The sequence below is a fragment of the Paenibacillus sp. sgz302115 genome (genome assembly GCF_056120445.1).
The window spans coordinates 1-115343 of sequence record NZ_JBVYOK010000003.1; the positions used below are offsets into that span (position 1 = coordinate 1).

The following is a 115343-nucleotide window of genomic DNA, read 5'->3' on the forward strand; positions in this document are numbered from 1 at the left end:
AAGGAGGCCCATGTTCTCCGTTTGTATATGAGTACCTGTGAAATTCATCTCATTGGACGCCGTTTGGATTTCCATTTAGCTTTTGCAGCTTAGAAATGGACTTTCTCAACAGTCTGAATTTCTCCACTTCATTCCGCTGAGCGACCTCCCCCCGGATAGTTAGCGGGAAAAACTCCACTTATTTCCTTCTAAAATCACTGAATGGATGGAAATGGAGAGAATTAAGTCTACTTTTTCCATCTAATCACCAAAAAATCGGTGAAACTCGAAAATTAGGTTTCCTTTTTCCACTTCATCCAATCTCGCAGTTCATTTCGTAAGCGATTGCCCTGATTACGGGGGCACAGGAGATCACCATAAAGTGTTGCTTCGGGCGGCGGTTTTTATGTAAGCTAAAGATAGAAAGTTTTTAAGGAGTTATGATAGAGATGAAGATGCAAGCACCTACTATGGAGCAGGCGCAGGCTGAGCTGCAAAAATATTACGGTTATCCCGACTTCCGGGAAGGCCAGAAGAAAATAGTCATGAATCTGCTGGAAGGCCGCGATACGCTGGGCATCATGCCGACCGGAGGCGGAAAATCCATCTGCTATCAGGTTCCGGCTCTCTTGCTGCCGGGGCTTACGCTGGTCATTTCACCGCTGATTTCCCTGATGAAGGACCAGGTGGATGCGCTGACTACGGCTGGGATTTCGGCCGCCTATATCAATAGCACATTAAGCGGTAAGGAAGTCAATGAGCGGATTCGGGCTGCGCGGCGGGGCGAGCTGAAGCTGCTGTATGTGGCGCCGGAGCGGCTGGAGCTGGACTGGTTCCGCCTGGAAATGGCGGGGTTGTCCATCTCCTGCGTCGCTGTGGATGAAGCGCACTGCGTCTCCCAGTGGGGACATGATTTCCGCACCAGCTATCTGGCGGTATCACCTTTTGTGGAGGAGCTGCCGGAGCGGCCGATACTCGCCGCCTTTACCGCAACGGCTACGCCGGAGGTTACGGAGGATATGGTCCGGCTGCTGCGGCTGCGCCAGCCCGGTGTCTTTGTGACCGGCCTTGGCCGGGATAATCTGGCCATGTCGGTGCTGCGCGGCGAGAACAAACGCGAGTTCGTCATGGACTATACGGCACAGCACTCTCATGAGCCGGGGATTGTCTATGCCGCCACCCGCAAGGATGTCGATGATCTGTACAGCCGTCTGCAGGCTGCGGGAATCGCCGCCGGCCGTTATCATGCGGGGATGAATGACCAGGAGCGGGCGGAGAGCCAGGAAGGCTTCCTCTATGACGATATCCGCGTAATGGTAGCGACAAACGCCTTCGGGATGGGGATCGACAAGTCGAACGTGCGGTATGTCATCCACTACAATATGCCGAAAAATATGGAGGCTTACGTTCAGGAGGCGGGCCGTGCCGGACGCGACGGCGAGCCGAGCCAGTGCATCCTGCTCTTCAGCGCGCAGGACATTATGACGCAGAAGTTCCTGATCGAGCAGAATCCTCAGGATGTAGACCGCAAAGCCAATGATTACCGCAAGCTTCAGCAAATGATAGATTACTGCTATACCACCCGCTGTCTGCGCAGCGCACAGCTTGATTATTTCGGCGAAGAGCATGGAGACAAGCCGTGCGGCATATGCAGCTCCTGTACTGATGAACGCGAGCTGGTGGATATGACGGTGGATGCCCAGAAGATCTTCTCCTGTATACACCGCATGCGTGAACGCTATGGCGTAGCGCTGGTATCCTCGGTGCTGAAAGGCTCGCGCAACCAGAAGGTGCTGCAGTACGGCTTCGAGAAGCTGCCCACGCATGGGGCGATGTCCACCCGCACGGAGAAGGAGATCACCGAGAGCATCAATGTGCTGATCTCGGAGGGGTATCTGGCCTTGTCGGAAGGCCAGTATCCCGTGGTGCGGCTCCAGCCGCTGGCAGCCGAGGTGCTGCGCGGCCAGCGCCAGGTGCTGCAGCGCGTGTCGCGCCAGCGCAGCACCGGAGGCGGCTACAGCGGGCGGGACCGCAGCCGCGCGCGCGACCTGTCACCGTCGGCGGTCAACGAGACGGTGTTCGAGCAGCTGCGCCTGATCCGCCGCGAGCTGGCGGGGCGCGAGCATGTGCCGTCCTATATTATTTTCAATGATGCCACGCTGCGCGAGATGAGTGTGGTTTGCCCGCAGACTGAAGCGGAAATGCTGAGAGTCAAAGGGGTAGGCGAATTGAAATACAAGAAATACGGCAAGGAATTTTTGGAGTTTTTTCAAAATGAAATGTAAAGAAGGTTAGTAGGCATGAAGATCATCCTGGCCACCTTAAATGCCAAATATATTCACACCTCGCTGGCGATCCGTCTCTTGAAGGCGTACAGTGAGCACGAGTTTCAGGACATTCATTTGGCAGAATACACCATCAAAGATCCCGTGATGAATATCGTGTCCGACCTGTTCCAGAAGAAACCGGATGTGATCGGCTTTTCCTGCTATATATGGAACATTGAAGAGACCGTCAAGCTGGTCGGGATACTCAAGCAGGTGATGCCTGAGGTTACGATTGTGCTCGGCGGACCGGAAGTATCCTATGAGCCGCTTTATTGGATGAAACGGGAGGCGGGCATTGATTTTGTAGTGAATGGCGACGGGGAAGAGACCTTTCACCATTTGCTGCAGGAGCTGCGGGATGAGCGCAAGTTCCATTTCGTCTACGGGGCTGCTTACCGTAAGGGCGAGGAACTGATTGTCAATCCTCCGCGCCCCAAAAGCGATCTGAACACGCTGCCCACGCCGCACCGTTTCCCGGAGGACCTGCCGGATCTCGGCAAGCGGATCGTGTATTTCGAGACCAGCCGGGGCTGCCCGTTCAACTGCCAGTTCTGCCTGTCCAGCATCGAGGTAGGCGTGCGTTATTATGATATTGAGCGGGTGAAGTCCGATCTGCTCTATCTCATTGAGAATGGCGCCAAGGTAATTAAATTTCTTGACCGTACCTTCAACATCAACCGTAATTACGCGATGGAGATGTTCCAGTTCCTGATCGACAACCATCAGGGCTGTATATTCCAGTTCGAGATTACGGCGGATATTATGCGCCCCGAGGTGCTTGATTTTCTGGCTGAGAACGCGCCTCCGGGCATCTTCCGCTTCGAGATTGGCGTACAATCGACCAATGATGAGACGAACGAGCTGGTCAAACGCCGCCAGAATTTCACCAAGCTGTCACGTACCGTTATGAAAATCAAAGCCAGCGGCAACATCGACCAGCATCTCGATCTGATTGCCGGACTGCCGCAGGAGGATTACACGACCTTCCGTAAAACCTTCAACGATGTGTTTGCGATGGAGCCGGAAGAGCTGCAGCTCGGCTTTCTCAAAATGCTGCGTGGCACCGGTCTGCGTGCCCAGGCGGCCAAATATGACTACACGTATATGGAGCACGCTCCCTACGAGATTTTGAGCAGCCATGTCATGCCGTTCTCCGACATTATCCGCCTCAAGCGGCTGGAGGATGTGCTGGAGAAATACTGGAACAGCCACCGGCTGGATCATTCGGTGAAATATCTCATCCGCCATGTGTTCAAATCGCCGTTCGATTTCTTTCAGGAATTCGGTGATTACTGGGAAGAGCAGGGCTGGCAGAAGATTGGCCATCAGCTCGAGGACCTGTTCACCCGGCTGCATGCCTTCCTTACGGACCGCGGAACGGATTCCATGGATATCGTCACCGGACTGATGAAGCTGGATTATTTCCTGGGCCACAAGTACAAGCCGCGCAAGATCTGGTGGGATATTACGCTGGACAAGTCTGACTGGGCCAAATATATGAAGGAGATCACCGACCACCCTGAGCGCCTCTCAGCCAAGCTGGCGGAGGCTGGGTTCAGCGAGCGGGAGCTGCAAAAGTTCACCGTGCTTGAGGTGCTGCCGTTCCAGCTAGAGCCGGTGCTGGAGTCCATCAGCGGACTGCGCTTTGATCCGGCTGCTGTGGAGGCTGAAGCGGCCTTAAGTGCTGCGGCGGTTGCTTCAGCCGATACGGATCACACTGCCGATGCTGCAGCCGGAAATGCCGGCGGCAGGGGAGAGCGGCTTAGTGTACCGGTCAGCCGGGAATTGCATGCGGCAGTTGCCGGCACGGTTGCGGACAGTGCCTCCACGGCGCTGGCCGAAGCTCAGCCGGCAGCGGGCGGAAGCACACTGCTGGTCGTAATGTACCAGCAGGATGAGAGCCAGCGGGCGCAGTATTACACGTTGCCTTTATAGACAGGCCGCTTCATGCGGGCAGAGAAGAGGGATACAGGATGAATGCAAATGAACCGGTCTCATTGTGTTTGTATGAGGAAAAGTACAAAGAGGACCTGCTTGCCTTTGAGCTTCCCCCGGAGCAGGAGCAATTTACCGGACTACCGGCAGAGACTCTGACTGAAGCTTTAACCAATCCCGGCAAAACTGCGGTTGTCATTGTAAAGGGAGAACGGGCGGTAGGTTTTTTTATTCTGCACCGCGGTGAGGAGATTGCAGACTTCTATAGTGATTATTCCGGGGCGGTACTGCTGCGTGCGTTTCTGATCAACTATGCCTGCCAGGGCCAAGGGATCGCCAAAGCCGCTATGGCGCTGCTGCCGGGCTTCCTGCGGACTCATTTTCCTGCTATGCAGGAGATCGTTCTTGCAGTTAATGAAAGAAATACCTCTGCCGGGAACCTCTATTCCCGGGCTGGGTTTCTCGATAAAGGGCTTCGCCGCAGCGGGCGCAAGGGTACGCAGAAGGTGCTGCAGTATGCTTTAGGCGAAGCTTTTGTGGAGACTGGTCTATGACACGCAATGAGGAAGCCCTGCGGGAGCGGCTGATCGGGATCTTTAACGGCAGCCCGCTGCTGCTGGACGTATTCACACGGGCGCAGGGGCTAGGAAACTACCCATATTATGTTGGGGCGGGTTTCCTGGTGCAGACGGTATGGAACCATCTTACGGGCCGCGCGCCGGAGCATGGAATCAGCGACATAGACATCGTCTATTATGACGCAGATGATTTGAGCTATGCGGCAGAGGATGCGATGATTGCTAAGGGCCGGGAGCTTTTTAGCGGGCTAACGATTCCGGTGGACCTGAAAAATCAGGCCCGGGTGCATCTGTGGTACGGAGATAAGTTCGGCATAGAGCTTCAGCCTTATGTATCGCTAGAGGCGGCAATTGACAGTTGGCCAACTACAGTGACTTCGCTTGGAGCCAGACTTGCTGCGGATGGCGAATGGCGGATTTATGCTCCCTTTGGCCTGCAGGATTTGTTTACTCTGACCCTGAGGCCCAACAAGGTGCTGATTAACGAGGAGATTTACATTACTAAGACGCAGAAATGGCTAAGCAAATGGCCGGAGCTGACAGTTGTTCCTTGGATGGATATGTAATAAAATGGATTATGCCACAATAAAATAAAAAAAGGGGCTGTGTTGCAGCACAGCCCCTGCGTACAACCACTGCTGTAGAGCAGCGGGTCGTCCCATCCAGTGTTGTTGGAGTAGACCGTTACCTTTGCCGGGGCGGTCTATTTCTTTTTAATATAGCCCAGCAGTGCAAGTATGAACATTCCGAACACGAACATTAGTGAAAGAGCATCTTTTACCTCCATTACCGTCACCTCCTCCAAGGGAGAGACCGGCAGCTCACGAGCAGTGCTGTACAAGGAAATCATAACATATTAATTCTGTTAAAAAATGGAGCATTAGTAGATTTCTATCGGAAAAATACAAAGACAGGCATCCGCCAAATTCCGGAGTGCCTGTCTTTGCGTTTGTTCTAATGAGCGGTGGGCTGAAGCAGCAGTGATTCGGCGGGAAGATGGCGGACGAGCCAATCCAGCACATCGGCGGTAACCTGATCGCGGTTCACCTCATTAAGCATTTCATGTCTGCCCTCCGGGTACAGCCTGTATTCCACATCCGCAATCCCCCGCTCCCGGTAGATTTCGGCCAGACGCAGAACGCCTTGACCGTTCATTCCAACAGGGTCTTTTGCGCCCGCGAACAAGTATACGGGCTTATCAGTGCATAATGTCAGCAGCGTTTCGCCGGAATGGATATCCCGCAGCAGCCGGAAAAAATCGCGGAAGAAGCGGGTGGTGCAGATCGCTCCGCAAAAAGGATCAGCAATGAAGCGGTCCACCTCCTCCGGGTCACTGCTGAGCCAGTCAAAGGCTGTTCTTATTGGAGAGAAGGAACGGTTATAAGGGCCGAATACAATACCGTTCAGCAGGACACTGCGATGGCGTACGCCCTGCAGCTTGTATTGCATCCCTGCCAGCGTTTCTGCCAGTCCCAGCAGGCTGCGCGGTCCATTGGTGCCGCTGAGAATAAAGCCGGCGTACTCTTCATGGCCTTCCTCGCACATCAGCTTCTGAGCCAGAAAAGAGCCCATGCTGTGGGCAAGAAGGAAAATCGGCAGGCCCTCATGCCGGGAACGGGCAATGCCGCCGAGCTGGAGCAGATTGCGCCGCATCCAGTAGAAGCCGTCCTCGCCGGTGTCCCCCAGCAAATCTACCCTGCCTGCCGTTTGGCCGTGGCCCCGGTGGTCATTGGCGTATACAGCATAACCCGCGCCGGTAAGCGCCGCCGCAAAACGGGCATAGCGGGCAGCCGTCTCGCACATGCCATGGGCAATCTGGACAATTCCCCGGACCGTAGCCTCCGGCTCCGGCAGCCATTCATAGACATGAATCGGGACCCCGAGGGGATCGGTCATCTTAAAGCTGTTTTCCCTCATACCGTTCCTCCTAAAAGTTTTGTAAGGAATACTTCTTGGAGATACTGCGACAAAACTTACTTCGAAAGCATATGCTTAGTTTTGTAAGGAATACTTCTTGGAGACACTGCGACAAAACTTGCTTCGGAAGCATACGCGCTACCTATTAATTCTATGCCTGCCCCGGCCTGGCTTATGGCAAATACGAGCGGAGTACAGTGGAATGCCCTTCGATTCCGTAGGCTCCCAGGGTGGACGGAAGCAGGTAGCATTCTCCGGCGGAATAAGGCTGGGAGCCGCCATCCCAGGTCAGATGCCCGCTGCCTTCGCAGACCACGAGAATCGTGAAGCTGTCCGGAGTGGTGGACAGGCTCCATTCCCCGTTCACAACGCCTTTTTCGACAATAAAATAAGGGGAAGCGGCAATCTGCAGCCACTCACCAGCCACAGCGCTATCGGTTTTCATGGAAGTGGCGCCTGCGCCTTCATAGGCGGTTACGTTCAGCGAATCCTCGATATGAAGCTCACGCGGCTTGCCATCCAGACCCGGGCGGTCGTAGTCGTAAATGCGGTATGTAGTGTCGGAGTTCTGCTGAATTTCCGCTACAACCACTCCGGCGCAGAGTGCGTGCACAGTTCCGGCAGGGATATAGAAGGCGTCGCCTGCGGAGACCGTAATTTCCTGCATGGTGTCCATAACCGTTCCGTTATCCAGCGCTTCACGCAGGCTTTCGCGGGTTACACCGTCTTTGAGACCGTAGATGATTTTGGCGCCTGGCTTGGCGTCCAGCACATACCACATCTCTGTTTTGCCCAGTTCGCCCTTTGGCAATCCTTCGTAATCATCGGTAGGGTGCACCTGCACGGACAGGTTGTCATTGCAGTCCAGCAGCTTAATCAGCAGCGGGAATCTTCCGCCGTCCTTGGGGCTGCCCTTGCTGCCGAACCATTCTTGCCCGAATTGCTCGCGGATCTGATCCAGTCCTTGTCCGGCCAGCTCGCCGTTCAGCACCGAAGAGGTGCCGTTCGGATGATCGGCGATCATCCAGCCTTCCCCAATATGCCCTTCTGGCAGCTCCAGACCGAACTTCTCCAAAGCCCGGCCTCCCCAGACACGTTCTTTGAACTCCGGTTGAAATTTTAATGGATATGGCTTAGTCATCATTGCATCTTCCTTCCCGAATATAAAATAATTTGTCGCTCAGTTTACTTGCTGCGTGCCGGTTCGAAGAATTCCAGCTTTTCTCCGTCCGGACCGTCAAAAAAGAAATAGCGGCTGCCGTTTGCCACCGTGGAGACAGCAGTTAGACCTTGAAGGCCAAGCCCGGCAATCCGTCTGTGCTCTTCCTCAATGCCTTCCACCGTGAAGGCTACATGACTGACTTTTCCCTCCTGGGGCAGCCCCTCGGACACTCCTTCAACCAGCTCGATCTCAACACTGGTCTGACCGGGGAAGCTGAGGAAGGCCAGGCGCAGAGCGTCACCGGGCTTGCCCACAATATCCTGCAGCGTGAGGCCGATGACTTCCTGGTAAAAGCTCAGTGAACGCTCCAGCTTGTCCACCTTAATGCCAATGTGCTCCACTTTGCTTACTGTCATTAATGGTCAGCTCCTTTTTTCTTCTCCACTGCGATTACATAAGGGGCAGTGTCCCGCTGAAGCTGGCGGTACACAATGCTCTGGGCCTTCCCGGACGGCAGCTCCGCCGCCCAGGCCGTGACGGCGGCGGCTTCGCGGTCCCCGCCATCATGGCCGGGATAGAGCACCGCCGTGATGATGCCGCCGGGGCGCAGCAGCGCAAGCGCCGCCTCCAGCGCGGCCAGCGTGCTCTCCGGCTCGGTGATGATGGTCTTGTCGGCATCGCCCGCAGGCAGATAGCCGAGATTGAACATCACCGCCGAGACCGTTCCGCGCCAGTCCTGCGGAACGGCTTCCGCCATTGCTGCATGGCTGCGCTGCAGCAGCGTCACGGGAGACAGCGCCGCAGGCGCCTCCTCCCGGGCCAGCCGCAGGCGCTCTTCGGCAAGACTCAGCGCCGCAGGCTGAATGTCAAAGCCGTACACCCCGCCGCGCGGCCCGGCCGCCTTGGCGAGGAACAATGTGTCCGCACCGGTGCCCACGGTGGCGTCAATGGCGCGGCCGCCTTGCTGCAGGCGCTCGGCGGTCAATTTATGGGCAAAGCTAAGGACCGACATGAAGCCCATTAGCTTTTCCTCCAATATTTACCCTGCCAGGTGTCCCGGTTAACCAGCTCATTGTCGATAGCGTTCAGCACTTCCCATTTCTTGAGGCTCCACATCGGTCCGACCAGCAGGTCGCGCGGCGCATCGCCGGTCAGCCGGTGCACAATCATCTCCGGCGGCAGAATTTCCAGCGAGTCGGCAATCAGCTTCACATACTCGTCCTGCTCCAAAAAACGCAGCAGTCCGGCATCGTACTGCTTAACCATTGGCGTTTTGCGCATCAGGTGCAGCAGGTGGATTTTGATGCCCTGCACATCCATATTGGCTACAGCGGATACCGTCTCCAGCATCATTTCATGTGTTTCCTGCGGCAGCCCGTGAATAATGTGGGTGCAGACCCGGATGCCGTGACGCCGCAGCTTCTGGACAGCGTCGATATAACACGCCGTATCATGAGCACGGTTGATCAGCTCCGAAGTGGATTCGTGTATGGTCTGCAGGCCCATCTCCACCCAGAGATACGTACACTGGTTCAGCTCTGCGAGATATTCGACCACATCATCCGGCAGACAGTCGGGGCGGGTAGCGATAGACAGGCCGACGACACCCGGCTGCTCCAGAATTACCTCATAATATTCCCTTAGCTCCTCAACCGGAGCGTACGTATTGGTGTAGGCCTGGAAATAACCGATGTACTTCGCGTTCGGCCATTTCAGATGCTGTCTGTCGCGCACATTAGCAAACTGTGTGACCAGATCGTCACGGCGGCTGCCGGCGAAATCGCCGGAGCCTCTGGCGCTGCAGAAGGTGCAGCCTCCTTTGGCGATGGAACCGTCCCGGTTCGGGCAGGTGAAGCCTGCGTCCAGCATCACTTTGAACACCTTAGTGTCCATCTGCTCACGCATTTCGTAGTTCCAGGTATGAAAACGTTTATCCCCCCACAGCAGCGGGGAGGAGGTCTGTAGAAGGTTAGACATGGACTGCTCCTTTCTATTTAACCTTTCCATTGTATCAAAGATCGGCGGCGAACGTAACATTTCCACCCGGATTTTCCACTTGAAAATAGGCTTGAAATAGAGCGGTTTTACCTTGCGAATGCTTACACATTATGTTATATTTGAAGTGTAAAAAAGCCGCAGCAGCAACTATAATCTCTATTTCTTGAATTCATAATTTCATGTCGCAAGGTCAATAATATAACCCAAGAGGTGATCATGATGAATTCTCAAACGGCTTATGCCGAAGGAAAAGGCTCCATTGATGTACAGCTGACTCCCGACGAAGCGCTCGCGCTGACGGGCGTGGAATTTAACGGCAACCATAAGATCAAGACAGAAGCACAGCGCAAGATCAGAAACGCATTCGAGAAGAAATTTGATTTTAACACGCCTTCGCGGTAAGCTACGAACCGCCCTGACAAGTGGACCCCAATTCCAAATACAACAAAGAAGGAATTTTTCGCCGGCTGTTCCCCAGCCGGGCGGAGAATTCCTTTTTCCATGAATATAGAGGTTGTATTCGTATTGAAAATCCTTTACTTTTGCGGACAAGTTCGGCACAATATTGCAAGTGACAGTGTTTGTATCAGAGAAAAGCGGAGGAGTACCTATGCGTTTACGCGGAAGAAAAGGAATACGTGAAAGTCTGGAGGAGCAGACCGACCTGGTCATCCTTGACCCTCGCAGCCTCAAGGGGCAGTGGTCTGAACTTTTTGGCAACAATCATCCGATTCATGTTGAATTTGGAATGGGTAAGGGACAGTTTATCAGCCAAATGAGCTTTAAATATCCCGATATCAATTTTATCGGCGTTGATATGTATGATGAGCTGATCCGCCGTGCGGCGGAGAAGGCGAGAGCGGTCTGGGAGCCGGCAGGGCAGGATACGCCGCCCAACCTGAAGGTTGCGCTGGCCAATATTAACTATGCAGAGGAAGTTTTTGCACCTGGCGAGCTGGAGCGGATCTATCTGAACTTCAGCGATCCGTGGCCCAAGGCCAAGCATGCGCGTAGAAGACTGACTCACCCGCGGTTTCTCGACAAATACCGCGGACTGCTCAGCCCGCTTGGCGAAATTCATCTAAAGACGGATTCCCGCAGCCTGTTTGAATTCTCGCTGAATGCTTTTGCCGACTACGGCCTGCAAATGAAGAACATCTCCCTGGATTTGCACCCGGACGGGATCATGAATGAAGAGCATGTTATGACAGAATACGAGACCAAATTTTTTGGCCGCGGCGTCAACATTCACCGCTGCGAGGCCATTGTCGGTGCACAGGCGCTGGAGCGGTATCAGGCTTCGCGCCTGGATAAATACCGCCTGTAGGCCAAACATAGCAAAAGGCATTCCAAGGGGATAACCTGGATGCCTTTTGATGTTCTTACCAGCTTTGTTCAAGCATATCAATAATGCTCTGGGCGCTCTGCAGCGGATGGAACCGGGCAATTTCCTTGAGATGGCTTTTTCGCTTGGCCTGTACATCGTCATAGTTGTACAGCAGCCGTTCCATCCATTTGTCAATGACGTCCAGTGACGCAATGGGTTCGCCGAGCCCGGCCGCCGTAAAGTACCGGCAGTTCTCTTCTTCCTGGCCGGGCAGCGGATGATGAAAGAGCATGGGGATGCCTTTGGCCAGCCCTTCGCTGCAGGTCATCCCGCCCGGCTTAGTGACGAGGAGATCAGAAATTTCCATCAGCTTGTCGATTTCACGCGTGAAGCCGATCAGGGAAATGTTGGGATGACTGTAGCGCGGGTCCTCCTGCATCTGCCGCATCAGCTTCTCATTTGTGCCAAGGCAAAAAACAATCTGAACCTTCTCCCGCCAGCCGGCAAGAGCTTCGTTCACGACCTCATCGTTCATCATGCCCCAGCCGCCGCCCATGACCATGACAGTCGGCATGTCCTGCAGGCTGAACTGCTGCAGAATTCCCTCCCTGCCGGGATGCTCCCAGAAGCTCGGATGCACCGGCATGCCGGTGACCTGGATTTTGGCTGCAGCAACGCCCCGGCGGCGCAGCTTGGCCTTGACCTCCGGGGCGGAGACCAAATAGCGGTCTACCTCAGGGCTGATCCAGGTGGCGTGGGCATCATAATCGGTTATGACCGTAATGAGCGGCACCTTGAACGCCGGGTACAGCCGTTTGAGACGGGAGACCACGGCGCTCGGAATGAAGTGGGTGCAGATGATAATGTCCGGCTTTAGCTGCTTCACAATATTTTGCGTATGTGTATAAAATAAGCGGTGCAGGGCAAGTGTGGTAAGACGATTAAATGATTTCTGGTGACGGTACACATAACCCATCAGCCGGGGCTGGGAGGTTACCGTCTTGCGGTAAGCCGATACAATAAGCGGTGCCATCTTGGGATTCAGGAAGCTTCCAAGCTCCAGCACCTTCGTTTGTATATGGGGCGATAATTTGCGCAGGCTGCTCGACAGCGCATAAGCTGCTTGCGTATGCCCAGCGCCAAAACCTTCCGACAGCAAGAGTATTCTTTTTTTGCGCAATTTATATTTCACCTGTTTTCGCAATGGTTTTCGCTGGTCCGAATTGTACGTGCAGTGCCGGGCATCAGAACCACAAGGCAATTGTGCCTGCAGCGGCGCCGGTACCGATCACGGCCCCTGCAACAACATCGGACGGATAATGCAGTCCAAGATAGATCCGGGAGAATCCGACGATGCAGGCGAGCGGCAGAAGGATAACGGTCAGGGCAGGGAAGGCTGCCATATAGGGAACCGTAGAGGCAAAGATAGCTGTAGTATGGCCTGAAGGAAAAGAATGATCCTTAAGCGGATTGCGAAATGTATTTGTTCCCGGAAGTGCCAGATACGGCCGCATTCGCGGGTAGAGCTTCTTGGCGATGGCGACAGGAATGTGGCTGACCGTCAAGGAAACAAGAGCCTGAAGTCCCGTCGTTCTCCACGGCTGCGGAGATAGCGCCCAGACCAGCACATTTATGCCGATGGCGCTTGTAGCTCCTCCCAGATGGGTAAGATAGAAGAGCCAGAAGTTCAGAAATGGGTTGTGCAAGCTTCCGTTAATCCACTTGAACAGGCGCCGCTCCAAGAGATGTAATCTCATAAATAAATGTCTCATATCTTGTTCCCTCCGAATAGTACGGCTGAAGATAACAGGCGCGCAGGCTGCAGTAATCTGGTATATCCCTTAAAGCTGTCTTTATCATACTTTTTTCAGGCAGTCCATTTCAAGGAAAAGCTCGGTTAAGCTCGGAAAATGCCAGTTTTGACTTGGGAACCCCTTACGCCTTACAATGATTCAAGCAGGCAGAACACGTTTAAAAGGTAACAGAGAAAAAAGGAGTCCCTCAAGTGGAAATCCGTACACCGATTTTTAACGTGATAAATAAAACAGCAAGCCTGCCTCGCCAATAAAAGGGAATGCTCTTGGTCTTACTGTAAGGGATGCAACAAAAGGGTCAGAAAGAACGTTTATCAAGTAAAAGAGAGAAAAAAAAGAACACCAAGAGTGAAAAGGGGGCATCAAAAGGTCATGACAGACGCAGTGTTTGTTACGCTCCAAGTGATCTTGGCGGCAATCGCAGTCTATCAGTTTACTTTTTCATTGTTCGGACTGCACAAGCAAAAGAACAAGGCTAAGTTCGCTCCGGAAAAATCATTTGCTGTACTGGTTGCCGCACACAACGAGGAAGAAGTCGTCGGCGCGCTGATGGAGAATTTGAAGCAGCTAAATTATCCTAAGGAACTGTACGATGTATTCGTTATTTGCGACAACTGTACGGATGGTACGGCAAAAATTGTAAGAGAGCATGGCATGAATGCCTGCGTCCGCACCAACACCAATCTGCGCGGCAAAGGCTATGCGATTGAATGGATGCTCAAGGAGCTGTGGGCGATGCCGCGGCAATATGACGCTGTGGTGATGTTCGATGCGGACAACCTGGCGCATACCGAATTCCTGACGGAGATGAACAATGATCTCTGCACAGGGGCGCGGGTTATTCAAGGCTACATTGACACTAAGAATCCTGAGGATTCCTGGATTACCGCCGCTTACGGCGTATCTTACTGGTACATCAACCGGTTATGGCAGCTGTCGCGCCATAATCTGAATATGGCTAACTTTCTTGGCGGTACCGGCATGTGCTTCGAGACCAACCTGCTGAAGGAAATGGGCTGGGGAGCAACAAGTCTGGTTGAGGATTTGGAATTTACGATGCGCAGCGCATCGAAGGGCGTCTACCCAAGATTCAACTATGACGCCAAGGTTTTTGATGAGAAGCCGCTGACGTTCAAGGCTTCCTCGAGACAGCGGCTGCGCTGGATGCAGGGGCACTTTACAGTTGCCCGCCGTTATTTCTTTCCTTTGCTATGGCAAAGTATTAAAGAACGCAGTCTGACGAAGTTTGACCTGGCGCTCTACGGGGCCAATGTCTACATCGTGCTGCTGACGTTCCTGATGACTGCGGTGATGTGGGTCGACAACTCGCTGTTCGATGGTCCGCATATTGCCAATATTTATGGTCAACTACCGCTTTGGCTTGGCTATCTCGCGGTTGGAGCCAACATTCTGACGTTCCTGCTCGCAATGGCGCTGGAGAAGGTCAAATTCAAGAAGGTATATCTGTATTTGCTGGTTTTCCCAATCTACCTGATCTCCTGGTATCCCATCACGTTCTATGCGTTTTTCACGCAGAACAACAAGCAATGGAGCCATACCAAGCATACGCGTGTCGTAAGGCTTGAGGAAGTGCAGAGCAAACAGGTATCGTAAGAACTGGCTGCAGAAGTTTTTGAGAAAATATTTCCGGGTGCTATTGACACTCCTTGCCCGAGTGATGTATAGTATTCAAGTGTGCAAAACATAGGGATTGCAAGCAGAAGCACCGGCTTCTCACCTGACTGGCAAATACGCCAGCTGGTTTTGATCTCAATGCTTTATGGATGTATAATTCATGAACGTTGATCAAACGGGGTGTCGGGAGTTACCGGCACCCCTTTTTTAATGGAGAACCGCAAACAAATTATTGCCTAAGTAGATCCGGAGGTGGAGAGTTATCAGTAAGGAACATATGATCAATGATGAAATTCGGGCCAAAGAGGTCCGTTTGGTTGGAGCGGAAGGCGAGCAAATTGGCATCAAGCCAATTCGCGAAGCGTTGCAAATGGCGATTGATCTTAATCTGGATTTAGTCAACGTAGCGCCGCAGGCGAAGCCGCCAGTATGCCGCATCATGGATTACGGCAAGTTCCGTTATGAAACACAGAAGAAAGAGAAGGAAGCGCGCAAGAACCAGAAGGTCGTGGACATCAAGGAAGTCTGGTTCCGTGCTAACATTGAGGAACATGATTATCAGACCAAGTTCCGCAATGTGGTCAAGTTCCTGGGTGAAGGCGATAAAGTGAAGTGCTCCGTACGTTTCCGCGGACGTGAGATTACACACGCCAGCATCGGTCAGAAGATCCTGGAACGTGTTAAGAGTGAAGTGGAAGAGATTTCTGTTGTTGAGCGCCAGCCTAAGCTGGAAGGCCGCAGCATGATTATGATCTTGGCTCCCAAAGCCCAATAAATTTGGAGCCACTTGCACAGCAATTTGGCGCCGCATAATATTCAAGGAGGAAACACCATGCCTAAAATGAAAACCCACAGCAGTCTGAAAGGCCGTTTCAAGATTACCGGATCCGGCAAAGTACTGCGTTACAAAGCTCACAAGAACCACTTGCTGTCCCACAAATCGAAACGCGCAAAACGCGTATTGAACGGCAATCCAGTAATGGCCCCTGGGGATGTAAGACGTTTGAAACAAGGACTAGCTAACTTGAAATAGTTTTATCACACATTTTTGGGAGGTTTATTAATATGGCAAGAGTTAAAGGCGGATTTGTAGTTCGTCGTAGACATAAAAAAGTATTGAAGCTGGCAAAGGGTTATTTCGGTTCCAAGCATCGCATTTTCAAAACAGCTAACGAGCAAGTAATGAAGTCGATGGTATACGCATACCGTGACCGTCGTCAGACTAAACGTAACTTCCGTAAACTGTGGATCGTTCGTATTAATGCTGCAGCCCGTTTGAACGGTCTTTCCTATAGCAAGCTTGTATTCGGCCTGAAGCTGGCTGGCGTAGAAGTGAACCGCAAAATGCTGGCTGACCTGGCAGTAAACGACATTAACGCATTCAACTCTCTGGCTGTAGTAGCCAAAGAGAAGATCAACGCGTAAAGCTTAGAAGTAACCGAAAAGCACCGCCTGCGGGGTATCCCGTGTGACGGTGCTTTTTTGTGGCGTAAATAACCGCCTTGCTATTCCCAATATTTTGTGGTACTAAGCTGGGAAGCCAGTGTTTTGCTGCTTGTTCTTCTGATCTTGCGCAGCTCAGAACGCTCGGCTGCAGATTCGCTGATGAGCTTCTCTTCATCGGTCTCAGCGACAATCGCCGGAACGGGGGCCGGAGTGCCGTCTTCATGAACAGCAACGAAGGTCAGGAAGGAAGTCGCGGCAACAGCGCGCTCGCCTGTATATAGGTTCTCGGAGATGATTTTGACGAATACCTCTATACTGGTTCGGCCTGTCCAGGAGACGAAGGATTCGAAGCAGACGGAATCCGAGGGTCTGATCGGCAGGAGAAAGTCCACGGAATCCGCAGAGGCGGTCACCACGTTGGTACGGCAGTGGCGCATGGCGGAGATGGAGGCGACTTCATCAATGGTGCTCATGAGCTTGCCGCCGAACAGTGTTTTGTGATTGTTTACATCATTAGGAAACACACGTCCTGTTTTGAAAACACGGGATTCACGGCAGAATTTAGAGGCAGGCGCAGCTTGAGGGTTGTTTTGATTCTTGTCATCCATTTGTCAGTACTCCCTTTTCATACAATATGTAAACATTCATGATAATAGAAAACCAATCTCTGTGCAATACTATTTATAGTGCCCCAGAGCTGAAGATGGAAATTCGAGGATTTCTAACATGATTTGAGCTTTTTGTTGACATGTCGTGTCATAGTAAGCGATTTCTTGTGAAAAAATGCAAATAATTATTGACCTGAGGTCATTAATAGACTGGATTTTAGGTTTTTTAGCAGGTATAATTTGAGCTAATGGTATGTCCAAGCAGAACACAGAAGACATCCAATTTCTTAAGGGGGAACTCGATCAATGAAAAAGGTTTATCAGCTTTCTCTTGTTATGTTGCTCGCATTCACTGTCATTCTGGCAGGCTGCGGAAACAACAACAAAACAAACAATGCAGCAAGCACTAACGCTGGAGCAGCAACTAACGCACCAGCCGAAGCAACAGAAGCACCAACTGAAGCTCCTAAAACAGATGTTAAAATTGGTCTCGTAACTGACGTAGGCGGAGTAAACGACAAATCGTTTAACCAATCCGCTTGGGAAGCTCTGCAGGCTCTTGAAAAAGAATCCGGCGTTGAAATCAAATATCTGCAAAGTAAATCCAATGCTGACTATGAACCGAACCTTAACCAATTTGTTAAAGGCGGCTACAACCTGACTTGGGGTATTGGTTTTGATCTTGGCGACGCTGTTAAAAAGGTTGCTACTGAGAATCCTAACGCTAATCTGGCGATCATCGACAGCGTAGTAGAAGCTCCTAACGTTGAGTCTGTTACTTTCTCCGAAAACGAAGGTTCCTACCTGGTTGGTGTGGTTGCCGGTTTGACAACCAAAACCAACAAAGTAGGTTTCATCGGCGGTATGGAAAGCCCGGTTATCAAACGTTTTGAAGTTGGCTTCAAAGCTGGCGTGGAAGCTGTAAACCCTAATGCAAAAGTAACCATTACTTATGCAGGTGCTTATGACAAACCAGATACTGGTAAATCCTTGGCAGCTACTCTGTACGATGCTGGCAATGACATCATCTTCCCTGCTGCCGGCGCAACAGGTAACGGCGTATTCAACGAAGCTAAATCCCGTAACAAAGCAGGCGGCACTAAAGTATGGGTTATCGGCGTAGACAAAGACCAATCCCTGGAATTTGGCGACGACGTAACTTTGACTTCCATGATCAAACGTGTTGACGAAGCTGTTAAGAAAGTTTCCCAACAGGTTGTTGACGGAACATTCAAAGGCGGCACTACAACTGTACTGGGTCTGAAAGACAACGGCGTAGGCCTTCCTGAAACATCCAAAGCTAACGTATCCGCTGAAATTCTTGCCAAAGTTGACGAATACAGCAAAAAAATTGTTGACGGAACAATCAAAGTTCCTACTGAGTAATCCCGATTCACATTTTCTAGCTGGACTATAATAAACAACGACAAGGCCGGTTATTGAGCTGGCCTTGTTCCCTGTTAAAGTATCCGTAATAGGAACACAGCAGTGCCGTCCTTAAGGGGCGGTACAGCCGTGTCTATGGCAATATATATATTCTGTGATGAGGGTGATTCCATGAGTGCTGCGGCTCCTGTCGTAGAGTTGAAGCAAATCACAAAACGCTTTCCCGGTATCGTCGCGAACGACTCCATTAGTCTGACGCTGCAAAAAGGGGAGATTCACGCGCTGCTTGGTGAGAACGGGGCAGGCAAATCGACCTTGATGAATATCGTATTCGGACTGTACCAGCCCGATGAAGGCAGCATCGAAATCGACGGGAAACCGGTTATTATTGATAGTCCCAATAAAGCGATTGAGCTTGGCATTGGGATGGTTCACCAGCATTTCAAGCTTGTAGAGCCTTTTACGGTAACCGAGAATATCGTTCTGGGTATGGAACCGAAAAAAGGTCTTAAAATCGACTATAAATCCGCCGCGGAGCAGGTCCGCAAGCTATCGGAGCAGTATGGCCTTCAAGTCAATCCGAATGCGAAGATTCATGACATTTCGGTCGGCATGCAGCAAAGGGTAGAAATTATGAAGACCCTGTACCGCGGAGCGGATATACTTATATTCGACGAGCCTACCGCTGTGCTTACGCCGCAGGAAATTACGGAACTTATGGCGATTATGAAGCGGCTCGTTGCAGAGGGCAAGTCCATTATTCTTATAACACACAAGCTTAAAGAAATTATGCAGATTTCTGACCGGGTTACCATTATCCGCCGGGGTAAAGTCATAGATACTGTGAAGACTTCAGATACGAATCCTAATGAGCTGGCCGAAAAAATGGTGGGACGCGGCGTAACCTTCAAGGTGGACAAGCAGGCCCCGCAGATCGGCTCCAGTGTCTTGAAGCTGTCTAATGTCAGCAGCAAGAGCAAGGAAGGTGTCGCTGTACTCAATGGACTTAGCTTTGAAGTGAAGGCTGGCGAAATTCTGGGCATCGCAGGAGTCGACGGCAATGGACAAAGCGAGCTGATTCAGGCGATTACCGGTCTGCGCAAAATTGATTCCGGGTCCATCACAGTATCCGGCAAAGAAATTGCCAATCTGTCTCCACGCAAAATTTCTGAGATGAACGTGTCCCATATTCCGGAGGACCGTCATAAGCACGGTCTGGTGCTCGACTTTACTGTAAGTGAGAACATGGTTCTCGAGACGTATTATAAGAGCCCTTATAACCAGAATGGCTTCCTTAACAAAGAAGTTATTGATCAGCATGCCGAAAAATTAGTCAAGCAGTTTGATGTGCGTACTCCTTCTATTGAGAATAAAGCGCGTTCCTTGTCGGGCGGTAATCAACAAAAAGCGATTATTGCGCGGGAAATAGATAAGAATCCGATACTCCTGATTGCGGCCCAGCCAACGCGTGGTCTCGATGTCGGAGCCATTGAATTTGTACAGAAGCAACTCATCGAACAGCGTGACCAAGGCAAGGCTGTGCTGCTGATTTCTTTTGAGCTGGATGAAATTATGAATGTGTCCGATAGAATTGCCGTTATTTACGAAGGGCAGATTGTCGGCGAAGTATTCCCGCAGGATACGAATGATCAGGAGCTCGGTCTGATGATGGCGGGAAGCTTGAAGCGGGGAGGCCATGCGGATGTCTAGATTCAAAAAAATCTTTGCGACCGACAGCTATATTGTTCCATTGGTCGCGATTGTAATGGGCTTCCTGGTAGGAGCCATTGTTATGCTGGTCGGCGGCTACGACCCTATTGCCGCATACTCCGCACTGTTTAAACGCGTTTTCGGCACTCCGTATGACTTCGGTGAAGCAATACGCGAAATGACGCCGCTGATGTTCACAGGGCTTGCGGTGGCTTTTGCCTTCCGTTCAGGGATGTTCAACATCGGTGCGGACGGTCAGGTGCTGATCGGTATGACTGCAGCTTCTGTAGTTGGAATTAAGTTTGCCGGCAGCATCCCGACATTTGTGCTGGTGCCGCTTGCGGTGATCATTGCCGGCCTCTGCGGCGGTCTCTGGGCAGGCATTGCCGGTTACCTGAAGGCGAAACGCGGGATCAATGAAGTTATTACTACAATCATGCTGAACTGGATTGCGCTTTTCTTATCCAATTATATTGTCAGAACGTTCCTGCTGCTTCCCGGACAGAACCGTTCGCAGGACATTCCGGCTTCGCTCTCAATGACGTTCCTGAATTCAATATTTGATAATGCCCGTCTGCACTGGGGAACAGTCCTGGCGCTTTGCGCAGCCGTGTTCTTCTATGTGTATTTGTGGAAAACCAAACAAGGCTACGAAATGCGTGCGGTTGGTCTGAATCCTCATGCTGCTGAGTATGCAGGGATGAACGTCGGGCGCAACGTTATAAAGGCGATGTTCATTAGTGGTGTTTTTGCCGGATTAGCGGGAGCTGGAGAGGTGCTTGGCGTATTCCATTACCAATCCGTCTTTGCGGCATCGCCAGGCTACGGCTTTGACGGTATCGCTGTTGCCTTGCTGGGCTTGACGCATCCGCTGGGTGTAATCCTGGCCGCTATCCTGTACGGTTCTTTAACCTATGGTTCTGCGGGAATGAGCTTTGGAGCGGATGTTCCTCCCGAACTGATCCGTATTGTCATTGGCTCAATTATTTTCTTCATTGCGGCTCAAGGAATAGTGCGTTGGGTGCTTAAACCGTTCTACCTCAAGCGCAAGAAAGAGAAGGTGTTATAGATGGATGTAGTAGTATTAGGCCAATTGCTCAATACAACGCTTGTTTTTTCCACAGCGCTGATATTTGCTGCCCTCGGGGGCATCTTCTCTGAACGCTCCGGTGTTGTAAATATCGGACTTGAAGGCTTGATGATGTTCGGTGCTTTTGCCGCAGCGGTGGGCGGATATTATGCTCAGGATGCCGGCATGGGAGCTTGGGCTCCTTGGATTGGCGTGCTGTGTGCGATGGCAGTGGGCGTACTGGGTGCGCTGATTCATGCTGTTGCGTCGATTACGTTTAAGGCTGACCAGACCATCAGTGGTACGGTAATTAACTTTCTGGCAGCCGGCAGCACCCTTTATGTTGTAAAGCTGATCTTCGACGGAGCCGGTGAAACACCACTTCTGGATGGCTTCAGCAAGATAGCGATTCCCAAGCTCTCCGAGATTCCGGTTATCGGTGAAGGGATATTTAATTCCTATCCGACAACCTACTTGGCGATCATACTGGTTATTGTAATTTATTTCGTGCTCTTCAAGACCCCGTTTGGGCTCCGTTTGCGCGCTGTCGGCGAGCATCCGAGTGCTGCGGATACTCTGGGCGTCAACGTGAAACGGATGAGATATATCGGCGTCATGCTGAGCGGCATGCTCGCTGGTATTGGCGGAGCCACGATTACACTTACGACAACAGGTACTTTTGCGCATAATACGATTTCCGGTCAGGGCTTTATCGCCATTGCGGCAATGATCTTCGGGAAATGGAATCCGCTTGGTGCTTTCGGCGCGGCTGTTTTCTTCGGATTTTCCCAAGCGATCCGCAACTATGTTCAATTGTTCGAATGGTCCAAAAACATTCCTCAGGAATTCATCTTCATGATTCCTTATGTATTGACTATTATTGTTCTGGTCAGCGCGGTTGGCCGTTCTTCGGCTCCTAAGGCATTAGGTGAACCTTACGACCCTAGCAAGCGCTAGTCCTTGGTCATTACTTGTAAAAACGCATTTCCGGTTTTTTCGGAAATGCGTTTTTTTTGTTGAAACATCTATCAGTAGGACTGATGAAAACATAAAAAGGGCAGAAGTACAGAAATCCAAACATTCCCCGCAGTTACGACCAAACCCCAATATGAAAATCTATAGTTTAACTGATCTAGTGAAGTCAGAGGGGCAAGCGTACAGGCGAAGATGCATGTCTGCGAATAGACTGTTTTGAGATGAAGTCATTTTAGGAGGGATAATTATGGTACAGCCGGTAACGAAGGAGCATGTGATGAAGCTGGTGGGTAAAAACATTGTTGCAGTTAAGAAGGATGGCTCCAAAGTGATGGGCAAGCTGGTTCGCGTTTCGGGAAATCGCCTCATTTTAAAACAAATGAACGGTAAAAAAGTACAAACAAAAGCATTGATTCCGCTGGTGCTGTTTGATTTGCTGGCTATTGGCACGGCTCCATATGCTTATGGAGGCTATGGTTATCCTGGCGTCCCTTATGGTGGCTACGGCCCTGTTCCTGGACCCTATGGCCCCTACGGACCAGGTCCTGGCGTGTTCTTTTAGGCTCTGAATCTGCTGTCCAATTGTTTTTCGAATTCATAGCAATAGTTTTGCGGCTGATAACGGGCTACGCTGTAGCCCAATTTTTGATAAAAGGAAACGCCTGGCGCATTCCCGGAATCCACCGATACTTTGGCCCTCAGGCATCCGCGTGATAGTGCAAACCGTTCCGCCCGGTCCATGAGTAAATTTCCCCAGCGTTTTCGTCTTGCGGAAGGGGTAACGGCCAGCATATCTATATATAGCAAATCACCGTGCAGCATGAAGTGGACAAACCCCAGCGGATCGCTCTCATAATCGGGACAAGCTACAAGAGTAACCCCTTGCCCCAGCCGCCGGGGCAGATCTTTTCGGACCTGGTTGATCACGGTCTGCGGAAGATGCGATAATGGCACCAGCTGCTTTTCAATTAATTCAAGAATGACGGTGTCATCCTGCTTGGGTCTGCGGTAACGAATCATAAAAGCGCCCCCTTCACGCATTGTCGTACATCATATGCCCGCAGTGGTGTGGGCGTTCCGAAAAAAATAGAACATGTTTTTGTGACATTCTCGGAAAAGAGGGTATTGACTAACCGTGTGAGGAATCATATAATGTGTCTAAACATTTTATCGAATATACATGCATCGGCAATGATGAGGACGAAGTTTTAAGGGCTCTTTTGCTCAGAGAGTGAGAGGAACTGCTGCAACCTCCACCAGAATCCCTTATATACGAGCTCACCTCGGAGCTGTTTCCCTGAAAGGTCCATCGGCAAGAGTGGTGGAATTATTAGGGGGAATCGTTTGGTCCGCGTTAGGGACTTCAGGTTACAAAGATTTGGGCCCTGCCTACATCGATGGATTTTTGTTACCTGATAAGGCGTTGCATCGTGAGATGTAATGCAAACATGGGTGGTACCACGGAAGATCAACCTTTCGTCCCTCACGCGCTTCTCTTCTGCGCGTGGGAGGCGAAAGGTTTTTTTGTTGCCAAGAACCTTAACTGTTGTATAAAAGACGGTCTGTCATTTGCATAATGAATGTTAACTATCGAAGGGAGGAATACTGATGAGCGCGCAAATACCAGAAGTGCGGTCTACAGAGCAGTTACGTGAGAAATGGAAGAAGCCGGAGGTGATTACCGGTTCCGAAGTCCTGCTGCGCAGTCTGGTGCTGGAAGGTGTAGATACGGTATTCGGATATCCCGGCGGAGCGGTATTGTACATCTATGATGCTCTTCACGGCTTCGACGATTTCAAGCATATTCTGACACGGCATGAGCAAGGCGCGATTCATGCGGCTGACGGCTATGCCAGAGCAAGCGGCAAAGTGGGCGTTTGCATTGCAACCTCCGGCCCGGGAGCAACCAACCTGGTGACGGGCATCGCCACCGCCTTTATGGATTCCGTTCCGCTGGTTGTAATCACCGGGAACGTATTTTCCAGCCTGATTGGTACCGATGCGTTTCAGGAAGCGGATATTACAGGGATAACGATGCCAATTACGAAGCATAGCTATCTTGTACGCGATGTTGAAGATCTGCCGCGCATTATTCATGAAGCATTCCATATCGCTAATACTGGACGTAAGGGTCCAGTGTTGATAGATATTCCAAAGGACGTATCGGCAGCACAAACCTTGTTTACACCGGTACAGCAGCAAGGCGTCAATCTTCGCGGCTACAATCCGCGCACCGTTCCGAACAAGCTTCAGCTCGACAAGCTGGTTCGTGCCATTTCCGAAGCAGAACGTCCAATCATCATTGCAGGCGGGGGCGTTATCTACTCAGGAGCTCATGAGGCGATGCACGAATTCGTGAAGCGGACGCAAATTCCAATCACCACAACCCTGCTGGGGCTGGGCTGTTATCCAAGTGCGGATGAGCTGTGGATGGGAATGCCCGGCATGCACGGGACTTATACCGCGAACAATGCTATCCAGCAATGTGATCTGCTGATTAATATCGGTGCCCGGTTCGACGACCGTGTGACCGGCAAGCTGGACGGCTTTGCGCCAAAAGCAAAAATTGTCCACATTGATATTGATCCGGCGGAAATCGGTAAAAATGTATCGGCTGATATTCCGATTGTTGGCGATGTGAAGACGGTACTTGAAATGCTGATTCCTGATGTAAGCCGGGCTAACAATGCCGATGCATGGAGAAGCCAGATTGCGGAGTGGAAGCGGGATTATCCGCTGCGTTACAATGATTCGGAAACTGAGCTGAAACCGCAGTGGGTTATTCAAATGATCAATGACACCACTAAGGGTGAGGCGATTGTTACTACGGATGTAGGCCAGCATCAGATGTGGTCTGCGCAATATTATCAGTTCAATCATCCCCGCTCATGGATTACTTCCGGGGGACTTGGAACAATGGGCTTCGGATTCCCTTCGGCCATCGGAGCGCAAATGGCTCAGCCGCAGCGGCTGGTAGTATCCATTAACGGTGACGGAGGCATGCAGATGTGCTCCCAGGAGCTTGCCATCTGTGCGCTCAACAACATACCGGTCAAAATTGTTGTCATCAACAACCAGGTTTTGGGTATGGTCCGGCAGTGGCAGAATCTCATCTATGAGAAGCGCTACAGCTACACCGATCTCGGAGGCAGCCCGGATTTTGTCAAGCTGGCTGAGGCTTATGGTGTAAAAGGACTTCGGGCAACGAACAAAGAAGAAGCTGGCGCAGCGTGGAAAGAAGCACTGGAAACGCCGGGACCCGTTCTGGTAGAATTCGTTGTTCCCAAAGACGAAAATGTCTACCCGATGGTAACTCAAGGGTCAACCATCGATCAAATGCTGATGGGGGATGAATGACAGTGATGAGGCATACGATTTCAGTGCTTGTGAATGACCAGCCAGGTGTGCTGCAGCGGGTTTCCGGACTGTTCGGACGCCGGGGCTTCAATATTGAGAGTATTACCGTTGGACAGTCTGAGGAAGCCGGGCTGTCCCGTATGGTAATCGTTACGCTGGGTGACCAGCACACGCTGGAGCAGATTGAGAAGCAGCTCTACAAGCTGATTGATGTGATCAAGGTCGTGGACCTCGGCTCCAAACCAATGGTTGCCCGGGAGCTGGCCTTGATCAAAGTCAAAGCTGAGCCGGCGGAACGGCCGGAAATTATGGGTGTTGTCGAAACCTTCCGCGCGTCAGTAGTGGATATCGGCTCAACCAGCCTTCTGGTGCAGGTGGTTGGAGATACTCAGAAGATTGATGCGATGATTGAGCTGCTTAAGCCATATGGCATTAAAGAGCTCTCACGCACAGGGGTTACAGCAATGATTCGCGGCAACGTCTAATCGTTATATTTTACGGCTTTAACGGATTGCTGCTGGTTTGCATTAATTTGATAAGATAATGGCATGGTAATTCCCGCGAAAGAGCGGGGGCTTGAGGAGCAGCCCGAACTTAATTACATGCTTGCCGGCTCTCTTGAAGCACCCGCTCTTTACGATGGGTCCCAAATTAAAGGAGGATATTGACAATGGCAGTGACAACGTACTATGAACAGGATGCAGAACTCAGTGTATTAAAAGGGAAGACAATTGCAGTAATCGGGTACGGCAGCCAAGGGCATGCCCAGGCACAGAACCTGCGTGACAGCGGTCTTCAAGTTGTCATCGGCCTTCGTGAAGGTAAATCGTTCGAAACCGCAAAAAATGACGGCTTTGAAGTATTGCTGGTAGCTGAAGCAGTATCCCGTGCAGATGTAGTGCAAATTCTGATGCCGGACGAAACACAGGCATCCGTATATAAAAATGAGATCGAACCGAACCTCAAAAAAGGTGCGGCGCTGATGTTCTCCCACGGCTTCAACGTGCATTTTGGCCAAATCGTTGCTCCTAAGGATGCGGACGTGCTGCTGGTAGCCCCTAAATCCCCGGGCCACATGGTTCGCCGTACTTATGTTGAAGGCTTTGGCGTTCCCGGCCTGATCGCAATTGAACAGGATGCAACCGGTAATGCTCAAGCTATCGGTCTTGCTTATGCCAAAGGTATTGGCTGTACCCGAGCAGGGGTTATTGAAACCTCGTTCCGTGAAGAAACCGAAACAGATTTGTTCGGCGAGCAGGCAGTGCTTTGCGGCGGTGTATCCGCGCTTATCAAAGCCGGCTTCGAAACACTTACAGAAGCAGGTTATGCTCCTGAGATGGCTTACTTCGAGTGCTTGCATGAAATGAAGCTGATCGTTGACCTGATCTATGAAGGAGGACTTGCAACAATGCGTGATTCCATCAGTAACACTGCGGAATACGGCGATTATGTAACTGGACCGCGTATCATTACTGATGAAACCAAAAAAGCAATGAAAGCAGTTCTCAGCGATATTCAACAAGGTAAATTCGCACGTGACTTTATCCTTGAGAACCAATCGGGCCGTGCCTTCCTGACTGCTACACGCCGCAATGAAGCCGCTCATCCGGTTGAAGTAGTGGGCAGCCAGCTGCGTGAAATGATGCACTGGATCAAAAAATAGTCTCATATCCTTGAGATAATGAATGTATTATAGTGTGATTCTCAGATGCGGCCCTAATTTTGCGGGCCGCATTTGAGGGTTTAGGGACAATCTTTTCAGGAGGTGCTCAGCTTGCGGAAAATATATGTGTTCGACACGACGCTGCGTGACGGAGAGCAGTCGCCGGGTGTGAATCTGAACACACGTGAGAAGGTAGAAATCGCATACCAGCTCGAGAAGCTGGGAATTGACCGTATGGAAGCGGGATTTCCCGCAGCTTCGCCGGGGGATTTGGCTGCGGTAAATGCAGTGGCGAGAGCCGTGAAGAACGTCACGCTGATCGGCCTATCCCGTTCCAGAGAAAGCGACATCGACGCGGTGCGTGAAGCGCTGAAGGGGGCGCAGGACCCTTGCATTCATCTGTTCCTGGCGACCTCACCGATTCACCGGCAGCATAAGCTGCGGATGGAAAAGGCAGAGGTGCTGGAAACCGCGCAGGCAGCGATCCGCTATGCCAAGAAGTATTTTTCCAAGCTGGAATTCTCGCTTGAGGATGCTGGCCGTACAGAACGTGATTTTATGGCCGAAATGGTGGCGATGGCGATTCGTGAAGGTGCAAGTGTAGTCAATATTCCGGATACTGTGGGATACCTGAACCCTTCGGAATATGGAGCGATCTTCAAGTTCCTCAAAGACACCGTGCCAGACATCGAGAAGGTACAGCTTAGTGCCCACTGTCATAATGACCTTGGTATGGCTACCGCCAATACCCTTGCTGCGATTCAGAATGGTGCGGATCAGATTGAAGGTACGATCAATGGCATCGGCGAACGTGCCGGCAATACCGCTATTGAAGAGGTGGCGATGGCACTGGAGACCCGCAGCGAATTTTTTGGTGCGAAGACCTCGCTGGTATTGTCTGAAATCTCCCGTACCAGCCGTCTGGTCAGCAAGCTGACCGGGATGGTCGTCCCTGGCAACAAGGCGATTGTTGGAGCGAATGCTTTTGCCCATGAGTCCGGGATTCACCAGGATGGCATGCTGAAGGAGAAGACCACCTACGAGATCATGACACCGGAAACGATTGGACTTAAGGAGAGCAAGCTGGTGCTCGGCAAGCATTCCGGCCGCCATGCGTTCCGTGACAAGCTCAGTGATCTGGGTTATGAGCTTACCGAGGAAGAATTGAATGTTGCCTTTGCGAAATTCAAGGATCTGGCGGATAAGAAGAAGGAAGTCTCTGATGAGGACATACTGGCGCTGCTGGAAGCGCGTCTGATTGATACGCCGGAAATTTTCAGTCTGCAGACGATTTATGTGACGTATGGCAATGAAGCTACGCCAACGGCCAAGGTAGTTATTAACGGGCCGGAGCCGCAGCCGATTGTTGCAGTTGCTGAAGGCAATGGCTCGGTGGATGCGATCTACAACGCTATTGACCAGGCGACTGGTGAGGAAGTTACGCTGGGAGATTATTCGATCAAAGCGGTAAGCCGGGGCAAAGACGCGCAGGGCGAGGTTCATGTCGTAATGTCGCAAGACGGGGTTGCCGCACAGGGACGTGGTCTCAGCACGGATATTCTGGAGGCGAGCGCAAGAGCCTATCTGGATGCGCTGAACAAGCTGCTGGAGAAGCGTAAATCCTTTACACAGCACGATCACGCGAGCCTGTAAAGCCCTTCACTTTATTTAAATAAGAAAAAAACAATAGAAGCTGTCCAGACTGTAGAGCGAATCTACGGTTTGGGCGGCTTTTTTTTGTGAAAATATAAGGATTTATATGTTTTACGCCATAAATCATCCTTATATTTCTCGCTGAAACGGATACCGTCCTTTTAAGGACGGCGTAGCCGTTTCTACTTGCTTTGTTCATATCTGTTCAGAAATTGTTCATGTGGGGAGATTACAGTTACAGTTGCTGGCACAAATATTTGAACTAAAGAAAGGGAGGCTTGTTGTAAAACGATGTTGAAAAAAAGATTAGCAGTCATACTTAGTTTTCTTATACTAATCGTACAAGGTGCTTATGGGTTTGGCTTCAACACAGAAGTTAGTGCAGCATCGACACAGATCACTGATAATATCATTACCAGTGTAACCATGTCCGTATATGATAATGGTGTTCCTGTAACGGATGTGGTCTACAAGCAGGGAGCCGAGGTTAAGCTGAGCTATGATTGGGCGCTTCCGGATGATACTTATCATGGCGGGGCTACATATAGTTTTAATCTGCCCAATAACTTTGTGCTTGCCAGTGACATCATGGGTACCCCGCTTAAGTCGGACGGCATTACGCTGGGCCATTTCGATGTGCTGAAGGGCAGCCCCAACAAGGTTGTGATGACCTTTGGCGATGACAATGACACTGACAAATTTTTTGGAGTGCATGGGTCTTTTACCATCAGCACGAAATTCGATAAAGCCAGCTTCACGGAAACGACCGTGCAGAAGATTGTATTTCCGATTGACGGAGGCAACCAGACGGTAACGCTTCAATTTATTCCTGATGTCCCCTCTACAATTAGCAAAAGTGGCGTAGCTGTCGGCTCTAATGCAAACAACTTAAACGCCAAAAAAATCACTTGGTCCGTGGACGTGAATAAGGTTCTGTCAAATGTCTATGGAGCGAGTGTAACCGATACGCTTCCGGCAGGTCTTGCATTAGTGAGTCCGCTAGATGTAAAGGTATATGAGCTTAATGTGAAGCTGGACGGCTCAGTCACCCAGGGGGCGGAAATCGCTTCTTCCCGTTATGTGGCTACAACCCCGGGCGGGAAGCTGAACGTTGCTTTTAATGATTCACCTATCACGGGAGCTTACCGGGTTCAATTTACTACGGATATCACCGATTCTACCAAGACGAGCTTCACCAATAATGCATCCTTCAGCGGTACCGGGCTGGCGGCAGCGACGGCGTCGGCAACAGTTAACGTCAGCAACGGCTCGCCTTTGAAGAAAATCTCCAGCGACTACAAATCCGCAACACAGGTTACGTATTGGGAGATCAATTATAACTACAACGAGGCAACCGTTGCTCAGGCTGACGCCGTGCTCAAGGATTATTTCAACAACACTCAAGAGCTGGTAGCAGGTTCTATGCAGGTGTTCCCGGTGAGCTTCGTGAGTAACTCTGCAGGTGTTGCAGATCCCACTGAGGTGAACAATTATACGGTGAGTGCACCTTCAGTTCCGGTTAGCGGCAAGAACGGTTTTGAACTGAAGTTCAACAGCGATATCAACAGCGCCTATAAAATTAAATACCAGACGAAAGCCATCAATCGTGTACTGAACGATGAGACGATTAGCAACTCGGTTACATCAGGCACGGTAAGTACTTCAGCAACACGCGATATCAGTCAGGTGATTATCAATAAAAGTGTTGCCGACTACAACTATGCCTTGAAAACTGTAAAGTGGTCCGTGTCCATCAATGGTGACAGCTACCCGATGGATGAGGTAGTCGTTAAGGATGTCTTTACCCATAAGGGACTAAAGATTGTTCCAGGCACTATTGTTGTTAAGAAAGGTGCAAGCACGATTACTTCGGGCTTCACGATTGAGAATCAGAATGAGTCCACCGGGTTTGACGTAAAATTCGACTCGCAGATCACCGGACCTTATACCATATCATACGAGACCTACTTCGATAACAAATGGCTTGACTACAATTGGTTGACTAAGGCAGCCCAATTTGAGAATAAAGCTGCAATCGAATGGAAAGATCCCGGCTCGACCACTGTGAACACGAAGACCGATACGGCTACCTTTAATCCGAACCCATCGGAAAAGGCTAACGGATTCAAGAACGGTGTGTACAATGCGGTGAGCAAGGAAATTACCTGGACGATCGGGGTCAATTACAACCGCAACCCGCTTGCCAGCGCAAAAGTAACAGATACTCTCACTGACCAGCAGAAGTACGTTCCCGGTTCGGTAGAGGTGTATGACCTGACTGTCGGCAAAGACGGGAATTCCACCAAAGGCTCGACCAAGCTTACACTCGGTACAGATTATACAGTAGCTTATACCGATAGCAGCAAGCTGCTGGAAGTACAGTTCAAAAAGCCAATTAATACGGCCTACTATGTTATTTTCAAAACAAGCCTGCAAGGGGAGCTGGTCGATAGTCCAACGATTTACAATACCGCGAACCTGTACAGCGAAGGCGACAAGGAATCTCAGGATTTGACCGCTTCGCTGACTATACCGAAGGCGAATGAATTCGTCTCGAAAAGCGGAACACAAAGCAATACTAAGATCAAGTGGTCCGTTAACATCAACTATAGCTTGTCGTATGTAGAAAAAGCTGTTCTGACCGATGATCCAAGCGACAATCAAATTCTGGTGGCTGATTCGTTCAAGCTGTACCCGACCACGGTCAATGCGGCTGGCGACATCACCAAAGTAACAACGCCTCTGAGCAAGGGAACGGACTACGATCTTGTAATCAGCACTGATGAGGATACGGGCAAACAGCAATTTGTGCTCTCCTTCAAGGCACCTATTGAGAAAGCCTACATTCTCGAGTACGAGTCGCTGATTGTGGCCAATAATAACGATAAGGTGTCCAACAGCGTGAAATTGAGCGGAGAGAACTCTACTACGATTACCAAGCAAAGCACCAAGGATATCATCGTTGCCCTCTCTACAGCGGACGGGGTGGGAGAAGGCACCAGAAAAACTCTGAATGTTGTAAAAGAGGATGCGGCAGATCATTCACTGCTGAGCGGAGCCACCTTTGCGCTTTACCGGAAATCCGGTTCAACCGAAGTGCTCTTCAGCACACTAACAACGGATGCGGCAGGAAAGGCAGTCTTTAAAAACCTGTGGCCGGGAAGCTATGTATTACAGGAAATCGCTGCCCCTGCCGGGTATATTGTTAATTCTGCCAAAATACCTGTGACGTTTGGTTCAACAGCAGCAACAACCTTAACTGTTCCTAACCAAAAGATTGCAACGGCAACGCCGACAGCATCACCGACACCAACAGCAACACCGACGGTATCACCTACAATGACACCAGCAGCAACACCAACACCAACAGTAGCACCAACAGCGACATTAACACCAACAGCAACACCAACAGCAACACCAACAGCGATACCAACAGCAACACCAACAGTGACACCAACAGCGATACCTACAGCAACACCAACAACGATACCAACAGCGACACCAACGGCAACACCAACAGCGACACCAACACCAACGCCGATTCCGGTGCCGGATTATTCAACACCGACACCAGTGACATCGACGATACCAGGAGTCATTGTTACGCCTGCACCATCGGCAACAGCGACACCAACGGCAACTATATCGCCAAGTGCATCGCCGTCTGCATCGCCAACCGCTACGCCAGTACAGACGCCAAAGGCAACCAGTACGCCGGCCGCTCCGCAGGCTACATCGGCTACTACGCTTCAGGATATCCCGATCGAAGGTGAGATCCCGCTAGGCGGCGTTCCAAGCATCGGTAATGATCCAGCCCATGGTACGGTAACTATCACACTGGATGGCAAATGGAAATATACTCCTGACCCGGGGTATACGGGAAAAGACAAATTTACAATTATCTTGACCGATGAGGACGGCAATGAGGAAGAGGTGGTCATTGAAGTAGATGTCGATGAAGTGCCAAAAGGTACGGTAACCGATACTACGGACGATGGTTTGCCTGGCAAGCTTCCACAGACCGGAGAAGAGAGTCCTCTCCCGCTGTACTTAACAGGCGGTGGACTTATTATTCTGGGAGCTATTCTGGCGAGAAGATTTAAGTCACCCAAGAAACCGGAGTAGCCTCAAGCAAGACTAGAAGCAGCAGACCAGTAATATTAAAAAATGCCAAAGACATTCCGTGCAGGTCGGGTGTCTTTGGCATTTATTTTTTTGTTCAAGAATATCTTATAGGCTCTTCATGTTATGTTCTTTCCAATTCTCATACCAGGTTCTAATATTCGCCGGCAACTCGATACTGAGCTCATGGTTTAGAAGTTCCGTGAGAATATTATACTGGTCTTCGACCGCCGAGCGCTCTCCAATGCTGTCATATACCTTCATAAGCCCCAAGTAACCCTGCTCAAAATAAGGCTGAAGCTTCACGATCCGCTGGTACACGGTTACCGCTTCGGCAATTTTTCCGCTGTCCACATAGAATTCGGCGATCCCCATCGCATGATGGAGCCAAATGGTCCGCAGGCGCTGGCGTTCACTCTCCGCCCACAGATAATCGTAATCGCTCAAATAGTCTCCGGAGTAGAAATCAAACAAACGTTGATGCTCCTCATAGTTCATGGGGTTTATCGCATTCTGGGCAAGGATGCTTTTCTCCCATTCGAAGCTGTCGATGAGCAAGTCTCCCGTCTCAAGGGTGTATCCCTCGCCGCCGCTGACATTGCTGATCTGCAGCTCAATCTCTGCTTGCTTCAGACACTGACGTACCTGATACACAGTTGTATATAGGTGAGTTGAGGCCTTTTTGAGGTTGGCATTCGGCCAGAGCAGCTCAATTAAGCTGTCCTTGCTGACAAAACGGTTGCGGTTATGAAATAAATAGGCGAATAACTCCTGAGCCTTGGAGGTGCGCCAGCGGATAGCCGGCAGCGGCTGGCCGCCCCGCTCAAAACGCAGGGATTGAAAGCTGCGGATCATAATCTCATTTGCGGGTTTCATGATGAGACTCTGCTCCTGGCTCAATCGTTCCTCCACCCGCTGGATGGTCTTGAGCAGGCGGTCCCGCCGTGCCGGCTTCAGAACATAATCAAGGGCGTATAGCTCGAAGGCCTCCACGGCATAGCTATTATAGGCGGTAACGAATACAATGCTTGCCCGGGGGTACTCGCTTTGCATGGCCTCCGCCGCCTGTACCCCATTCATTTCGGGCATATCAATGTCCAGAAAAATAACATCAGGCGCCAGACTTGCCGCTGCAGTAACAGCTTCGGCCGGATCGGTATAAGTGGCGATTACTTCTACTGTTGTCAATTCTTCCAGCATCAGCTTCAATTTCATGAGAGCAAGCCGTTCATCATCCACAAGCATCGCTCGAATCATTATTATCTCACCATTTCTTTAAGTAGTAATAATAGCTAATTTCGACAAAAACCTCTGTTTTTCCTTCTATAGTGGAGGAACCTGCTGTAGGATATAGGGGGAGAGGGCTTTTTGGCCGGCTCAAAAATTTATTTTATTCGGTGCAGGGGATGTCATCTGTCCGGCGTCTAACGTTATGAAGCTGAAGGAGGGGAGAACTACCTTGGAAGAGACAGAATGGATATCTGCTGTGCTAAACGGAGAGCATCAGGCCTTTGGGCATTTGGTGACGCGTTATCAAGGCATGGTGTATCGGGTATGCATTAAGATTACAGGAGAAGCCGAGTCAGCCAAGGATATGGCCCAGGAGGTTTTTATCAAAGCCTACAAGGCGCTCCCTTCCTTCAGAGGGCAATCGTCGTTCTCTACCTGGCTGTACCGGATCGCTTACCGGACCTGTCTGGACTGGAAACGGGCCAATGACAGGGAATGGCGGCACCGCAGTACGGCAGATTATACCGAGAACGACTGGGTGACATCGCAAACGCCTGAGCATGCGCTGCTTCGCAAGGAAGCATCCGAGGCGCTTGGCGAGAATCTAAACAATCTCACGGAGCCGTACCGGTCGGTCGTGCAGATGTATTATTTTCAGCGTCACTCTTATCAGGAAATTGCCGACCAGAAAGGTGTTTCCGTAAAAACGGTGGAATCACAGCTGTATCGGGCCAGACAGATGATGCGCAAAAGCGGGGAGGATTGGCGATGAATTGTGCAACAGTAAAAGAGTGGATGCCGCACTATATTGACGGTTTGTTGTCTCCCGAGGTGGAGCTGAGAATCCGCCTGCACATCGAGTCTTGCCAGGACTGCGCGCAGTGGCTGGAGGAAGCCAGGGAAATGGCGGCACTATGGAATGAAATGGAGATGGATCAGAAGTCTGTGCACGCACAGGACTATCCTGATATTACTGCGGGTGTGATGGCTCATATTGAGCAGCTCGAGACGGTACGCCGGGAACGTGCGGTCAGAGCCACGACGGCTAGACGCCGCACAGCTCCGAGAACCTCATGGGTGCACTATGGAGTCGCGGTTGGTCTGACTCTCATCCTGCTGCAGCTCGGTGTATTCAAAGATATGGCATACGGAATTACTGAGATTAACGGGCATATGTCTACTTCAGTCAGCGCCTGGCTGGACCATAACGGAGCAAAAAAGTAAAAGTACTTTCAAATAGGAGGATATTATATGATTAAGAAAAGACGCTGGCTTACCTTTTTTCTGGCCATTATTCCAGGACTCGGCCATATGTATCTGGGGTTCAAAAAAATGGGACTTGAATATATGCTGGGAGCATCGCTCTGTATTATATTGATCCCTTCCATGCCTACGGTATTTCCATTTGTGCTGGCGGCGCTATGGTTCTATCAATTATTTGATGCCCTGCAGAAAGCAGCCTGGATGAAAATATCCGCCGAAGAGCACGAACGGATGATGTTCCATCCGGACAGCTTCGGAGCGCCGTGGAGCATGGGGATGCCCTCGGCTCCGCCCTATCCAAGTGATGATGTGAGTCCGGTCTGGGTTGGTTTCAGCTGTGTAGGTGCAGGAATTCTGCTGCTTATTGTTACCACCTTCCCGGGGCTCTGGGAGCTGCTTACCGAAATGAATATTGGCTCCATTCTGCTGGCACTGGCCTTGATTGGCTACGGGCTGAGAATGCTGAAGAAAAATTCAAAAGTATAGAGAAATGGGGAATTATCCATGGGGAGATGGAAAATCGGCAGCTTTACCGCAGCTCTGGGCTGTATCGCACTGGGCGTCATTATTGTACTGGCCCAGTTTGATGTAATTACCTACCAAGCGCTGAATTATATCTGGCCCGCGCTGCTTATTCTTTTTGGAGTGGAAATGCTGCTGAGGCTCTTCATCAAATCGGATGCCAAAACCCGTGTAAGCGGCTGGGCCATAGTTCTGATTATTGTACTGGTTATTGCCAGTGGAGCCCAGTCGGCTGTGGCCGGCGGCTCGCTAAGCGGAATTTTCGGCAAGACACAGCTTGTTCCGGTTAATGGAACAGTGGACGTGAAGGCGGAGATCAAGAAAGTAAGGATTGAACTGCCGGCCGGGAAGGTCAAAGTTGAAGGTGTGGAAGGCAGCTCGCTAGAGTATGAAGGCAAGCTGGAGCTGCCGGGAAGCTCGGAAAGTGAAGCCACGGACGCACTTGCGCAGAAATGGAAAGTGACGCCTCAAGGAGACACGCTGATCATGGAGCTGGAAGGAGACATGGGCTGGCTTGCCGGTATCCGTATTGGATTCAACTTCAAGGACCCTTATCTGAATGTCAGCCTTCCCCGGAATCTGGAGGTTGAAGTCCAAACGAGCGACGGTTCCATAGAAGCGGGAAAGCTGCAGTCCGGTATTGAAGTTGATACCAGCAACGGGAAGCTGGACATTCATGATGTTGCCGGCGGTGTAGATGCACATACCAGCAACGGCGCGCTGACCGTACAGAATTTGCAGGGTGAAGTGAAGCTAGTCAGCTCTAATGGTGCCCTTAATTTGAGCAATATCGACGGTTCGGTTACTGCTAAGAGCAGCAACGGCAGAATCACAATCAACTCGCCGATTACAGGCGATTGGGATTGTTCCTCCAGCAATGGCAAGATTGTTGTAGGCGTTCCGGCAGCAACGGATGCCAAGATCACTGCCGATACCAGCAACGGCTCGCTGAAGGGCAATGTCAACTGGGATGGAGACGACAACAGTCATGGAACGGTTGTCCTTGGCAGTGGAACGCATAACGTTACATTGTCTAGCAGCAACGGATCAGTAACAGTGGATACAGCGCAGTAATCCAGTAAAAAAGAGCTGTCCTCCCAGCAGATGTTCTGCCGGGGGAACAGCTCCTTTTTTTGATTATAGCTGCCCACTAGAGGCGCGGGCTTGGCACTCAGCTTCGCCGGGCTTTACGCTGCTCTTACCAAGCGTAAGCGTTCGGGGCTGCGCCGCCCGGTCCGGGGAAGATTTCATCCAGCCGCTTCAGCACGGATTCGTCCAGAACCACCTCAAGGCTGCGCAGCGCGCTTTCGAACTGCTCCAGCGTGCGCGGTCCGATAATCGGCGCTGTCACGGCCGGGTTCGCCAGCAGCCAGGCGAGGGCGACGTTATCCTGCGGCTCGCCAAGCTCAAGGCAAAGCTCAGCAAATGCCTCAAGCTGGCTCTTATACTTCTCTACGCGCTCAGCATTGCCGCCGCTGCGGCTGCCTTCGATTTTCTTGAGCGCGTTGCGGCCAAGCAGTCCCCCGTCGAGCGGGCTCCAGGGAATCACTCCAAGCCCGAGATTCTGGGAAGCGGGCAGCACCTCCAGCTCAGGCAGACGGCAGGTCAGGCTGTATTTATGCTGCTCCGATACGAGCCCAAGGAACCCGCGGGCTTTGGCCTCCTGCTGCGCGACGGCGATATCCCAGCCGGCGAAGTTGCTGGAGCCGACATAACCGATCTTGCCTTGGCTGACGGCAAGCTCAAAGGCGCCCCACAGCTCGTCCCAGGAGACGCTGCGGTCTACATGGTGCATTTGATACAGCTCGATATGGTCGGTCTGCAGCCGCTGCAGCGAGCCCTCGAGATGGCGGCGGATGATATAGGAGGAGAGGCCGCGCTCATCATTGGGGCCGTCAAGCTTATCGCTCATGGCGCCGTAGACCTTGGTGGCCAGCACAACCTTTTCCCGCCGTCCGCCGCCTTGCTTGAACCAGCGGCCGATAATCGTCTCCGTGAGCCCGGAATTTTCTCCCCAGCCGTAGATGTTAGCGGTATCAAAAAAATTGATTCCAGCCTCCAGCGCAGCGTCCATAATGCGGAAGGCTTCTTTCTCGTCTGTAATCGGGCCGAAATTCATCGTTCCCAGACAGAGACGGCTGACCTTCATACCGGATTTGCCAAGCTTTGCGTATTGCACCTCACAATCACTCCTCTAAATTGTAATGGCCTATCCTTAAATTAACTATTGCATACTAATTGTAAACAACTGAAGAAACAAGAGCAAATCAGCGGAGGAGGTTTCACTTTATGGGCTTGACGGACTTGAAGCAAATGGAGCCAATAACGACAATTGATTGACGAGATAGGACGGTGTATAAGGCATATCGTTGCGAAGCCAGAAAACAATCGTACCGATGAAGGCGGAGGAACCGTACCAGGCAAGGATATCCGCCGGAACATTGACTGGAGATTCGCTGGACGAAGAGTTCAGGACTCGTGACTTGATAAAATCAACAATCAGAAGAGTAAGGCGTTCTGTAAATACCGGCAGCCGCCTGGAACCGAGCAGCACTTTATAGAGGTTCGAACGATCCGCAATTAATTCGAGGATTTGAACAAATATGGCCCAATGCCCGTCTTTGGAGCCGCTATGCTCTGGAGCTTTCTCCAGAAGGGCAGTGAAGTCGCTGATCATCTCATCCGCCATCTTTTCCAGCATGTCCGGGATGTCCTTGTAATGAAGATAGAAGGTGACACGATTGATGGTAGCGCGTTCTGCGATACGGTTGACCGTGATTTTTTCTATATCCGTTTCTTGAAGCAGCTCGACAAAAGCATCCTGGATTAATTTACGGGTACGCAATACGCGCGGATCTGTTCTTGGTAGAGGTTTTGACATGGGAACCTAATCCTTCCAAATTAAAATGTACACTACAAATTCGCACCAAACTGTCGTTTAAGTTCCTGATAGACCACGAATTTTTGATTCCTGTAAACTAATAAACATTTAGCAAAATACTGTTGATTGCACAGTCGAAGTGAAGAACTTATAATCCTTTACATTAGTTAACTATACAACACTCTGTTTATTAAATGGAATGTAAAATGTGAAAGGATTGAGTAAAATGAGTGCAGCAGGTTTTGACAGCAGTTCTATTAAGAAAGGACCCTTATTGTTTGTCCTGATATTGGGGGCGTTCATCGCCGTTCTGAATCAGACCATCATGAGCGTTGCCCTCCCGGTATTGATGGGGGAATTCTCCATTCAGGCGTCTACGGCTCAATGGCTGACTACAGGCTACATGCTGGTTAATGGAGTGCTTATTCCGATTACAGCCTATCTTATGCAGCGTTTTACAACCGGCGAGCTGTTTCAGGCCTCAATGGTTGTTTTCCTCGGAGGTACGGTTCTTTCCGCATTTGCTAACTCCTTTGAGCTTCTGCTGGCAGGACGGATGATTCAAGCGGTAGGTGCGGGGGTTATTATGCCGCTGCTGATGAATGTGATTCTGACCATCTTCCCCCGGGAAAAACGGGGTGTCGCAATGGGGATCGTCGGTTTGGCGATTATTTTTGCTCCGGCTATCGGTCCTACGGTTGCAGGTTATGTCATGGAGCATTATAGCTGGCGCACAATGTTCGAAGGAATGATTCCGGTTGTCGTTTTAGTTATTGCTATTGCCCATTTCTATCTGAAAAATGTTACTGAGCGAATCTTTCCCAAACTGGACATTATGGGAGTCATTCTCTCAACCATCGGATTCGGCACTTTACTGTATGGCTTCAGCAGAGCCGGGAGCAAGGGCTGGTCAAGTGCGGAAGTGATAGTGTCACTTGCGGTAGGCGTTATCTCTCTGGCCGTATTCACGGTACAGCAGTTGCGCTCCAAAAGCCCGCTTCTCGACCTTAGAGCATTCAAATATAACATGTTCACTTTGACGACCATTATTAATATCGCGGTTACGATGGTAATGTATGCAGATATGATGCTGCTTCCGCTGTATTTGCAGAATGTCAGAGGATACACGGCTTTAGAATCCGGGGTGCTCATGTTGCCCGGTGCGCTCCTAATGGGTGTAATGATGCCAGTGGCTGGCAAGCTTTTCGACCGGTTTGGCGCAAAATGGCTGTCTGTCATCGGTATGGCGATTACGATCTTAACGACATTAGGGTTCGTCAACCTCTCGGATTCAACGAGCTATACGTATTTGCTGTTGATGTCTACGGGACGCCGTCTTGGGATGGCTCTGTTTCTGATGCCGATCACAACCACAGGCCTCAATCAGCTTCCTGCCAGCCTGAATGCGCACGGAACAGCCATTTCCAACACCATCAAGCAAGTAGCCGGTGCCATTGGCACGTCTTTGCTAGTCACTGTCATGACATCCAGTACGAAAAGTCATATGCAGGATATGCTGGCCTCCGGCGCAGCTGCGAACTCATCTAAGGAGAGCCTGATCATGCATGCAACAATTCAGGGAATTAATGATGCGTATCTTGTAATTGTTGGTATTGGGATAGTGGGCTTGCTGCTTGCATTCTTTATCAAAAACTCAGCCCCGGCTGGGGAAGAGGAGACTTCGGCAGCTTTGAGGAAGAATACGCAGGTTACTGAGGCTAATTCGTTCTGAGGCTGTTCCAGCATCAGAAGAGCTGCAAGGAGAATAATCTCCTTGACGGCTCTTTTTCTATTCGGAACAATCCACCTTCTGATTCAATCGTTATCAGCTTATAGTTAAAAGCTATCACTTCAATAGAATCTATATCTTTGTCCTTTGGACGCGGTTATGATACAACAATATACAGAAGAACTATGTCTGCGATCCGCAGAACATCAGAGGAGTGACAGGAATGAGCGAGGTCAAAAAAATCGCCGTAATTGCCGGGGACGGTATCGGACCTGAAGTTGTGGCAGAAACACTGAAAGTATTGAAAAAAACAGAAGAGCTGTTCGGCTACGCCTTTGAAACCGAGGAGGCGCTGTTTGGCGGAATCGCCATTGATGAACGGGGAACACCGCTGCCTGAGGATACACTGGACATCTGCCGCAGTGCAGATGCTGTACTGCTTGGAGCGGTTGGCGGACCGAAATGGGATAACAATCCCAAGGAGCTGCGCCCGGAAACCGGGCTGCTGGGTATCCGCAAGGCGCTGGGACTCTTCTCCAATCTGCGTCCAGCCGTTGTTTTTGACTGCCTGAAGGATGCATCCACGCTGAAGCCGGAAGTGCTGGAAGGCACGGACCTTATGGTTGTGCGCGAATTGACCGGCGGCATTTATTTCGGCGAGAAGCTGCGCCGCCAGGGTGAGTTCGGTGAAGAAGCAGTGGATACTTGCGTATATAATGTAGCGGAAGTAGAGCGTATTGTGCGCCAAGCCTTTGAAATTGCCGGCAAACGCCGCAACAAGCTGGCAAGTGTCGATAAAGCAAATGTTCTGGAGACCTCCCGTCTCTGGCGTGAGGTTGTGAACCGGATTGCCCCGGAATATCCGCAGGTTGAGCTCGAGCATGTGCTCGTCGACAACTGTGCAATGCAATTGCTGCGCCGTCCTTCGAGCTTTGATGTCATCGTTACCGAGAACATGTTCGGCGACATTCTGAGCGATGAAGCGGCGATGCTGACCGGATCAATCGGCATGCTGGCTTCAGCTTCGCTGGGAGAAGGCAGCTACGGCCTGTATGAGCCGGTGCACGGCTCTGCGCCTGACATTGCCGGACAAGGTCTGGCCAACCCGATTGCTACGATTCTGTCGCTAGCCCTGATGTTCCGTTTGACCTTCGGCTATGAGGCTGCTGCCGCTGCCATTGAGGCCGCTGTAGCTGAGGTGCTGGATGCCGGACACCGTACGAGCGATATCGCTGTAGACAAGAGCAAGGCCATCAGCACATCGGAGATGGGCGATCTCATTGTAGCGGCGATCCGCAAAGCCTAAAATTATAACCACAAGAATCCTCCTTTGAAGCAGAAAAACAAAAAACTTCACAAAAAGTTGCTTATTTATAATAATTATAAAAAAGTAATGAGTGTAATATTGACTTTATTTTTGTACGATGATACCATTTGGTCATAAGCAAGACAGCAACCAACTCATCCGATCAAGAAAAGCATATTGCGCCGGAAGTTGTATCCTGACAATTGTTTTTCTTACATAATTCAAAGGAGGATTTAAGCAATGGCAGAACGTTTGGTAGGTAAACCAGCCCCGGATTTCACAATGGAAACCGTAACGGGCGACGGCAAAGATTTTGGTAAGGTGAGCTTGTCCGACTATCGCGGCAAATGGCTTGTATTCTTCTTTTATCCGCTTGACTTTACATTCGTATGTCCTACGGAAATTACAGCACTTAGCGAAGCAGCATCTGAATTCGCAGCACTCGATACTGAAATTCTCGGTGTGAGCATCGACTCGGTCCACAGCCACAAGGCATGGATTACTACACCTAAGGAGTCGAATGGTCTGGGAGCGATCAACTTCCCGCTGGCGTCTGATATTACGAAGAAGGTAGCCAGTGATTACGGTGTCCTGATTGAAGAAGAAGGCGTGGCACTTCGCGGATTGTTCATCATTGATCCTGACGGTGAACTGAAATATCAAGTGGTTAACCACAATGATGTAGGCCGCAGCGTAGAAGAAACGCTTCGTGTACTGCAAGCCCTGCAATCAGGCGGACTGTGCGCTATGAACTGGAAACCGGGTGACAAGAACCTGTAAGTCCGGCGAATCATAAGCCGCGATCCTTGATATACTAAGAGAACCTCCTTGCGGGAGTCATTCCCGGCAAGGGGGTTTTTTGCTCCAAACCTTCCATAGGTGCGGAAATTCCGTTTGAGGGTGGGCATATAGCTTCGGGGAGAGGAATCTCCACTGCCATTTTGTAATACAATAATATGAAGACAATGTAAATTACCAAGGAGGGTGAACAAAAATGAGCTTTTGCTGTGGAGCGAGTATGGTTGGAACGAAGGGAACCCTAAAGCATTATCGCACGCAAGTCCATAATGTTCCCCTGCTTTTTTGTCCGGTCTGCCACCGGGTAGAGGTGCATTATAAGGTCGAAAACGAATATGAAATTTTGGCGGAATATGCGCATGGCGACGGCGTTACGGATGTTGATTTTCAGGACTACGTGATGGAAGAAGAGGAAGCGATATTCGAGAATGTCATCAATGTGGAGAGCGAAGATCCGCTGAGCATTGTGCGCAGCCAGATTGATATGGCGCTGGACCTGCTGGCTGTCGCCAAACAGATCGAGGATACTAAATGGGAACGTGAGCTGAAGAAACGTCTGGCAGTAATGAGTCAGCGGCGTCATCGCCTGCAGCAAAAAGCTTGAGACACGACGCACTAATCAGCGGCGCTGTCTTGAGTGTTACATCATAGGAGTCTTCGCAGCCGCGGGGGCTCTTTTTTTTCGATTTAAGGGTGTTTTCGGAAGTGTTTCTGCGATGAGGAGTCGCTTTGCCTCGATAAAATATGTGTCTTTAGAATCATTTTATGGATATTTTTGTGATTCGACAGTTTCTCTTGTTGCGTTGTCTTCTTCTCTTGGATATGATTGGAATATAGTTGAAACGGTTGGATAAAATAATACGATTTCCGAATGTTCTGGCGACTTCGTCATATACTCAAATACATAGTAATTTGATGTCGCTTAGCGTCTTCGTCAATTGCAGTAAAGGGGGAACTTCGTATCGTGATAAGCCAATATCAGGAAAGCTTGCTTTTGCCGGCAAGAACGTTTCAATCTGGACCGATGAACACTACATACGAGGATGTACTGGAACACATTGACAGTGGGATTATGCTTTTTGATGAAGATGGTATTCTTACATTCATGAACAAGCAGATGTACAGCATACTTGAACTGAACCTTCATTCTGTCCTGGGCTGCACTATGGTTCATTTGTTATCCAATATTCAGTTAAGCCGTTTTAAGAAGAAGCTGTTGCTTCGCGGATACCATGAAATGATAAAGCTGGGAAAGCCGGGCTATGAGTTTGTAGATGAATACGGGCGTTATTGGAGGGTGTCTCTGTGCAGCGGGGAGCAGATGAAGGGCGGCGCCTTGTTCACCTTCAAAGAAATTTCTGACTACAAGCTGATTGAGCAAACGGCCTACCAGAATGACAGCTTGGCTATGCTGGGCAAATTATCTGCTTCAATCGCCCATGAAATCCGCAATCCGCTCACCGCGATTCGGGGATTTATTCAATTGCTCCACCCCCATCTTCACCTGCTGGGCAAAGAGGAGTATGCAAAGATTATTCTCGCCGAGATTGACCGGGCGAATGATATTATTCATGAGTTTCTGACCTCCTCCAAGCCTTCGGTACCGCAGGTCGCGATGATTCCGGTGGCTGCGCTGCTCAAAGAGGTGGTTCTGCTGACAGAAAGCGAAGCCTTGATGAAGGGCTGTGAGATCAATCTCCATCCGCTTCAGGGGGACATGATTATATCCGGCGACATCAAACAGATGAAGCAAGTCGTCCTTAACATGATAAGAAATGCAATGGAAGCGATTACTGAAAAGGTCGATGATTCGGTTGGCAAAATCGAGGTCGGAGCGCGAAGAGAAGGCGCCGAGGTTCGTATTTTTATTTCCGACAACGGTAAAGGCATGGATATTTGCACCTTGGACAGGTTGTTTAATCCTTTTTTCACGACGAAGGAGAATGGGACAGGGCTGGGATTATCCGTCAGCGAAAAGATCATCAAGAATCATGGCGGCTACATTTCCGTTAGCAGCAGGGTTAACGAAGGCACACGTTTTGTTATTTCTTTGCCGCTGATTCAGTAATTCTTGACATACTGAGATATAATAAAGTTCAAAAGAGGCTGATTCCTGCGATGCGCGTCTGGTGCGGGAGATCAGCCTTGCTGCGTTAATGAATGTGGACTAATTATCGGACAACAGCTTGGAGGGATTTCTATCAAGATTGAGTGGAGCAGCGGCAGCCCGTCTTCGGGACTTGAGGGAGATGCGCTGTGTATTATTGTGGCTGAAGCTGAGATTGAAGCCGGGAGCTTCGCCGGGGAATGGAAAAAAAGCGTGGGCCTATTAGCTAAGACCGGGCTTTTTAACGGCAAATTGAATCAAATTTACGTTCTACCAGTAGGGTCAGGAGAGCAGACTGAATTTCCCGTCGTTATTCTGGCGGGAAGCGGAAACGGGCTGCTGGGAGCGGAGGAGCTGCGCCTGCTGGCCGTTCAAATCGTCCGTGCTGCTCATAAGCTGAAGGCAGACAGATTAATCATCCAAGTTGCGGATAGCTTGAATTTGCTGTCGGCTGAAGGGGCTGAAGAGACCGCGCAAGCACTCGCGGAGGGGCTCGTTCTGGGTGCGTACCGGCGAACACACTATAAGCGGGAGCAGCCGCTTTACACTGGCTTAGATTCCGTTATATTTCATATGGAGCGGAAAGCAGAAGCGGCTGAGACAACGGATTGGAATCAAGGGATCATGCGGGGGTTAACGTTTGGCGAAGCCACGAATTTTGCCCGTAATCTCACTAATCTTCCAGGCAATCAGCTAACGCCTTCAGCGCTTGCCGCAGCAGCTATTGAGATTGCAGAGCGTCATGGATTTCCGGCAGAGGTACTGGACGAACGGGAAATTGAACAAAAGGGCATGGGCGGTTTGCTGGCTGTCGGCAAAGGAAGTGTCCACCCTCCGAGGATGATCGTGATCCGCTATCAGGGGACCAGCCAGTGGGAGAACGTTACCGGAATTGTTGGCAAAGGCATAACCTTCGATACGGGCGGAATTTCCCTGAAAAGAGCGCCAGGCATGGAGAACATGATCAGTGATATGGGTGGTGCGGCGGCTGTGCTTAGCGTCATGGAGGCACTTGGTACTTTACGGCCGAGGATTAATGTCGTGATGGTGATTCCTTCCGCCGAAAATATGCCTGCGGCCAATGCCTTCAAGCCTGGAGATATTGTCACCTCGTTAAGCGGCAGAACCATAGAAATATTGAATACCGATGCCGAAGGCCGGATTGTGCTGGGGGATGCGCTCACTTATGCCCTGGAATGGGGGGCTGAACGAATTATTGATGTGGCGACGCTGACAGCCGCTGTGTTGTCTACTCTGGGGGATATAGCAACTGGAGCGGTTACTAACGATGAACTGTTTATGGAGGCGTTCTTGGCAGCTTCCAGGCGCTCTGGAGAGAGGGTATGGCAATTGCCGGTATATCCTGAGTTCCGTGAGATGCTGAGAAGCGAGGTGGCGGATATCCGCAATGCTGCCGGAAGATACGGCGGAGCTACAACGGCAGGGCTGTTCATCGGTGAGTTCGCTGAAGGGTTGCCCTGGATTCACCTGGACATCGCCGGAACGGCATTTCTCTCCAAGGAACGCGGAGTTAATCCCAAGGGAGCAACCGGCGTAATGGTGCGCACGCTTTTGCAATATTTGCTGCAGCTAGGTTCCGGCGAAGAAGCTAAGCATTGAGCATTTACAAGGATACTACAGCAAAAGCCGCAAGGCACCCGGTTTCCCGGGCCTTGCGGCTTTTTTTTAAAAATAATAATCCATATGCTTCACACACTAACTGTTCTTTCTGGCTCGTATTTGAGAAGTGACGGACTGAATGCCGTTCATAAGCTTGTTACGCGCATCCTTGTTTCTCAGTAAATAGGCCGCTCCCAGCACTGCTGTAGTTAATAACGTCCTTTTGGTATTCACATGTATGTCCTCCTCGGTATGATCTGGCTGTAAGTTGCTTATAACTAACATACCCGCATCCCAAGGTTCTTAACCGAATTTACTCACATACCAGCATTTTAGGCTTTGGCTGAATGCTTGGCATCTACCGGGCTTCCGCAGCAGGAGAGTGGAGAATCAAGCGATGCTGCCGCACAGGTTTTGCTTTTGTCGCAGCCGGCGCAGGCCCCTTCCTTGCCCTTTTGCACATGACGGTAAAGCATCCAGCCGGAGTATCCGAATATAAGACCGATAATCAAAATATTTATAATCATTGCAGTGCCCCGCTTTCTCAGAAAATATTGACCTTGCCAGACTTACGACCATCCGAGCAATCTGCCGCCTTGAAAAATAACCAATGCAACGCAATAAGCCAGCACTACAGAGTATCCAATCGAGAAGAAGGTCCATTTCCAGGAGGCGGTTTCCTTCTTAATAACCCCTACAGTAGCCAGACAAGGGGTATAGAGCAGGATAAAGGCCATGAAGCTGATTGAGCTGAGCGGAGTGAAGACCTGGGCGATCTGGCCCTCCAGTCCGGCGGTATCCGGTGCATGATAGATAATATTCATGGTGGACACTACCACCTCTTTGGCGAGGAAGCCGGGAACCAGCGTTGAGCCGGCCTGCCAGGTTCCGAATCCGAGCGGATGCAGCAGAGGAGCAATCATACCGCCGAATTTTGCCAAAAAGCTGTTATCCATCTCCACGCCAAATCCGGAAGGACCGGCATAGGTCATCAGCCAGATGATAACCGAACCTGCAAGAATAATTGTCCCTGCCTTGCGCAGGAAGCCTTTTCCTTTTTCCCAAGTGCTGCGTCCCAGTGTTTTAAGCTGTGGCATCCGGTAAGGAGGCAACTCGATGATGAAGACAGAGGACTCGTTCTTGAACAGATGCTTGGAGAACAATTTGCACAGAAGCAGTGCGAATACAACACCCAGAACATACATCGCCAGAACTGCGGTGGCCTGCTGGGCGGGGAAAAAGACAGCCGCGAACAGCAAATAGACCGGAAGCCGGGCGGAGCAGGACATGAGCGGCAGGAGAAGTGTCGTCAGCATCCGGTCTTTAGGCTGTTCAATACTGCGCGCGGCCATAATTGCCGGCACGTTGCAGCCAAAACCGATAATGAAAGGAATAAATGCTTTACCATTAAGGCCCATACGCTCCATAGTGCTGTCCATCAGCAGGCAGACACGTGCCATGTACCCGGAATCCTCCAGGAAGGAGATCATCAGGAAAAGAATAAAGATTTGCGGAATGAACACTAATACCCCGCCTACACCGCTGATAATTCCGTCAACGATAAGTGCATGTGTGAAGCCCGATGCCCCTATCGTCTCAAGCAGGGAGTTGGCCCCATCGCTGATAGGTCCGGAAATCCACCCGTCCAAAATGTCCGATAAGGGACCGCCCACCCAATCAAAGGTTGTCTTGAACATTGCATACATGAAGACGATGAACAGCGGCAGTCCGAGGAAACGGTGAGTTAGAATCGAGTCCAGTCTTTCCGTCAAATTATGCGGCTTCTGCGCCGTGGTATCCATCGCTGCTGCACACAAGGAGCGGATGTAGTCCATACGGATGGAACGAATCCATTGAGGGAGCGTCAGCGCCAGCTTCTTACTCTGCAGCTCGTCTTGGCAGCTATCGCAGATAGCCATCAAGCGGGCTGTATCCATGCTCTTCTTCAGCAGCTCAAGTACGACCGGATTCTGCTCCATCAGTTGCAGGGCGACCCAGCGAAGGTTAGGCAGTCCCGGGATATGCTTCAATTCCTTTTCAATGGAAGAGATTGCTTGCTCGGCTAGATCGCCGTAGTCCAGTCTGAAGGTTACCGGAGGAATTGCTGAGGTTTTCTCAAGAACGCTGAGTACCTGTCCGCTGCCTTTGCCGGTTCTGGCAACCAGCGGCAGTACGGTAATGCCGAGGCGGGACTGCAGCATTTCATAGTTGACAGAAATCCCGCGCGCCTTGGCGACGTCGACCATATTCATTCCTAGAATAGTAGGCTTACCATATTCCAGCAGTTGCAGTGTGAGCAGCAGATTACGTTCAAGCTGTGAAGCATCTACAATGTTAATGAGAGCTTCAGGGGATTCCTCAACGAGATATTGCGTGGCGACGCCTTCATCACGGGAGAGGGGGTGAAGAGAATAAATTCCGGGTAAGTCGATCAGCTTGCCTGCCCCGTTTTTCAGGCTTCCGACTTTCTTCTCTACGGTTACTCCCGCCCAGTTGCCTACATATTCATAGGAAGAAGTCAGCGTATTAAAAAGCGATGTCTTGCCAGTATTCGGATTTCCTACAAGTGCTATTGAACTCATGAAACGTTCACCTCAATCATGGAAGCTTCCTTCCGGCGGATGGCGAACAATTGACCGTTGCATTCCAGAGTAACGGGACCCAGAAAAGGGCCCTTTCCTTTCAAACGGATCATGACGCCTTCAGACACCCCAAGATCAGCCAGACGGCGCCGCAAAATGGGGTTCATTCCTTCTATTCTATGGATGGAGCCAGTTGAGCCCGGTTGTAAGCGCAATAGGGAGCAGGATGTTGAAGCCATGTTAATCCCTCCGAGAGAGACTGATAATCAATCTCAATTGTTTTCTTGTAATGTAGCATTTTACTGTCAATTTTACTGTGATTTTTGTCATTGTGCTGCTATCATAAAAAGGTATATGAAAAGGAACTCAAATTTTCTTTACAATTTATTCTTTGCTAAGTATGATTGAACGATAATGGCTGCATAGTAAGTCCAAGCCAGCGGCAATAATGAGGGATATAATTGAAGGGAGAACATAATTGTGAAGAGTAATGCTAGCAAAATTGTCGATTGCACCATTCGCGATGGGGGACTGGTGAACAACTGGGATTTTAGTGTTGAATTTGTACAGAATTTGTATGCCGGTCTGAATGAAGCCGGTGTTGATTATATGGAGATCGGTTATAAAAACTCACCCAAACTGCTCAAAGGAGCGGAGGGAGCCGGCCCGTGGCGTTTTCTGAACGATGATTTTCTGAGAAAAGTTATTCCCCAGAAGGGGCGCACCAAGCTGTCCGCGCTCGTAGATATTGGCCGTGTGGATGAGAATGACATCCTGCCCCGCAGTGAGAGCATGCTGGACCTGATCCGCGTGGCCTGCTACAGCAAGGATGTGGACAAGGCGCTGCAGCTGGTACAGACCTTCCATGATCTAGGATATGAGACAACGATTAATATTATGGCTTTGTCGAATGTCATGGAGAACGAATTGCTGGAAGCCTTTGACCAGATCCGCGAGAGTGTTGTTGATGTTGTGTATATTGTAGATTCTTATGGCAGTCTGGACCACAAAGACATTCATTATCTGGTTGAAAAGTTCAAAACGCATTTGCCAAATAAACGGTTGGGCGTACATACCCACAATAACCTGCAATTGGCCTTCTCCAATACACTTGTTGCTGCCGAGAAGGGTGTAGAGCTGCTGGATGCTTCCTGTTACGGCATGGGGCGCGCAGCCGGCAACTGCCCTACCGAGCTGCTGGTTACCCATTTGAAGAACACCAATTATTCGCTCCGCCCTGTGCTTGATATCGTAGAGCGGCTGATGATTCCTTTGCGGGAGAAGGAAGAATGGGGTTACATTATTCCTTATATGATTACTGGCACGCTCGATGAGCACCCGCGCTCCGCGATGGCGCTGCGGTCATCCGAAGATAAAGACAAAGCGGTTGATTTCTATGATAAGCTCACAACGCCTGAAGTGAATTTTGGAGATAAATAGAAGGCTTCAAGGAGAAGCACTGAACTCTAAAATAGGGGGAAGTGCTTTTTTTCTGGAATGTAACTTTACGGAGCTATTCAGCCGATATTTATACATAGGACGTAAATATATCCATTGACTTATTATAGATATCATTTTCAGACGCGAGGGACCTATGAGACAAGAAGAGAGAAAGACCATTCATGCGGCGATTATAGGGGCCGTGCTGTTCCTTCTGATTCAAATTTTTCGTGTGCCGCTTAGTAATGTAGAAGATAAGGACTTGCTATCCATGCTCTATTTAATAACGGGCTGCTGCAATGCCGCTTTTGGCTTTGCGATTTTTGCCCAGGGCTGGCTGTTCTTCGCTGATCGTCTATCCAAGGCAAGACTATACACCTCCGCTCTCTTTTTGGGAGTATGCATCTTTGATTTCATACACACTCTAAGCTTTGTCGGCATTGCAGAAATATCTTCCTATATTAATACAGAACAATCCATGTGGCTGCTTACATTCTCGCGACTGGCCAGCGCACTGGGTATTCTGTTCATATTCAGCAGGGAAGACCAGCCAATAGCAGCCTCAGGCAAAAGGAATGTATTCAAAATATCATTTGTGCTGACTGTGCTCGCTCTGGCGTTGTTTACTTTTGGTCAGACGGTTACTCCGGAGCTGACAGGTTATTCTTGGGTTAACGCACTGCAGCATATACTGGATCTTGGTGTGCTGTTTGTATATTTATTCACTGTGGGTATTATCCTTTATCCGGGTAAAGCCGAAAAGTCCGCTTCTATGCTCATTATTATCCGCGCGCTGATCTTTTTCGCTCTTGGCCAGGTGTTCTTTATGAACCCGCTAAGCATCGGCGATATGGATTATCTTTTTGGAATGCTTAGCACTGGTGTGGCTTATTATTTGCTGCTTACGGGCGTCTACCGGCTGACAATTGAAGAGCCCTTTCAGGAAAATCAGCAGGCCGAGGCCCGGATTAATTATTTGGCATACCACGATGATCTGACCGGTCTTCCCAACAGACGGCGGCTGATGCAGCGCGTAGAAGAAATTGTGATTCAGAGCGGACAGAATAAGGGTCCCAAATTCTCCGCACTGGCTATAATGAATATTAATCATTTCAAGAATATTAACGACTCGCTCGGCCATTATGCCGGTGATCTTCTGCTTCAGCTGGTATCGCAGCGGATCGGAAATGAAGCGAAGGCGAGTGAAGAGCTGTACAGTATGGGAGCGGATGAATTTGCTTTTCTTATGACAGATGTGACGGGGGTGGAGGACTGCCTGATTCGCGCAGGTGAGCTTCTGAAGCTATTCGAAACGCCGGTGCAACTGGAATCAGGAGAGTATCACATTTCACTCAGCCTGGGAATGAGCATTTATCCCGGTGATGGGAATACCGCAGAACAACTGATTCAGAATGCCGATACCGCTGTTCATAATGCCAAGGAGCAGGGGGTGGACATCCGCCGGTATGTACCTGCCATGCAGATGAAAGCAAAAGAGCGGCTGAAGCTGGAGAATGATTTGCGCCGGGCGATAGAGCGCGATGAATTCTACCTCGTCTATCAGCCGCAGGTACAGCTTGAGACAGAGGAAATTGTCGGGATGGAAGCGCTGCTTCGCTGGAATCATCCCAAGCGCGGGCTGGTGTCGCCGGTTGATTTCATACCGATTGCCGAAGAGAGCGGGCTGATTGTTCCGATCGGGGAATGGGTGCTCAAAACGGCATGTCTGCAAAATAAAATATGGCAGGACGCCGGTTATCGGCCAATGTGCGTTTCGATCAACCTGTCCATGCGCCAATTTCTGCAGCCGAATCTGGCCGGGAAGATTGGCACCATTCTGAAGGATATCGGGCTGGACCCGGGTTATGTTGACCTGGAAATTACAGAGAGCATGACTCTGGATAAAGAAACTGCCTTTGACCAGCTTAACCGCTTGAAGAAGCTTGGTGTATTCATCAGCATAGACGATTTCGGGACAGGCTACAGTTCCCTGCATTACCTGAAGAATATGCCGATTGACCGGCTGAAGATTGACCGTTCCTTCGTCTCGGAAGTTATGGAGGACAGCAATAACGCGGCGATTGTATCCACTATTACGTCTATGGCTCATCACCTGAAGCTGAAGGTAACGGCTGAAGGGGTTGAGAATAAGGACCAACTGCATTTTTTGCGCCAGCAGCATTGCCATGAGGCACAGGGTTACTTGTTCAGCAAGCCCGTTAAGGCTGCGGAATTCGAATTGTTTTTTCTGAAGCCTTCGCTGGGAATATTGTCATAACAGATTTGATCAGTCAACAGGGTTGCAATTTGTTCTAAGTAATGCTATAATATTTTTTGTCTTCAATTTCGGTCCGCGGGTGTAGTTCAATGGTAGAACTTCAGCCTTCCAAGCTGATAGCGTGGGTTCGATTCCCATCACCCGCTCCATACTTCAAATTTCGAAATCCTTGTTATGCAAGGGTTTTTTATTTGCGTATTTTTTGACAAACGGCTGACTACCTTTAATTCATGGGGCAGTTTATGGGGCAACTTTAAAAAGCCAGGTCCTCCGCATGCAGTGCGGGGACCTGGCTTTTGCTGTACAACGAGTTTAGTTGTTAAACAGTCTTCAGGAACTCGACTATGGTCAGAAGGCCCTTGTCGAAATTCTCCAGATTGAAGTGCTCATCCGGGGCATGCAGATTCTCATCATCCAGACCAAAGCCCATCAGGACAACAGGCGCTTTCAGGATGCGGGCGAAGCTCTCCATGATCGGAATGGAGCCGCCGTCTTTGGTGAAGAGGGCGCGAGTGCCGTATACTTTGCCGTAAGCGTCGGCAGCCGTCTGCAGGATTGGATTCGTAGGGTCAATGTTGAAGGCGCGCGCTTTCTCCATCTGCTTCACCTGCACCTTGGCTCCAGCCTGAATGTTGGCCTTAAGGTGGGCTTCTACGACGTCAAGAATATGCTGCGGGTCCTGGTCGCCGACAAGGCGGCAGGTGATTTTGGCGTGAGCTTCCTTAGGAATGACGGTCTTGCTGCCTTCACCCTGGAAACCGCCGTAGACACCATTCAGCTCAAGGGTTGGCCGGGCGCCTACACGTTCTACGAAGCTGAAGCCTTCTTCGCCATACAACTGTTCCAGGCCGAGTGCTGTTCTGATTTTATCCTCGTCAACGCCCTGCTTGGCAAATTCTTCACGCAGCAGCGGTGAAAGCTCAGGAACACCATCATAGAAGCCCTCTACAGCAACGCGGCCCTTGTCATCATGAAGCGAGCTCAGCAAGGAGACGAGTGCATGCAGTGCGTTCGGTACACCGCCGCCGTAGGAGCCGGAATGCAGGTCTGTTAGAGCGGTATTCACGCTGACCTCAAGCGAGCAGAGGCCGCGAAGCCCGGTGCAGATCGCAGGACGTCCGCGCTCCAGCAGGGAAGTATCCGAGACAAGCACGGCATCTGCGGCGAGCTTGTCCTTGCTTGCTTCGAGGAACGGCGGCAAATGGATGCTGCCGACCTCCTCTTCACCTTCGATACACAGTTTGATATTGACTGGCAGCGTGCCTTCTTGTTTGAGGATGGCTTCAATCGCTTTGATGTGCATGAACACCTGGCCTTTATCGTCGGTGGCCCCGCGCGCATATAGCTTGCCGTCCCGGATTTCCGGTTCGAAGGGAGGTGTTGTCCACAAATTCAGCGGATCTACCGGCTGCACATCATAGTGGCCGTAGACCAGAATCGTCGGCTTGCCGGGGGCGTGAAGATAATCGGCATAGATTACAGGATGACCGGCGGTAGGGTGAAGCTCAATATTCTCCAGCCCGGCACGTTTCAAGGTGTCGAGCAGCCAGTGTGCGGCAGACAGGACATCTTCCTTGTGGGTGGACAGGGCAGAAATGCTGGGGATGGTGAGCCATTGCTTCAGTTCGGCGAGCTGAGCTTCACGCTCAGCCTGAAAATACTCTTTGTAAGACATAGCGGATATGTACCTCCTTGGTTTCGCTGCGCAAAACCGGCATGGGCATAACTTGGTGTGCCCAGTCTTTTTTTTGGCAGTGTAATGCCTTCATTATACTGGAGAACCCACGATGGATCAAAATGAAATGGGAATTATTGATTACGAACAATAGCCATGATAGACTTAATTACTTAAGCGGCTGGAAGGCACTATTGCCTGTGCGGGTTGTATAAGAACTACTAAATGAAGTGTGCTGATTGTTCAGCAGAACAGATAGAACCGCCGCAAGCGGCGAAAATGATAGGGGCGGAATAATAGTGTTGGCAAATACAAATTCAAATACAAATACAAGCGTGGAGCATCCATCTTTTATATATACCTATGCCTGCTCAGAGGATGAATTATCCTTGTGCGGGATGGAGCTGCGCTGTCTTTTTGGCCGGGAGATTCCGCCTGCAATATTTGGGAGTGAACGTGAAGTGGAGGTCAGCCGCAGCCCTTTTATTAAGGAGCGCATTGATGTCATGTACGCGGGGGACACGCTGGAAGAGATTTATAAGCAGACCGAGCAGGTGGAGGTAGGGGGACAGACCTTCAAGGTCATTTTTGTCAAGACGAATGATTTGTCACCGGCGGAAAAAATAGAGTATGATGAACGCAGGGTAATCGAACGGGAAATCGGCATGCGCATTGAGGGAGAAGCGGATGTCAATCACCCGCAGCTTGTGTACGGAATTGTAACGCTGGGAGGCCGCTGGTATTTCGGAGCTTATCACAAAAACAAGGCCACCTGGTTCCGGCAGATGAAAAAACCGCGCAGCTATTCTATTGCACTCAGCACCCGTGTAGCCCGGGCGGCAGTGAACATGGCAGTCCCAAACCCGGCAGGCGTAAAAGCCATTGATCCCTGCTGCGGCATAGGTACGGTAATGGTCGAGGCGCTGTCGATGGGCATTGATATCGTCGGCCGTGACATTAATCCCTTTATTGCTGCCGGTGCGCGGACGAATATTGCCCATTTCGGATTCACTAGCGAAGTCACGCTTGGGGATATCGCGGACATCACGGAGCATTACGATGTGGCTATTGTGGACATGCCTTACAATTTATACTCGCGGATTACACCGGAGGAGCAGTTCGCGATTCTGGTCCATGCGCGCCGGATTGCAGACAGGGCTGTTATTGTAGCGATTGAGGCAATGGATGAGATGATTTCCTCTGCGGGTTTTACCATTATTGACCGCTGTGTGGCGAAGAAGGGTGCTTTTTCCCGTCATTTAATGCTGTGTGAGTGAAGCGGTGCTGGGGCTTGCCGATATCTAATGAGGGCGGTGCAGATATGGAGCAGAAATGGTTAACCTGGGCCAAAGAAATTCAAGCGATCGCCCAGACAGGTCTTACGTATGCCAAGGATGTATACGATATCGAACGCTATCAGGCGCTGCGGGAACTAAGTGTGGATATTCTGGCGAACTATACGTATGAGAGCAAGGAGAAGATCAGACTGGCTTTTGCCGGAGATGAGGGTTATGCTACACCGAAGGTTGATGTGCGGTGGCGTGATTTTCAGGGAAGACAAGATTCTGCTTGTTCGTGAAAAGCTGGATGGCAACTGGGCGCTTCCCGGAGGCTGGGCCGATATCGGGCTGTCTCCCAGTGAAGTGGCCGTCAAGGAGATTGCTGAGGAATCGGGCTTTCAGGCCGAAGCTGTCCGTCTGCTTGCCGTGCTCGACAAGAAGTTTCATGCTCATCCGCCGGAGCCTTATCATGTGTACAAGCTGTTTATTCTCTGCCGGATTGTAAGCGGGGAAGCGGCGGGAGGCGTGGAGACGAGCGAGGCGGCTTTTTTTGCCGAGGATGAGCTGCCGATGCTGTCGGAGGAACGCAACACGCGGGAACAGCTGCTGACGATGTTTCAATTTTTAAAAAATCCTGAGAAGCCAGTCATATTGGACTAGACAACGGCATATTATGCAGCAATAAGTTTTCTCAAGGGAAAATTTGTTTATTAACAATAATGTAAGCCTTTACAAATTAGCGCCGCTGAGCCTTTATATCTAAAAAATCTACCGAAAATGCATCTTTTTGGGTCAGGCGGTCTACATTTTTTCCTCTACTGTGACGATAAGATATTTTAGGAGGGGATCGCATGGAACAAGAAGAATTGAGGCTTCCACTGAAGCAGGAAGTCATCACACGTCCTGCAGAAGGCAATATTGCCAACGGTTTGGTATGGGGCATCCTCATCAGCATTCCTTTATGGATCTCGGTTATCGGCTGGATTATGGGCATCTGGCATTAGAAACTGCAGCAGAGCTACTACTTACACTTAATTGCAACTATACAATGAAGGCTGCCTCTTCGTGATGAAGAAGCAGCCTTTTTAAAATCAATAGTCTGGGGATGGCGCAATCGTTGCTGTCCGATCCAGACGCTACTTGCGGTGTACCAGCCTAAAGGTTTCGCAGACCACCCTCATTCCAGGATCAAACTCCTTATCATAAGCCTTAAGCTCTCTAGTAAAATAGGCTTCATGTTCATAGCGCCACGATTCCAGAGTGCGGTCATCCTCGCCTTCGGAATAGGCAAACTCCGCAGTCACCTCGGCAAAAGGAACAATTTCAACCTTCGTTGTTTCAATGATTCCACGCGGCTCGCCATTACTGTCCAGCAGGATAGAATGCCCGCCGATAAAAGGCAAAGGCACTCCGCGCATCTCGTTCAACTCGTAATTCATAGCCGTCCCGGTTTTGGTTCCGTTCAGTACCAGTGCAAGCAGTTCATCCGCCAGCCGGGGGTTGTCACCAAATGCCCAGGCGCTGTCATAATAATCTGCCGCTTCGGGATGATCCTTCAGGTAGGTGTTCCAATATTCTGTAATTGCCGGTTTTTCTGTCATTCTGTTCACCCTTTTCTTAATGGTCGTCTGTTTCGTTCAGCCAGCCGGCATACAGGTTATCCAGCTTCTCCTGCAGGGCATCCCGGCTGAGCTGCAATGCTGCAAGTCTCTCTGCATCGCTGGCGCTTACGGGATCGACCATGTCTGCATCAATGAGGGCAAGCTGATCTTCAACTGCGGCAATCTCATCCTCCCATGGGATTTTGGGGCGAGAATTGTCGTTAGCCTTGAACGCATGGTCAGGCTGTGCCAGCTTTTTGCCGCTGTTGCTTGAAGCTTGCTGCACAGTGGCAGCGGCAATCTTCTCAGCCTGCTTTTCCTTGTAATATTCGTAATTCCCGGAGAAGGCGCTGAACCTTCCATCCGCAATTGACCAGAGCTTGCCGAAGCAGCGGTTGATGAAATAACGGTCATGTGATACCGCCAGCACGGTGCCCGGGAACTCCTCCAGTGCTTCTTCGAGCGCTTCGCGGGAATCTATATCCAGATGGTTGGTCGGCTCATCGAGAATGAGCAGGTTCGGACGGCGGTGCATCAGCACCGCGAACCGCAGCCGCGTCCATTCTCCGCCGGAGAGATTGGCGACGCTCTTGAAAACGTCGCTGCCGTAGAAAAGAAACCGCGCAAGCTGCCCCCGCGCCTCGCCCTCCTCCAGGCCTGCTTCCTCACGGAAGTAGCGCAGCACCGACTGGCCGCCCTCTTCGGGAACGGCTTCCTGTGCCAGATAGCCGACAGCCGCTCTTGAGCCCAGGGTGCAGCTGCCGCTGTCCGGGGTTTCCTGGCCCAGAATGATCCGCAGCAGCGTACTTTTGCCAGCGCCATTGCCGCCGATCAGCGCCGTGGTCTCGCCGTACCGCAGAACGTCACTCGCTTCCGAGAAAAGCGTGCGGTTTCCGTATGCTTTGCCGATTCGGTCAAGGATGACGACCTGGTTGCCGGAACGGTCCTCCTGCTGCAACTGCAAATCCATAGATTTGCGCTCCAGAATCGGGCGTTTGATCTTCACCATCCGGTCGAGCGCCTTCTGCATGGAGGCGGCGCGGCGATGGAAGGAAGGATTCGGCGGGTTGGAGCGGTTGCCCCACTCAATCAGCCGCTTGATGCTCTCCTGCATCTGCTTGATTTTCTTCTGCTGCTCCTGATAATCGGCAAATTGCTGCAGCAGCCTTGCTTCCTTCTCGACCTGATAGCCGCTGTAATTGGTGTGGAACGTAAAAGCTTCTCCGTCCTCGATCTCAATCACCTTCTTCACTACGGCATCGAGGAAGTAGCGGTCATGGGAAATCGCGAGTACGGTACCGTCGTAGCTCTGCAAAAACTGCTCCAGCCATTCGATGGCTGCCATATCCAGATGATTCGTCGGCTCATCCAGCAGCAGAACGTCGGGCTGGCGCAGCAGCAGCTCGGCCAGGCCGACTTTGGTTTTCTCGCCGCCGGAGAGGGAGGAGAAGAGGCGGTCATACTGGTTAACTCCAATGCCCAGCCCCGCAGCTACCCGCTGGATGGAGGCTTCAATCTCATAGCCGCCGGCTGCCTCGAATTTATCCTGCAGAACACCGTATTCCTTAAGCAGCCTGTTCCAGTCCTGCTCATTCACTCCGGCGTCTGGTACGGACATTTCCTGCTCCAGCTCCCGTAGCCGCGCCTGCCACTGGAGGGGGTCGGCAAAGCTGCGCTGCAGCACGCCATAGACAGTCTCATTGTCGCCCACCTCTTGAATCTGCGACAGCAGTCCGACAACGCTGCCTCTGCGGATGGAGATTTGACCCTGGTCGGGGCGTTCTTCCCCGTTCAGGAGGTGGAAAAGGGTGGTTTTGCCGCAGCCGTTGCGGCCGATCAGGCCGATTTTTTCCCCTTGGCGGATATCGAAGGTGATGTCGCTCAGGACGAGCTGGGCACCGTGGTATTTTTGAACATTTTGGCATGAGATAATCATAGGTATTCTCCTTTTAAGAATGCCTACCCGCCGCCTTCGTTCTTTTCGGAATATACAAAAAGACCGCAGGGAAATTTCCCCACGGCCTAAATATTCTACGGTCTAAATGGTCCGTTGAAGTGCAGGCAGGAAAGGCATTTCACAATGTTGTAGTGTTATTGAATTCGTGTAAATGGACAGACTTCTCCCGTTGTCGGCATTTACATGAACGATGCCAGCCATAATATTAATCAGCCGGCTGCTAACACTATTGGTCCGATTGTGATCCATTCCTCCTACACCTCCTTCATGACAAATTTACAATTAGTTTAACCAATTATGGCCAGATATGCAAGACCAAAAGTTTGCAGGCCGTGTTGTGCAACCCATTTTATACAATTGGCCGGCTTGCAGCTACAATGCGGAAGAATGGCCATCTAAACTTTGTGCATGGCTCACAAAAAACCTTTGAAGGCAATTGACAAGGGTTTTGGCAGTGCTGTTAAATGACACTAACTTGAACGACAGGAATGGGAGATGGGTAGCATGACGACAGGTCCTGTAATCGGCACAAAAACGATGGTGGTCAGCCCCCATTACTTGGCTTCCGCCGCTGGAGCGCGGATTTTGGAGAGGGGCGGGAACGCTTTTGATGCGGCGGTAGCGGTCAGCGCTGCGCTTGCGGTGGTGTATCCGCATATGACAGGGCTGGGCGGCGATGCTTTTTGGCTTATTTACAGCGCCGGTGAAGGGCGCGTCCGGGCTTACAACGGCAGCGGACGTTCGGGCTACGCCGTCCGCCGTGACTGCTACGCCGGTGAGGAGGCGATTCCGAGACGGGGGGTCCGCAGCGCCATTACGGTACCCGGAATGGCGGATAGCTGGTCGGCGGTCCAGCGCGAGTATGGACGCCTGGCTCTCGCGGAGGTGCTGGAGCCGGCCATCGGCTACAGTACGGACGGGTTTCCGCTGTCGCCGGACCAGTACGGCAACAGCGTGCTTGCGGGAGCGGCGCTGTCCCCTGAAGCGGCGGCGATCTATCTTCCCGGCGGCGCGGTTCCCGCTGCCGGAGGCAGGTTTGTGCAGAAGCAGCTGGCCGCGTCGCTGCGGACCCTGGCCGAGGGCGGCCGGGATGCTTTTTATAAGGGGGAGATCGCCGGGGAAATAAGCCGTTATATGCGGGCCTCAGGCGGGTATCTCACCCGTGAGGATTTTGCCGATCATGAGGGGAATTGGGAGGAGCCGGTGTTCACCGACTATCATGGGTACAGGGTCTATCAGGTTCCGCCTAACTCCCAGGGCTTCACGGCGCTGATGGCGCTGAATATACTGGAACGCTACAATTTTGGAGATATCGCGCATGGCTCTTATGAATATTATCATCTGCTGGTAGAGGCGCTGAAGCTGAGCTTCCGCGACCGGGACAAGGTGCTTACCGACCCTGCTTTCAGCAGGATACCGCTAGAGCGCCTGCTGGATAAGCAGTATGCGGAGCAGCTATCAGCTTCGATATCACTTGCGCAGGCAGCGCCGCTGGGTAGTGATCCGGTAGGCCGGGATACGGCTTATGCAGCAGTGGTGGATGATGAGGGGAACGCGGTATCGTTCATCCAAAGCCTGTATTTTGAATTCGGCTCCGGTGTCGTGGCCGGGAATACGGGCATTCTGCTACAGAACCGGGGCTCGTTCTTTTCGCTTGACCCAAAGCATGTGAATACGTTGGAGCCACATAAGCGTACGTTCCATACGCTCATGCCGGCGATGGCCTGCCGTGACGGCAAGCCGGCTTATCTCTACGGCACGCAGGGCGGCGAAGGCCAGCCCCAGACCCAGAGCCTGCTGCTGACCCGGATGCTGCATTACGGGATGGACCCGCAGGCGGCGGTGAACGCGCCGCGTTTTGTCTGGGGCAGAACCTGGGGGGAACCGACCCAGGAGCTGAAGGTGGAGAACAGAGTAGCACCCGAGGTGCTGAAGGAGCTTGCCAAAGCTGGACATCTGGTGCGCCAGGTGGGCAGCTACGATGGAATCGTAGGGCATGCGCACGCCATTTCCATCGGCGAAAATGGCTACCGCAGCGGCGGGACAGACCCGCGCTGTGATGGAGCTGCTATCGGTTGGTAGCAGCGTGGCCCGAGGAGTGGAAAGGAAGAGAGAATAGGAAGAGTCAAAAAAGAGTTGTAGGGTAGAAAGAATAGAATGAGTTAAAGGAGTTAAAGGAGTTAAAGGAGTGAAAAGAGTAGATAGGGCAGAAAGAGTAGAAAGAGTAGGAGGAGTGGGAAAAGTTAAAGGAGTAGAAAAAGTTGAGAGGGAGGGAAGAAGAGGATAATTGCATTTTGTGCAATTAAAAGTGAACATAACGGAGCAAAATCAAAGTTACTTGCACTTCGTACACTTAAATAAAGCTTTATTAACCAAAACAAAGCAAATCGCCATATGTAATTGTACGAAATGCAATTATCTCCCTAAATAGGTGGTTTCTCCTCTTTTTAATTGTAGCAAATACAGTTATCGGTCCTGCGGACATGTGGAGAACAAGAAAACTAGAATAACATAGAGAACAATTGGGCTGAAAACCTGACGGAATGGAGGTGCAAAGGCATGGAGGCGTAGAGGTACGGAGGCGTGAAGGCGTGAAGGCGCGGAGGTGTGAAGGCGTGAAGGCGTGAAGGTGTGAAGGTGTGAAGGCGCGGAGGTGTGAAGGTGTGAAGGTGTGAAGGCGCGGAGGTGTGAAGGCGTGAAGGCGCGGAGGTGTGAAGGTGTGAAGGTGTGAAGGCGCGGAGGTCTGAAGGCGTGAAGGCGTGAAGGCGTGAAGGCGTGAAGGCGTGAAGGCGTGAAGGCGCGGAGGTGTGAAGGCGCGGAGGTGTGAAGGCGTGAAGGCGCGGAGGTGTGAAGGCGCGGAGGTGTGAAGGTGTGAAGGCGTGAAGGCGCGGAGACGTAAAGGTGTGAAGACATGAAGGCGTGAGGTATGAAGCCATGAAGGTATAAAGGCATAAGGCGTAAAGGTGTGATGGCGTAGAGGCGTGAAGATCTGAATACACGAAGAACAAGAACCACAGTTAGTAAAAACTCAGGATTAATATCAGCATGAGAAGTAGGATTAGCAGGTTCAGCAGCAGAGTGGACATAACAAAGCCTCCCCGGTTGTCCGGGAGGAAGGAGGGGGAAAGATGGTTCTTACTAATTCATATGGCGCGTTCATTAATCCGGAGCTGGAGGTCCCTGCCTTGCGGATAGGGGGAGCGCTGGATGGTCTCAGCTTTGCTGTTAAAGATGTGTTTGCGGTGGCCGGGCACCGTTCTTCAGCCGGTAATCCAGATTGGCTGCGCAGCCATCCGCCAGCATTGGAGCATGCGGCTGTAGTGCGGAGGCTGCTGCAGGCCGGAGCCGGCTTGCGGGGGGCTACGCACACCGATGAGCTGATGTATAGCCTCGGCGGTGAGAACCACCATTATGGCACACCGGTCAATCCGCGTGCGGAGGGACGCATACCCGGCGGCTCCTCCAGCGGCTCGGCGGTGGCGGTGGCCGGCGGCAGTGTGGATTTTGCCTTGGGCACGGATACGGGCGGCTCGGTCCGTGTGCCGTCATCGTACTGCGGCGTATACGGCTTCCGCCCGACGCATGGGGCGGTGGAGATGGACGGCGTGATCCCGCTTGCGCCGGACTTCGACACCGTCGGCTGGATCGCGGACAGCCCGGAGCTGCTGCTGCGGGCTGGCGAGGTCCTGCTCGGTGCGGCAGCTCCGAGCAGCGGGAACGGCACGATGGGCAATCTGCACATCGTGCCGGAGTGCTGGGCGCTGGCGGGCGCAGAGAGCGCCGCCAGCCTGGAGCAAGGCCTGCGCAAGCTGCAGGCCGGTGCAGGGCAATCCGGCGACACGCGGATTGCGCCGGAGGGGCTGAAGACATGGATGAATGTCTTCCGTGAACTGCAGGGCGCCGAAATTTGGGCGACCCACGGGGCCTGGATAGAGCGGGAGCAGCCGCTCTTCGGGCCCGACATCGCCGCCCGCTTCGCTTGGGCGGCAAGCCTGGCCGGGCAGGATCACCGCTGCGCGCAAGTTATGCGCGCGGAAATCGCCGCCCGGCTGCGGCAGTTGCTTGGAGAGGACGGCTGCCTCGTCCTCCCGACGGTCCCCGGCCCCGCGCCGCTGCGGGGCGGGGATCTGGCGCAGCTCGAGCTGAACCGCAGCGGCGCGATGATGCTTAGCTGCATCGCCGGCCTGGCCGGCTTGCCGCAGCTTACGCTTCCGGTAACAGGGCCCGGCGGGTTGCCGCTCGGCCTGTCGGTGATCGGCGGTCATGGGCAGGACCTGCGCCTGCTAGCCTGGGTCCGGCAAATATGCGGGGCAAAGCATATGGAATAACAAAACTCCCGGCTCCGCGCCGCTCTGCGGAGAACGGGAGTTTTGTTTAGAGAATTATGATTTTCGTCTATCGTGGATAAGTTGTATGAAAAATTGGGGATAAGCTGCTTTTAGTTCCAAACTCCAAAGGACAAATCTGATCTGCTTTACGGAAGGGGAGAAAATTAAATTTCCTTTTTCCACTTGGGGCTGTCCCACAAGGGGAAGGTGACTCAGGCACTCCAGCAATCTTCCGACTCAAAACGGCTACACTGTTTTAAGGATGGAGCAGCCGTTTCTGCTTAGATGTAATTGTTTCACATCTTCACTCCTTTATCTGCCTGAACGTAAATACCGCACACCATCACCCATTCATTCTGCATGCAGTACCCGCACAACTCATATCTTGCCTGCCAGACCCCGCCCTCAGAATTTATCCCTTCATGAATCCCTCCTTCATTTACTAATGCTTTAAGAGTGGCAATCGTTAAGATTATGCCATATATGTTATTTTACCTTACATAAATGAGCGGATTTTTCACTTTTCTCTTTCCATCAAGGGTCTCTTTAACTATAATGTTACATAAAGTAACATAAAGACCGCGAAGTCAGCACATTCAAGTCAGTATATTCAAGGTTAATCAATACATTCATTAGAAAAAAAGGAGGGGTGGCATGCATCTTACAGTCGAAGAAGCGTTGTCCGTGTATCCTTTATCCGAAGCCAAGCTAATCGCAGGGGCTAAGGGGAAACACCGGATTATCAAATCTATTAATGTGATGGACGCCCCGGACATTTCGGATTGGATCAAGGAAGGGGAAATGCTGCTGACGACGGCTTATTTGATCAAAGACAGCCTGGAGGATGCCTCCGCTCTGCTGCATACCCTGAACCGGCGCGGTTCTGCGGGGCTTGGGATCAAGCTGGGACGTTTTTGGAACACCGTGCCGGAAAAGCTGATTGCCGAGGCGGAGTCGCTGAATTTCCCGCTGATTGAGCTGCCGTTCCAGTTCACCTTCTCCGACCAGATGAACGGGCTGTTCCGTGCCGAGCTTTCGCGCAGCACCAGCGTGCTGCAGAGCATCATGGAGAAGCAGCGCAAGCTGATGCGGTTCGCCTTGCGTTCAGGGCGCAGCCGTCCGCTGTTCGAAGCGGTGTCGGAGGTGATTGATCACCCGCTTGCGGTCATCAGCGCCCGGGGTGATGTCGTCTTTAACAATTCGGAGAATGCGGCGCCGAAACTGCTGGAGGGCTGGCCTTGGCAATGCCGGAAGCAACGCTTCCGCATCGGTGACAAGGCGGGATTCCGAATCCCGCTGCTGCAGGGAGAAAAGTGCTCGGGTTATCTTTTATACTGTTCAATTGATCCTTTGCTGCTGCCGGTGGAAGAGAGTTTGTTCGTTCAGGGAGCCGAGCTGATTTCCTATCATATTCATTCCGGTTATGAGGATTATTTCGAGCATGCCGGGCATAGGGAGTTCAGCGGGCTTTTGCAGCGTTGCCTGAATGGCGGAATGTCCTGCAGTGAGCTGGCCCAGGCTGCTGCCAAGCTGGAGGTCACGCTGCTGCAAGCGCCTTTCGAGCTGATGCTTACCGATACCCTAGCAGCCGGCGAAGCGCGTCAGGGGGAGTTGCTCCGGCTGAAGGAGGAGTATCTTGAGCATCCGGTGCTGCAGGAGCTGAATGCGATACATGTAATGATGGACGAAGGCCTGGTGTCGCTGTTTCCTGCGGGTCTGCATAGCCCCGAGCTGTTCCGTGAGCTGATTAATGCCTGTTTTCAGAATCTGAAGTTCGATAAAGGATATTATCCGCGGGCGGCCATCAGCAGCACTAAAGTGAAGCCGGAAGGGCTGAAGGAGGCTTTTGGCGAGGTCAAAGAATGTATGGGCACATTCCAGCATTGGGGAACGCACGGAAATGTGGTGCATTACCGTCAGCTTGAGCTGAACCTGCTGCTCGGTCAGATTCCGGCGGAAACGATGGAGAAATACTGCAATGGCAGCCTGCGCGGATTGCTTAGCCGGGAGCCGGAGTACATCAAGGAGATGCTGCATACGCTGGAGGTCTATCTGGAGAATGACGGCCATGTCAACGAGACAGCCAAAAAGCTGTTCATTCACCGCAACACCGCCACCTACCGGATCGAGAAGCTCAGCGAGCTGCTGGATGTAGATTTCAAAAAAATCAATGATCTCATGCGGTTGAAGCTGGTGTTCATTTTCCGCAAGATGCTGGAGCGAGAGTAGGCAGACGGATATATCGTTAAAGCAGCTCTTGGGCTGAAAAGGTGACATGAAATTCGCTGATTCTTAAATTTGTGTTAGAAAATATCACATATTTTAAGCATAATTCAAACTACTCTAGTGCCTAAAGCACAAAAAAACCAGATCTTCTTATCATTCGCCACAAACGTATGTTATATAAATTTACGTGGATGCTGTGTCTCAGTATAGTAGAGATACATTAATGGCAGCAGCTATTATGAGAGATTTTTTTGGAGGAGGAGAATTATGAAAAAAAGGGGTCAGACAGTTACTTTCAGCTTCGTATTCATGTTCCTGTTAGCGGTGGTTCTGGCGGGGTGCGGCGGTAACAATAATTCCGGTACAAATGCCAAAGCATCTGAAGCGCCGGCAGCGTCAAATGCGGGTACAGCCACAGAGGCGGCGGCATCAACCGAGCCGGCAGCCAAGAAGCCGACGGTTGCTTTTGTCTACATCGGGCCTCCAGGTGATGGCGGTTATACGTATCAGCATGATCAAGGCCGTCAGTATATGGAAAAAGAGCTGGGCATTAAAGCGGACACCGTAGAAAATGTTCCGGAAAGCGCCGATGCCGAACGCATTATCACTGAGCTTGCGCAATCCCACGACATCGTATTTACAACAAGCTTCGGGTATATGGATTATACCCTTAACGTAGCCAATAAATTTCCAAATGTAAAATTCATGCATGCTTCCGGCTACAAAACAGCTCCTAACATGGGCACTTACTTCGGCAAAAACTATCAAGGCAGCTACTTGGCGGGTATCGCCGCCGGTAAAATGACCAAGAACAATCAGCTTGGTTACGTGGGAGCCTTCCCGATCAGCGAGGTTATTTATAACCTCAACGCCTTCACATTGGGCGCACAAAGCGTTAACCCGAATGTTAAGGTCAGTGTAGTCTGGACAAACACCTGGTATGATCCTGCAACGGAGCGCCAGGCGGCAATCAGCCTCCTGGATAAAGGCGCGGATGTGCTGCTCGCTTATCAGGACTCAACTGCGACCCTGCAGGCGGCTAAGGAACGCGGCGCTCTCGCTGGAGGTAACGACTCCGACATGAGCAAATACGCACCGGATAATTATTTGACCAACCCTGTATGGAACTGGGGACCTTATTATGTGAAGGCTGTGAAGTCGGTCATGGACGGAACCTGGACGAATGAACAGTATTCGGGTGATATGGCGGACGGCATGATTGATATCGCCCCATTCGGCAGCAAGGTTCCTGATGATGTGAAGAAGCTGGTGGAAGATGCCAAAGCCAAAATTATCAGCGGAGAGCTGAATGTGTTCACCGGCCCTATCTCGGATAATCAAGGCAAGGTTCAGGTTCAGGATGGCCAAAAGCTGACGCTTGAGGAAGTTCTGGCGATGAACTGGCTGGCCAAAGGCATAGAAGGAACAATCCCGAAATAAAAGAATCACCGAACTATATATTGGCACGGCCTTATGGGTGGGGCGGGTTCCGTAGCGGGACCTTCCCCACCCGTACTACAACTAGATAAGTTGAACTAAAGAAAAAATAAAAAGGGCAGAAGTGACGGAGGGGAAGTTTGGAACTGGAGGAGCGAATGCGTCCGCCTTTGTCTGCGGATTTCCACCGCGAAGAGCGGTATAAATCAAGAAATCTGCAGACAACAGCGGCCGGAAGTCCAAACATTCCACGCAGTTACGACCAGACCTCAATATGAAAATCTATAGTTCAACTAATTATAGAAGGAAAGGAGCGTCCCCTATGCAGGACCATTCAGTTGAAATGCGCGGGATTGTGAAGAAATTCGGTTCTGTCACGGCCAGCGATCAAGTCGATTTTTCGGCAAATGCGGGTGAGATACACGCGCTGCTTGGTGAGAACGGAGCAGGTAAAAGCACGGTTATGAGCATGCTGTCAGGTGTATACAGAGCAGACGCGGGGGAGATTCTGCTTCACGGCAAAACGGCGAAAATCCGTTCCCCCAAAGATGCTGCACTCCTTGGCGTCGGCATGGTATTTCAAAACTTCAGACTGGTGCAAAGTCTCACGGCAGCGGAAAATATCGTGCTTGGCGAAAAGTCGTCTTTCTGGCGGGGCAGCAAATGGATCAAAAATAAGCATAAGGAAATCGAAACGCTGGCGGAGCGGTTCGGGCTGAAGTTTCCGGTGGACCGTCCGGTCTGGCAATTGTCCGTCGGCGAGCAGCAGCGCGTTGAAATCGTAAAGACGCTGTACCGTGGCGCGGATATCATCATTCTGGATGAGCCGACCTCTGTGCTTACTCCGGGTGAGGTGGAGCAGCTCTTCGCCACACTGCAGGTAATGAAGCAAGCCGGCAAGTCGGTCATTATGACCACGCATAAAATGAAGGAGGTTATGGCCTCCTCCGACCGTATTTCCGTCATGCGCAAAGGGAAAATGATTGCGACGCTGGTTACAGCCGAGACCGATGAGCTGGAGCTGGCCCGGCTGATGGTTGGCCGGGAGGTTACGATCACCCGCCAGGAACGGGAAGTAACCGCAGGAGAACCGCTGCTCATTGTCAGGAATTTGGAGGTTTCAGCCGATCATGGCCGTAAGGCGCTGGATGGCTTGTCCCTCAGCGTACGCGAAGGGGAAATTGTAGGAGTGGCCGGGGTTGCCGGCAATGGGCAGAAGGAGCTGGCGGAAGTGCTGACAGGACTTAGAACCTGGAAGAACGGCGAAATCATGTTTGACGGCAGCGTAGTAAAAACAGCTTCGGTACGGGGCGCGATCGACTCAGGAATTTCCCACGTGCCGGAGAACCGGATGAAAAGCGGTCTGGCCGGGCGGCTGGGCTCTGTGGATAATCTGCTGTTCAAATCCTACCGTAGCAGCGAGCACTCCAAATTCGGCATTCTGAAGGCTGCGAAAAACCGTTCCTGGTCGCAGGAGCTTGTACAGCGCTTCAACGTCAAGACGCCGGAGCTGGATACGCCGGTGCAGCAGCTATCGGGCGGCAATCAGCAGAAGCTGCTGTTCGCCCGAGAGGTCAGCCATCAGCCGAAGCTGATGGTTGCCGTCCATCCGACACAGGGGCTGGATGTTGGCGCTACTGCCGGAGTGCATGAGCTGCTGATGGAGCTGCGCGGCTCCGGCAGCGGGGTGCTGCTGATCTCGGAGGATCTGGATGAGCTGCTGCAATTATCGGACCGGATTCTGGTGATTTATAACGGGGCGATTATCGGGGAAAGTGACCATGAGCATGCGGACCGGGAGCAAATCGGCCTGATGATGGCCGGGATCAGGAACAAGGAGGTTAGCGCCGTATGAGCCAGAAAAATACAGCAAATGCTGCGTTGCTTCATCCCGCTCCCGCCAAACCCGGAAGACGGCTGCCGATGCGCCTTGAGTATGACGCCAGCCGCACGCGTTCCCCCTGGTGGTCGCCAATTCTTTCCATTATACTGGCACTTCTGCTCTGCGCTGTATTTATTGCTGCCAACGGCATGAGCCCGATCACTGTATATGAGAAAATGTTCCGCGGCGCTTTTGGTACTTCTTACGGCATCACCGAAACGATGGTGAAGGCCATCCCGCTGCTGCTCTGCGGACTTGGCATTGCAGTCGCATACCGGATTTCCGTCTGGAACATTGGTGCGGAAGGCCAGCTTACTGTCGGGGCAATGGCGGCTACGGCGGTAACGATTTATTTTCCTGATCTGCCTTCGTTCTGGTCCATTACACTGATGCTTGTGCTCGGAACCGCCGCCGGTGCTCTCTGGGGACTAATGACCGCCATTCCGCGGACGCATTTCGGCGTTAATGAGCTGATTACTTCACTAATGCTGAATTATGTGGCCCTGCTGGCATTGGATTATGTGGTTTTTGGGCCGTGGAAAGACCCGAAGGGCTTTAACTTCCCGGGTTCCCCTATGTTCACCGCCGCTCAGTCGCTGCCGGTGCTGGGGACCACGAGACTGCATATCGGGCTGATCTTCGGCCTGGTTGCGGTGGCTATCTATTATCTGATGATTAAATTTACCCGCTGGGGTTATGAGTTGCGGCTGATTGGAGCCAACCCGACGGCTGCCCGTTATGCGGGGATTCATATCAAGAAGCATATTATTATTGTCATGCTGATCAGCGGTGGTCTGGCCGGCATTGCGGGCATGGCCGAGGTTTCCGGTGTCACCCACAAGCTGATGCAGGGAATCTCACCGGGCTATGGCTATACCGCCATTATTGTCGCTTGGCTTGCCAAGCTGAATCCGCTCGGCCTTATTGTCACCTCCGTTCTGTTCGGGGGACTGATCGTCGGCGGATACAGTGTGCAGACCATCGGGCTGCCTTCGTCCATTTCGGAGATGCTGCAGGGGGCCATCCTGTTTTTCCTGATTGCCGGGGAGATGATCCACCGTTTCCGCATCCGCCGGAGTGCGTAGCAGCATCCTCTTAGTGAAGGGAGAGAACTCATGGATTTCACAACACAATTATTGATAGCCGCCATTTCTGCCGGAACGCCGCTTTTGCTGGCGACGCTTGGAGGCATATTGAATGAACGGGCGGGCATTATCCAGCTTGGGGCGGAGGGGCTGATGCTGATGGGGGCGGTCACGACCTGTATCGTCTACATCCGCAGCGGCAATCTGCTGCTGGCCTTGCTTGCGGCCATTGCCGTCACCGCTGTGCTCGGCATGGTTCACTCCTTCCTCTGCGTCACACTGCGGGCGAACCAGACGATGTCGGGCCTTGCGATGACTCTGTTCGGAAGCGGCCTCAGCGCTTATCTTGGCAAGTCGATCAGCGGCATTCCGCTGCCGGGCACTTCGCCGAAGCTTGATCTGGGCTGGGTGAAGTCGATTCCGGTTATCGGTGATATTTTCGGCAGGATGGATTATTTGACCTGGTTCAGCCTGCTGCTGGTGCTTGTGCTGCATTTGCTGATTCACTATACCTCCTGGGGCTTGCATTTGCGGGCGGTTGGAGACAGTCCGGCTACGGCTGACGTTATGGGTATCCGGGTGCAGCTCATCCGCTACAGCTATGTAACCGCTGGTGCTGCACTGATCGGCCTTGCGGGCGCCGATATGGTGCTGGCCTATGCGCCAACCTGGAATGAAGGGCTGACGGCGGGGCGGGGCTGGATTGCCGTCGGTCTGGTGATTTTCGCCAGATGGAATCCGCTGCGCGCTTTGTTCTGCGCCTATTTCTTCGGAGCGCTGGACTCGCTTGGCTTCCGCATTCAGCTGCTTGGCAGTGTAGTCCCGCCTTATTTTCTGAAGATGATTCCTTATGTTGTAACGATCCTGGTTCTTATGTACCTCGGTTACCGCAACCGCAACAAGCCTTCCGGCACGCCGGAAGCGCTGGGGACCCCTTATATCCGCGAACAGCGGTTCTAAAGGGCTCAAAAGAATGACAGAAAGAGGGGGAAGAGGATGACAACACCGGCGTTATTTTTGACACTTGATAAGATTAACAGCATGAGCAGGGATGAATTTGTGGCGAGCCTCGGAGGAATCTTCGAACACTCCCCTTGGGTGGCCGAGAAAGCTTACGCTCATATCCCCTTTCATTCTGTTCAGCAATTGCATAGAGTGATGCTCGAAGCGGCGCGAAATGCCGGACACTCCCAGGTTGAAGAGCTGCTTCGGGCCCACCCCGATTTGGCAACAAGGCTGCAGGTCAGCCCGCTGTCGGCGGCGGAGCAGCAGGGGGCCGGCTTGGACCGGCTGACGCCGGAGGAGTTCACACGGTTGACGGAGCTGAACGCAGCGTACACAGAGAAATTTAGTTTTCCTTTTATCTTTGCTGTACGTGGTAAGAACAAGGATGACATTATTGCAGCCATCGAAGAGCGCGTGAATCGTACGCTCCAGGAGGAATGGGAACAGGCGCTTGCGGAGATTGGTACAATCACCGGCTTCCGGCTGCATGATCTGGTCAATGAAAAGGGTGGGGAAGCATGAGCGGGCGGCTGACTACCCATGTGCTGGACCTGTCTCGTGGACTGCCGGCTTCCGGCATGAAGCTGCAGCTCTGGAGCCTTGCGGACGGAGCAGGCACGCTGCTGCGCGAAGCTTCGACGAACAGTGACGGCCGGCTGGACGCGCCGCTGCTGGAAGGGCCGGAGCTTGTGCCCGGCTGCTACGAGCTGCTGTTCATGGCCGGGGATTATTTTCGCGGCAGCAGCATGGCGGTATTTGAACAAATTCCGATTCGTTTCAATATTACGAGCTCAGATGAGCATTACCATGTTCCGCTGCTTGTAGCTCCAGGGGGATACAGTACGTACCGGGGCAGTTAACAAAAGCAAGAGCACAAGTGACCGGAGGTGACCTGTTTTATGACGGAATCATACGAGCTTATCATCAAAAATGGGGATGTAGTGCTGCCCGGAGAAGTGCGCAAACTTGATGTTGGAGTGAAAAATGGCAAGATCGCCGCGCTGGCTGAAGAGCTTCCGGCTGCAGAGGGAACAACGGTCATTGATGCAAAAGGACAATATGTGCTGCCAGGCATGATTGATATGCATGTCCATTTTAATGAACCTGCGTTCGGCCACTGGGAAGGCTTTCGCAGCGGTTCGGCTGCGCTTGCGGCAGGCGGCTGCACCTGCTATGCGGATATGCCGCTGAACGGGAATCCGCCTACGGTGAACAAGGCTGCGCTTGGGCTTAAGGCGGAAGCTGCCTCCGGGAACTCGGCAGTGGATTATGTGCTGTGGGGCGGACTGGTTCCCGACAATCTGGAGGATTTGGAGGAGCTGGCGGCGGCTGGAGTGACCGGCTTCAAGGCGTTTATCTCCAATCCCGGAGGCGAGGGGGAAGGACGTTTCCGTGAAGTGGACGACGAGACGCTGTATCTGGGGATGCAAAAAATCGCCGCACTCGGCGGTATTCTCGCCCTGCATGCGGAGAGTGAGGAGATTACAGCGGTATTATCGGCGGATGCCATCCGCAGCGGCAGGGTGGGTGCGCGGGATTTTGCCGCTTCCCGCCCGGCACAAGCGGAGCTGGAGGCTGTAGCCCGGGCGCTGCTGTATAGTGAACGAACCGGCTGCCGGCTGCATTTCGTGCATATCAGCACCTCCGCCGCGATTGAACTGATCCATGCAGCCAAGCTGCGCGGCCTGGATGTGACGGCGGAAACGTGCCCGCATTATCTGCTGCTGAATGAAGACAGCATGGAGCAGCTCGGACCGGTGGCCAAATGCGCGCCGCCGCTGCGCAGCCCCGAGGAACAGGAGAAGCTGTGGAAGGTGCTGGCCGAAGGCAAAATTGATCTCATCGCCTCAGACCATTCACCTTGTCCGCCGGAGCTTAAGCTCGCTCCAGGCCTGTCATTTTTTGAAGCCTGGGGCGGGATTTCCGGGGCGCAGAGCAGTCTGGAGCTGATGTTCCATGAAGGCGTGCATGTGCGCGGCTTGCCGATTACGCAAATCTCGGCTTTGCTGGCGGAGCTTCCCGCGCGGCGTTTCGGGCTTGATCACCGCAAAGGCTCCATCGCGCCTGGGCTTGATGCCGATTTGGTGCTGCTAGATCCTGCTGCGGACTATACATTGTCTGCGGAGGATCTGCTCTACCGGCACAAAATTAGCCCGTATGTTGGGATGGCCTTATCCTGCAAGGTAACGGCTACGATCTGCCGGGGGAATATAGTGTACACTGCCGAACAAGGCGTAATTTCAGCGGATGGGGGCGAATGGCTGCGGATTTATGGCGGGCAGCCTGCCCTATGACCCCGCCGCTTCTAAAGGCCCCGGCCCTGGAAATGCTGGCGCTGCTGGAGGAATTGGCAGCATTCAGCGCCCCTGGGCCGGGGGTTACCCGGCTGCTGTACACGCCGGAGTGGAGCTCGGCGCAGCATTTTCTGCAGGAGAGAATGGCTGGGCTCGGACTGGAGGTCTATACTGATTCTGTCGGCAACGTGTTCGGGCGGCTGAACGGGTCTTTGCCTAATGATGAAGTGATCCTAACCGGCTCACATATTGATACCGTGGTGAACGGCGGCAAATATGACGGTGCATACGGAGTAGCTGCCGCCATCACCGCGCTGCATGATTTGCGGCAGACCTTTGGGCCGCCGCTGCGGACAGTGGAGGTTGCAGCCTTCTGTGAGGAGGAGGGCAGCCGGTTCCCGCTGACGTTCTGGGGCTCGGGCCATGTGACAGGCCTCTATGACGGAAGCGGGGCGGAATCCGTCGCCGATGCTGAGGGTGTTACGCTTATGGCGGCGATGCAGGCCTGTGGCCTGGGCCGTGTGAACTCCTCTTTGAGAGATGACATCGGCATGTATGTCGAGCTGCATATTGAGCAGGGGATTATTCTCGAGCAATCGGCACTGGAAATTGGGATAGTTCAAGCCATTGTTGGTCAAAGACGGTATACTGTCAAGGTGAGCGGAACAGCCAATCATGCAGGGACAACGCCGATGGGGCTGCGTCAGGATGCGCTTGCCGGCACGGCGGAAATGCTGCTTGCATTGGAGCGGTCCGCTGTGAAGGCGGGAGATCCGCTGGTGGCGACAACGGGCAGGCTTGAGGTGCTGCCGGGCACGCCGAATGTGATCCCGGGAGAAGTGTTGTTCACGCTGGATATCCGCCATAGTGAGGCGGAGCAGCTTGAGAGCTTTTGCTCCGAAATTGTGACCGAATTTGAAGAGATTGCGGCGGGGCGCGGTCTTGCGCTGGAGGTAAATCAGACGTTAGCCACAGCTCCGGCGCCCATGAGCAAGGAGCTCTGCGGAGCCCTTGAACAAATTTGCCTAGTTCAGGGAAGAACCTACCGGAGCATGGTAAGCGGAGCGGGGCATGATGCCCAATTGTTCGCGCTGAAATGCCCTGCGGCGATGATTTTTGTGCCCAGCCGGGCAGGGATCAGCCATTCGCCGGAGGAATATTCTTCGCCTGAGGAGCTGGCGGCGGGACTGGATGTTTTGACGGCATTATTATATAAGCTTGCCTATGAGGAGAGCTGAACATATAGAGGAGAGATGATCATGAAGCGGTACGAAGATTTGTCGCCGTCCTTGCGGTGCATTATGACCCCTGGACCGGTGGAGGCCGATCCGCGTGTGCTGCGGGCGATGTCTTTTCCGATACTGGGACAGTTCGATCCCGAATTTACCGGCATTATGAATGAAACGATGGAGATGCTGCGCGAGCTGTTCGCTACCGGCAATAAGTGGGCATATCCGGTTGACGGCACCTCGCGCTCCGGTATCGAAGCGGTGATGGCCAGTCTTATTGCACCGGGTGACCGGGTGCTCATTCCGATCTTCGGCCGGTTCGGCCATCTGCTGCATGAGATCGCCGAACGCTGCGGGGCTGAGGTATTCACCATTGAGCAAGCCTGGGGCAGCGTGTTCGCGCCGGAAGAAGTAATTGCGGCTATCCAGAGCTATAAGCCCGATGTGGTTGCGATGGTCCACGGCGAAACCTCTACAGGCCGCGTGCAGCCGCTGGCGGAGATTGGCCGGTCCTGCCGCGAGCATGATGCGCTCCTGATTGTGGATGCAGTGGCGACTATCGGCGGTGTGCCGGTGGAGACGGATGCCTGGATGCTGGATGCCGTGATCGGCGGCACGCAGAAATGCCTCTCTGTGCCGTCAGGCATGGCGCCGGTTACGTACAATGAACGCGCCGAAGCCAAGCTGCTGAAGCGCAAGCAGATCGAGCGCGGACTGCGGACCGGCGGCGATCAGCGCAGCGAGCTGCCGGTAGTGCGCAGCAATTACTTCGACCTCGGCATGCTGCAGGATTATTGGAGTCCGCAGCGGCTGAACCATCATACAGAGATGACCTCCATGCTTTATGCGCTGCGCGAAGGTCTGCGTCTTGCGCTGGAGGAAGGGCTTGAGGCGCGGTACGCCAGACATGCTCTTCACGAAAAAGCACTCGTGGCTGGACTTACGGCGATGGGCCTCAAGCTGTATGGTGATCCTGAGAGCAAGCTGACTGTCGTAACCTGTGTGCTTATTCCCGAAGGTGTGGACGGCGAGTCGGTGCGGGCAATGCTGCTTAGCCGGTTTGGCATTGAGATTGCCAGCTCCTTCGGCCCCCTCAAAGGACTGATCTGGCGCATTGGCACTATGGGCTTCAGCTGCCGCGAGAATAACGTGCTGCGTCTGCTTGGAGCGCTGGAGGCCGCGCTGCTGCGCCACGGCTATGCGGTTCCGTGCGGGCTTGGTGTACAGGCGGCACTTGACGTATATGAGGCGAAGGTGTAATATCGGCTGATTATGAGCTAAGCGGGGAGGAATGGAAGTCATGTCTTTTCAAAGAAAACCGCTCGCGGATTGTGTGCCTGAGCTTGTGGCTACAGCCCGCGGCGATCAGCCGGCTACCTTGGTCATCACTGGAGGCAAGCTGGTCAACGTCTGCTCCGGCGAAATATTGGAGGGGATGTCTGTTGCTGTGCAGGGAGGCCGTATCGCCTATGTTGGCAAAGACGTCTCGCACATGATCGGCCAGCACACGCAGGTCATTGAAGCAGCCGATAGATACATTGCTCCGGGGTTGCTGGACGGACACTGCCATATCGAGAGCACCCAGCTTACCGTGACGGAATTTGCCCGTGCAGTGCTGCCGCTGGGGACTACCGGGGGCTTCTTCGATGCGCATGAGATTGCCAATGTCTTCGGGCTGAAGGGCATCAGGCTGATGCTGGATGAAATGCGCGGGACACCGCTGGCCGCATACATGCAGGTGGCTTCCTGCGTGCCTTCGGCGGGTGCGGATTTTGAGACGACCGGGGCTTCAATTGGACCGGAAGAAGTGGCGGAAGCCTATACCTGGGGTTCGGATGTTATCGCCTTGGGCGAAGTGATGAACTTCCCCGGCGTAGTCTATGGCGACGAGAAAATGCTCGGCGAAATTCAGGCGACGCTGCGGGCAGGCCGATATGTGGATGGGCATTTCACCTGGCCGGCGGGTGACTGGAGGCTTCCGGTATATGCGGCTGCGGGCGTAACCGGCGACCATGAATGTGTTACAGCCGAGGATGTGATTGAGCGCGTCCGTCTGGGCATGTATGCCAAAATGCGCCGCGGCTCCGCCTGGCACGACGTGGCGAAGACGATCACCGCGCATACGGAGCACGGGCTGGACCCGCGCCGGATGCTGCTTGTGACCGACGACCGCAGCTCCGAATCGCTGCGTGACGAGGGCCATATGGACTTCGTTGTGCGCCATGCGATCTCGCAAGGTGTAAAGCCGGTTACCGCCTTCCAGATGGCGACGATCAATACTGCTGAGCGCTTCGGAGTTGCCCGCGATATCGGCTCGATTACGCCTGGCTCATGTGCCGATATTATTTTGCTTGATGGAAATCTGGCGGATGTTCATGTGGTTATGACTATAGCATCAGGTGTTGTGGTGGCTGAGAATGGCAGAATGACCGCTGAGCTTCAAGCGTATACCTATCCGGATGAAGTGCTGGCCTCTGTTCATTTGCCGCAGCTTCCTGTGGCTGAGGATTTTGTGATCCATGCCCCGGTTGAATCGGGCAGTCTCTCCACTCGGGTCATCAAGGTGATTGAGAACCATGTGGAGACCGGGGAGCTGATTATGAAGCTGCCTGTAACGGATGGCAAACTGCAGGTCGGCAACGGACTATGCAAAATAGCAGTATTTGAGCGTCATAAAGGGACTGGAAATAAATCGGTGGGTGTTGTAGCGGGAATCGGCTTCCATGAGCCGGCGGCTATCGCCATGACCGTTGCCCATGACAGCCATAATGTGCTGGTGATCGGCAATGATGATGCCCTGATGGCCGAAGCAGCCGGAGCAGTTGCGCAAGCACAGGGCGGTGTGGCTGTGATTACAGCCGGAGGAACCACTTTGTTCCCGCTGGCGATTGCCGGACTGATGTCCGCTGAGCCTTTTGAAATTGCAGCGGCCCAGTCGGCCGCCATCAGCAAAGCGCTGTATGATTCGGGCTGCACGCTGAATTATGCATTTATGACCTTGTCCCTGCTGGCTCTGGCGGTTATTCCTACACTGCGGATATCCGATAAAGGCCTGGTGCGGATTTCTCCAGAAGAGGGAATTCAACTGGTGTCCCTTTTTGTGTAAAGAGCAACATGTGAATGAATGAAGCCTTTCATTAAGATGAAAATGAATAATTTTGCCTGGCCTCTATTGCTTTTGGAGAGGATTTATCCCTCGACAACAGTTTAAATAGAGGCCTTTTTGAATTTAAGGACATAAATTAACCATTTCATCACATTTAGAAACATGGTTTATTAAATTTTAACAAAAACCATTAACAATCCATACAGAATGGACGATAATAATTTTAAATTAGTTTAAATTGTTGTCATATCATGATTTTGCAGAAAAGTTACAGAAAGCCCAAATAAGAGGAACGGGGTGTATGAGATGTTGAGATTGGATACACAGGACATCGTGAATATCACCATGAAGCAAATTGCAAGTATTTTTAAAATGAAGCCGGTTGAACTGAGATTTGTCAACGATTTTCAGGGGGAGCAATATCTCTTGACGAACGATAAGCTGCATCTCAGCAATCAGCATTATTGGGCCAAGGTGATGGATTGTGTGTTTGATAATCATGTGCGGCCGGTTCTGATGTGTGAGGTGTTGTACTTCCTGCGGAATGAATTTTTGGAGAGTGACATCAAGCTCAGATTCTCATACGATTTCTCGGACGGGGCGAATGGCGAGGCGGTGGCTTCGGCGGAGGTCAGCTTCAATGATACGCCGGAATTGCAGCCGGAAGAGATTGCTGAATTGATTGATCTTGCGCTTGCTATGCAGGATAAGCAATGGTTCGAGGAACTGACGGCCAAATACAAGCAGTTGACGGTATGAGCTTTATGGTTAATGCATAGATCCAGCCGCGGGCATTTTTGTTTACAATTTGCTCTAATAAATCCGGTGTGGTGCTTAAGCGGCTTGCGGGCCGAAGCGAGTGCTCCTTGAGCGTATATATGGGCGGGGACGGGCTCCATTTAGCGGCTGGTTCGGCCATCGTAAAGCCTATTTTCTAAAAGCATGACATCATTTCAGGATATCACATCAGGTATCAAAAGCGCAGTGTAAGATATCACATTGCTTTCATAAGACGGAGTAAATGGGAGAATCTGTGAGATAAAAGCAATGTGCTTTTTGTGTTAATTGCAAAATAGTGATGTTTCTTATAGGGTATGTGATTTTGTATACAGAGAAGGTAAGGATAAATTTGATACCATCAAGCCACAAATTACCACTAGCAGACTTGAATCCTTTTATGTGAATTTATTCACCTTATTATGTGAATTGTTTCACCTTTTACAAAAACATATAATTGGATGCAATTTTTCGTACACGGGATGGGTCGCGCAGGAATGGGAAAGGGGGGATGACCTCTTATGAAGAGACATGATGTTCTTCGTAAGAAGGGATGAGAGATGAGCATAGCAGTGAATCGTTTTGAAGGGCTACATACTACTGGGGATATGGTAAAGGAGAATACGCAGTGAAAAAACTAATTTCTTTGACTGTCAGTGCAGCCTTGCTGCTCGCACCATTCGTGTACACGATTAATGCACCAGCTTTGAACTTGAAGGTAGATGCGGTTTCGGCAGCTTCTGAAGAAGCACCGGCAGCACCAGCCAAACCGGCAGCAACACCAAAACCGAAACCAACGCCAAAAGCGACGGAAAAACCGAAACCAACGCCAAAACCGACAGCCAAACCGAAACCAACACCAAAAGCGACTGCTAAACCGGTAGCAACGCCAAAAGCAACTGCCAAACCGGCAGCAACGCCAAAAGCCACTGCGAAACCGGCAGCAACAGCTAAAGCCACTGCGAAGCCTGCAGCAACAACCAAACCTGTTGCCACAGCTAAGCCTGTTGCCACAGCCAAACCGGTTGCTACAGAAAAACCTGTAACGGTAAAACAAGCTGTGTATCAGGACGGAGTATATGTAGCTTACGGCAATGCTTACTCCAAAGGCACTGAAGGCGCTAAAGTAACCATCAAGGATGGAAAAATTGCTGATATTGAGCTTATGAGAACCAGTCCGAAGATTATTGACAAAAATGCCCGCGACAACTACAGCGGCGTTTGGGCAGCTTACGGATTGATGAAAGAAAGACTGCTCGGCAAAACAAGAGACGGCGCAGCAGCAGTAGATGCTGTTTCCGGCGCAACCCGCTCCAGCAACGGCTGGAAGCTCTCGGTGGACAGAGCGTTCGAAAGATCACTGGAAGTGAAACCGGCAAATGCTACTTATTTCCCTGGCGATCATATGGGTGTTGATCCGGAAGGCAAATATGCTGTATTCGCCAGCTATGATGCGAACAAACTTACTGCGGTTAAACTGTATCCGCTTACTGCAGCCGGAGATTTCGTGGATGAGAAAGCCTACACTCCAGAACAATCTGCAGCCATTGCGGCAATTACACCAGTACTGCTTGCACAAGGTTCTTCCGCACAGCCGGTAGCCGGCTATGAAGCTGATTCCAAGGCTGCGATCAACGCCTTCTGGGATGCAGAACAAAATGCTACCATCAACAACACTTCCGCTTACATTGACGGATTCTACTCTTCCTACGGCACTGCAAGAAGCGTGGGTGTTGAAAGAGCTGATGTAATCATCCGCAACGGCAAGCTGGTTGACGTGAAGCTGTACAGACTTGGCACGAACCTGATCGACAGAGGCGCATCTGCTTATGCTGAAGTTGTTAAGGCCAATGCTCCAATGACTGCAAAATTGCTTGCTAACGGTTCTTATATTGCTAATTATAATGAAAAGGTAGACGGAATTTCCGGAGCTACCGAAAGCAGCCACGGCTGGAACCAGGCTGTAGAAAGAGCCTTCGAGAAAGCGCTGAAGGTTCCAACGGAAGGCCAGTACTTCGACGGCAGATTTGCCGGAGTGGATAATGCCTCTAAGATCTTCCTGCTGGTTGATGTTGCGGCAGACGAAGTAACGGGAGTTAAATTGAGCTTCTTCGGAACAGACGGCAAACTGATTGCTGACGATAAGCTGACCCCTGAACAAAAAACGCTGGCTAACCAGCTTACAGCTGCAATGCTGGATAAAGGCGTAGATATGGATTATGTAAACGGTCAAGAAACCTTGTCCGCAGCAGCAAAAGCAGCCCTGGTTGACGCTCTGGCCAATGCTTCCAAAGTCCAAGGCGCTTATAAAGACGGTACCTTCACTGCTTACGGTGACGCTTATGACAAAGGAACGAACAAAGCCGAAGTTACTCTGCGCAACGGTAAAATTGTTAATGTTGCTCTGAGCCGTGTGGGCATGAACATGGAAGACCTGGGCAAAAACGCTTATGCTGAAGTACAAAAAGCGATTCCGCAATTGACCTCCAGCTTCATTGCCGCAGGCACCAGAGAAGGCGTACAGGAAGTAGATGCTATTTCCGGTGCGACCAGCAGCAGCAAAGCATTGAAAACGGCTGTAGATAGAGCCTACGGAAAAGCTGAAGTTGCAGAAGCTAACAAAGCTGCTTACTTTGACGGAGTTTTCATCGGAGCAAGCACTGATAAGTCGGTAAATGTTATGGTTTATGTCAAAAACGGTATTCCTGTAGATATGGTTCTCTACTTCCTGGATTATGCAGGCAAAGTAAAGGGACTTAATCAATTGACTGACGCTGAAAAAGCAGTAAAAGCCGAGATTGAGACCACCTCGTCCGGTTCCGGTCTGCACAAGTACGGATATCGTCCGGCTGCATTCGGTGCGAACGATGATGAGAAAGCAGTCTCTGCCAAGGTGGTAGAAGCGATCAAAGCTGCGCTTGAAACAGCCGGCAAATAGTTTTCCTGCTAAGCAATGGGTTGTCTCTGGTCATGCAAATGGCCGGGGATGGCCCTTTTTTTAATTAGGAGAACCCGCCGTATACGGCTTATGATAGGATTGGACATAAATACCGTTGGCAATCGTATAGTAATTGTATAGTTATTTAAAGGGATTTCGGAGGTGAATGTCTAAAGTTACATATACACAGCAGGTTTAGGTCTGCTAGTAATGGGAGGCTCCAAAATGACACTAATTAAACAGCTATCTCCGCAGGATGAATTTGTCGGCTTTTACCTGTTACGGGAGCTGGCAATCAAACAAACAAACGGTACTCCTCCGAAGGATTATTTTGATATTGTTCTGGGTGATTCCAGCGGCCAAATTTCTGCTAAATATTGGGATGCCAGCACGACCGATAAAGAAACCTTTTTTCCGATGGCGCTGGTCAAGGTACGCGGCATTGCGCATACCTACCGCGAGAAATTGCAGGTCAAGATTACCAAGATCAGATTGGCTAATGAAACGGACGGCATTTCACTTACCGATTTCATCCGTTCCGCTCCGATTCGTCCAGTAGATCTTATTTATACGATCAAGGCGGCTATGGGCAGTATTGCGGATCAGGAGATTGCAACGATTGTTTCCTTTTGCGTGGGCAAGGTAGAGGAGAAATTAATGCATTATCCGGCGGCAAAAACCCATCATCATGCCTACTTTGCCGGACTTGCTTATCATATGGTCAGGATGCTGGAAATCGGCGATTTTCTCTGCAAGCAGCGTCCGTTCCTGAACCCCGATCTCATGAAGGCGGGCATCATTCTGCATGATATCGCCAAGCCGGAGGAGATGATCTCCCAGTTTGGCATTGTGTCCGATTATAGTGTGCAGGGCAAGCTGATCGGCCATATTTCTATGGCTTCGAACTGGATTACGGAGGCGGCGATCCGCTGCGGCATTGATTTGGAATCGGAAAAGGTGCTCGCCCTTCAGCATCTGGTTCTGTCTCATCATAACTTGGGTGAGTGGGGCAGTCCGGTTCAGCCGCAGACGGCGGAGGCGGTAGCCCTGCACCATATTGATACGATGGATGCCAAGCTGCAGATGGTGGAGGATGCGCTTGATACGACACCTGAGACGGAGGAATGGACGCCGTTCATCCGGGGGCTGGAGAATAAGGCAGTATACCGGATGAAGATTTAATTTCCTTTAGCCGTCGATATTCATGTTAACAGCCACCTGCTTTGAGCAGGTGGTTATTTAATATCTGCCTTAATACATAGGCCTTGCCCCGCTTATCTCAGCTTCACGCGCTACTTTGCGCAAATTTTATGTTAAAGGATTGACATATGTTAAACCTTTGACATATAATCTGTTTGAAGATGATTTGAAAGTGTTTTCAAATCTCTTTATACAAACTAACGATGGGGGAATGTAAACATGAAAGGATTTAAAAAGGTATCTTTAACAGCGCTTACTTTAATATTATCCGCCTCCTTGTCTGCCTGTGGAAGCAGCGGCAACAACCAAGCCACCACCTCTTCAAATAGCTCCAGCCCGGATAAAAGTGTCAAGATCACTTTGCTAAATTCCAAAGGTGAAATTCAAACCCAATTAGAGGATGCGGCCAAGAGCTTTCATGAGGCATATCCTGATATCACACTGGAAATTCAGCAGGTGCCTAGCGGCACATCGCCTTTTGAAAGGGCTTCCACTCTTTATGCCTCCGGCAATCAGCCTACCATGATTATGCTGGATACCGGGGATGTAGCTAAATTTAAGGACCGCATTCTTGATCTGAGCGCTGAGAAGTGGAATGGCGACGCTATTGACAATGCGCTTGATCTGACTACGTTTGACGGTAAAAACTATGCTTTCCCGCTAGCGGTTGAAGGGTATGGCCTGATCTACAACAAAGCAGTCCTGGACAAAGCTGTAGGAGGGAACTTTGATCCTGCTTCGATCAAAACCACTTCTGCACTAGAGGAGCTGTTCAAGAAAATAGAAGCCAGCGGAAAGAAAGCCCTCACCATTTCTCCAATGGACTGGTCGCTTGGTGCACATTATCTTCCTCTCTCTTATGGAGGGCAGAGCAAGGACAGCAAGGAGGTTGCAGGCTTTATCAGCTCTCTTAGAGCAGGAACTGTGGATTTGGCCTCCAACAAGGTATTTAACGGGCTGATGGACACCTTTGATGTGATGATGAAGTACAACATGGATCAGGCCTCTCCGCTTTCTCCAACTTATGAGAAGGGACCAGAAGTACTGGGCAAGGGTGAAGTAGGCATCTGGTTTATGGGCAACTGGGCATGGCCGCAGATCAGCGGCTTTGATACAGCCAACAAGCAATACGGCTTCCTCCCCGTGCCAATCAGCAATAATCCCGATGATTATGGCAACACCCAAATTTCTGCTGCTGTAAGCAAACGTATTGTTGTAGACAAGGAGAAAACGACTCCGGAGCAGCAAGCGGCGGCCAAAAAATTCTTTGACTGGATCGTGTATGAACAGGCCGGACAAGACTTCCTGGTGAATAAAGCCAACATCGTCCCTGCCTTCAAGAATATTACTATGGAGACACCGGATCCGTTAGGCAAGTCGATTCAAGCCTATTTGGCCGCAGGCAATGTGGAGCCGTCTCTGAGCGATCTGCCAGCCGACCACTGGACCAAGGTGGGGGCATCCATGCAGAAATATTTGTCCAAGTCCGGCGACCGGGCCACTTTGGCTAAAGAAATTCAGGAATATTGGAGAACAGTAAAGTAATGTGATTCTGCCGGCGGGGCTTTTTCCGGCCCTGCCGGTTTTCAACACGAAGGAGAGTGAACATGCGATGATTGGAGAAAAAGGCTTTTGGAACCGGCTGCGGCTGCGGCTTCTGTTTACCGGGCCTACCTTGTTTGCCTTTTTGACCGTAATGATTATTCCTTTTCTCTACGGCATTTACTTAACCTTTACGAACTGGGACGGCATATCTGTTGCCCATACTTTGGTCGGCTTCCAGAATTACGGATCGGTTTTTGCGGACTCAGAATTTTGGAGCTCCTTCGGGCTTACACTCAAATACGTGCTGTTTACCGTGGTGCTCACCAATGTATTGGCCTTCTTGCTTGCTTATGCTCTCACCAAAAGCGTCAAGGGCCAGAATGTGTTCCGGGCGGGATTTTTCATGCCAAACCTGGTGGGCGGCATCGTGCTGGGTTTTATCTGGCAATTTATTTTTAATAATGTACTGGTCTACCTGGGGCAAAAAGCCTCCATCGGCATCTTCAGCGCATCCTGGCTGGCTGAACCGGACAAGGCCTTCTGGACGCTGGTCATTGTTACCGTCTGGCAGTATGCCGGGTATATGATGGTGATCTATGTGGCGGGTTTAACCGGTGTGCCGGCCGATATTCAGGAAGCCGCCAGCATCGACGGGGCCAATAGCTGGCAAAAGCTGATCCGTATGACCATTCCCATGATGGTGCCCTCGTTTATCGTATGTCTTTTTCTGTCGCTACAGCGCGGTTTTATGGTCTATGATCTGAACCTGACTCTGACTAAGGGCGGACCATTCGGCTCCACACAGCTTGTGTCCATGCACGTCTACCAAAAAGCCTTCCTGTCGCGGGACTACGGTGTCGGCCAGGCTGAGGCGTTCGTCCTGTTCCTGCTCGTGGCCGTAATCACATTGCTGCAGGTATATTTCAGCAAAAAGATGGAGGTGGAAGCCTGATGCGTCTCCAAAGACAGCTTGGCTCAGCAGCAAGATTCATTGTACTCGCTATACTGCTGGTTTTATTTCTCGTTCCCTTTTTGCTGCTGATGCTTAACTCCCTGAAAGAAAACGCGACGATCACTTCTAACCCGCTGGCCCTGCCTACCAGCTTTCAGTTTACTAATTACAGCAATGCCTTTAAGCAGATGAATTATGTAGACGCGTTCACCAATACCATTATCATCACGGCCTTCAGCGTCATTCTGATCGGAATTTGCGGCGCCATGACCGCCCACTATTTTGTGCGCAATCCCAGCAGGCTGAACCAGAATACATTTCTGTTTATGGTAGCGTCCATGATTATTCCGTTCCAGGCGATAATGATTCCTTTGGTGAAAATTTACGGCTCTCTCGACATGCTGAACAGCAAATCCTCCCTGATCTTTATGTATCTGGGGTTCGGCAGCTCACTGGCCGTCTTTATCTATCACGGTTTTATTAAAAGCATCCCCAAGGAATTGGAAGAAGCCGCGATGATTGACGGCTGCACCAGAACAAGAATGTTCTTTCAAATTGTCTTTCCGGTACTGGTACCGACGACCGTGACCATCGGGATTCTGAATGTATTATGGATCTGGAACGACTTCCTGCTCCCATCGCTGATCCTGGTTGAGCCTGAACAACGCACTCTGCCTCTGTCCACGTTTTCCTTTTACGGCACCTACACGGTCGATTACGGTCCTCTGATGGCGAGCCTGATGTTAACCATTCTGCCGGTAGTTATTGTGTATTTGTTCGCTCAAAAATATATTATCCAGGGCGTTATGCAGGGTTCAGTGAAGTAGCTTTCTGCGAAACTGAGCGTGAGACAGAAGATTTAAGGAGAGGAGCTTTTGAAAATGAAAGAGGATGCCCGTCCGGCTGCTGACCAGTGGCGGCCGCAATATCATTTTTCTGCGCCGGTTAACTGGCTTAACGACCCTAACGGCATGGTGTATCATAACGGAATTTACCATTTGATGTACCAATATCATCCTGGTGGCATAGAGTGGGGACCGATGCACTGGGGACACGCCACAAGCCGCGATTTGGTTCATTGGGAACATCGGCCTGTTGCTCTTTATCCCGATGAGAACGGGATGATCTTTTCGGGCTGCGCTGTAGTGGACCATAAGGATACCAGCGGTTTTTTTGAAGGGAAACCCGGCTTGATTGCTATTTTTACCCACCATGCAGTCCAGCCGGATACCGGGGCCGTCTGTCAGAGCCAGAGCTTGGCCTACAGCCCGGATGAGGGGCAGACCTGGATCAAGTATGCAAACAATCCGGTGCTGAGGGAGCCTTCGCTTCCAGACTTCCGCGACCCCAAAGTATTCTGGCATGATACGGAACAGCGCTGGGTGATGGTGCTTGCAGCGGGGGATCATATCCGCTTCTATGCTTCGCATAATCTGAGAGAGTGGAGCTATACGGGGGAATTCGGGCGGCAACAAGGCTCCCATCACGGAGTTTGGGAGTGCCCCGATTTATTCGAGCTTCCGGTGCGCAATTGCCCGGGACAAAGCCGGTGGGTGCTGGTGGTCAGCATCGGCGGCTTGCCGGAAGACATTGAAGGCTCACGAACCCAATATTTTCTGGGCCGGTTCGAGGGCGGATGCTTTATCGGCGAAGAGCCGGTGGAGAAGGTCCGCTGGTTGGACGGCGGACGGGACAATTATGCCGGCGTTACCTGGTCGGACACTCCAGACGGCCGCCGAATCCTGCTGGGCTGGATGAGCAATTGGAAGTATGCGGCGGTGCTTCCGGCTGGACGCTTTCGCGGTGCCATGACATTGCCGCGGGAATTGGCGCTTTATCATCAGGGCGGGGAGCTGCAGCTGCGCCAGCTTCCGGTATCCGAGCTGGCCGGGCTGCGGGCGGGCTCTGCCCTCTGGGAAGAGATCACCGTTAGTCCGCAGACCCCATTTAAGCCCGATTTTGCTGCGGAACTGCTGGAACTGCAGATTGAGTGGGAATGGCCGGACATTGTCTCTGAAGCAGGAGTGCGTCTCTGGACGCAGGATGGCCAAGAAACCCGTATTGGCATAGATGCACGGCAAGGTGAGCTGTACATCGACCGGATAGCTTCCGGTGAGAGCAGCTTTCATCCTGACTTTGCTTGCCGTCACAGTATGCCGCTGGCATCCGGCACAGGAGAATCGCCGAAACTGCGAATTTGGGCAGACCGGATATCGGTAGAAGTTTTTGCCGGAGAAGGAGAAATGGCAATGACGGATCTGATTTATCCGGCGGCCGGTCGATTCAGAATGGAGGTATACGCCATCGGCGGACCGATGAAAATCCGCACCTTGAATATGCACAAGCTTCATATAAATCAGAGCTGAACGTTTCACATACCGGATAGCAGTAGGAGGGAGAACATGGTGTTCAAGCTGGATGAGAGAATCAAGCTGCCGGCCGACAGAGAATATGATGTGCTGACAGCGGGAGAGATGCTGGTTGATTTTATATCGGAGGATTATCAGAATACTGCAGGGCAAGGGACTTATCAGCCTTTTTTTGGAGGGGCGCCTTCCAATATCGCAATGAATGTCAGCCGCTTGGGTATCCGTCCTATAGTGGCTTCGGCAGTCGGTAATGACCGGCTGGGTTTTTTTTTGATTGAATCCTTGAAAAAGGCGGGAATTGATACCGGGTGTGTGCAAATTGTACAGGATTCCACCAGTCTGGTGCTTATCACGAAAAGCACGTCCACCCCTGTCCCGATCTTTTACCGGGCCGCGGATTACCAATTGGCCTATACGCCGGAGCTGGAGCAGGCTGTGCTGAAGGCCGGGATCGTGCATTTCTCCTGCTGGCCGATCTCGATGGAGCCGTCGCGGCAGACCATTGACCGGGTGATTGAGGCGGCGAAGCGGCGCGGCATTCCGGTATGCTTTGACCCTAACTATCATCCCCAGGTCTGGCGGAAGGGCGAGGATGGCACGGCCTATGTCAAGAAGATCATCGGCAGGGCGGATATCGTGAAGCCTTCGGAGGACGATGCGGAGCGGCTGTTCGGCAGCGATACCCCCGAGAACCAGGTGCAAAAATACATCGCGCTCGGCGCAGGTCTTGTCATTATGACGCTCGGCAAGGACGGTGCTATTGTCTCGAATGGACAGGAGACGGTCCGGTTTGAGACACTGGCGCATGAGGTGGTCGATACGACCGGGGCGGGCGACGCTTTCTGGTCTGGATTCTATACAGCGCTTGTCAGAGGCGCAACGGTCCGCGAGGCGCTCCGTTCAGGTTTTGCCGTAAGCGCATTTAAACTGAAATTTACCGGTGCAGTGGTTCCGCTGCCCGATTTAAGTACAATACAAGCTGAATACGGATGCTAGGGGGAGAAGACAATGGTTAAAAATCAAGTGCAACTGATTACGTACCCGGACTCGCTTGGTGGGGATTTGAAGTCGCTCCGTCATGTACTGGATGTGTATTTTCCGGATGTGTTCAAGGGCGGGGTGCATATTCTGCCTCCATTCCCTTCGTCGGGGGACCGCGGTTTTGCACCGCTGACCTATCTGGAGATCGAGCCTGCCTTTGGCAATTGGGCGGATATCCGGGCAATCGGGGAGCGGTATGATGTGCTGGTGGATCTGATGGTCAATCATATCTCCTGCCGGTCCCCTTACTTTCAGGACTTTCTGCAGTACGGGCGGGAGTCGCGCTACGCCGATCTGTTCCTTACGCTGGATAAAATCTGGGCGGATGGACAACCGGTGCAGGCGGACATGGATAAAATGTTCCTGCGCCGCAGCAAGCCCTACTCCACTTTCACCATTCAGGAAACACAGGAAGAGCTTCAGGTGTGGACGACCTTCGGCAAGACCGATCCGTCCGAGCAGATTGATCTGGATATCCGTTCAGAGAAGGTCAAACAGCTGTTCATACAATTCTTCACCTGCTTCAAGGAGAACAATATCAAGATCGTCCGGCTGGATGCGGTAGGCTATGTGATCAAAAAGCTGGGCACCAGCTGCTTTTTCGTTGAGCCGGAGATTTATGACTTTTTGGACTGGATCAAGGAACTGGCTGATTCCCTAGATATCGAGCTGCTGCCCGAGGTGCATTCGCACTATTCGGTTCAATACAAGCTGGCGGAGCACGGCTGCTGGATTTACGATTTTATCCTGCCGTACCGAATTCTTGATACGCTGCTGAACAAGGACAGCCGTGAGCTTAGGGAGTACCTGTGCACCCGTCCGGCCAAGCAGTTCACAATGCTCGATTGTCATGACGGCGTGCCGGTCAAGCCTGACCTGGACGATCTGATCGACACGAAGGATGCCCGGAAGCTCGTGGATACCTGTGTCGAAAGAGGAGCCAACCTGAGCCTGATCTTATCCGACGAGCACAAGGCGCCCGACGGGTTCGACGTCCATCAAATCCGCTGCTCCTATTACTCGGTGCTGAACTGCGATGACGATGCGTATTTGGCGGCGCGGGCGATTCAATTTTTTGCTCCAGGTATTCCGCAGGTATATTATGTCGGGCTGCTGGCTGGTGAAAATGATCTGGAGCGGGTGCGGGAAACCGGCGAGGGACGCGAAATCAACCGCCACAACTATACACTCCCGGAAATCGGGCAATCGCTGGAGAAGGAAGTTGTACAGCGTCTGCTCAAGCTGATCCGGTTCAGAAATGAATACGAGGCATTTAACGGCGATTTTACAGTGGAGGAAGCCGAAGCGAATGAAATCAGACTGACCTGGACGAAGGGCGGATTCCGTTGTACGCTGTACATTAACCTTGATACGATGCGCCCTGAGATTGAATATACGGACGGGGAGGGCGCGCTAACGCTGCTTGAGGTGTAGAGCTGCGCTTTCAGGAGGTACAGGAAGGTGTCAGCGATTCGTTGGTCAGCCAATCTTTTCCTATACGCGCCCGATAAATTATAATAGAGAGACGAGCTTTAGGAAGGAGCAGTGCAATGGCTACGATCAACGATGTGGCGGAAAAAGCCGGTGTGTCCGTGACCACCGTTTCAAGAGTGTTAAATAACCGGGGGTATATCAGCCAGAAGACCCGCGAGAAAGTATATCAGGTCATGGACGAGCTGAAGTATCAGCCGAATGAGCTGGCCCGTTCGCTGCTGCGCAAGCACTCAAATGTACTTGGGCTGATTATCCCTAGCGTGGCGCATCCGTTCTTCGGTGAGCTGGCGAATGAAATCGAATCTGTTGCTTATCAGCACGGGTTCAAGCTTCTGCTATGCAATTCGCAGTTCGATTCCGCCAAGGAGCGGGAATACGTCGATATGATGCGGCGCAACCGGGTGGACGGGATGATTCTCGGCAGCCATACGCTGGAGATCGGCGATTATACCAATTTGAATTATCCGCTGGTCACCATCGACCGCCGGATTGGTGATATTCCGTTTGTTGCGTCGGACAATGAGAACGGCGGCGCTCTGGCGGCCCGTCTGCTGATCGCTAAGGGCTGCCGCAAGCTCGGCCATCTGGCTGGCAATATGAAGCTGGATATGCTGTCCAATCTACGTTCGACCGGCTTTGAGCGTGAGGCGAGACAGGAAGGCGTCAAATTTGTTACCTACCAGACTGAGCTGGATGTCTTCGATGAGCAGATATACAATGAAATTATCCGTAAAATGTTCACTGAACACCCCGACATCGACGGCGTGTTCACGACAAGCGATCTGATGGCGCTGTTCGTGATGAAGTGGTGCCGCACGTTCGGGAAGGAGGTCCCCCGCGACGTACGGATCATCGGCTATGACGATATCCCCGCCGCCTCCTGGTACATGCCCGGGTTAAGCACGATCAGACAGCCGATCAAGCATATGGCCCGGCGGGCCGTTGAACTGCTGCTGGAGCAGATGGAAGACAAGCCGGTAGAGCGGGAGAACGTTCTGCCGGTGGAGCTAGTTGAACGGGAAAGCACCTGAGTTGTTAATTTGGGCAATATCAATTGAAGTGAAATGCTCTGTGAAAAAAGGTGGTCGTAACTGCGGTGAATGTTTGGACTTCCGGCCGCTGTTATATTTGGATTTCCTGATTGAAACCGCTGGCCGCGGTAGAAATCCAAATATAAAGGCGGACGCTATCGCTCCTACAGTTCCAAAATTCCCCTCCGTTCCTTACCCTTTTTAGTAGGTTTCAAGTTCAATAGATATAGAAATGATTGAGTAGCAGGAAGAACCCCCGATCCGCTGGAATGGATCGGGGGTTTGGTGTGTTCGGAAGCGCTGATGGCTGAGCAATTTCAGAAGAAATTGCTCCAGGCAGAGGCGCCTTTTGCCCGGGCGGAAGGCAGCGGAGCACTTTTCTTGGCTGCTGCTTTTTTGGCGGCTTTCTTGGGCGGAGCCTTGAACGGGGTATAGCCGCCCGCATACATCGTTCCGGCCGTATAGCCTTGGCTTCCGGCAAGCAGCAGGGGATCGGAATGTCCATCCATCTCCATCAGCTTGAGCAGTATGGAGGCCGAGGCGCGGGCATCGTCCAGGGCATCATGATGCTTCAGGCCGATTCCAAAATGCTGTGATACTGCATCGAGCTTATGGGAGGGCAGCTCATGAAGTATTTTTTTAGCCAGCAGGTAGGAGCATAAATATTGAAAAGCAGGGTAACTGAAGGCGGTCCCATCCAGACAGTAACGCAGGACACTCATATCAAAGGAAGCATTGTGCGCCACGACGACCTCTCCCTGCAGCAATGGTTCCAGAGTAGGCCACAGCTCGTCAAAGGTTGGTTTACCCTCAACCATCGAAGGGGTGATGCCGTGAATCGCAATATTCATCCCATCAAACCGCTGCTGCGGGTCGATCAGCCATACGTGCTCGGCGCTTATTGCGCCGTCTCTGACTTGAACAAGCCCCAATGCACATGCGCTGGAGCGGCTGGAATTTGCAGTTTCAAAGTCAATTGCTGTGAAATTCATAGATAAAGCCCCTTATCCATTATGTATAGGTTCATATTAAATGAGTAGAAGAGTAAATACAATCTATTGAATTTACAAATTATAGCGAATATGGTAAAAAATCATGTTATGATGTTTTAAATTAATATGGAAAAGAGAGAAAAGGAAATGAATAATACTATTTTTTATGATTTGGGTGAAGAAGAATATTCTAAAGGAAACTATAATACTGCATTATCGTATTTTGAAAAAATACATCCTACAACTTCAGACTGTTTAAACTACATCGGATGTTGTCATTTATATCTTGGGAATTTCGATATTGCTGTCAGTACATTTAAAACTATAAACGTTTTAAAGCCGCTTTGGGAAAGACCTGTTTTTAATCTGGGCAGAGTGCATCTAAAGCTGGGGGAAAAGGCGGAGGCGTTTAAATGTTTTACAAAAGCTTTGGAAATGAATGACCAAAATGAAGATGCACTTTTTTATATGGGGTTATTTTATTTTCAAGATGAAGAATATGAAAAAGCCAAAATATATTTTATGGAGTCATTATTGATTGATGATAATCAATCTGAAACCCATCTGAATTTAGGCATCTGCTACTGGAGTTTGTCTGATTATAACTCAGCTCTGATGCATTTTGATAAAGCATATTTACTTAATAGAACCAGCTTTGATGCTTTATCGAATAAAGGACGTACCCTTATTTTGCTGAAAGACTACAAAGAAGCCTTGGAAGTATTCAAATTAGCATATGATCTTAAGCCTGATGACATTGAGTTTTTGACCGATATTGTATATTGCAATTTGAAATTGAAAAGGTATGGTATCGCTTATGAATGGACAAAAAGGGCCCTGGATTTAGATCCTGACAATGAAAGGGCTAGGAACTTTAAGGTGAAGATCGAGGAAATACTGGGTCTGATTGAGGAATGATATTAAGTGAGAGAAGGTAACTTCTCCCACCACATATTTATGAGTCCACACAAATAGATTAAATGGTCTGTTCTGCCTGCTGTAAAGAGAATGCTTCCAGGTCGAGGCGGTATCCTTTGACCAGGGTTGTGCCGTTCATAATATCCGTCTCGAAGGCCCGCTCGAAGCCGAGTCTCTCGTATAGCTTAATGGCCGAAGCCATCATGTCTGAAGTGTGGAGGTTCAAGGTAGCGGCTCCAAGCTCTAAGGATCTTCTGACAGCCTCATGGATCAGCAAGGCGGCAATGCCGCGGCCCCGGGCGCTCGGTGAAACAGCCAGCAGACGAATAATAGGCGAATGGATGCCCAGCTCCGGTCTGCCGTAAGCCTCCTCTGAGGAGAGGAACAGCAGTACACTGCCAACAATCTGTTGATCTATCTCGGCAATAATCCGTGCTGCTGGAGCTGTTCCATGGACCGACATAAGGATGGAATCGCGGTATTCTATCCAATACGGCTCTGGCAGCACAGCTGAATATTGACCATACGCCTCCAGCAAAACCCCCGCAATGGCTTCACGGTCGGAATCGACTGCTTCTCGAATAATAATCTCTTTTGAGCTGGACATGTCGCGCCCCCTGTTTATCAAATTGAAAGGATTGAGGTTTATTATAATCGACAAATCCGATGAATATAAGTGGGATTCAACAATTCTGATAAATGAATAGAAAAGTTCTATCTTGATTTGTGATTTTTTTAATGGTTTTTCTGAATAATTGCATGAAAAGTCAGTTGACAAAAAAAGGACCTGTGAATAAGATATTAACTAATTCTATAGGGAAGTGCGCTCTTAATTCATTGTTAAACGATTGGAATAGTTTATATTTCTATGAATGTTACTAAGGGGGGCTACGATTGAACATCGAAAATATTGAGGCATTTGTCTATATCAACCATTACGGGAGCTTCAATAAGGCTGCGGATGTCCTGTATATTTCACAGCCCACGGTCACTGCCCGTATTCAGTCGCTTGAGCGCGAGCTGGATTGCAGAGTGTTCGAGCGACAGGGCAAGCAGATCCAGCTCACGGACAAAGGCAGGCAGTTTCTCCCCTATGCGCAGCAAATTCTGCAGGTCTATCAATCCGGCAAGCATCACATCCAATCGAAAGGTCATGTGCCGGATGAACTGAGAATCGGCAGCACAGTATCGGTCTCCAATTATCTGATGCCGCAGCTTCTCCTCCATTTGAAGAGGGCTTATCCGAACCTTAATATCAAGCTGACGACGGCATCCACGGAGACTTTGATTGACAAGCTGAAAGCGAAGGATATTGATCTGGCTTTTATCCGCAAGGTGGTCAATCCGGCAATTCAGGCTTATCCATTCTGCGAGGACCCCATTTCACTGTATGTGTATGCGGGGCATCCGCTGGCTCAGACGGAGACGCGCCGTATTTCCATTCAGAGCATCCGTGAGGAGACGCTTGTTTTCTTCGAATGCGGCTCTTTGGACTGGATGCGGCTGCACCGTGTGTTCGGGAGCATGGAGCAGCCGCCGAATATTGTGTATCAGGTGGATAATCTGGAGACGGCCAAGAAGCTGGTGATTCGAAAAGCGGGCATTTGCTTTCTGCCGGCCTTAAGTGTGCAGGAGGAAGTGGAAGCAGGGACATTGATTCGGGTGGATATTGCCGAGACGGAGGGCATCTCCTTACGGACCAGTCTGATCTCCCTGAATGGGGAGCATGCCGGGTTTATCGAAACTTTGCTGGAGCTGGTGCCGGGCAAACCGCTTAATCGACTTATTATATAAATGGATTAAAAAACTCTATTAGCGCATGGCTACATGCAGTGATAAAGTTAATTGCATATAATCCAACTAAAACTATAGGGATTATAAACAAACCAACTTTCATTCAAAGGGGATAACAAGATGAAGAAGACGATCTTACTGGCCAATTTATTGATTTTGACGCTGGCGATTGCCGGCTGCGGCGCGAATAATAACAGCGCGAACAGCAGCAAGAGCGGCAATGCATCTGGAGCAGCGCCACAAGCTTCGGCAGAAGCATCTGCCGCAACAGATGAGCCGGCCAAAGTGACCAAGATCGTCGTCGGCACAGGCACCGGGTTCCCGAAGGTATGCTACATTGATGAGAACGGCAAGCTGACGGGCTTTGATGTGGAGCTGATTAAGGAAATCGACAACCGTCTGCCGCAATATGAATTTGATCTGCAGACGATGGATTTCAGCAACCTGCTGCTGAGCCTGGAGACCAAAAAGATTGATCTGGTCGCCCATGTTATGGAGAAGAACCCGGAGAGAGAGCAGAAGTACTCTTTTAACAAAGAAGCCTACGCCCACTGGAGAAACCGTATTGTTGTCGCCAAAGACAATGATTCGATTCATTCGCTTGATGACCTGAAAGGTAAAAAGGTGCTGACTGGCGCAACCAGCGCGGAGGCGCAAATTCTGGAGAACTATAACAAAGAGCATGATAATGCGATTAACATTGTCTATCAGAACGGCGCAGCCAATGATACAGTGAGCCAGATTAGCTCGGGACGGGTGGACGCTACGCTCGCTGCAGATTTTGTCCTTCCGATCATTGATCCGCAGAATAAGCTGAAAGCCACTGGCGACGAGCTGTCCTCCGCTGACATCTTGTACGTCTTCCGCAAGAATGATGCCGATTCGCAAAAGCTGTCGGATGCCATTGACGGAGCCATCAAGGAACTGAAGGCAGACGGCACGCTTGGCAAGCTGAGCACGGAATGGCTGGGAGCGGACGTTACCGCAACTACGGTTAAGTGATCATAACGATAACCAGGGGGAAGGGGGTGCGGTATGGGCGCGCCGTTTGATATCAGCTATGTATTCTCTTTTTTGCCAAAGCTGCTGAGTACGCTAAGCACAACACTTCTGATTGTTGCCTGCTCGCTGCTGGTAGGTATCCTTGTTGGATTTCTCATTGCCCTTCCCCGCCTGTATAAGGTGCCAGTCCTGAAGACCTGTGCGGAGATTTATATCTCCTTTTTCCGGGGAACACCGATTCTAATCCAACTGTTCTTGTTCTATTACGGTCTGCCTGAAGTGTTGAAGCTGGTTCATCTGGATGTGACGCGGACGCCGGTGCTGTTCTTTGTGATTCTGACTTACGGGCTGCACAGCGGAGCCTTTATGTCTGAGATGATCCGCGCTTCGGTAACGGCTGTGGACAGAGGGCAGGTAGAAGCGGCGTATGCGTCGGGAATGACGTCCTATCAAGCTTTTTCGCGGATTGTGCTGCCGCAGGCGCTGGGAATCGCAGTTCCAGTATTCTCTAATCTGGTGATTGCGCTGCTGAAGGATACCTCGCTCGCCTTTACCCTTGGAGTGATGGAAATGACAGGGAAGGCGCAGACACTGGGCAGCATCAGCCAGCATTTTATCGAAACCTATATTGCGCTTGCCTTCATTTATCTGGTGATCAGCTATACGATTGAGAAGCTGCTGCTGGTGGCGGAACGGCGACTCTTGCGGCATGAGGCAAGCATCAGTCCTGTGAAAAAAAGGTTCAGGCTGCAAAAAAACAGCTCCTACCGGCAGGTCATTGCAGAGCTGGGATCGGGGAAAGGAGGTAGCGGATTATGAAGCTGGACCCTTCATTTATATGGACGGCATTTCTGCAGATTCTGACTGCAATCCCCACGACACTGTATATTACGATTGTCTCAGTGCTGGCCGGATTCATCATCGGGACTGTCGTGGCTCTCATCCGGATTTACAAGGTTCCGGTTCTGTATCCCCTCGCTGTAGGGTATGTCACCTTTATCCGGGGTACGCCCATGCTTACCCATCTGCTGCTGATCTATTTCGGGCTTCCGATGATTATCGATGGACTGGCGGTTTATTTTGGATGGGGCTTCAGGTCGGTCTCCATTCCGATGATCGGCTTTGCCTATATTTCATTCTCGATTACGGCAGGCGCTTATATGTCCGAGGTGGTCCGTTCCGGTCTGCTGGCTGTGGACCGCGGTCAAATCGAAGCTGCTCATTCCGTAGGTATGACCACGCCCCAGGCGCTACGGCGCATTGTATTCCCTCAGGCTTTGGCGGCGAGCTTGCCCAATCTGTCCAATTCGGTCATCGGCATGCTGCATGGGTCAACGCTTGCTTTTACCGTATCGGTCGTGGAGATCAATGCCCAGGCACAGATTGTAGCCTCGACGAACTGGAAGTTTTTTGAGGCTTATCTGGCGGCGGCTCTTATTTTCTGGGGATTAACGTTTCTGATTGAACGGGCAACCGCCCTGATCGAGAAGCGGATCAATCTATACAATCGAGGTGGAGTCGTATGATTAAGATTGAGCATCTTTCCAAGTCCTTCGGACGCCATCAGGTGCTTAACAATATTGATCTAACCGTTACCAAAGGCGAGGTGGTCGTCATTCTCGGACCCAGCGGCTCAGGTAAAACTACGCTGCTGCGCTGTGTAAATTACCTGGAGAAGCCCAGCGGCGGAGAAATTGCCATCGGTGATTTCAAGGTGGATTGCAAGCATGTCCGCAAGAAGGAGATTCATCAGCTGCGGCAAAAAACGGCGATGGTCTTCCAGCAGTACAATCTGTTCCGGCACAAGACAGCGCTAGAGAATGTGATGGAAGGGCTACTTGTCGTGAAAAAGCTGCCGAAAGAGGAAGCGCGGAGCAAAAGTGTAGCGCTGCTGGAGAAGGTCGGGCTTGGAGCCAAGCTGGATGCTTATCCGAGCCAACTGTCCGGGGGTCAGCAGCAGCGTGTCGGCATTGCCCGCGCTCTGGCGCTGGAGCCGGAAGTGATTCTGTTCGACGAGCCTACATCCGCGCTTGACCCGGAGCTGGTGGGCGAGGTGCTGGCAGTTATCCGTAAAATCGCCAAGGAAGGCATTACGATGATTGTGGTCACGCATGAAATGGGCTTCGCCCGGGATGTGGCGAATCATGTGGTGTTCATGGATGGCGGGGTCATTGTCGAAGAAGGGACACCAGTAGAGGTGTTCAACCATCCACGGGAAGAAAGAACGAAGCAGTTTCTGAAGCGGATCACGCCGGAGCTGAACTATTCCATTTAGGAGGCAATCTCATGTCTATTACAATAAGCGTACTGGATCAAAGCCCAATCTATCCCGGAGAAACGCCGGAGGAAGCCTTTCAGCATACAGTCAAGCTGGCGCAGTTATCCGAGCGGCTGGGCTTCCGCCGATTCTGGGTTTCAGAGCATCATGACTCCGAGCAGGTGGCCGGCTCCTCCCCGGAGGTGCTGATCTCCCATCTCTTGGCGAAGACAGAGAGCATCCGAATCGGCTCCGGCGGCATCATGCTGCAGCACTACAGCCCTTATAAGGTAGCGGAAAATTTCAATGTGCTGGCTACGCTCGCTCCAGGCCGTGTGGATCTGGGGGTCGGGCGCGCACCCGGAGGGTTGCCCCGGAGCACACAGGCGCTGCGGCAGGGAGGAGAAGAAGCGGCTTCCTTGACGGATAAAATTATTGAGCTTGAGAAATATGTGCATAACCGGCTGGAGGAGGAGCATCCGCTGTTCGGGCTGAAGGCGGGTCCGATCCCGGGTACTCCACCTGAGCTTTACGTGCTGGGCGCGAGTGTAGCGAGTGCAGAAATCGCCGCTGAGCTGGGACTGCCGTATGTGTTCTCTTTGTTCATCGGCGGAGACCAGGCGGTGGCTGTGGAAGCGATTCAAGCCTACCGCAGCAGGTTTGACACTTCGCAGGGCAAGAAACCGCATGCGATTCTTGCCCTTGCTGTACTGGCAGCCGAATCAGAAGAGGAGGCGAAGGAGCTGGCCGGGGCGCACAAGCTGATCCGGATTCATCTTGCCAGCGGCAAGACGCTGACGGTTGCAACCCGTGAGCAGGCTGAGGAATTCACGCGGCAGAGCAAGGAAGCCTATACGCTGGAAGAGCGGGAACCGGAGATTACCAAAGGCACAAAGGAATCCGTCCGCGAGCAGTTGCTTGCACTAGCCGAGGCATCCGGTGTTGAAGAGCTTATCGTGACAACCAATGTGCATCCCTTTGAGAAGCGGGTCCGTTCCTTTGAGCTGCTAAGCGAAGCGCTTGCTGAAGTGCCTGCGGAGGCATAGGGGCTATGACCAATACAACACTGAAATTCGGCGCGGAGGCGTTAAGTGAGACCTTGATTGAAATCCGCCGTCATCTGCACCGGCACCCCGAGCTGTCCAATGAAGAATATGAAACGACGAAATACCTCATTTCTCTGCTGGAGCAGGCCGGTGTGACGATTGTTGACTACGGGCTGAAGACGGGAGTTATCGCAGAGGTGGGCGGATTGCAGGGCGGGCCGGTGATTGCCCTGCGGGCCGACATTGATGCGCTGCCGATTCAGGAGGAAACCGGACTGCCCTATGCTTCGCTGTATCCCGGCAAAATGCATGCCTGCGGACATGATTTCCATACAGCAGCCCTGCTCGGGGCTGTCTATCAGTTGAAGCAGCAGGAGAGTCAACTAAAAGGGACGGTCCGCTTCCTGTTCCAGCCAGCCGAGGAAAAGGCAAAAGGCGCGCAGCAGGTCATAGACAGCGGAGCATTGGAAGGCGTTCGCGCGGTGATCGGGATGCATAATAAGCCTGAGCTGCCGGTAGGGACGATTGGGATCAAGAGCGGTCCGCTAATGGCCGCCGCAGATGGTTTTGCCGTGGAGATAAAAGGGGCCGGCTCCCATGCGGCAGTGCCGGAGACAAGTGTGGACCCTATCGTGGCGGCATCGCATATCGTAGCTGCACTGCAAAGCATCGTCAGCCGCAATGTTAGCGCACTACAAAGCGCGGTGATCAGTGTTACTCAGATTCACAGCGGAAATTCGTGGAACATCATCCCCGAGACGGCGGTGCTGGAGGGCACAATCCGCACCTTCGATGAAGCGGTGCGCAGCACAGTGCTGGAGCGCTTCCGGCAGGTGGCGACCGGCGTTGCCGCCGCCTTCGGGGCAGAAGCCAGCGTGCGCTGGATTGGCGGACCGCCTCCGGTCATCAATGATGCTTTGCTGGCGCAGCTTGGGGAGGAGACTTCAGCGGCGCTGGGCTACACTTCCGTGAAGCCGGTGCCATCGCCGGCTGGTGAGGATTTTGCCTTTTATCAGCAGGTGGTTCCCGGACTGTTTGTATTTGTGGGCACTGCCGGTAGCCGGGAGTGGCATCACCCCGCATTCGAATTGGATGAGTCGGCGCTGCCGGTAGCCGCCGCTTTCTTCACCGGCCTCGCCGTGCGTGTTCTCGAACACTACTCTGCTGAAGGAGGTGCGGGAGCATAGCCGTTCACCGGAGTTATGATGTTATTATTGTTGGCGCCGGCTCTATGGGCATGAGCGCCGGATATCAGCTTGCCCGGCGCGGTGTACGAACGCTGCTCATTGATGCGTTTAATCCGCCGCATACGCAGGGAAGCCATCACGGAGAGCCACGGCTGATCAGACATGCCTACAGCGGTGATCCCACTTATATTGATATGGCCCTCCGGGCTGATGCTCTGTGGAAGGAAGCGGAGGAGCAAAGCGGAACGGAGCTGCTTGTACGCTCAGGCGTGCTAAATCTGGCGGACAGCAATGTATATTCCTTCAGCGGCCGTCTTGCGGAAGCAGAGAAGCGGAAGGTAAGGGTCGAGCGGCTGGATGCGGCGGAAATCCGCTACCGCTGGCCGGGACTAAGCATCCCGGATCGCTTCGAAGCGATGTACGAGCTGGATGCCGGATATCTCTACAGCGAGAAGTGCATCGAGGTGTACCGCCAGCTTGCTCTGGCGCACGGCGCGCAGCTTCTGGGGAATACTCCGGTGCAGGATGTGACTGCCCGGGAAGGAAGCGTCACTGTCCATACCAGAGATGGCGACTATCACGCCGCCACCGCTATTCTTAGTGCCGGTGCCTGGTTTGGGACGTTATCGCCGTTTATTACACTGCCGGTTAAGGCGGTCCGCAAGGTGGTTGGCTGGTTTCAGAGCACGCCGGAGTTTAATGCCGGAAGCTTTCCCGGCTTCACGCTTGGTGCCGAGGAAGGCGGATATTACGGCTTTCCCAACATTGGCGGGGCAGGGCTAAAGATTGGCCGCCATGACACAGGCCTCGAGTGGAAGCCGGGCGATCCGCTGCCGCCTTTCGGCAGCGAGGAGAGTGACGAAGGCGACCTTCGCCGCGTGCTGGAAGCCTATATGCCCAGTGCCGCCGGCCGGCTGCTGAAAGGGGCGGTCTGCAAATATGAGCATACACCCGATGAGGACTTTATTATCGACCGCCATCCGGTTCATACGAATGTGCTGCTGGCTGGGGGCTTCTCAGGACACGGCTTCAAGTTTTCCAGCGTCGTAGGCGAAATATTGGCAGATTTGGCGACAACCGGACGGACCGGACAGAATATCCGGCCATTTTCTTTGGCCCGCTTTGACACGTTGCCGGGTCAATCGCAAGCGGGACTTACTTTGGAGGGGATCTAATGAGCAGTGTGCAGATCGAGAACTATTTGAATACTCATCAGCAATTGGTACAGGCGGTAGAAGGCTTGACGGACGAACAGCTTAGGTGGAAAGCTGCACCTTCGAGCTGGAGTGTAACCGAGGTGCTGGCCCATCTGGCCGATCACAGCATCGTGGTTTCGTTCCGCATCCGGGATATTCTGGCGGATACCAAGGTACAGCTTCCGGCTTTTAACCAGGATGCCTGGGTTAACGGACAGCATGCGAATCAGGGGAATGCTGCAGACAGCCTGGAGCTGTTCCGCAGCTTGCTTCATTATAATAGTCTGCTGTTTGGACGGCTAAGCGATGAAGAATGGAAGAAAAGCGGCATTAACTTCAAAGGGGAAACCGTCAGCATTACGGATATTGTCCGCAGCTTTACGGCGCATGTGCAGACCCATCTGGCCCAGATCGAACGGATCAAGCAGGGCGCGGCTGCCGTCTCATTAGGTTAAGAGCAAAGCTCACAAAACTAAGCGATATTTTCGAAGGAGGAAATAACATGACCAAGCCAAAACAACTGAAGCTGGGAGCACTGCTGCACGGGGTTGGGGGCGGCACGTCGATGTGGCGGCACCCTGATGCCAAGCCAGATGCCAGCGTGAACTTTGAGCTCTACAAGCAGTGGGTGCAAAAGGCTGAAGAGGGCAAGCTGGACCTGATCTTCATCGCAGACGGCTTGTACATTAATGAGAAATCCATTCCTCATTTCCTGAACCGCTTCGAGCCGCTGACCATTCTTAGCGCACTTGCGGGAGTCAGCAGCAAAATCGGCCTGGTAGGTACTTTGTCCACCTCCTATAGTGAGCCTTTTACTGTAGCGCGCCAATTCGGATCGCTGGATGTTATCAGCGGCGGACGGGCAGGCTGGAATGTGGTGACTTCCCCGCTGGAAGGCTCTGCATCGAATTACAGCAAGAAGGAGCATCCCGACCATGGCAAACGGTACCGGATTGCGGCCGAATATTTGGAGGTGGCGCGCGGCTTGTGGGATTCATGGGAGGATGACGCGTTTGTCCGCGACAAGGAGTCGGGTGTCTTTTTTGATCCGGAAAAATTACACACGTTGAACCACGAAGGCGAGTTCTTCTCGGTCAAAGGACCGCTGAATATCGCCCGCTCGAAGCAGGGGCAGCCGGTTATTTTCCAGGCAGGCTCTTCGGAGGTCGGGAAAAACTATGCCGCGAAGGAGGCCAATGCCATCTTCACCGGACAAGAAACCTTGGAGGAAGCGCAGGAGTTCTACAGAGATGTTAAGGCCCGTGTGGCTTCGTTCGGACGTAATCCTGATGAGGTTTTGATCTTCCCGGGAATTGCCCCCATCCTTGGTGACACGCCGGAGGAAGCGGAGCGCAAATACCAGGAGATTGCCGGGCTGGTGACGATTGAGAACGCGCTGAACTATCTGGGAAGATTTTTTGAGCATCATGATTTCTCACAATATCCGCTGGATGAGCCTTTCCCTGAGCTAGGTGATTTGGGGCGAAACAGCTTCCAGAGCGGCACGGATAAAATCAAAAAAGATGCCAAAGAAAAGGGCTTGACTCTGCGCGAGGTCGCGTTGCAATCCGCCACTCCGCGCAGCAGCTTCATCGGAACGCCGGAGCAGGTGGCCGATCAGATTCAGGCCTGGTTCGAGGGCGGAGCGGCAGATGGATTTATGCTGGGAGCCGCCGTGCCTAACGGGCTGGAGGAATTCGTGGACCTCGTTGTGCCTATCCTGCAGGAGCGGGGGCTTTTCCGTACCGAATATGAGAGTGATACCCTGCGGGGCAATCTCGGTCTCCCTATACCGGAGAATCGTTATTTGAAGGCATCGGAGCCTGCGGCGCAGGTGTGACGGCATCGTGGGACACGCAAAGCTCCGAAAACCGGATATTGCCGAAATGATGAGGTTCACCGGGTTGCTTGAGGATGAAATGGTTGCAATCCGCCGTGATCTTCATTGCCATCCTGAGCTACTGTACGATGTTGCCCGTACCTCTAGCAAGGTTGCCGAACTTCTGGAGAGTTGGGGGATTACTGTGCGGCGGAATGTTGGCAAGCATTTCGGGATGGGTGTCGCAGGTACTCTTGAAGGAACAGCGGGAGATGGGCCTTCCATTCTGCTGCGCGCTGATATGGACGCTCTGCCGATTACTGAGCAGAATGAGGTGCCGTATAAGTCTCTGAATGCTGGAATCATGCATGCATGCGGCCACGATGCCCATACCGCGATGCTGTTAGGAGCGGCAAAAACCTTAGCTGAGTATCGCCAGTATCTATCCGGCAAGGTGATTTTCATCTTCCAGCCCGCCGAAGAAGGGGCTGTCCAAAGTCCACTGGATGGAAGACTGCTCTCGGGTGGGCGCGATATGATTGAGGATGGGATTCTGGAGGGAGTGGATTATGCTTACGCGCTGCATGTGATGCCGGAGCTTCCAGCCGGTACGGTTGGTGTCCATCCGCACTATGCAATGGCGGCCTCCAGCCATTTCAAGCTGGAATTTCAGGGGACAGCCGGGCATCACAGCTCTCCGCACCGGGCAGTAGATGCGATTCAGATGGCCGCCCGATTCATATCTGAGGTCAATGCTCTGATGGCGAATCAAATTGATCCGTCCGAAGCGGCGGTGCTGGCGTTTGGCACACTGAACGCCGGGACTGCAATTAATGTTATTGCTGAACGCAGCCTGCTGACAGGTACATTCAGAGCATTCTCCAAATCAACCGTTACCGGAATCACCGAGGGATTGAAACGCCAGGCGGCAGCGATATCCGCTGCTTCAGGCGGAAGCTGGAAGCTGGAGCTGCGCGAGGGAATTTCCGTACTTAATGATAAAGATGCTGTGCAGCGGGTTATCAGGGCGGCGTGCGAGGTGCTGGGTGATGATCAGGTGCTTGTACTGAATCAACCCAGTCTGGCCGGTGAGGATTTCGGCTGGTACCTGGATCGTGTTCCTGGCGCCTTTGCTTTTATCGGCTGTGGCAATGAGGAGATGGGAATCACACATGCCATCCACCAGCCAAACTTCAATATTGATGAAGCTGTACTGGTACATGGCGCGCGTCTTTTAGTAAGGCTGGCTATACATGAGGTATGAAAAAAGGAACTTGCCCCATGAAATTCAGGGGGAAGTTCCTTTTTTTTTCGGGGATGAATCCCCAGTTTATTTGCTGGTGCCAGGCTTCTGGCTGCGGAGCCGTTCAAGCTCTGCCTCAACCGCGCTGTTCAGCGGAGACTCGGCGGCTGCGGCGGAATAATGACGGGTGCTCTCTGCTTGCGCTTCCCATTCATTGATTTTATCTTCCATCCGTTCGAAGCCGCGTGTGGCGGCACCGGCATTCAAGACTTGTCCGGGATATCCGGCATTTGCTTTATAACCGCCGCTTGCAGAGGATTGCTTCGTCAGCTCTGCCGCTTTGCGGGCACGTTCGGCCAGTTCGACTCTTTTAGCTTTAAGCCGCTTATGCTCTTCTTTGGCATTCAGGAGATTGCTCTCCAGCACCACAAGGGCTTCGCGGGTTTCTTCCAGGCCTTTATTGCATTCCTGAAGGCTCTCAGTGTAGCGGATTTTAGCCATAACCGCTGCTCTGGCTGCAGGCTCATTGTTTTCACTCATCGCTTGTACGGCTTCAGCCTCGCTCCGCTCTGCCAGCACCTGATATTCGTAAATGCGCCGCTCCAGAACGCTTGCTGCTGCTTTGAACTCACGCTGCTTGCTTTCGGCATCGGCTATCTTTCCTTCCAGATCCCGCAAATATTGTCCGGTCAGCAGTACCGGGTCTTCCAATTTATTCAGTCCTTCGTGGATTGCCGCTTTGGTCAGGGTTGTAATTCTTTGAAAGATACTCATGTTCATTTCTCCTTTTTTAATAGATATTAGTAATTATTAGGTTGAACTTTAGATTTTCATATTAGGTCTGGTCGTAACTGCGGGGAATGTTTGGACTTCCGGCCGCTGTTGTCTGCAGATTTCTTGATTTGTACCGCTCTTCGCGGTGGAAATCCGCAGACAGCTTATGCTTACGATGCCAGCTTTCCTACGGAAAGCTCTCAGGCGGACGCTGACGCTCCTCCAGTTCCAAACTTCCCCTCCGTACTCTTGCCCTTTTATGATTTTTTAAGTTTATTTAGTGATTAGTAATACTCGTAACCTTCAGGGTAGCTGTTGTACGACTCTTTAGGAACCAGGATACTGGCCAGAATATACAGGAATGCTACGGTGCCGAAGCTGAACAGGGCAGCGGCGACAACCAGCAGTCTGATAATGGTAGTGTCGATATTCAGGTAACGGGCCAAACCTCCGCAGATGCCGCTGATTCTTTTGTCGCTTACAGAACGGTATAATTTTGTCATAATCTCATCTCTTCCTCTCATATGGGTTAATCCTTAGTAGCAGTTCGTCTTTGCCGTTGTCTATGTGTTTATTGTAAAGCTATTAGGGATGCTGCAAAACGGCCTGAGGACTGTTCTTTAATCTCGACTAAAGTCGGGGATGGCTTCCGCAGTAAGACGGGGAACATGCCAATATACACCAGTAAGGGGGCTTTCTTTTTTAACACAACCTGTCAGCCCGTTTATTTGAAATTTACAATGTCGGCCTATACTATACAGTACCAGAACATATAAACATCAAGACAAGGGAGGACTGGCATGGGGATTCATCAATATTTCCGTTCTCTGAACGGGCTGGAGCGCATTATCCGCTGTCCGGGCAAATTCAAATTCGAGGAACACAGCGTAGCAGCTCATTCCTGGAAGGTCGTGCAATATGCGAAAACTCTGGCGGACATCGAGGAGAAAAACGGCGCGGTGATCGACTGGAAGAAGCTCTATGAGATTACGAGCAGCCACGATTACGGCGAGATTTTTATCGGCGATATCAAAACTCCGGTCAAGCACTCTTCGCTGCAGCTCCGCTCGCTGATCCAGCAGGTGGAAGAGGGAATGATCGACAATTTCATTAAGGAGCATATTCCTGAGGAGTTCAAAAGCATCTTCTACCAACAACTGCGCGAGGGTAAGGATGATTCCGTTGAAGGGCTGATTCTGGAGGTTGCCGACAAGATGGACCAGGTGTATGAGGCTTTTGCAGAGCTGCAAAGAGGAAATACGGAGAAGGAATTTGTGGTGATGTACCGCAATGCTCTGATCAAGATCAAGAACATTAATTTAAAATGCGTCGAGTACTTTCTGGCGGAGATTCTGCCGGACATGGTGAATGAAGAAACCCTTTCTCCAATTGATCTCAGACAAATTACGGAAGAGGCGCTTGCTTTGTAGGAGCGGAAACTCTTCTTTTTTTGTGATAAAAGGCGGCTGAACCGTTAAAAGCGATATGAAGCGGAATGGTGAGCATGACCGATCCCGTCGTTTGGGCGATCACTCCGAAGAAAATCCCCCCGGATAAGGCAAAAGTCATGAACCGGATGCTTTGCTTGTCTAGCCGGTAATATTGTAAATGTGAAACCGCGAATAAAAAGGCCGTAATGATCACCGCAAAACTCACAGAGAAAATATAGAAAACCTGAAGCCCTTGTTCAAGGACGTTATGTCTGGCAAGGACAGGCAGTACCAATCCCCGGAAAGCGATCTCTTCCATAACAGGAAAGACAAGAACGAAATTGATCCGGTCGAAGGTGCCGATCGGTGCATAACCGGAGGCGTTTGAGATAATGCAGTTTGCAACCAGGATGAACAGAAACAGAGGCAGCACCGACATTATATTTTCCGGTACGTGAAATACATAATTATCCTCAAGCGCAAAGCATGCGCCCAGAACTGCAATCCCCCAGTAATATACGGAAAATCTTGCATGCCGCGGGTTGATCAGCTTCACAGCAAGTTCTATGATTTTAAATGAAAACGATAACAAACACGCAAGCAGCAAAGATCCGAACAACATGTATTGCTTCCCCCTGTAGCAGTACTAAACTCCTTTCTCCATGTTACAGCATATGGATATTACTGTATAGGACAACTTGGTTATGCTCTCCGCTTCTTTTCGTGCGTTGGGTTTATTCTATTCACCTATAATACATACTTGACTAGTTGGAATAATGGGATTATAGTATGAAAAAAGCTTAAACAGCAGAGCGGTATTTTAAAAGAATCGTCTATTCAATCTATTACAATTTCAAATTAATAATTGTATACAATTATACAAATATTTTTTAAGGCACCCCACAAATTGTCGATGAGGAGCAGTATAGGTATGGTGACACGATCACGAAGATTGTCAAAGGATAATACATACTATGCATTAAAACAAAAAATTATTGATAGTGAGTTAGAGCCGAATCAAGCGGTAAATGAAGAAAATTTGGCGGCATTGCTCGGGGTCAGCCGCACTCCGCTAAGAGAGGCTATTCAGAGATTGGAGAACGAGGATTTTCTCATTCGTCAGCCGAATGGAAGGTTGCGGGTAGCCTCAGTAACCATCAAAGAGGTTGAAGAGATATTTCTTATTCGCAGCATGCTTGAAGGCTATATTGCGAGAAGTGCAGCTAAGAATGCTACAGATAAAGATATTCAAAAATTAACGACGATGATGGAAAAATTAAAACATTCCTTCCAGCTAGGTGACAAACAGGATTTTGTATCCTATGGCTTTGAGTTCCACGATTATTTATCTGAAATAAGTGAACTTAAAACATTTGAGAAGGTTCTGAATCAATTAAGAGATCACTCACTTCGCTACTGTCGCTATGTCTCCTTGCATGGGGATTGGAACACACAGGCGGATGAAGAACATAATTATATCCTGCAAATGATAGCTGACAAAAATGAAGATGGAGCAGAAAAAGCAATGCGGGATCATATTCTAAGCAGTCTATCTACTGCACTTGAGCAAATCAAAGAGATTGAAGAACCATGACGAAAGGGGATTACTTCAGCTATGAATCCACTGCATGAGATTGATCAAGCTCTAGCTAGTCAATTAATAGAAGTTCGAAGAAACCTGCATCGGGAGCCAGAGCTGGCATATGAAGAGTTTAGAACAACAGCGAAGCTGCGGGAATGGCTGACAACTGCCAATATACATATTCTGGACCTCCCATTAGAAACCGGACTTATCGCAGAAATCGGTCAAGGTAACGGGCCTGTTGTGGCCATCCGTTGTGATATTGATGCACTTCCGATCGAAGAACAGACGGGATTGCCTTTTGCATCGGAGATTCCAGGGAAAATGCATGCATGTGGTCATGACTTTCACACTGCTGTCATCTTAGGTGCGGCACTCTTGTTAAAAGCTCGTGAAAGTGAATTGCCGGGAAGGGGCAGAGTATTGTTCCAGCCGGCGGAAGAAACAGGACACGGAGCGGAAAGTGTCTTGGCATCAGGAGGTCTCAAGGATGTAGCTGCTATATTTGGTTTACATAATTCACCGGATTTGCCTACGGGAGCTTTTGGAACGAGAACAGGAGCTTTAACGGCAGGTGTTGACCGGTTTGAAATTACTGTAAAAGGTGTTGGCGCTCATGCTGCTACTCCGGAAAAAGGTGTGGATACCATTGTGGCCGCGGCGCAAATGATTACAATGCTGCAAACCATCGTAAGCCGTCAAAATAATACATTAGAACCGGTTGTGTTAAGTGTTACCAGAATCAATGGGGGCTTCACATGGAATGTATTGCCGGAAAAGGTTGAACTAGAAGGTACGGTTCGGACCTACAATGAAGAGATTCGCCGCTCTATTCCAATCCAAATGACTCGAATCATCGAAGGGATTGCTGCAGGAGCCGGGGCAGAGGCGCAATTGCATTGGTATCCGGGCCCGCCGGCAACTATTAATCACGGGGAATGGACTGACTTTGCCAAAGAAGTCGCCGTAGAAGCCGGATATGATGTGCAAGATATCCCGCCGCAAATGGGCGGAGAAGATTTCTCCTACTATTTACAGCAGATACCGGGTGCTTTTGTAAATATCGGAACAGGGCCGGCCTATGCTTTGCATCACCCTCGTTTCGACGTTGATGAGGCTGCTATACTACCTGCCGCTAAATATTTTGCTTCATTGGCAGAGCAAGCACTTAGCAAGCTGCAGGAGGGGAATGAACATGATTGAACTAAAGAATGTGCACAAGACATTCACCCGGAAAGAGATGACTATTGATGCTCTAAAAGGGATCAATTTAAAGGTTGAAAAAGGCGATATATTCGGGGTTATCGGCTATAGCGGTGCCGGGAAAAGCACATTAATCCGTTTAGTCAATTATTTGGAAAGACCGACACAAGGACAGGTTCTAGTAGCCGGGCGTGATTTAGGAACCTACAGCGATAAAGAGCTGCGGGCGGCCAAGAAAAATATAGGCATGATTTTTCAACATTTTAACCTGTTAGAGTCTAAAAAAGTATTTGATAATGTTGCGATCCCTCTCGTTCTGCTGAAAAAGAATAAAAATGAAATTCGCAAGCGGGTACAGGAGCTGCTTGAGTTTGTTGGATTAAGCGACAAGGCTGAAAGCTATCCGAATGAATTATCAGGTGGACAGAAGCAGCGGGTCGGGATTGCCAGAGCGCTTGCCTCGAATCCGTCTATCCTTTTGTGTGACGAAGCGACTTCTGCCTTAGACCCACAGACAACACAATCTATTTTACAGCTATTGAAAAGAATCAATGCTGAGTACAACATTACTGTGATGATCATTACGCATGAAATGTCTGTCATTCAAGAGATTTGCAATAAGGTGGCTGTGATGGAAGAGGGTCGGATCATAGAGCAAGGAAGCGTTCTGGAGGTATTCGGCCATCCCCGGCATGCGACCACGCAAAATTTTGTGAAGACAGTTATTCAAAATAGCATGACCTCCAGCGTTCAAAAATCAATCAAGGATAAACATGGAAATCTGCTCTATAAACTTAATTTTGTTGGAGAAAATGCGTCTGAGCCCATTCTGTATGAGATGATTCGTTCTTGCGATATCAAGGTCAATATTTTATTTGCAAATATGACGGAAATTCAGGAAATGACCCTGGGGACAATGATCATTCAATTAAGTGGAGAGGAATCAGAGATTAATAATGCTTTATCTTTCTTGAAAAGAAATGGAGTCGGTGTAGAGGAGGTAAAAGAATATGTTTTCGACCACAATAACAGGTGACCAATTTATGAAAGCAATAATTGAAACCATTCAAATGGTAGGAATCTCCTTGTTTGTTGGTTCCCTAATCGGGATTCCATTTGGAATATTGCTTGTAGTCACTCGTCCAGGTGGTGTTTTGGAGAACAAAGCCCTTTACGCCATACTAAATCCGATTATCAACATCATTCGTTCGCTGCCCTTTATTATTTTGCTCGTTACGATTATTCCGCTTACACGGTTAATTGTTCATACTTCGATTGGGACAAGCGCAGCGATCGTACCGTTGATTATTTATATCGCACCCTACATAGGACGTTTGGTGGAGAACTCCCTGCTTGAAGTGAACCCGGGAATTCTTGAAGCTGCTGAGTCGATGGGCGCTACTCCATTCCAGGTCATTTGGCATTTTTTATTGCCGGAAGCGGTCGGATCATTAATCCTGTCGTTGACAACTGCAACAATAGGGTTGATAGGTGCAACTACAATGGCCGGAGTAGTAGGCGGCGGCGGGGTTGGAGATTTGGCCATAGTATACGGATACCAGCGGTTTGACACCGTAGTAGTGGTATCCACCGTGATTATTCTCATCATTTTAGTGCAAGGCATTCAATCTTTAGGCAACTCACTGGCAAGAAAAATTCGCCGCTACTAATAATTACATACAAGGAGGACCGGCAGATGAGTGAATGGAGCAAGCAGGATCGTTTTAAAGCAATATTATCCGGAGAACGGGCGGATCGTCCGATTGTCAGCGGATGGCGTCATTTTATTGACAAAGAACAAAATGCGGAGGATTTAGCAGCAACAACGATTTCTTTTACGAAAAAATATGATTGGGACTGGGTCAAAATTAATCCGAGAGCGACCTACTTAGCTGAAGCTTGGGGAAATCAGTATGACTTTACGGACTATCAGACTGTATTTCCCAGACAGAAGACGACGGTTATTCCTACAGCCGATAATCTGTGGGATCTCGAGGTGAAAAAAGCAACCCAGACAGCATCCCTGCTGGAGCATTTAGAGGCGGTTAGAAAAATCCGTCAAGGGTTACCTGACACCCCGCTAATCCAAACGGTATTTTCACCATTAACGGTGCTGCTGTTTATCGTAGGTCGTTCCGCTTATGTAACGAAAACAGTGTTTGGCATTGACCAGCCTGTTACTTTGGAATCGTTGTTTAAAGAGCATAGAGCGGCAGCACACCATGCGTTACACGTTATTTCATTAACCTTAGCCGATTATGTGCAAGAGCTGCAGCAAGCGGGTTCTGATGGTTTGTTCTACGCGGTGACCGGTACAGCACATCCGGGATTATTTGATGAAGCGATGTTTGATGAGCTGTCCAGACCCTATGATTCTATTGTCCTGGAGGCCGCAAGCTATGGCAAAAACATCCTTCATACCTGTGGAGCCTATTCCCAGCCTGAGAAATTCAACGATTATCGCATTGATGGGATTAGCTGGGATACGGCAGCTGAAGGAAATCCGGGTTTGGAAGCAAATCTCAAAGCTACTAAGGTAGGCGGGGTTGATCATGGGCTGTTTGCAGTAAACGATATTGAACAAATTCAAAAGCAGGCAAAAGAAGCTTTGACGTTAATGAAGAACCAGCCTTTTATTCTCTCGCCAAACTGTGCAATCCCATTAAATGTAACAGATGAGGCGTTAGTGCAACTAAAAAACACAGTATTAGAATAGGAGATGAGGGTAATGAAAAAGTTATTGTTAGTGATGTTGATAGGTGTTCTGGCGGTGTTGACGGCTTGCGGCAATAAGGAAGCGGAAAGCTCCGGAGACAAGAAAAAAATCACTGTTGGATTCGGTGTCGGAACCTACGAGGAACAATTCCGTCAATCAATTCTGCCGATTCTGGAGAAAAAAGGCTATACCGTTGAAGTTAAAACCTTCTCGCAAAACATGCAGGTTAATCCGGCGATGAAGGAAGGCTCCATTGACGCGAGTGTATTCCAAAGCACAGCCTATATGGAGGCAATTAATAAAGAAATCAATGCAGACATGGTAGGAATTGCTTATGTGCCAGGCGCCCCGCAAGGCCTTTATTCCGTAAATCATACTACTCTGGATGATGTAAAAGATGGCACAACCGTGGCTGTTCCCAACGATCCGGTTAACCAGGAGCGCGCGCTTCGTATTCTGGAGGAATTGGGCTGGATCAAAATTAAAGAAGGAGCAGGTGTAGCTGACTTTAACATTAACAGCATGGAGCCGGATAAGTATAAAATTGATATTAAAATATTGGACCCGGCGCAAATTCTGGTTTCACTTCAGGATGTTGATTATGGTGTTGTTAACGGTAATTACATTGCGAATTCTCCGGACAGAAAGATTACGGATGCACTTAAAATTGAAAATACGCCGATGCAGCACAGAATCATCGTATCGGTTAATAAGAAGGATGAAAATACCCAGTGGGCCAAAGACTTGAAGGCTGCGTATGAATCCAAAGAGTTCGAAGAATACATCCTTGGACAAGATAAATATGCCGGCTTCATTCTGCCGGAAGCATGGAAGAATAATTAAGTAGGGAGTGAGCTTTAGTGACCAAGCAAAGGATTCATTTTATTGGCGGAGGACAGATGGCTGAAGCGATCATCCGTGCATCTATTGCTAATAATACTCTGTCTGCAGACCAAATCAGTGTGTCGGATATTAACGAAGCACGTCTTAAGTTGCTGAATACAAAGTACAGTGTAGATACGGGGAGCTCGCAGGAGCATGGCCTGTCTACAGCAGAGTTGATTGTGGTTGCAGTTCGTCCACAGGATGATTTGACTGCACTCGGACAAATCGTACAACAATTCGCTTCACCAACTGCCGCAGTCGTATCTATTGTGGCGGGTGTAACGATTGTGAAGCTAGGCGGTTATTTTGGAGCTGAACGTCCAATTATTCGGGTCATTCCCAATACGTTGACCGATACGGGATATGGATATAGCGGTGTAGCCTTAAATGCATACGCTACTCGTGATCAAGTGGAGAATTTCCTGCTCGGATTCGGCAAAGTGCAATATCTGGATGAGTCCTACATAGATATATTCACTGGTTTCGGTGTGGCTGGGCCTAACTATATCTATTATTTCATTGAATCTCTTGCGGACGCTGGTGTACTCGCCGGACTGCCGCGGGAACAGGCATGGAAGGTAGCACTGGAGAATGTTATGGGAGCGGTTGTTATGCTGCAGCAAACAGGCCTGCATCCAAGACAATTGCTTGATATTAACAATTCACCTGGTGGTGTCGGCATTCACGGACTGTACGAACTCAACAACAGTGATTTCGCGGCCGGACTGCAAAGAAGTGTTCTGGCAGCCGTAAAGCGGACCACTGAGCTGGGAGTGAAGGAATAATGGCAACTCTGCAATGGGATCATTTAGTACACTATGTCAATGATCTGGATCAACCGGTGGAAATCTTCGGAGAACATGGTTTGGTTGCTTTTAGAGGAGGATCTCATAAGGATTGGGGAACCTATAATGCCTTAAGTTACTTTGGGCTAACCTATCTTGAGTTTCTCGGTATTGAGAACCTGGAATTAGCGAAAGCAACTGAGCACAATGTTGTAGTGAGGGATGCAGTGACAGTTCTTCCAGAGCATGAAGTCTTAAGCAGAGTGGTGCTCCGGACGGATGATATTGAAGAAATCGAAGCTTCCTTGAAGGCAGCAGGTTTAGCATTATCTCCTATCATTGATGGTAGGCGCCTAGATAATGAGGGCAGATTAATAGAGTGGCGGATGATGACCATTGATGGCGACTTTCAAGGACTGGTCTATCCGTTTATCATTCAATGGAACGGGACAGATGAGGAGAGATTGGAACGGTTAACAGCATCCGGAGTCATTCAGCCCCATCCTGCGGGAAATGCTGAAATCGTGAGCGCGGTATTCCACGTCTCAGATCCTGCCGCTGCCGCCGGACATTGGGGAGAGCTATTTGGACTGCCAATTGCAGAGTCAGGGGGCAACATCTTCACCCTTAAGATTGGAGATAAAGCTTTTGATTTCGTGCAAGGGGACGATAACCAATTCAAACAGGTCATTTTTGCAACAGATTCCATAGCATTAAAAGGAAAGACGATTCATATTGGTAAAGGTGAATATGTGTTCGTTTAAGGGACAACGGCACCGACTGTGCTCATAACTCCGTTAATCAAAGAGGAACATCCAAACCGCAGTTTATTAACAAACTGTGTTTGAATGTTCCTCTGTTGTTTTTGAAACGAATGCCGCCTCTTTCAGAGGACGGCAAAGCCGTTTCTACTTGGCGTGATAGAACTGGAACCACTTGAAGTCAAACTGGCTGCCGGGCAGGAATAAAAAGGTTACCTGCTTCTTGCCGCTGATGGGCTCCAGAATAAACTCCCGTTCCGTGTAGCTGTCTGAGCCGGCGAACTCCACAAGCTGCTTGGACTCGCCTTCAGGTCCGCTGAACAAGAGAGTCAGAGTGTTGTTCTTAAGGGGAGAACGTCCGCAGATGACCAGCCGCGAGCTTTGCTGTTCGCCGAAGTCCATCCCGTCAAAAATAAGTGAAACATTGTTGCCGATGCCCTCAATGGCCGCCTCCGCAACTGAGAACGAATCGCCGTAGATCCGGCTGTTCTCCAGAGCGCCAAGGCGCTCGTAAGCTTTGTACTTATAAACAAACTGAAGGCCCTTCAAGTGAATCTTCCGCCGCAGGACAAACGATAAGGAGGTAACTCCCGTTAGACGTCTGGGCAGCTTGTAGGTTTCTTCCTGGTACACATTCCATTGAGACGGTTTCTGGTAGGTGACAATGGACAGCAGCTCAGCGCCAGCTTCTCCGGGAACGCCTTCCCATATTTCAATAGGAAACTCTTCATTGTCCAGCGAGAAAATAGGCAGAATGATCTCATCCGCTCCATAGCCGCCAAAATCCAGACGTTCAAAGCTGATCAGGCTCTCACCCTCACGCGCAGTAGCGACTCCCCGTTCATTACCGTTCGTCAGGTTCCGGCTGGCGCTGCTATGGTAGC

General features: G+C 51.1%; 105 protein-coding genes, 1 tRNA gene and 1 pseudogene (1 of these 107 running past the window's edge). 80 read left to right on the forward strand and 27 right to left on the reverse strand.

The annotated features are described in order from the left end of the window. Window positions 1-428 precede the first annotated feature (428 nt). From recQ to AC0LWN_RS08265, 4 genes are read left to right on the forward strand one after another with little or no spacing between them, the layout of a single operon-like run. On the forward strand, window positions 429-2264 hold the full coding sequence (recQ, locus tag AC0LWN_RS08250) for a DNA helicase RecQ (RefSeq protein ID WP_474664165.1): 1836 nt from the start codon (window positions 429-431) through the stop codon (window positions 2262-2264). 15 nt (window positions 2265-2279) lie between these two features. Continuing rightward, the gene (locus AC0LWN_RS08255) at window positions 2280-4241 is read left to right on the forward strand and encodes a B12-binding domain-containing radical SAM protein (RefSeq protein WP_474664167.1); all 1962 of its coding nucleotides are present in this window, start codon (window positions 2280-2282) and stop codon (window positions 4239-4241) included. A 38-nt stretch (window positions 4242-4279) separates the two neighbouring features. Next, a complete protein-coding gene (locus tag AC0LWN_RS08260) occupies window positions 4280-4795 on the forward strand; it encodes a GNAT family N-acetyltransferase (RefSeq protein WP_474664169.1) in 516 nt (171 codons plus the stop codon). Continuing rightward, on the forward strand, window positions 4792-5385 hold the full coding sequence (locus AC0LWN_RS08265; protein ID WP_474664171.1) for a nucleotidyltransferase family protein: 594 nt from the start codon (window positions 4792-4794) through the stop codon (window positions 5383-5385). Before AC0LWN_RS08260 ends, AC0LWN_RS08265 begins: the two co-directional genes overlap by 4 nt. Window positions 5386-5522: 137 nt before the next feature. Here AC0LWN_RS08265 and AC0LWN_RS08270 read toward each other — a convergent pair whose 3' ends face one another. From AC0LWN_RS08270 to mnmL, 6 genes are all read right to left on the reverse strand, one after another. Beyond that, window positions 5523-5669 (reverse strand): putative holin-like toxin, encoded by a 147-nt coding sequence (locus AC0LWN_RS08270; protein WP_474664173.1) that lies wholly within the window; start codon window positions 5667-5669, stop codon window positions 5523-5525. Window positions 5670-5773: 104 nt separating this feature from the next. Further along, on the reverse strand, window positions 5774-6736 hold the full coding sequence (locus AC0LWN_RS08275; protein ID WP_474664175.1) for an alpha/beta fold hydrolase: 963 nt from the start codon (window positions 6734-6736) through the stop codon (window positions 5774-5776). 172 nt (window positions 6737-6908) lie between these two features. Further along, window positions 6909-7877 (reverse strand): type I phosphomannose isomerase catalytic subunit, encoded by a 969-nt coding sequence (locus AC0LWN_RS08280; protein ID WP_474664986.1) that lies wholly within the window; start codon window positions 7875-7877, stop codon window positions 6909-6911. Window positions 7878-7921: 44 nt separating this feature from the next. Next, window positions 7922-8314: a VOC family protein gene (locus AC0LWN_RS08285; protein WP_474664177.1), complete on the reverse strand. Its 393-nt coding sequence runs from the start codon at window positions 8312-8314 to the stop codon at window positions 7922-7924. Further along, complete coding sequence (gene mnmM, locus AC0LWN_RS08290) at window positions 8314-8919, reverse strand: tRNA 5-(aminomethyl)-2-thiouridylate-methyltransferase MnmM (protein WP_474664179.1); 606 nt, start codon at window positions 8917-8919, stop codon at window positions 8314-8316. The genes AC0LWN_RS08285 and mnmM overlap by 1 nt, the downstream gene beginning before the upstream one ends. Next, a complete protein-coding gene (mnmL, locus tag AC0LWN_RS08295; RefSeq protein ID WP_474664181.1) occupies window positions 8919-9875 on the reverse strand; it encodes a tRNA modification radical SAM protein MnmL/YtqA in 957 nt (318 codons plus the stop codon). Before mnmL ends, mnmM begins: the two co-directional genes overlap by 1 nt. A 237-nt stretch (window positions 9876-10112) precedes the next feature. On the opposite strand from mnmL, the gene AC0LWN_RS08300 reads away from it, so the two are divergent. After that, a complete protein-coding gene (locus tag AC0LWN_RS08300; protein ID WP_458964429.1) occupies window positions 10113-10298 on the forward strand; it encodes a hypothetical protein in 186 nt (61 codons plus the stop codon). Between the two features lie 208 nt (window positions 10299-10506). Next, window positions 10507-11223, forward strand: a complete 717-nt coding sequence (trmB, locus tag AC0LWN_RS08305) for a tRNA (guanosine(46)-N7)-methyltransferase TrmB (RefSeq protein WP_474664183.1) — start codon at window positions 10507-10509, stop codon at window positions 11221-11223. 55 nt (window positions 11224-11278) lie between these two features. On the opposite strand, the gene AC0LWN_RS08310 is transcribed toward trmB, so the two are convergent. Further along, window positions 11279-12403: an MGDG synthase family glycosyltransferase gene (locus AC0LWN_RS08310; RefSeq protein WP_474664185.1), complete on the reverse strand. Its 1125-nt coding sequence runs from the start codon at window positions 12401-12403 to the stop codon at window positions 11279-11281. Window positions 12404-12467: 64 nt separating this feature from the next. Further along, on the reverse strand, window positions 12468-12995 hold the full coding sequence (locus AC0LWN_RS08315; protein WP_458964426.1) for a phosphatase PAP2 family protein: 528 nt from the start codon (window positions 12993-12995) through the stop codon (window positions 12468-12470). 414 nt (window positions 12996-13409) lie between these two features. Between AC0LWN_RS08315 and AC0LWN_RS08320 the strand changes: the two genes are divergently transcribed. The 4 genes from AC0LWN_RS08320 (at window position 13410) to rplT (ending at window position 16097) form a co-directional block, all read left to right on the forward strand. Further along, on the forward strand, window positions 13410-14651 hold the full coding sequence (locus AC0LWN_RS08320) for a glycosyltransferase family 2 protein (RefSeq protein WP_474664188.1): 1242 nt from the start codon (window positions 13410-13412) through the stop codon (window positions 14649-14651). 298 nt (window positions 14652-14949) lie between these two features. Further along, the gene (gene infC / locus AC0LWN_RS08325; protein WP_458964424.1) at window positions 14950-15447 is read left to right on the forward strand and encodes a translation initiation factor IF-3; all 498 of its coding nucleotides are present in this window, start codon (window positions 14950-14952) and stop codon (window positions 15445-15447) included. Between the two features lie 57 nt (window positions 15448-15504). Beyond that, window positions 15505-15705 carry a 50S ribosomal protein L35 gene (gene rpmI, locus AC0LWN_RS08330; protein ID WP_019912828.1) on the forward strand — a complete coding sequence of 67 codons (201 nt, stop codon included), beginning with the start codon at window positions 15505-15507 and terminating at the stop codon, window positions 15703-15705. Window positions 15706-15737: 32 nt separating this feature from the next. Continuing rightward, window positions 15738-16097 (forward strand): 50S ribosomal protein L20, encoded by a 360-nt coding sequence (gene rplT, locus AC0LWN_RS08335; protein WP_458964423.1) that lies wholly within the window; start codon window positions 15738-15740, stop codon window positions 16095-16097. An 80-nt stretch (window positions 16098-16177) separates the two neighbouring features. On the opposite strand, the gene AC0LWN_RS08340 is transcribed toward rplT, so the two are convergent. Next, window positions 16178-16726 carry an acyl-CoA thioesterase gene (locus AC0LWN_RS08340; protein WP_458964422.1) on the reverse strand — a complete coding sequence of 183 codons (549 nt, stop codon included), beginning with the start codon at window positions 16724-16726 and terminating at the stop codon, window positions 16178-16180. A 306-nt stretch (window positions 16727-17032) separates the two neighbouring features. Between AC0LWN_RS08340 and AC0LWN_RS08345 the strand changes: the two genes are divergently transcribed. The 5 genes from AC0LWN_RS08345 to AC0LWN_RS08365 all read left to right on the forward strand — a co-directional run bounded on the left by AC0LWN_RS08345 (window position 17033) and on the right by AC0LWN_RS08365 (window position 22428). Continuing rightward, a complete protein-coding gene (locus AC0LWN_RS08345) occupies window positions 17033-18112 on the forward strand; it encodes a BMP family lipoprotein (protein WP_474664192.1) in 1080 nt (359 codons plus the stop codon). A 171-nt stretch (window positions 18113-18283) separates the two neighbouring features. Further along, window positions 18284-19822: an ABC transporter ATP-binding protein gene (locus AC0LWN_RS08350; RefSeq protein WP_474664194.1), complete on the forward strand. Its 1539-nt coding sequence runs from the start codon at window positions 18284-18286 to the stop codon at window positions 19820-19822. Next, the gene (locus AC0LWN_RS08355; RefSeq protein WP_458964419.1) at window positions 19815-20891 is read left to right on the forward strand and encodes an ABC transporter permease; all 1077 of its coding nucleotides are present in this window, start codon (window positions 19815-19817) and stop codon (window positions 20889-20891) included. The genes AC0LWN_RS08350 and AC0LWN_RS08355 overlap by 8 nt, the downstream gene beginning before the upstream one ends. Then, complete coding sequence (locus AC0LWN_RS08360) at window positions 20892-21848, forward strand: ABC transporter permease (protein WP_474664196.1); 957 nt, start codon at window positions 20892-20894, stop codon at window positions 21846-21848. Window positions 21849-22113: 265 nt separating this feature from the next. Further along, entirely contained in the window at window positions 22114-22428 is a 315-nt protein-coding gene (locus AC0LWN_RS08365) for a hypothetical protein (protein WP_474664198.1), read from the forward strand. Here the strand turns inward: AC0LWN_RS08365 and AC0LWN_RS08370 are convergent. Continuing rightward, the gene (locus tag AC0LWN_RS08370; protein WP_474664200.1) at window positions 22425-22886 is read right to left on the reverse strand and encodes a GNAT family N-acetyltransferase; all 462 of its coding nucleotides are present in this window, start codon (window positions 22884-22886) and stop codon (window positions 22425-22427) included. The two genes, AC0LWN_RS08365 and AC0LWN_RS08370, sit on opposite strands and share 4 nt — an antisense overlap. Window positions 22887-23474: 588 nt before the next feature. On the opposite strand from AC0LWN_RS08370, the gene ilvB reads away from it, so the two are divergent. The 5 genes from ilvB (at window position 23475) to AC0LWN_RS08395 (ending at window position 32664) form a co-directional block, all read left to right on the forward strand. Then, window positions 23475-25223: a biosynthetic-type acetolactate synthase large subunit gene (ilvB, locus tag AC0LWN_RS08375; protein WP_474664202.1), complete on the forward strand. Its 1749-nt coding sequence runs from the start codon at window positions 23475-23477 to the stop codon at window positions 25221-25223. Continuing rightward, complete coding sequence (ilvN, locus tag AC0LWN_RS08380; RefSeq protein WP_458964414.1) at window positions 25220-25708, forward strand: acetolactate synthase small subunit; 489 nt, start codon at window positions 25220-25222, stop codon at window positions 25706-25708. The genes ilvB and ilvN overlap by 4 nt, the downstream gene beginning before the upstream one ends. 185 nt (window positions 25709-25893) lie before the next feature. After that, entirely contained in the window at window positions 25894-26886 is a 993-nt protein-coding gene (gene ilvC, locus AC0LWN_RS08385) for a ketol-acid reductoisomerase (protein ID WP_474664205.1), read from the forward strand. A gap of 111 nt (window positions 26887-26997) precedes the next feature. After that, window positions 26998-28539, forward strand: a complete 1542-nt coding sequence (locus AC0LWN_RS08390; protein ID WP_474664207.1) for a 2-isopropylmalate synthase — start codon at window positions 26998-27000, stop codon at window positions 28537-28539. Window positions 28540-28830: 291 nt separating this feature from the next. Beyond that, complete coding sequence (locus AC0LWN_RS08395) at window positions 28831-32664, forward strand: collagen binding domain-containing protein (protein ID WP_474664209.1); 3834 nt, start codon at window positions 28831-28833, stop codon at window positions 32662-32664. Between the two features lie 105 nt (window positions 32665-32769). On the opposite strand, the gene AC0LWN_RS08400 is transcribed toward AC0LWN_RS08395, so the two are convergent. Beyond that, entirely contained in the window at window positions 32770-33918 is a 1149-nt protein-coding gene (locus tag AC0LWN_RS08400) for a response regulator (protein ID WP_474664211.1), read from the reverse strand. A gap of 202 nt (window positions 33919-34120) precedes the next feature. Between AC0LWN_RS08400 and AC0LWN_RS08405 the strand changes: the two genes are divergently transcribed. From AC0LWN_RS08405 to AC0LWN_RS08420, 4 genes are read left to right on the forward strand one after another with little or no spacing between them, the layout of a single operon-like run. Next, the gene (locus AC0LWN_RS08405) at window positions 34121-34663 is read left to right on the forward strand and encodes an RNA polymerase sigma factor (protein WP_458964410.1); all 543 of its coding nucleotides are present in this window, start codon (window positions 34121-34123) and stop codon (window positions 34661-34663) included. Next, window positions 34660-35115 carry an anti-sigma factor family protein gene (locus AC0LWN_RS08410; RefSeq protein WP_474664214.1) on the forward strand — a complete coding sequence of 152 codons (456 nt, stop codon included), beginning with the start codon at window positions 34660-34662 and terminating at the stop codon, window positions 35113-35115. Before AC0LWN_RS08405 ends, AC0LWN_RS08410 begins: the two co-directional genes overlap by 4 nt. Before the next feature lie 27 nt (window positions 35116-35142). Then, window positions 35143-35640: a hypothetical protein gene (locus tag AC0LWN_RS08415; protein WP_474664216.1), complete on the forward strand. Its 498-nt coding sequence runs from the start codon at window positions 35143-35145 to the stop codon at window positions 35638-35640. 18 nt (window positions 35641-35658) lie between these two features. Further along, complete coding sequence (locus tag AC0LWN_RS08420) at window positions 35659-36750, forward strand: LiaF transmembrane domain-containing protein (RefSeq protein WP_474664218.1); 1092 nt, start codon at window positions 35659-35661, stop codon at window positions 36748-36750. 124 nt (window positions 36751-36874) lie between these two features. On the opposite strand, the gene AC0LWN_RS08425 is transcribed toward AC0LWN_RS08420, so the two are convergent. Then, complete coding sequence (locus AC0LWN_RS08425; RefSeq protein WP_474664220.1) at window positions 36875-37855, reverse strand: aldo/keto reductase; 981 nt, start codon at window positions 37853-37855, stop codon at window positions 36875-36877. Window positions 37856-37963: 108 nt separating this feature from the next. Next, complete coding sequence (locus AC0LWN_RS08430; RefSeq protein WP_474664222.1) at window positions 37964-38557, reverse strand: TetR/AcrR family transcriptional regulator; 594 nt, start codon at window positions 38555-38557, stop codon at window positions 37964-37966. Between the two features lie 226 nt (window positions 38558-38783). On the opposite strand from AC0LWN_RS08430, the gene AC0LWN_RS08435 reads away from it, so the two are divergent. From AC0LWN_RS08435 to AC0LWN_RS08460, 6 genes are all read left to right on the forward strand, one after another. Continuing rightward, window positions 38784-40289 (forward strand): DHA2 family efflux MFS transporter permease subunit, encoded by a 1506-nt coding sequence (locus AC0LWN_RS08435; RefSeq protein WP_474664224.1) that lies wholly within the window; start codon window positions 38784-38786, stop codon window positions 40287-40289. 220 nt (window positions 40290-40509) lie between these two features. Next, window positions 40510-41592: a 3-isopropylmalate dehydrogenase gene (leuB, locus tag AC0LWN_RS08440; protein ID WP_474664226.1), complete on the forward strand. Its 1083-nt coding sequence runs from the start codon at window positions 40510-40512 to the stop codon at window positions 41590-41592. A gap of 240 nt (window positions 41593-41832) precedes the next feature. Beyond that, entirely contained in the window at window positions 41833-42372 is a 540-nt protein-coding gene (locus AC0LWN_RS08445) for a peroxiredoxin (protein WP_458964402.1), read from the forward strand. Window positions 42373-42586: 214 nt separating this feature from the next. Further along, window positions 42587-42994: a hypothetical protein gene (locus AC0LWN_RS08450; protein WP_458964401.1), complete on the forward strand. Its 408-nt coding sequence runs from the start codon at window positions 42587-42589 to the stop codon at window positions 42992-42994. A 360-nt stretch (window positions 42995-43354) separates the two neighbouring features. After that, complete coding sequence (locus AC0LWN_RS08455; RefSeq protein ID WP_458964400.1) at window positions 43355-44458, forward strand: two-component system sensor histidine kinase NtrB; 1104 nt, start codon at window positions 43355-43357, stop codon at window positions 44456-44458. Between the two features lie 198 nt (window positions 44459-44656). After that, window positions 44657-46117, forward strand: a complete 1461-nt coding sequence (locus AC0LWN_RS08460; protein ID WP_474664228.1) for a leucyl aminopeptidase — start codon at window positions 44657-44659, stop codon at window positions 46115-46117. Window positions 46118-46213: 96 nt separating this feature from the next. On the opposite strand, the gene AC0LWN_RS08465 is transcribed toward AC0LWN_RS08460, so the two are convergent. The 4 genes from AC0LWN_RS08465 to AC0LWN_RS08480 all read right to left on the reverse strand — a co-directional run bounded on the left by AC0LWN_RS08465 (window position 46214) and on the right by AC0LWN_RS08480 (window position 48866). Next, a complete protein-coding gene (locus AC0LWN_RS08465) occupies window positions 46214-46351 on the reverse strand; it encodes a hypothetical protein (RefSeq protein WP_474664230.1) in 138 nt (45 codons plus the stop codon). A 98-nt stretch (window positions 46352-46449) separates the two neighbouring features. After that, window positions 46450-46644 carry a FeoB-associated Cys-rich membrane protein gene (locus AC0LWN_RS08470; RefSeq protein ID WP_474664232.1) on the reverse strand — a complete coding sequence of 65 codons (195 nt, stop codon included), beginning with the start codon at window positions 46642-46644 and terminating at the stop codon, window positions 46450-46452. Window positions 46645-46686: 42 nt separating this feature from the next. Next, window positions 46687-48699 carry a ferrous iron transport protein B gene (feoB, locus tag AC0LWN_RS08475; protein ID WP_474664234.1) on the reverse strand — a complete coding sequence of 671 codons (2013 nt, stop codon included), beginning with the start codon at window positions 48697-48699 and terminating at the stop codon, window positions 46687-46689. Continuing rightward, entirely contained in the window at window positions 48696-48866 is a 171-nt protein-coding gene (locus tag AC0LWN_RS08480) for a FeoA family protein (protein ID WP_458964395.1), read from the reverse strand. The genes feoB and AC0LWN_RS08480 overlap by 4 nt, the downstream gene beginning before the upstream one ends. 313 nt (window positions 48867-49179) lie before the next feature. On the opposite strand from AC0LWN_RS08480, the gene AC0LWN_RS08485 reads away from it, so the two are divergent. The 3 genes from AC0LWN_RS08485 (at window position 49180) to AC0LWN_RS08495 (ending at window position 52566) form a co-directional block, all read left to right on the forward strand. Continuing rightward, window positions 49180-50139 carry an aldolase catalytic domain-containing protein gene (locus AC0LWN_RS08485; protein ID WP_474664236.1) on the forward strand — a complete coding sequence of 320 codons (960 nt, stop codon included), beginning with the start codon at window positions 49180-49182 and terminating at the stop codon, window positions 50137-50139. Between the two features lie 154 nt (window positions 50140-50293). Beyond that, entirely contained in the window at window positions 50294-52417 is a 2124-nt protein-coding gene (locus AC0LWN_RS08490) for a putative bifunctional diguanylate cyclase/phosphodiesterase (protein WP_474664238.1), read from the forward strand. 75 nt (window positions 52418-52492) lie between these two features. Further along, a tRNA-Gly gene (locus AC0LWN_RS08495) sits at window positions 52493-52566 on the forward strand. 170 nt (window positions 52567-52736) lie between these two features. Here the strand turns inward: AC0LWN_RS08495 and AC0LWN_RS08500 are convergent. Continuing rightward, window positions 52737-54092 carry a dipeptidase gene (locus tag AC0LWN_RS08500; RefSeq protein ID WP_458964392.1) on the reverse strand — a complete coding sequence of 452 codons (1356 nt, stop codon included), beginning with the start codon at window positions 54090-54092 and terminating at the stop codon, window positions 52737-52739. Window positions 54093-54490: 398 nt separating this feature from the next. On the opposite strand from AC0LWN_RS08500, the gene AC0LWN_RS08505 reads away from it, so the two are divergent. From AC0LWN_RS08505 to AC0LWN_RS08515, 3 genes and pseudogenes are all read left to right on the forward strand, one after another. Next, complete coding sequence (locus AC0LWN_RS08505; protein WP_474664988.1) at window positions 54491-55369, forward strand: TRM11 family SAM-dependent methyltransferase; 879 nt, start codon at window positions 54491-54493, stop codon at window positions 55367-55369. Window positions 55370-55413: 44 nt separating this feature from the next. Next, window positions 55414-56032: pseudogene (locus tag AC0LWN_RS08510) on the forward strand (NUDIX hydrolase). Window positions 56033-56223: 191 nt separating this feature from the next. Continuing rightward, entirely contained in the window at window positions 56224-56376 is a 153-nt protein-coding gene (locus AC0LWN_RS08515) for a hypothetical protein (RefSeq protein WP_019912785.1), read from the forward strand. A gap of 132 nt (window positions 56377-56508) precedes the next feature. Here AC0LWN_RS08515 and AC0LWN_RS08520 read toward each other — a convergent pair whose 3' ends face one another. From AC0LWN_RS08520 to AC0LWN_RS08530, 3 genes are all read right to left on the reverse strand, one after another. Further along, a complete protein-coding gene (locus AC0LWN_RS08520) occupies window positions 56509-56973 on the reverse strand; it encodes an ASCH domain-containing protein (RefSeq protein WP_474664240.1) in 465 nt (154 codons plus the stop codon). A gap of 16 nt (window positions 56974-56989) precedes the next feature. Further along, the gene (gene abc-f / locus AC0LWN_RS08525; protein WP_474664242.1) at window positions 56990-58909 is read right to left on the reverse strand and encodes a ribosomal protection-like ABC-F family protein; all 1920 of its coding nucleotides are present in this window, start codon (window positions 58907-58909) and stop codon (window positions 56990-56992) included. A gap of 102 nt (window positions 58910-59011) precedes the next feature. Further along, complete coding sequence (locus tag AC0LWN_RS08530; protein ID WP_458964387.1) at window positions 59012-59179, reverse strand: hypothetical protein; 168 nt, start codon at window positions 59177-59179, stop codon at window positions 59012-59014. A 255-nt stretch (window positions 59180-59434) separates the two neighbouring features. Here AC0LWN_RS08530 and ggt point away from each other — a divergent pair, with 255 nt between their 5' ends. The 23 genes from ggt (at window position 59435) to AC0LWN_RS08645 (ending at window position 90869) form a co-directional block, all read left to right on the forward strand. Continuing rightward, a complete protein-coding gene (gene ggt, locus AC0LWN_RS08535) occupies window positions 59435-61012 on the forward strand; it encodes a gamma-glutamyltransferase (protein WP_474664244.1) in 1578 nt (525 codons plus the stop codon). Window positions 61013-62058: 1046 nt separating this feature from the next. Continuing rightward, window positions 62059-63258 carry an amidase gene (locus AC0LWN_RS08540; RefSeq protein ID WP_474664246.1) on the forward strand — a complete coding sequence of 400 codons (1200 nt, stop codon included), beginning with the start codon at window positions 62059-62061 and terminating at the stop codon, window positions 63256-63258. A 654-nt stretch (window positions 63259-63912) separates the two neighbouring features. After that, window positions 63913-65487 (forward strand): PucR family transcriptional regulator, encoded by a 1575-nt coding sequence (locus AC0LWN_RS08545; protein ID WP_474664248.1) that lies wholly within the window; start codon window positions 63913-63915, stop codon window positions 65485-65487. A 264-nt stretch (window positions 65488-65751) separates the two neighbouring features. Beyond that, complete coding sequence (locus tag AC0LWN_RS08550) at window positions 65752-66924, forward strand: BMP family ABC transporter substrate-binding protein (RefSeq protein ID WP_474664250.1); 1173 nt, start codon at window positions 65752-65754, stop codon at window positions 66922-66924. 319 nt (window positions 66925-67243) lie between these two features. Then, the gene (locus AC0LWN_RS08555) at window positions 67244-68776 is read left to right on the forward strand and encodes an ABC transporter ATP-binding protein (RefSeq protein WP_474664252.1); all 1533 of its coding nucleotides are present in this window, start codon (window positions 67244-67246) and stop codon (window positions 68774-68776) included. Beyond that, on the forward strand, window positions 68773-69888 hold the full coding sequence (locus tag AC0LWN_RS08560) for an ABC transporter permease (RefSeq protein ID WP_474664254.1): 1116 nt from the start codon (window positions 68773-68775) through the stop codon (window positions 69886-69888). Before AC0LWN_RS08555 ends, AC0LWN_RS08560 begins: the two co-directional genes overlap by 4 nt. Window positions 69889-69918: 30 nt before the next feature. Further along, window positions 69919-70848 (forward strand): ABC transporter permease, encoded by a 930-nt coding sequence (locus AC0LWN_RS08565; RefSeq protein WP_474664256.1) that lies wholly within the window; start codon window positions 69919-69921, stop codon window positions 70846-70848. A gap of 36 nt (window positions 70849-70884) precedes the next feature. After that, window positions 70885-71415, forward strand: coding sequence for a 2-oxo-4-hydroxy-4-carboxy-5-ureidoimidazoline decarboxylase (gene uraD / locus AC0LWN_RS08570; RefSeq protein WP_474664258.1), 531 nt, complete (start codon window positions 70885-70887; stop codon window positions 71413-71415). Further along, a complete protein-coding gene (uraH, locus tag AC0LWN_RS08575; RefSeq protein WP_474664260.1) occupies window positions 71412-71753 on the forward strand; it encodes a hydroxyisourate hydrolase in 342 nt (113 codons plus the stop codon). Before uraD ends, uraH begins: the two co-directional genes overlap by 4 nt. Before the next feature lie 39 nt (window positions 71754-71792). Then, entirely contained in the window at window positions 71793-73187 is a 1395-nt protein-coding gene (locus AC0LWN_RS08580) for an allantoinase (protein WP_474664262.1), read from the forward strand. Then, window positions 73151-74425: a Zn-dependent hydrolase gene (locus tag AC0LWN_RS08585; RefSeq protein ID WP_474664264.1), complete on the forward strand. Its 1275-nt coding sequence runs from the start codon at window positions 73151-73153 to the stop codon at window positions 74423-74425. The genes AC0LWN_RS08580 and AC0LWN_RS08585 overlap by 37 nt, the downstream gene beginning before the upstream one ends. Before the next feature lie 21 nt (window positions 74426-74446). Next, entirely contained in the window at window positions 74447-75676 is a 1230-nt protein-coding gene (locus AC0LWN_RS08590; RefSeq protein ID WP_474664266.1) for a pyridoxal-phosphate-dependent aminotransferase family protein, read from the forward strand. A gap of 31 nt (window positions 75677-75707) precedes the next feature. Further along, window positions 75708-77522, forward strand: coding sequence for an adenine deaminase (locus tag AC0LWN_RS08595; protein WP_474664268.1), 1815 nt, complete (start codon window positions 75708-75710; stop codon window positions 77520-77522). A 306-nt stretch (window positions 77523-77828) separates the two neighbouring features. Beyond that, window positions 77829-78281: an IDEAL domain-containing protein gene (locus AC0LWN_RS08600; RefSeq protein WP_474664270.1), complete on the forward strand. Its 453-nt coding sequence runs from the start codon at window positions 77829-77831 to the stop codon at window positions 78279-78281. A 646-nt stretch (window positions 78282-78927) separates the two neighbouring features. After that, window positions 78928-81237, forward strand: coding sequence for an FMN-binding protein (locus AC0LWN_RS08605; RefSeq protein WP_474664272.1), 2310 nt, complete (start codon window positions 78928-78930; stop codon window positions 81235-81237). A 225-nt stretch (window positions 81238-81462) separates the two neighbouring features. Beyond that, window positions 81463-82419 carry a 3'-5' exoribonuclease YhaM family protein gene (locus AC0LWN_RS08610; protein WP_474664274.1) on the forward strand — a complete coding sequence of 319 codons (957 nt, stop codon included), beginning with the start codon at window positions 81463-81465 and terminating at the stop codon, window positions 82417-82419. A 237-nt stretch (window positions 82420-82656) separates the two neighbouring features. Further along, the gene (locus AC0LWN_RS08615) at window positions 82657-83982 is read left to right on the forward strand and encodes an ABC transporter substrate-binding protein (RefSeq protein WP_474664276.1); all 1326 of its coding nucleotides are present in this window, start codon (window positions 82657-82659) and stop codon (window positions 83980-83982) included. Window positions 83983-84049: 67 nt separating this feature from the next. Further along, window positions 84050-84934, forward strand: coding sequence for a carbohydrate ABC transporter permease (locus tag AC0LWN_RS08620; RefSeq protein ID WP_474664278.1), 885 nt, complete (start codon window positions 84050-84052; stop codon window positions 84932-84934). Beyond that, complete coding sequence (locus AC0LWN_RS08625; RefSeq protein ID WP_474664280.1) at window positions 84934-85761, forward strand: carbohydrate ABC transporter permease; 828 nt, start codon at window positions 84934-84936, stop codon at window positions 85759-85761. Before AC0LWN_RS08620 ends, AC0LWN_RS08625 begins: the two co-directional genes overlap by 1 nt. 54 nt (window positions 85762-85815) lie before the next feature. Then, window positions 85816-87300 (forward strand): glycoside hydrolase family 32 protein, encoded by a 1485-nt coding sequence (locus AC0LWN_RS08630; RefSeq protein WP_474664990.1) that lies wholly within the window; start codon window positions 85816-85818, stop codon window positions 87298-87300. A 36-nt stretch (window positions 87301-87336) separates the two neighbouring features. Beyond that, window positions 87337-88299, forward strand: a complete 963-nt coding sequence (locus AC0LWN_RS08635; RefSeq protein WP_474664282.1) for a carbohydrate kinase family protein — start codon at window positions 87337-87339, stop codon at window positions 88297-88299. A 12-nt stretch (window positions 88300-88311) separates the two neighbouring features. After that, complete coding sequence (gene gtfA, locus AC0LWN_RS08640; protein ID WP_474664284.1) at window positions 88312-89778, forward strand: sucrose phosphorylase; 1467 nt, start codon at window positions 88312-88314, stop codon at window positions 89776-89778. A 116-nt stretch (window positions 89779-89894) separates the two neighbouring features. Further along, window positions 89895-90869 (forward strand): LacI family DNA-binding transcriptional regulator, encoded by a 975-nt coding sequence (locus AC0LWN_RS08645; RefSeq protein ID WP_474664286.1) that lies wholly within the window; start codon window positions 89895-89897, stop codon window positions 90867-90869. A gap of 317 nt (window positions 90870-91186) precedes the next feature. Here AC0LWN_RS08645 and AC0LWN_RS08650 read toward each other — a convergent pair whose 3' ends face one another. Continuing rightward, the gene (locus tag AC0LWN_RS08650; protein WP_474664288.1) at window positions 91187-91861 is read right to left on the reverse strand and encodes a 3'-5' exonuclease; all 675 of its coding nucleotides are present in this window, start codon (window positions 91859-91861) and stop codon (window positions 91187-91189) included. 147 nt (window positions 91862-92008) lie between these two features. On the opposite strand from AC0LWN_RS08650, the gene AC0LWN_RS08655 reads away from it, so the two are divergent. Then, window positions 92009-92779, forward strand: coding sequence for a tetratricopeptide repeat protein (locus AC0LWN_RS08655; protein WP_474664290.1), 771 nt, complete (start codon window positions 92009-92011; stop codon window positions 92777-92779). A 58-nt stretch (window positions 92780-92837) separates the two neighbouring features. Here AC0LWN_RS08655 and AC0LWN_RS08660 read toward each other — a convergent pair whose 3' ends face one another. Then, window positions 92838-93386: a GNAT family N-acetyltransferase gene (locus AC0LWN_RS08660; RefSeq protein WP_474664292.1), complete on the reverse strand. Its 549-nt coding sequence runs from the start codon at window positions 93384-93386 to the stop codon at window positions 92838-92840. Between the two features lie 287 nt (window positions 93387-93673). Between AC0LWN_RS08660 and AC0LWN_RS08665 the strand changes: the two genes are divergently transcribed. From AC0LWN_RS08665 to AC0LWN_RS08715, 11 genes are all read left to right on the forward strand, one after another. Further along, window positions 93674-94573: a LysR family transcriptional regulator gene (locus AC0LWN_RS08665; RefSeq protein ID WP_474664294.1), complete on the forward strand. Its 900-nt coding sequence runs from the start codon at window positions 93674-93676 to the stop codon at window positions 94571-94573. Window positions 94574-94693: 120 nt separating this feature from the next. Next, complete coding sequence (locus AC0LWN_RS08670; protein ID WP_474664296.1) at window positions 94694-95575, forward strand: transporter substrate-binding domain-containing protein; 882 nt, start codon at window positions 94694-94696, stop codon at window positions 95573-95575. Between the two features lie 33 nt (window positions 95576-95608). Continuing rightward, complete coding sequence (locus tag AC0LWN_RS08675) at window positions 95609-96394, forward strand: amino acid ABC transporter permease (protein ID WP_474664298.1); 786 nt, start codon at window positions 95609-95611, stop codon at window positions 96392-96394. After that, entirely contained in the window at window positions 96391-97101 is a 711-nt protein-coding gene (locus AC0LWN_RS08680; protein WP_474664300.1) for an amino acid ABC transporter permease, read from the forward strand. Before AC0LWN_RS08675 ends, AC0LWN_RS08680 begins: the two co-directional genes overlap by 4 nt. Next, on the forward strand, window positions 97098-97850 hold the full coding sequence (locus tag AC0LWN_RS08685) for an amino acid ABC transporter ATP-binding protein (protein ID WP_474664302.1): 753 nt from the start codon (window positions 97098-97100) through the stop codon (window positions 97848-97850). Before AC0LWN_RS08680 ends, AC0LWN_RS08685 begins: the two co-directional genes overlap by 4 nt. A gap of 11 nt (window positions 97851-97861) precedes the next feature. Then, window positions 97862-98878 (forward strand): LLM class flavin-dependent oxidoreductase, encoded by a 1017-nt coding sequence (locus AC0LWN_RS08690; protein ID WP_474664304.1) that lies wholly within the window; start codon window positions 97862-97864, stop codon window positions 98876-98878. Between the two features lie 5 nt (window positions 98879-98883). After that, window positions 98884-100065, forward strand: coding sequence for an amidohydrolase (locus AC0LWN_RS08695; RefSeq protein WP_474664306.1), 1182 nt, complete (start codon window positions 98884-98886; stop codon window positions 100063-100065). After that, window positions 100062-101240: an N-methyl-L-tryptophan oxidase gene (gene solA, locus AC0LWN_RS08700; RefSeq protein WP_474664992.1), complete on the forward strand. Its 1179-nt coding sequence runs from the start codon at window positions 100062-100064 to the stop codon at window positions 101238-101240. Before AC0LWN_RS08695 ends, solA begins: the two co-directional genes overlap by 4 nt. Then, entirely contained in the window at window positions 101240-101716 is a 477-nt protein-coding gene (locus tag AC0LWN_RS08705; RefSeq protein ID WP_474664308.1) for a DinB family protein, read from the forward strand. Before solA ends, AC0LWN_RS08705 begins: the two co-directional genes overlap by 1 nt. A 47-nt stretch (window positions 101717-101763) precedes the next feature. Further along, on the forward strand, window positions 101764-103101 hold the full coding sequence (locus tag AC0LWN_RS08710) for an LLM class flavin-dependent oxidoreductase (protein WP_474664310.1): 1338 nt from the start codon (window positions 101764-101766) through the stop codon (window positions 103099-103101). A gap of 7 nt (window positions 103102-103108) precedes the next feature. Beyond that, window positions 103109-104344 carry a M20 metallopeptidase family protein gene (locus AC0LWN_RS08715; protein ID WP_474664312.1) on the forward strand — a complete coding sequence of 412 codons (1236 nt, stop codon included), beginning with the start codon at window positions 103109-103111 and terminating at the stop codon, window positions 104342-104344. Window positions 104345-104410: 66 nt separating this feature from the next. On the opposite strand, the gene AC0LWN_RS08720 is transcribed toward AC0LWN_RS08715, so the two are convergent. Together AC0LWN_RS08720 and AC0LWN_RS08725 are read right to left on the reverse strand one after the other, a co-directional pair. Then, window positions 104411-105097, reverse strand: coding sequence for a PspA/IM30 family protein (locus AC0LWN_RS08720; protein ID WP_474664314.1), 687 nt, complete (start codon window positions 105095-105097; stop codon window positions 104411-104413). Between the two features lie 284 nt (window positions 105098-105381). Next, window positions 105382-105600, reverse strand: coding sequence for a PspC domain-containing protein (locus AC0LWN_RS08725; protein WP_474664316.1), 219 nt, complete (start codon window positions 105598-105600; stop codon window positions 105382-105384). 297 nt (window positions 105601-105897) lie between these two features. Between AC0LWN_RS08725 and AC0LWN_RS08730 the strand changes: the two genes are divergently transcribed. Continuing rightward, window positions 105898-106527, forward strand: coding sequence for a YfbR-like 5'-deoxynucleotidase (locus tag AC0LWN_RS08730; RefSeq protein WP_474664318.1), 630 nt, complete (start codon window positions 105898-105900; stop codon window positions 106525-106527). Here AC0LWN_RS08730 and AC0LWN_RS08735 read toward each other — a convergent pair. Next, window positions 106502-107149: a CPBP family intramembrane glutamic endopeptidase gene (locus AC0LWN_RS08735; protein WP_474664320.1), complete on the reverse strand. Its 648-nt coding sequence runs from the start codon at window positions 107147-107149 to the stop codon at window positions 106502-106504. The genes AC0LWN_RS08730 and AC0LWN_RS08735 overlap by 26 nt on opposite strands. A 309-nt stretch (window positions 107150-107458) precedes the next feature. On the opposite strand from AC0LWN_RS08735, the gene AC0LWN_RS08740 reads away from it, so the two are divergent. The 8 genes from AC0LWN_RS08740 to AC0LWN_RS08775 are packed head-to-tail and all read left to right on the forward strand — an operon-like array spanning window position 107459 to window position 114462. Next, window positions 107459-108121: a GntR family transcriptional regulator gene (locus AC0LWN_RS08740; protein ID WP_474664322.1), complete on the forward strand. Its 663-nt coding sequence runs from the start codon at window positions 107459-107461 to the stop codon at window positions 108119-108121. Between the two features lie 30 nt (window positions 108122-108151). Beyond that, window positions 108152-109312, forward strand: a complete 1161-nt coding sequence (locus AC0LWN_RS08745) for an amidohydrolase (protein ID WP_474664994.1) — start codon at window positions 108152-108154, stop codon at window positions 109310-109312. Then, entirely contained in the window at window positions 109305-110348 is a 1044-nt protein-coding gene (locus AC0LWN_RS08750) for a methionine ABC transporter ATP-binding protein (RefSeq protein WP_474664324.1), read from the forward strand. Before AC0LWN_RS08745 ends, AC0LWN_RS08750 begins: the two co-directional genes overlap by 8 nt. Continuing rightward, entirely contained in the window at window positions 110323-110982 is a 660-nt protein-coding gene (locus AC0LWN_RS08755; protein WP_474664326.1) for a methionine ABC transporter permease, read from the forward strand. The genes AC0LWN_RS08750 and AC0LWN_RS08755 overlap by 26 nt, the downstream gene beginning before the upstream one ends. Before the next feature lie 26 nt (window positions 110983-111008). After that, the gene (locus AC0LWN_RS08760) at window positions 111009-112028 is read left to right on the forward strand and encodes a uroporphyrinogen decarboxylase family protein (protein ID WP_474664328.1); all 1020 of its coding nucleotides are present in this window, start codon (window positions 111009-111011) and stop codon (window positions 112026-112028) included. 12 nt (window positions 112029-112040) lie between these two features. Further along, entirely contained in the window at window positions 112041-112871 is an 831-nt protein-coding gene (locus tag AC0LWN_RS08765) for a MetQ/NlpA family ABC transporter substrate-binding protein (RefSeq protein WP_474664330.1), read from the forward strand. A 17-nt stretch (window positions 112872-112888) separates the two neighbouring features. Next, window positions 112889-113698 (forward strand): pyrroline-5-carboxylate reductase, encoded by an 810-nt coding sequence (gene proC / locus AC0LWN_RS08770; RefSeq protein ID WP_474664332.1) that lies wholly within the window; start codon window positions 112889-112891, stop codon window positions 113696-113698. Next, a complete protein-coding gene (locus tag AC0LWN_RS08775; protein WP_474664334.1) occupies window positions 113698-114462 on the forward strand; it encodes a VOC family protein in 765 nt (254 codons plus the stop codon). Before proC ends, AC0LWN_RS08775 begins: the two co-directional genes overlap by 1 nt. Before the next feature lie 144 nt (window positions 114463-114606). Here the strand turns inward: AC0LWN_RS08775 and AC0LWN_RS08780 are convergent, their stop codons facing one another. After that, window positions 114607-115343 carry the final stretch of a glycoside hydrolase family 2 TIM barrel-domain containing protein gene (locus tag AC0LWN_RS08780; protein WP_474664336.1) on the reverse strand. 2749 nt of this gene lie beyond the right edge of the window, so the window shows 737 of its 3486 coding nt (coding positions 2750-3486); its start codon lies off the right edge, out of view; the stop codon is at window positions 114607-114609.

What these genes read in the sequence shown, in the direction of transcription:
- AC0LWN_RS08480 (WP_458964395.1), bottom strand. Translation starts at nt 48,866, where the DNA reads ATGAACCCCATTTTGCGGCGCCGTCTGGCTGATCTTGGGGTGTCTGAA.
- feoB (WP_474664234.1), bottom strand. Translation starts at nt 48,699, where the DNA reads ATGAGTTCAATAGCACTTGTAGGAAATCCGAATACTGGCAAGACATCG.
- AC0LWN_RS08265 (WP_474664171.1), top strand. Translation starts at nt 4,792, where the DNA reads ATGACACGCAATGAGGAAGCCCTGCGGGAGCGGCTGATCGGGATCTTT.
- AC0LWN_RS08450 (WP_458964401.1), top strand. Translation starts at nt 42,587, where the DNA reads ATGAGCTTTTGCTGTGGAGCGAGTATGGTTGGAACGAAGGGAACCCTA.
- rplT (WP_458964423.1), top strand. Translation starts at nt 15,738, where the DNA reads ATGGCAAGAGTTAAAGGCGGATTTGTAGTTCGTCGTAGACATAAAAAA.
- AC0LWN_RS08760 (WP_474664328.1), top strand. Translation starts at nt 111,009, where the DNA reads ATGAGTGAATGGAGCAAGCAGGATCGTTTTAAAGCAATATTATCCGGA.
- AC0LWN_RS08620 (WP_474664278.1), top strand. Translation starts at nt 84,050, where the DNA reads ATGATTGGAGAAAAAGGCTTTTGGAACCGGCTGCGGCTGCGGCTTCTG.
- AC0LWN_RS08350 (WP_474664194.1), top strand. Translation starts at nt 18,284, where the DNA reads ATGAGTGCTGCGGCTCCTGTCGTAGAGTTGAAGCAAATCACAAAACGC.
- AC0LWN_RS08545 (WP_474664248.1), top strand. Translation starts at nt 63,913, where the DNA reads ATGCATCTTACAGTCGAAGAAGCGTTGTCCGTGTATCCTTTATCCGAA.
- AC0LWN_RS08275 (WP_474664175.1), bottom strand. Translation starts at nt 6,736, where the DNA reads ATGAGGGAAAACAGCTTTAAGATGACCGATCCCCTCGGGGTCCCGATT.
- AC0LWN_RS08300 (WP_458964429.1), top strand. Translation starts at nt 10,113, where the DNA reads ATGATGAATTCTCAAACGGCTTATGCCGAAGGAAAAGGCTCCATTGAT.
- AC0LWN_RS08505 (WP_474664988.1), top strand. Translation starts at nt 54,491, where the DNA reads ATGGAGCTGCGCTGTCTTTTTGGCCGGGAGATTCCGCCTGCAATATTT.
- AC0LWN_RS08635 (WP_474664282.1), top strand. Translation starts at nt 87,337, where the DNA reads ATGGTGTTCAAGCTGGATGAGAGAATCAAGCTGCCGGCCGACAGAGAA.
- uraH (WP_474664260.1), top strand. Translation starts at nt 71,412, where the DNA reads ATGAGCGGGCGGCTGACTACCCATGTGCTGGACCTGTCTCGTGGACTG.
- uraD (WP_474664258.1), top strand. Translation starts at nt 70,885, where the DNA reads ATGACAACACCGGCGTTATTTTTGACACTTGATAAGATTAACAGCATG.
- AC0LWN_RS08730 (WP_474664318.1), top strand. Translation starts at nt 105,898, where the DNA reads ATGGGGATTCATCAATATTTCCGTTCTCTGAACGGGCTGGAGCGCATT.
- AC0LWN_RS08630 (WP_474664990.1), top strand. Translation starts at nt 85,816, where the DNA reads ATGAAAGAGGATGCCCGTCCGGCTGCTGACCAGTGGCGGCCGCAATAT.
- ilvC (WP_474664205.1), top strand. Translation starts at nt 25,894, where the DNA reads ATGGCAGTGACAACGTACTATGAACAGGATGCAGAACTCAGTGTATTA.
- AC0LWN_RS08345 (WP_474664192.1), top strand. Translation starts at nt 17,033, where the DNA reads ATGAAAAAGGTTTATCAGCTTTCTCTTGTTATGTTGCTCGCATTCACT.
- AC0LWN_RS08285 (WP_474664177.1), bottom strand. Translation starts at nt 8,314, where the DNA reads ATGACAGTAAGCAAAGTGGAGCACATTGGCATTAAGGTGGACAAGCTG.
- AC0LWN_RS08610 (WP_474664274.1), top strand. Translation starts at nt 81,463, where the DNA reads ATGACACTAATTAAACAGCTATCTCCGCAGGATGAATTTGTCGGCTTT.
- AC0LWN_RS08415 (WP_474664216.1), top strand. Translation starts at nt 35,143, where the DNA reads ATGATTAAGAAAAGACGCTGGCTTACCTTTTTTCTGGCCATTATTCCA.
- AC0LWN_RS08555 (WP_474664252.1), top strand. Translation starts at nt 67,244, where the DNA reads ATGCAGGACCATTCAGTTGAAATGCGCGGGATTGTGAAGAAATTCGGT.
- AC0LWN_RS08315 (WP_458964426.1), bottom strand. Translation starts at nt 12,995, where the DNA reads ATGAGACATTTATTTATGAGATTACATCTCTTGGAGCGGCGCCTGTTC.
- AC0LWN_RS08515 (WP_019912785.1), top strand. Translation starts at nt 56,224, where the DNA reads ATGGAACAAGAAGAATTGAGGCTTCCACTGAAGCAGGAAGTCATCACA.
- AC0LWN_RS08590 (WP_474664266.1), top strand. Translation starts at nt 74,447, where the DNA reads ATGAAGCGGTACGAAGATTTGTCGCCGTCCTTGCGGTGCATTATGACC.
- ilvN (WP_458964414.1), top strand. Translation starts at nt 25,220, where the DNA reads ATGACAGTGATGAGGCATACGATTTCAGTGCTTGTGAATGACCAGCCA.
- AC0LWN_RS08435 (WP_474664224.1), top strand. Translation starts at nt 38,784, where the DNA reads ATGAGTGCAGCAGGTTTTGACAGCAGTTCTATTAAGAAAGGACCCTTA.
- AC0LWN_RS08255 (WP_474664167.1), top strand. Translation starts at nt 2,280, where the DNA reads ATGAAGATCATCCTGGCCACCTTAAATGCCAAATATATTCACACCTCG.
- mnmM (WP_474664179.1), bottom strand. Translation starts at nt 8,919, where the DNA reads ATGGGCTTCATGTCGGTCCTTAGCTTTGCCCATAAATTGACCGCCGAG.
- AC0LWN_RS08420 (WP_474664218.1), top strand. Translation starts at nt 35,659, where the DNA reads ATGGGGAGATGGAAAATCGGCAGCTTTACCGCAGCTCTGGGCTGTATC.
- AC0LWN_RS08340 (WP_458964422.1), bottom strand. Translation starts at nt 16,726, where the DNA reads ATGGATGACAAGAATCAAAACAACCCTCAAGCTGCGCCTGCCTCTAAA.
- AC0LWN_RS08395 (WP_474664209.1), top strand. Translation starts at nt 28,831, where the DNA reads ATGTTGAAAAAAAGATTAGCAGTCATACTTAGTTTTCTTATACTAATC.
- AC0LWN_RS08500 (WP_458964392.1), bottom strand. Translation starts at nt 54,092, where the DNA reads ATGTCTTACAAAGAGTATTTTCAGGCTGAGCGTGAAGCTCAGCTCGCC.
- AC0LWN_RS08520 (WP_474664240.1), bottom strand. Translation starts at nt 56,973, where the DNA reads ATGACAGAAAAACCGGCAATTACAGAATATTGGAACACCTACCTGAAG.
- AC0LWN_RS08660 (WP_474664292.1), bottom strand. Translation starts at nt 93,386, where the DNA reads ATGTCCAGCTCAAAAGAGATTATTATTCGAGAAGCAGTCGATTCCGAC.
- AC0LWN_RS08585 (WP_474664264.1), top strand. Translation starts at nt 73,151, where the DNA reads ATGGCTGCGGATTTATGGCGGGCAGCCTGCCCTATGACCCCGCCGCTT.
- AC0LWN_RS08755 (WP_474664326.1), top strand. Translation starts at nt 110,323, where the DNA reads ATGTTTTCGACCACAATAACAGGTGACCAATTTATGAAAGCAATAATT.
- AC0LWN_RS08360 (WP_474664196.1), top strand. Translation starts at nt 20,892, where the DNA reads ATGGATGTAGTAGTATTAGGCCAATTGCTCAATACAACGCTTGTTTTT.
- AC0LWN_RS08685 (WP_474664302.1), top strand. Translation starts at nt 97,098, where the DNA reads ATGATTAAGATTGAGCATCTTTCCAAGTCCTTCGGACGCCATCAGGTG.
- AC0LWN_RS08625 (WP_474664280.1), top strand. Translation starts at nt 84,934, where the DNA reads ATGCGTCTCCAAAGACAGCTTGGCTCAGCAGCAAGATTCATTGTACTC.
- gtfA (WP_474664284.1), top strand. Translation starts at nt 88,312, where the DNA reads ATGGTTAAAAATCAAGTGCAACTGATTACGTACCCGGACTCGCTTGGT.
- AC0LWN_RS08540 (WP_474664246.1), top strand. Translation starts at nt 62,059, where the DNA reads ATGGTTCTTACTAATTCATATGGCGCGTTCATTAATCCGGAGCTGGAG.
- AC0LWN_RS08530 (WP_458964387.1), bottom strand. Translation starts at nt 59,179, where the DNA reads ATGGATCACAATCGGACCAATAGTGTTAGCAGCCGGCTGATTAATATT.
- AC0LWN_RS08320 (WP_474664188.1), top strand. Translation starts at nt 13,410, where the DNA reads ATGACAGACGCAGTGTTTGTTACGCTCCAAGTGATCTTGGCGGCAATC.
- AC0LWN_RS08725 (WP_474664316.1), bottom strand. Translation starts at nt 105,600, where the DNA reads ATGACAAAATTATACCGTTCTGTAAGCGACAAAAGAATCAGCGGCATC.
- AC0LWN_RS08680 (WP_474664300.1), top strand. Translation starts at nt 96,391, where the DNA reads ATGAAGCTGGACCCTTCATTTATATGGACGGCATTTCTGCAGATTCTG.
- AC0LWN_RS08775 (WP_474664334.1), top strand. Translation starts at nt 113,698, where the DNA reads ATGGCAACTCTGCAATGGGATCATTTAGTACACTATGTCAATGATCTG.
- AC0LWN_RS08735 (WP_474664320.1), bottom strand. Translation starts at nt 107,149, where the DNA reads ATGTTGTTCGGATCTTTGCTGCTTGCGTGTTTGTTATCGTTTTCATTT.
- AC0LWN_RS08740 (WP_474664322.1), top strand. Translation starts at nt 107,459, where the DNA reads ATGGTGACACGATCACGAAGATTGTCAAAGGATAATACATACTATGCA.
- AC0LWN_RS08655 (WP_474664290.1), top strand. Translation starts at nt 92,009, where the DNA reads ATGAATAATACTATTTTTTATGATTTGGGTGAAGAAGAATATTCTAAA.
- ggt (WP_474664244.1), top strand. Translation starts at nt 59,435, where the DNA reads ATGACGACAGGTCCTGTAATCGGCACAAAAACGATGGTGGTCAGCCCC.
- AC0LWN_RS08260 (WP_474664169.1), top strand. Translation starts at nt 4,280, where the DNA reads ATGAATGCAAATGAACCGGTCTCATTGTGTTTGTATGAGGAAAAGTAC.
- AC0LWN_RS08565 (WP_474664256.1), top strand. Translation starts at nt 69,919, where the DNA reads ATGGATTTCACAACACAATTATTGATAGCCGCCATTTCTGCCGGAACG.
- AC0LWN_RS08400 (WP_474664211.1), bottom strand. Translation starts at nt 33,918, where the DNA reads ATGATTCGAGCGATGCTTGTGGATGATGAACGGCTTGCTCTCATGAAA.
- AC0LWN_RS08470 (WP_474664232.1), bottom strand. Translation starts at nt 46,644, where the DNA reads ATGATTATAAATATTTTGATTATCGGTCTTATATTCGGATACTCCGGC.
- AC0LWN_RS08710 (WP_474664310.1), top strand. Translation starts at nt 101,764, where the DNA reads ATGACCAAGCCAAAACAACTGAAGCTGGGAGCACTGCTGCACGGGGTT.
- AC0LWN_RS08355 (WP_458964419.1), top strand. Translation starts at nt 19,815, where the DNA reads ATGTCTAGATTCAAAAAAATCTTTGCGACCGACAGCTATATTGTTCCA.
- abc-f (WP_474664242.1), bottom strand. Translation starts at nt 58,909, where the DNA reads ATGATTATCTCATGCCAAAATGTTCAAAAATACCACGGTGCCCAGCTC.
- AC0LWN_RS08410 (WP_474664214.1), top strand. Translation starts at nt 34,660, where the DNA reads ATGAATTGTGCAACAGTAAAAGAGTGGATGCCGCACTATATTGACGGT.
- trmB (WP_474664183.1), top strand. Translation starts at nt 10,507, where the DNA reads ATGCGTTTACGCGGAAGAAAAGGAATACGTGAAAGTCTGGAGGAGCAG.
- infC (WP_458964424.1), top strand. Translation starts at nt 14,950, where the DNA reads ATGATCAATGATGAAATTCGGGCCAAAGAGGTCCGTTTGGTTGGAGCG.
- AC0LWN_RS08650 (WP_474664288.1), bottom strand. Translation starts at nt 91,861, where the DNA reads ATGAATTTCACAGCAATTGACTTTGAAACTGCAAATTCCAGCCGCTCC.
- AC0LWN_RS08615 (WP_474664276.1), top strand. Translation starts at nt 82,657, where the DNA reads ATGAAAGGATTTAAAAAGGTATCTTTAACAGCGCTTACTTTAATATTA.
- mnmL (WP_474664181.1), bottom strand. Translation starts at nt 9,875, where the DNA reads ATGTCTAACCTTCTACAGACCTCCTCCCCGCTGCTGTGGGGGGATAAA.
- AC0LWN_RS08695 (WP_474664306.1), top strand. Translation starts at nt 98,884, where the DNA reads ATGACCAATACAACACTGAAATTCGGCGCGGAGGCGTTAAGTGAGACC.
- recQ (WP_474664165.1), top strand. Translation starts at nt 429, where the DNA reads ATGAAGATGCAAGCACCTACTATGGAGCAGGCGCAGGCTGAGCTGCAA.
- AC0LWN_RS08560 (WP_474664254.1), top strand. Translation starts at nt 68,773, where the DNA reads ATGAGCCAGAAAAATACAGCAAATGCTGCGTTGCTTCATCCCGCTCCC.
- AC0LWN_RS08670 (WP_474664296.1), top strand. Translation starts at nt 94,694, where the DNA reads ATGAAGAAGACGATCTTACTGGCCAATTTATTGATTTTGACGCTGGCG.
- AC0LWN_RS08750 (WP_474664324.1), top strand. Translation starts at nt 109,305, where the DNA reads ATGATTGAACTAAAGAATGTGCACAAGACATTCACCCGGAAAGAGATG.
- AC0LWN_RS08580 (WP_474664262.1), top strand. Translation starts at nt 71,793, where the DNA reads ATGACGGAATCATACGAGCTTATCATCAAAAATGGGGATGTAGTGCTG.
- AC0LWN_RS08690 (WP_474664304.1), top strand. Translation starts at nt 97,862, where the DNA reads ATGTCTATTACAATAAGCGTACTGGATCAAAGCCCAATCTATCCCGGA.
- AC0LWN_RS08600 (WP_474664270.1), top strand. Translation starts at nt 77,829, where the DNA reads ATGTTGAGATTGGATACACAGGACATCGTGAATATCACCATGAAGCAA.
- AC0LWN_RS08280 (WP_474664986.1), bottom strand. Translation starts at nt 7,877, where the DNA reads ATGACTAAGCCATATCCATTAAAATTTCAACCGGAGTTCAAAGAACGT.
- AC0LWN_RS08675 (WP_474664298.1), top strand. Translation starts at nt 95,609, where the DNA reads ATGGGCGCGCCGTTTGATATCAGCTATGTATTCTCTTTTTTGCCAAAG.
- rpmI (WP_019912828.1), top strand. Translation starts at nt 15,505, where the DNA reads ATGCCTAAAATGAAAACCCACAGCAGTCTGAAAGGCCGTTTCAAGATT.
- AC0LWN_RS08430 (WP_474664222.1), bottom strand. Translation starts at nt 38,557, where the DNA reads ATGTCAAAACCTCTACCAAGAACAGATCCGCGCGTATTGCGTACCCGT.
- leuB (WP_474664226.1), top strand. Translation starts at nt 40,510, where the DNA reads ATGAGCGAGGTCAAAAAAATCGCCGTAATTGCCGGGGACGGTATCGGA.
- AC0LWN_RS08550 (WP_474664250.1), top strand. Translation starts at nt 65,752, where the DNA reads ATGAAAAAAAGGGGTCAGACAGTTACTTTCAGCTTCGTATTCATGTTC.
- AC0LWN_RS08765 (WP_474664330.1), top strand. Translation starts at nt 112,041, where the DNA reads ATGAAAAAGTTATTGTTAGTGATGTTGATAGGTGTTCTGGCGGTGTTG.
- AC0LWN_RS08365 (WP_474664198.1), top strand. Translation starts at nt 22,114, where the DNA reads ATGGTACAGCCGGTAACGAAGGAGCATGTGATGAAGCTGGTGGGTAAA.
- AC0LWN_RS08645 (WP_474664286.1), top strand. Translation starts at nt 89,895, where the DNA reads ATGGCTACGATCAACGATGTGGCGGAAAAAGCCGGTGTGTCCGTGACC.
- AC0LWN_RS08270 (WP_474664173.1), bottom strand. Translation starts at nt 5,669, where the DNA reads ATGATTTCCTTGTACAGCACTGCTCGTGAGCTGCCGGTCTCTCCCTTG.
- AC0LWN_RS08370 (WP_474664200.1), bottom strand. Translation starts at nt 22,886, where the DNA reads ATGATTCGTTACCGCAGACCCAAGCAGGATGACACCGTCATTCTTGAA.
- AC0LWN_RS08705 (WP_474664308.1), top strand. Translation starts at nt 101,240, where the DNA reads ATGAGCAGTGTGCAGATCGAGAACTATTTGAATACTCATCAGCAATTG.
- AC0LWN_RS08490 (WP_474664238.1), top strand. Translation starts at nt 50,294, where the DNA reads ATGAGACAAGAAGAGAGAAAGACCATTCATGCGGCGATTATAGGGGCC.
- AC0LWN_RS08445 (WP_458964402.1), top strand. Translation starts at nt 41,833, where the DNA reads ATGGCAGAACGTTTGGTAGGTAAACCAGCCCCGGATTTCACAATGGAA.
- ilvB (WP_474664202.1), top strand. Translation starts at nt 23,475, where the DNA reads ATGAGCGCGCAAATACCAGAAGTGCGGTCTACAGAGCAGTTACGTGAG.
- AC0LWN_RS08595 (WP_474664268.1), top strand. Translation starts at nt 75,708, where the DNA reads ATGGAAGTCATGTCTTTTCAAAGAAAACCGCTCGCGGATTGTGTGCCT.
- AC0LWN_RS08720 (WP_474664314.1), bottom strand. Translation starts at nt 105,097, where the DNA reads ATGAGTATCTTTCAAAGAATTACAACCCTGACCAAAGCGGCAATCCAC.